The sequence below is a fragment of the Streptomyces sp. WAC05374 genome (assembly GCF_004353505.1).
Lineage (GTDB): Bacteria > Actinomycetota > Actinomycetes > Streptomycetales > Streptomycetaceae > Streptomyces.
The window spans coordinates 114,086-229,033 of the sequence record NZ_SMNQ01000003.1 but is presented as its reverse complement, the minus strand read 5'-3'; the positions used below and the strand labels follow the sequence as shown (position 1 = coordinate 229,033).

The 114,948-nt window shown below is 73.0% G+C and carries 97 protein-coding genes, 2 tRNA genes and 1 pseudogene (2 of these 100 only partly in view); 60 read left to right on the top strand and 40 right to left on the bottom strand.

Annotated elements, in window-relative coordinates:
- Window positions 1-382, bottom strand: the beginning of a protein-coding gene (locus E2B92_RS08645) for an MFS transporter (RefSeq protein WP_235023737.1). It extends 914 nt beyond the left edge of the window; 382 of the gene's 1,296 nt are visible here — the first part of the coding sequence; its start codon is at window positions 380-382; its stop codon lies beyond the left edge, outside the window.
- Between the two features lie 291 nt (window positions 383-673).
- On the bottom strand, window positions 674-2,212 hold the full coding sequence (locus E2B92_RS08640) for a potassium/proton antiporter (protein ID WP_126888007.1): 1,539 nt from the start codon (window positions 2,210-2,212) through the stop codon (window positions 674-676).
- Between the two features lie 191 nt (window positions 2,213-2,403).
- Between E2B92_RS08640 and E2B92_RS08635 the strand changes: the two genes are divergently transcribed.
- Entirely contained in the window at window positions 2,404-5,223 is a 2,820-nt protein-coding gene (locus tag E2B92_RS08635) for a penicillin acylase family protein (protein WP_126888008.1), read from the top strand.
- Between the two features lie 33 nt (window positions 5,224-5,256).
- Here E2B92_RS08635 and E2B92_RS08630 read toward each other — a convergent pair whose 3' ends face one another.
- Window positions 5,257-5,838 carry a 5-formyltetrahydrofolate cyclo-ligase gene (locus tag E2B92_RS08630; protein WP_126888009.1) on the bottom strand — a complete coding sequence of 194 codons (582 nt, stop codon included), beginning with the start codon at window positions 5,836-5,838 and terminating at the stop codon, window positions 5,257-5,259.
- A gap of 107 nt (window positions 5,839-5,945) precedes the next feature.
- Here E2B92_RS08630 and galU point away from each other — a divergent pair, with 107 nt between their 5' ends.
- The 8 genes from galU to E2B92_RS08590 all read left to right on the top strand — a co-directional run bounded on the left by galU (window position 5,946) and on the right by E2B92_RS08590 (window position 13,636).
- Window positions 5,946-6,857, top strand: coding sequence for a UTP--glucose-1-phosphate uridylyltransferase GalU (gene galU, locus E2B92_RS08625; protein ID WP_126888010.1), 912 nt, complete (start codon window positions 5,946-5,948; stop codon window positions 6,855-6,857).
- On the top strand, window positions 6,854-8,161 hold the full coding sequence (gene glp, locus E2B92_RS08620; protein WP_126888011.1) for a molybdotransferase-like divisome protein Glp: 1,308 nt from the start codon (window positions 6,854-6,856) through the stop codon (window positions 8,159-8,161). The genes galU and glp overlap by 4 nt, the downstream gene beginning before the upstream one ends.
- Before the next feature lie 126 nt (window positions 8,162-8,287).
- Window positions 8,288-8,788, top strand: coding sequence for a cyclic pyranopterin monophosphate synthase MoaC (moaC, locus tag E2B92_RS08615; protein WP_126888012.1), 501 nt, complete (start codon window positions 8,288-8,290; stop codon window positions 8,786-8,788).
- Window positions 8,785-9,405: a MogA/MoaB family molybdenum cofactor biosynthesis protein gene (locus E2B92_RS08610; protein WP_235023736.1), complete on the top strand. Its 621-nt coding sequence runs from the start codon at window positions 8,785-8,787 to the stop codon at window positions 9,403-9,405. The genes moaC and E2B92_RS08610 overlap by 4 nt, the downstream gene beginning before the upstream one ends.
- Window positions 9,402-10,022: a GNAT family N-acetyltransferase gene (locus E2B92_RS08605; protein WP_185923707.1), complete on the top strand. Its 621-nt coding sequence runs from the start codon at window positions 9,402-9,404 to the stop codon at window positions 10,020-10,022. Before E2B92_RS08610 ends, E2B92_RS08605 begins: the two co-directional genes overlap by 4 nt.
- Window positions 10,023-10,178: 156 nt before the next feature.
- Window positions 10,179-11,240 carry a divisome protein SepX/GlpR gene (gene sepX / locus E2B92_RS08600; RefSeq protein ID WP_133087452.1) on the top strand — a complete coding sequence of 354 codons (1,062 nt, stop codon included), beginning with the start codon at window positions 10,179-10,181 and terminating at the stop codon, window positions 11,238-11,240.
- An 87-nt stretch (window positions 11,241-11,327) separates the two neighbouring features.
- A tRNA-Ala gene (locus tag E2B92_RS08595) sits at window positions 11,328-11,401 on the top strand.
- A 336-nt stretch (window positions 11,402-11,737) separates the two neighbouring features.
- Window positions 11,738-13,636, top strand: coding sequence for an RICIN domain-containing protein (locus tag E2B92_RS08590; protein WP_126888539.1), 1,899 nt, complete (start codon window positions 11,738-11,740; stop codon window positions 13,634-13,636).
- 41 nt (window positions 13,637-13,677) lie between these two features.
- Here the strand turns inward: E2B92_RS08590 and E2B92_RS08585 are convergent, their stop codons facing one another.
- A complete protein-coding gene (locus E2B92_RS08585) occupies window positions 13,678-14,646 on the bottom strand; it encodes a trypsin-like serine peptidase (RefSeq protein WP_126888538.1) in 969 nt (322 codons plus the stop codon).
- A 217-nt stretch (window positions 14,647-14,863) separates the two neighbouring features.
- Window positions 14,864-15,343 (bottom strand): GNAT family N-acetyltransferase, encoded by a 480-nt coding sequence (locus E2B92_RS08580; RefSeq protein ID WP_126888537.1) that lies wholly within the window; start codon window positions 15,341-15,343, stop codon window positions 14,864-14,866.
- A 59-nt stretch (window positions 15,344-15,402) separates the two neighbouring features.
- Here E2B92_RS08580 and E2B92_RS08575 point away from each other — a divergent pair, with 59 nt between their 5' ends.
- Entirely contained in the window at window positions 15,403-16,200 is a 798-nt protein-coding gene (locus E2B92_RS08575; protein ID WP_126888536.1) for an exodeoxyribonuclease III, read from the top strand.
- A gap of 107 nt (window positions 16,201-16,307) precedes the next feature.
- Entirely contained in the window at window positions 16,308-17,327 is a 1,020-nt protein-coding gene (locus E2B92_RS08570; protein WP_126888535.1) for a DUF6528 family protein, read from the top strand.
- A gap of 85 nt (window positions 17,328-17,412) precedes the next feature.
- Here E2B92_RS08570 and E2B92_RS08565 read toward each other — a convergent pair whose 3' ends face one another.
- Window positions 17,413-18,039, bottom strand: coding sequence for a MerR family transcriptional regulator (locus E2B92_RS08565; protein WP_126888540.1), 627 nt, complete (start codon window positions 18,037-18,039; stop codon window positions 17,413-17,415).
- A gap of 243 nt (window positions 18,040-18,282) precedes the next feature.
- Here E2B92_RS08565 and E2B92_RS08560 point away from each other — a divergent pair, with 243 nt between their 5' ends.
- From E2B92_RS08560 to E2B92_RS08545, 4 genes are all read left to right on the top strand, one after another.
- Complete coding sequence (locus tag E2B92_RS08560; protein WP_126888534.1) at window positions 18,283-19,782, top strand: flavin-containing monooxygenase; 1,500 nt, start codon at window positions 18,283-18,285, stop codon at window positions 19,780-19,782.
- Entirely contained in the window at window positions 19,779-20,645 is an 867-nt protein-coding gene (locus E2B92_RS08555) for an alpha/beta fold hydrolase (protein ID WP_126888533.1), read from the top strand. Before E2B92_RS08560 ends, E2B92_RS08555 begins: the two co-directional genes overlap by 4 nt.
- Entirely contained in the window at window positions 20,642-21,538 is an 897-nt protein-coding gene (locus E2B92_RS08550; protein WP_126888532.1) for an SDR family oxidoreductase, read from the top strand. Before E2B92_RS08555 ends, E2B92_RS08550 begins: the two co-directional genes overlap by 4 nt.
- Before the next feature lie 98 nt (window positions 21,539-21,636).
- Entirely contained in the window at window positions 21,637-21,837 is a 201-nt protein-coding gene (locus E2B92_RS08545) for a hypothetical protein (RefSeq protein ID WP_126888531.1), read from the top strand.
- Between the two features lie 188 nt (window positions 21,838-22,025).
- On the opposite strand, the gene E2B92_RS08540 is transcribed toward E2B92_RS08545, so the two are convergent.
- Complete coding sequence (locus E2B92_RS08540) at window positions 22,026-25,283, bottom strand: S41 family peptidase (RefSeq protein WP_235023735.1); 3,258 nt, start codon at window positions 25,281-25,283, stop codon at window positions 22,026-22,028.
- A gap of 142 nt (window positions 25,284-25,425) precedes the next feature.
- Between E2B92_RS08540 and E2B92_RS08535 the strand changes: the two genes are divergently transcribed.
- Window positions 25,426-25,998, top strand: coding sequence for a TetR/AcrR family transcriptional regulator (locus tag E2B92_RS08535; RefSeq protein WP_126886978.1), 573 nt, complete (start codon window positions 25,426-25,428; stop codon window positions 25,996-25,998).
- Window positions 25,999-26,097: 99 nt separating this feature from the next.
- Window positions 26,098-28,269 (top strand): MMPL family transporter, encoded by a 2,172-nt coding sequence (locus E2B92_RS08530; RefSeq protein WP_126886979.1) that lies wholly within the window; start codon window positions 26,098-26,100, stop codon window positions 28,267-28,269.
- Window positions 28,270-28,422: 153 nt separating this feature from the next.
- Here E2B92_RS08530 and E2B92_RS08525 read toward each other — a convergent pair whose 3' ends face one another.
- Window positions 28,423-28,773, bottom strand: a complete 351-nt coding sequence (locus E2B92_RS08525) for an SsgA family sporulation/cell division regulator (protein ID WP_126886980.1) — start codon at window positions 28,771-28,773, stop codon at window positions 28,423-28,425.
- A 160-nt stretch (window positions 28,774-28,933) separates the two neighbouring features.
- On the opposite strand from E2B92_RS08525, the gene E2B92_RS08520 reads away from it, so the two are divergent.
- The 4 genes from E2B92_RS08520 to E2B92_RS08505 are packed head-to-tail and all read left to right on the top strand — an operon-like array spanning window position 28,934 to window position 32,715.
- A complete protein-coding gene (locus tag E2B92_RS08520; RefSeq protein ID WP_126886981.1) occupies window positions 28,934-29,968 on the top strand; it encodes an energy-coupling factor ABC transporter permease in 1,035 nt (344 codons plus the stop codon).
- A 1-nt stretch (window position 29,969) separates the two neighbouring features.
- Complete coding sequence (gene cbiQ / locus E2B92_RS08515; RefSeq protein WP_126886982.1) at window positions 29,970-30,731, top strand: cobalt ECF transporter T component CbiQ; 762 nt, start codon at window positions 29,970-29,972, stop codon at window positions 30,729-30,731.
- Entirely contained in the window at window positions 30,728-31,501 is a 774-nt protein-coding gene (locus E2B92_RS08510) for an energy-coupling factor ABC transporter ATP-binding protein (protein WP_126886983.1), read from the top strand. The genes cbiQ and E2B92_RS08510 overlap by 4 nt, the downstream gene beginning before the upstream one ends.
- A 47-nt stretch (window positions 31,502-31,548) precedes the next feature.
- Window positions 31,549-32,715 carry a serine hydrolase domain-containing protein gene (locus tag E2B92_RS08505; protein WP_126886984.1) on the top strand — a complete coding sequence of 389 codons (1,167 nt, stop codon included), beginning with the start codon at window positions 31,549-31,551 and terminating at the stop codon, window positions 32,713-32,715.
- Between the two features lie 24 nt (window positions 32,716-32,739).
- Here E2B92_RS08505 and E2B92_RS08500 read toward each other — a convergent pair whose 3' ends face one another.
- The 7 genes from E2B92_RS08500 to E2B92_RS08470 form a co-directional block, all read right to left on the bottom strand.
- A complete protein-coding gene (locus tag E2B92_RS08500; RefSeq protein ID WP_126886985.1) occupies window positions 32,740-33,165 on the bottom strand; it encodes a hypothetical protein in 426 nt (141 codons plus the stop codon).
- Window positions 33,166-33,251: 86 nt separating this feature from the next.
- Window positions 33,252-33,452: a type II toxin-antitoxin system VapB family antitoxin gene (locus E2B92_RS08495; RefSeq protein ID WP_126886986.1), complete on the bottom strand. Its 201-nt coding sequence runs from the start codon at window positions 33,450-33,452 to the stop codon at window positions 33,252-33,254.
- 62 nt (window positions 33,453-33,514) lie between these two features.
- Window positions 33,515-34,366: an EamA family transporter gene (locus E2B92_RS08490; protein WP_126886987.1), complete on the bottom strand. Its 852-nt coding sequence runs from the start codon at window positions 34,364-34,366 to the stop codon at window positions 33,515-33,517.
- The gene (locus E2B92_RS08485) at window positions 34,363-34,848 is read right to left on the bottom strand and encodes a YbaK/EbsC family protein (RefSeq protein ID WP_126886988.1); all 486 of its coding nucleotides are present in this window, start codon (window positions 34,846-34,848) and stop codon (window positions 34,363-34,365) included. Before E2B92_RS08485 ends, E2B92_RS08490 begins: the two co-directional genes overlap by 4 nt.
- A 42-nt stretch (window positions 34,849-34,890) precedes the next feature.
- Window positions 34,891-36,531 carry a penicillin-binding transpeptidase domain-containing protein gene (locus E2B92_RS08480; RefSeq protein ID WP_126886989.1) on the bottom strand — a complete coding sequence of 547 codons (1,641 nt, stop codon included), beginning with the start codon at window positions 36,529-36,531 and terminating at the stop codon, window positions 34,891-34,893.
- 159 nt (window positions 36,532-36,690) lie between these two features.
- The gene (locus E2B92_RS08475) at window positions 36,691-37,371 is read right to left on the bottom strand and encodes a hypothetical protein (protein ID WP_126886990.1); all 681 of its coding nucleotides are present in this window, start codon (window positions 37,369-37,371) and stop codon (window positions 36,691-36,693) included.
- Between the two features lie 35 nt (window positions 37,372-37,406).
- Entirely contained in the window at window positions 37,407-37,961 is a 555-nt protein-coding gene (locus E2B92_RS08470) for a hypothetical protein (protein WP_235023734.1), read from the bottom strand.
- 511 nt (window positions 37,962-38,472) lie between these two features.
- On the opposite strand from E2B92_RS08470, the gene E2B92_RS08465 reads away from it, so the two are divergent.
- Together E2B92_RS08465 and E2B92_RS08460 are read left to right on the top strand one after the other, a co-directional pair.
- Window positions 38,473-38,955, top strand: coding sequence for a lactococcin 972 family bacteriocin (locus tag E2B92_RS08465; protein WP_126886991.1), 483 nt, complete (start codon window positions 38,473-38,475; stop codon window positions 38,953-38,955).
- 144 nt (window positions 38,956-39,099) lie between these two features.
- On the top strand, window positions 39,100-39,759 hold the full coding sequence (locus tag E2B92_RS08460; protein ID WP_126886992.1) for a hypothetical protein: 660 nt from the start codon (window positions 39,100-39,102) through the stop codon (window positions 39,757-39,759).
- A 720-nt stretch (window positions 39,760-40,479) separates the two neighbouring features.
- Here E2B92_RS08460 and E2B92_RS08455 read toward each other — a convergent pair.
- Window positions 40,480-42,213: a dolichyl-phosphate-mannose--protein mannosyltransferase gene (locus tag E2B92_RS08455; RefSeq protein WP_126886993.1), complete on the bottom strand. Its 1,734-nt coding sequence runs from the start codon at window positions 42,211-42,213 to the stop codon at window positions 40,480-40,482.
- A gap of 73 nt (window positions 42,214-42,286) precedes the next feature.
- On the opposite strand from E2B92_RS08455, the gene rsmI reads away from it, so the two are divergent.
- From rsmI to E2B92_RS08420, 7 genes are all read left to right on the top strand, one after another.
- Entirely contained in the window at window positions 42,287-43,165 is an 879-nt protein-coding gene (gene rsmI, locus E2B92_RS08450; RefSeq protein WP_126886997.1) for a 16S rRNA (cytidine(1402)-2'-O)-methyltransferase, read from the top strand.
- Window positions 43,166-43,293: 128 nt separating this feature from the next.
- Window positions 43,294-43,752, top strand: a complete 459-nt coding sequence (locus E2B92_RS08445) for a hypothetical protein (RefSeq protein WP_126886994.1) — start codon at window positions 43,294-43,296, stop codon at window positions 43,750-43,752.
- A gap of 40 nt (window positions 43,753-43,792) precedes the next feature.
- On the top strand, window positions 43,793-44,662 hold the full coding sequence (locus E2B92_RS08440) for a TatD family hydrolase (protein WP_126886995.1): 870 nt from the start codon (window positions 43,793-43,795) through the stop codon (window positions 44,660-44,662).
- A 592-nt stretch (window positions 44,663-45,254) separates the two neighbouring features.
- Window positions 45,255-46,673 (top strand): ubiquitin-like domain-containing protein, encoded by a 1,419-nt coding sequence (locus E2B92_RS33960; protein WP_443070273.1) that lies wholly within the window; start codon window positions 45,255-45,257, stop codon window positions 46,671-46,673.
- Entirely contained in the window at window positions 46,670-47,533 is an 864-nt protein-coding gene (rsmA, locus tag E2B92_RS08430) for a 16S rRNA (adenine(1518)-N(6)/adenine(1519)-N(6))-dimethyltransferase RsmA (protein WP_126888400.1), read from the top strand. Before E2B92_RS33960 ends, rsmA begins: the two co-directional genes overlap by 4 nt.
- On the top strand, window positions 47,530-48,429 hold the full coding sequence (locus E2B92_RS08425) for a 4-(cytidine 5'-diphospho)-2-C-methyl-D-erythritol kinase (protein ID WP_126888399.1): 900 nt from the start codon (window positions 47,530-47,532) through the stop codon (window positions 48,427-48,429). The genes rsmA and E2B92_RS08425 overlap by 4 nt, the downstream gene beginning before the upstream one ends.
- Window positions 48,430-48,477: 48 nt before the next feature.
- Entirely contained in the window at window positions 48,478-49,761 is a 1,284-nt protein-coding gene (locus E2B92_RS08420) for an acyltransferase family protein (RefSeq protein ID WP_126888398.1), read from the top strand.
- On the opposite strand, the gene E2B92_RS08415 is transcribed toward E2B92_RS08420, so the two are convergent.
- Window positions 49,762-50,409 (bottom strand): lipoprotein, encoded by a 648-nt coding sequence (locus tag E2B92_RS08415; protein WP_235023732.1) that lies wholly within the window; start codon window positions 50,407-50,409, stop codon window positions 49,762-49,764.
- 119 nt (window positions 50,410-50,528) lie between these two features.
- On the opposite strand from E2B92_RS08415, the gene E2B92_RS08410 reads away from it, so the two are divergent.
- From E2B92_RS08410 to E2B92_RS08365, 10 genes are all read left to right on the top strand, one after another.
- A complete protein-coding gene (locus tag E2B92_RS08410; RefSeq protein ID WP_126888397.1) occupies window positions 50,529-52,331 on the top strand; it encodes an ABC-F family ATP-binding cassette domain-containing protein in 1,803 nt (600 codons plus the stop codon).
- Window positions 52,332-52,575: 244 nt separating this feature from the next.
- Window positions 52,576-54,423, top strand: coding sequence for an outer membrane protein assembly factor BamB family protein (locus E2B92_RS08405; protein ID WP_126888396.1), 1,848 nt, complete (start codon window positions 52,576-52,578; stop codon window positions 54,421-54,423).
- 16 nt (window positions 54,424-54,439) lie between these two features.
- Window positions 54,440-55,954 carry an outer membrane protein assembly factor BamB family protein gene (locus E2B92_RS08400; RefSeq protein ID WP_126888395.1) on the top strand — a complete coding sequence of 505 codons (1,515 nt, stop codon included), beginning with the start codon at window positions 54,440-54,442 and terminating at the stop codon, window positions 55,952-55,954.
- Window positions 55,955-55,970: 16 nt separating this feature from the next.
- Complete coding sequence (locus E2B92_RS08395; RefSeq protein ID WP_126888394.1) at window positions 55,971-57,503, top strand: outer membrane protein assembly factor BamB family protein; 1,533 nt, start codon at window positions 55,971-55,973, stop codon at window positions 57,501-57,503.
- Window positions 57,504-57,564: 61 nt separating this feature from the next.
- Complete coding sequence (locus E2B92_RS08390; RefSeq protein WP_133087450.1) at window positions 57,565-59,322, top strand: outer membrane protein assembly factor BamB family protein; 1,758 nt, start codon at window positions 57,565-57,567, stop codon at window positions 59,320-59,322.
- 220 nt (window positions 59,323-59,542) lie between these two features.
- Window positions 59,543-60,247: a response regulator transcription factor gene (locus E2B92_RS08385; protein WP_126888125.1), complete on the top strand. Its 705-nt coding sequence runs from the start codon at window positions 59,543-59,545 to the stop codon at window positions 60,245-60,247.
- A 206-nt stretch (window positions 60,248-60,453) separates the two neighbouring features.
- Entirely contained in the window at window positions 60,454-61,497 is a 1,044-nt protein-coding gene (gene galT, locus E2B92_RS08380; RefSeq protein WP_126888124.1) for a galactose-1-phosphate uridylyltransferase, read from the top strand.
- On the top strand, window positions 61,494-62,456 hold the full coding sequence (gene galE / locus E2B92_RS08375) for a UDP-glucose 4-epimerase GalE (protein WP_126888123.1): 963 nt from the start codon (window positions 61,494-61,496) through the stop codon (window positions 62,454-62,456). The genes galT and galE overlap by 4 nt, the downstream gene beginning before the upstream one ends.
- A complete protein-coding gene (gene galK / locus E2B92_RS08370; protein WP_126888122.1) occupies window positions 62,453-63,625 on the top strand; it encodes a galactokinase in 1,173 nt (390 codons plus the stop codon). Before galE ends, galK begins: the two co-directional genes overlap by 4 nt.
- Before the next feature lie 248 nt (window positions 63,626-63,873).
- Window positions 63,874-64,659: a LuxR C-terminal-related transcriptional regulator gene (locus E2B92_RS08365; RefSeq protein WP_185923714.1), complete on the top strand. Its 786-nt coding sequence runs from the start codon at window positions 63,874-63,876 to the stop codon at window positions 64,657-64,659.
- Here the strand turns inward: E2B92_RS08365 and tamR are convergent.
- Window positions 64,618-65,115: a MarR family transcriptional regulator TamR gene (gene tamR / locus E2B92_RS08360; RefSeq protein ID WP_073757514.1), complete on the bottom strand. Its 498-nt coding sequence runs from the start codon at window positions 65,113-65,115 to the stop codon at window positions 64,618-64,620. The two genes, E2B92_RS08365 and tamR, sit on opposite strands and share 42 nt — an antisense overlap.
- A 131-nt stretch (window positions 65,116-65,246) precedes the next feature.
- Here tamR and E2B92_RS08355 point away from each other — a divergent pair, with 131 nt between their 5' ends.
- Window positions 65,247-66,086 (top strand): trans-aconitate 2-methyltransferase, encoded by an 840-nt coding sequence (locus E2B92_RS08355; RefSeq protein ID WP_126888121.1) that lies wholly within the window; start codon window positions 65,247-65,249, stop codon window positions 66,084-66,086.
- A gap of 100 nt (window positions 66,087-66,186) precedes the next feature.
- On the opposite strand, the gene E2B92_RS08350 is transcribed toward E2B92_RS08355, so the two are convergent.
- Window positions 66,187-66,861 (bottom strand): TetR/AcrR family transcriptional regulator, encoded by a 675-nt coding sequence (locus tag E2B92_RS08350; RefSeq protein WP_126888126.1) that lies wholly within the window; start codon window positions 66,859-66,861, stop codon window positions 66,187-66,189.
- Window positions 66,861-67,847 (bottom strand): acyl-CoA desaturase, encoded by a 987-nt coding sequence (locus E2B92_RS08345; RefSeq protein WP_126888120.1) that lies wholly within the window; start codon window positions 67,845-67,847, stop codon window positions 66,861-66,863. The genes E2B92_RS08350 and E2B92_RS08345 overlap by 1 nt, the downstream gene beginning before the upstream one ends.
- A 214-nt stretch (window positions 67,848-68,061) precedes the next feature.
- Between E2B92_RS08345 and ppc the strand changes: the two genes are divergently transcribed.
- Window positions 68,062-70,791, top strand: coding sequence for a phosphoenolpyruvate carboxylase (ppc, locus tag E2B92_RS08340; RefSeq protein WP_126888119.1), 2,730 nt, complete (start codon window positions 68,062-68,064; stop codon window positions 70,789-70,791).
- Between the two features lie 98 nt (window positions 70,792-70,889).
- On the opposite strand, the gene E2B92_RS08335 is transcribed toward ppc, so the two are convergent.
- From E2B92_RS08335 to E2B92_RS08300, 8 genes are all read right to left on the bottom strand, one after another.
- Window positions 70,890-71,627, bottom strand: a complete 738-nt coding sequence (locus E2B92_RS08335) for a hypothetical protein (RefSeq protein ID WP_133087449.1) — start codon at window positions 71,625-71,627, stop codon at window positions 70,890-70,892.
- A gap of 284 nt (window positions 71,628-71,911) precedes the next feature.
- Window positions 71,912-72,379: a hypothetical protein gene (locus E2B92_RS08330; protein WP_133087448.1), complete on the bottom strand. Its 468-nt coding sequence runs from the start codon at window positions 72,377-72,379 to the stop codon at window positions 71,912-71,914.
- A 54-nt stretch (window positions 72,380-72,433) separates the two neighbouring features.
- The gene (gene pth / locus E2B92_RS08325) at window positions 72,434-73,030 is read right to left on the bottom strand and encodes an aminoacyl-tRNA hydrolase (protein WP_126889150.1); all 597 of its coding nucleotides are present in this window, start codon (window positions 73,028-73,030) and stop codon (window positions 72,434-72,436) included.
- Between the two features lie 84 nt (window positions 73,031-73,114).
- On the bottom strand, window positions 73,115-73,708 hold the full coding sequence (locus tag E2B92_RS08320) for a 50S ribosomal protein L25/general stress protein Ctc (protein WP_126889151.1): 594 nt from the start codon (window positions 73,706-73,708) through the stop codon (window positions 73,115-73,117).
- A gap of 207 nt (window positions 73,709-73,915) precedes the next feature.
- A complete protein-coding gene (locus E2B92_RS08315) occupies window positions 73,916-74,893 on the bottom strand; it encodes a ribose-phosphate diphosphokinase (protein ID WP_126889152.1) in 978 nt (325 codons plus the stop codon).
- Between the two features lie 109 nt (window positions 74,894-75,002).
- Window positions 75,003-76,454: a bifunctional UDP-N-acetylglucosamine diphosphorylase/glucosamine-1-phosphate N-acetyltransferase GlmU gene (gene glmU / locus E2B92_RS08310; RefSeq protein ID WP_126889153.1), complete on the bottom strand. Its 1,452-nt coding sequence runs from the start codon at window positions 76,452-76,454 to the stop codon at window positions 75,003-75,005.
- Between the two features lie 109 nt (window positions 76,455-76,563).
- Window positions 76,564-76,634 (bottom strand) — tRNA-Gln (locus E2B92_RS08305).
- A 6-nt stretch (window positions 76,635-76,640) separates the two neighbouring features.
- Window positions 76,641-77,513, bottom strand: a complete 873-nt coding sequence (locus E2B92_RS08300; protein ID WP_126889154.1) for a hypothetical protein — start codon at window positions 77,511-77,513, stop codon at window positions 76,641-76,643.
- Between the two features lie 155 nt (window positions 77,514-77,668).
- Between E2B92_RS08300 and E2B92_RS08295 the strand changes: the two genes are divergently transcribed.
- The gene (locus E2B92_RS08295; protein WP_133087447.1) at window positions 77,669-78,988 is read left to right on the top strand and encodes a sensor histidine kinase; all 1,320 of its coding nucleotides are present in this window, start codon (window positions 77,669-77,671) and stop codon (window positions 78,986-78,988) included.
- On the opposite strand, the gene E2B92_RS08290 is transcribed toward E2B92_RS08295, so the two are convergent.
- Complete coding sequence (locus E2B92_RS08290) at window positions 78,975-79,463, bottom strand: SUKH-3 domain-containing protein (protein ID WP_126889265.1); 489 nt, start codon at window positions 79,461-79,463, stop codon at window positions 78,975-78,977. The two genes, E2B92_RS08295 and E2B92_RS08290, sit on opposite strands and share 14 nt — an antisense overlap.
- Before the next feature lie 10 nt (window positions 79,464-79,473).
- On the bottom strand, window positions 79,474-79,989 hold the full coding sequence (locus tag E2B92_RS08285; protein ID WP_126889266.1) for a YwqJ-related putative deaminase: 516 nt from the start codon (window positions 79,987-79,989) through the stop codon (window positions 79,474-79,476).
- Between the two features lie 227 nt (window positions 79,990-80,216).
- Between E2B92_RS08285 and E2B92_RS08280 the strand changes: the two genes are divergently transcribed.
- The 3 genes from E2B92_RS08280 to E2B92_RS08270 all read left to right on the top strand — a co-directional run bounded on the left by E2B92_RS08280 (window position 80,217) and on the right by E2B92_RS08270 (window position 84,850).
- Window positions 80,217-81,200, top strand: a complete 984-nt coding sequence (locus E2B92_RS08280) for an SMI1/KNR4 family protein (protein WP_126889267.1) — start codon at window positions 80,217-80,219, stop codon at window positions 81,198-81,200.
- A gap of 7 nt (window positions 81,201-81,207) precedes the next feature.
- Window positions 81,208-83,883, top strand: coding sequence for an SUKH-4 family immunity protein (locus E2B92_RS08275; protein ID WP_133087446.1), 2,676 nt, complete (start codon window positions 81,208-81,210; stop codon window positions 83,881-83,883).
- A gap of 100 nt (window positions 83,884-83,983) precedes the next feature.
- Entirely contained in the window at window positions 83,984-84,850 is an 867-nt protein-coding gene (locus E2B92_RS08270; RefSeq protein ID WP_126889269.1) for a cellulose-binding protein, read from the top strand.
- A gap of 125 nt (window positions 84,851-84,975) precedes the next feature.
- On the opposite strand, the gene E2B92_RS08265 is transcribed toward E2B92_RS08270, so the two are convergent.
- Window positions 84,976-86,448 (bottom strand): MFS transporter, encoded by a 1,473-nt coding sequence (locus E2B92_RS08265; RefSeq protein ID WP_126889616.1) that lies wholly within the window; start codon window positions 86,446-86,448, stop codon window positions 84,976-84,978.
- 691 nt (window positions 86,449-87,139) lie between these two features.
- Here E2B92_RS08265 and E2B92_RS08260 point away from each other — a divergent pair.
- Both E2B92_RS08260 and E2B92_RS08255 read left to right on the top strand, forming a co-directional pair.
- A complete protein-coding gene (locus E2B92_RS08260; RefSeq protein ID WP_126889306.1) occupies window positions 87,140-87,928 on the top strand; it encodes an ABC transporter ATP-binding protein in 789 nt (262 codons plus the stop codon).
- Complete coding sequence (locus tag E2B92_RS08255; RefSeq protein WP_126889307.1) at window positions 87,925-90,504, top strand: ABC transporter permease; 2,580 nt, start codon at window positions 87,925-87,927, stop codon at window positions 90,502-90,504. Before E2B92_RS08260 ends, E2B92_RS08255 begins: the two co-directional genes overlap by 4 nt.
- Before the next feature lie 109 nt (window positions 90,505-90,613).
- Here E2B92_RS08255 and E2B92_RS08250 read toward each other — a convergent pair whose 3' ends face one another.
- From E2B92_RS08250 to E2B92_RS08240, 3 genes are all read right to left on the bottom strand, one after another.
- Window positions 90,614-92,068, bottom strand: coding sequence for a DUF2079 domain-containing protein (locus E2B92_RS08250; protein ID WP_126889308.1), 1,455 nt, complete (start codon window positions 92,066-92,068; stop codon window positions 90,614-90,616).
- A 302-nt stretch (window positions 92,069-92,370) separates the two neighbouring features.
- Window positions 92,371-92,775 (bottom strand): hypothetical protein, encoded by a 405-nt coding sequence (locus tag E2B92_RS08245; RefSeq protein WP_133087445.1) that lies wholly within the window; start codon window positions 92,773-92,775, stop codon window positions 92,371-92,373.
- Complete coding sequence (locus tag E2B92_RS08240; protein WP_126888763.1) at window positions 92,759-93,265, bottom strand: SigE family RNA polymerase sigma factor; 507 nt, start codon at window positions 93,263-93,265, stop codon at window positions 92,759-92,761. The genes E2B92_RS08245 and E2B92_RS08240 overlap by 17 nt, the downstream gene beginning before the upstream one ends.
- 212 nt (window positions 93,266-93,477) lie before the next feature.
- Here E2B92_RS08240 and mfd point away from each other — a divergent pair, with 212 nt between their 5' ends.
- The gene (mfd, locus tag E2B92_RS08235) at window positions 93,478-97,008 is read left to right on the top strand and encodes a transcription-repair coupling factor (protein ID WP_126888764.1); all 3,531 of its coding nucleotides are present in this window, start codon (window positions 93,478-93,480) and stop codon (window positions 97,006-97,008) included.
- 234 nt (window positions 97,009-97,242) lie between these two features.
- On the opposite strand, the gene E2B92_RS08230 is transcribed toward mfd, so the two are convergent.
- Window positions 97,243-97,806: a dihydrofolate reductase family protein gene (locus E2B92_RS08230; protein ID WP_126888765.1), complete on the bottom strand. Its 564-nt coding sequence runs from the start codon at window positions 97,804-97,806 to the stop codon at window positions 97,243-97,245.
- A gap of 65 nt (window positions 97,807-97,871) precedes the next feature.
- Window positions 97,872-98,429, bottom strand: a complete 558-nt coding sequence (locus E2B92_RS08225) for a TetR/AcrR family transcriptional regulator (RefSeq protein WP_126888766.1) — start codon at window positions 98,427-98,429, stop codon at window positions 97,872-97,874.
- A 98-nt stretch (window positions 98,430-98,527) separates the two neighbouring features.
- Between E2B92_RS08225 and E2B92_RS08220 the strand changes: the two genes are divergently transcribed.
- From E2B92_RS08220 to E2B92_RS08210, 3 genes are read left to right on the top strand one after another with little or no spacing between them, the layout of a single operon-like run.
- On the top strand, window positions 98,528-99,382 hold the full coding sequence (locus tag E2B92_RS08220; protein ID WP_185923755.1) for an SCO6745 family protein: 855 nt from the start codon (window positions 98,528-98,530) through the stop codon (window positions 99,380-99,382).
- Window positions 99,383-99,398: 16 nt separating this feature from the next.
- Window positions 99,399-100,151, top strand: coding sequence for an HNH endonuclease family protein (locus E2B92_RS08215; RefSeq protein WP_126888768.1), 753 nt, complete (start codon window positions 99,399-99,401; stop codon window positions 100,149-100,151).
- A 52-nt stretch (window positions 100,152-100,203) separates the two neighbouring features.
- The gene (locus E2B92_RS08210) at window positions 100,204-100,950 is read left to right on the top strand and encodes an N-acetyltransferase (RefSeq protein ID WP_126888769.1); all 747 of its coding nucleotides are present in this window, start codon (window positions 100,204-100,206) and stop codon (window positions 100,948-100,950) included.
- A gap of 137 nt (window positions 100,951-101,087) precedes the next feature.
- Here the strand turns inward: E2B92_RS08210 and E2B92_RS08205 are convergent, their stop codons facing one another.
- Together E2B92_RS08205 and E2B92_RS08200 are read right to left on the bottom strand one after the other, a co-directional pair.
- Window positions 101,088-101,858: a hypothetical protein gene (locus tag E2B92_RS08205; protein ID WP_126888770.1), complete on the bottom strand. Its 771-nt coding sequence runs from the start codon at window positions 101,856-101,858 to the stop codon at window positions 101,088-101,090.
- 184 nt (window positions 101,859-102,042) lie between these two features.
- A pseudogene (locus tag E2B92_RS08200) lies at window positions 102,043-102,858 on the bottom strand (DUF4352 domain-containing protein); the annotation flags it as partial.
- A gap of 202 nt (window positions 102,859-103,060) precedes the next feature.
- Here E2B92_RS08200 and E2B92_RS08195 point away from each other — a divergent pair.
- The 3 genes from E2B92_RS08195 to E2B92_RS08185 all read left to right on the top strand — a co-directional run bounded on the left by E2B92_RS08195 (window position 103,061) and on the right by E2B92_RS08185 (window position 107,442).
- Window positions 103,061-105,094 carry an N-6 DNA methylase gene (locus E2B92_RS08195; RefSeq protein WP_235023731.1) on the top strand — a complete coding sequence of 678 codons (2,034 nt, stop codon included), beginning with the start codon at window positions 103,061-103,063 and terminating at the stop codon, window positions 105,092-105,094.
- Window positions 105,095-105,277: 183 nt separating this feature from the next.
- Entirely contained in the window at window positions 105,278-105,919 is a 642-nt protein-coding gene (locus tag E2B92_RS08190; RefSeq protein ID WP_126889552.1) for a hypothetical protein, read from the top strand.
- Window positions 105,916-107,442, top strand: a complete 1,527-nt coding sequence (locus tag E2B92_RS08185) for a serine/threonine-protein kinase (protein WP_133087444.1) — start codon at window positions 105,916-105,918, stop codon at window positions 107,440-107,442. The genes E2B92_RS08190 and E2B92_RS08185 overlap by 4 nt, the downstream gene beginning before the upstream one ends.
- 100 nt (window positions 107,443-107,542) lie before the next feature.
- On the opposite strand, the gene E2B92_RS08180 is transcribed toward E2B92_RS08185, so the two are convergent.
- The gene (locus E2B92_RS08180) at window positions 107,543-108,346 is read right to left on the bottom strand and encodes a class I SAM-dependent methyltransferase (protein ID WP_126887235.1); all 804 of its coding nucleotides are present in this window, start codon (window positions 108,344-108,346) and stop codon (window positions 107,543-107,545) included.
- Between the two features lie 10 nt (window positions 108,347-108,356).
- Entirely contained in the window at window positions 108,357-110,720 is a 2,364-nt protein-coding gene (locus E2B92_RS08175) for a YfhO family protein (protein WP_126887234.1), read from the bottom strand.
- A 126-nt stretch (window positions 110,721-110,846) separates the two neighbouring features.
- On the opposite strand from E2B92_RS08175, the gene E2B92_RS08170 reads away from it, so the two are divergent.
- From E2B92_RS08170 to E2B92_RS08150, 5 genes are all read left to right on the top strand, one after another.
- Complete coding sequence (locus tag E2B92_RS08170; RefSeq protein WP_126887233.1) at window positions 110,847-111,818, top strand: glycosyltransferase family 2 protein; 972 nt, start codon at window positions 110,847-110,849, stop codon at window positions 111,816-111,818.
- Window positions 111,815-112,252 carry a GtrA family protein gene (locus E2B92_RS08165; RefSeq protein WP_126887232.1) on the top strand — a complete coding sequence of 146 codons (438 nt, stop codon included), beginning with the start codon at window positions 111,815-111,817 and terminating at the stop codon, window positions 112,250-112,252. The genes E2B92_RS08170 and E2B92_RS08165 overlap by 4 nt, the downstream gene beginning before the upstream one ends.
- A 91-nt stretch (window positions 112,253-112,343) precedes the next feature.
- Entirely contained in the window at window positions 112,344-112,979 is a 636-nt protein-coding gene (locus E2B92_RS08160) for a SurA N-terminal domain-containing protein (protein WP_126887236.1), read from the top strand.
- Between the two features lie 138 nt (window positions 112,980-113,117).
- On the top strand, window positions 113,118-114,059 hold the full coding sequence (locus E2B92_RS08155) for a nucleoside triphosphate pyrophosphohydrolase (protein ID WP_235023759.1): 942 nt from the start codon (window positions 113,118-113,120) through the stop codon (window positions 114,057-114,059).
- Window positions 114,060-114,069: 10 nt separating this feature from the next.
- On the top strand, window positions 114,070-114,948 hold the 5' portion of the coding sequence (locus E2B92_RS08150) for a cytochrome P450 family protein (RefSeq protein WP_126887230.1). It continues 375 nt past the right edge of the window; 879 of the gene's 1,254 nt are visible here — the first part of the coding sequence; its start codon is at window positions 114,070-114,072; its stop codon lies off the right edge, out of view.

The window sequence follows — 114,948 nt, the reverse complement described above, 5'->3', positions numbered from 1 at the left end:
CCGCCGCCACGAACAGCGCCCACAGGGGGGCGTCCGCCAGCGCCAGCGCCGTCAGGGCCGACACCGACACGGTGTGCACGAGGACGCCGGGGATCAGCACGGCGCGCTGGCCGAAGCGGTCGGCGAGCTTGCCGCTCTGCGGTGCGAAGAGAGCCATCGAGACGCCGGTGAACGCGGCGACGGCGCCGGCGCTGCCGTACGAACCGGTGGTGTGCTGCACCAGCAGGACGATGCCGATGGTCAGCATCGCGAAGGGCTGCCGCGCCGCGAATCCGGGCAGCAGGAACGTCCATGCTCCCGGGGTGCGCAGGAGCTGCCCGTATCCAGGACGCTTGGCAGCGTCAGAGGTGGCGACCGTGGCTGTGTTGACAGCGGAGGGCACGGCCCTTGGCCTTTCTGCCGCCTGGTAGCGCTCCCCTGGGTGTCGGGAGCCGCCGAGAGCTGTCCTCTTGCGCGGAACTGCGGTAGATACCGGACCCCTGAACCGGGGTGTCACGGCCGCCATACGGTCGCGCCAGCTCTGCGTCAGGCAGAGTTGGTCGATCAGTGTGCCTTCATGGTACAGGGGCGAGCGCCCGTGGCGCCTGTGAAATTGCCGATACGGGCAAGGTGGCACCTCCGATCAACCGAATGTTCACCCTGGAACCGAGGGCTGTCCCGCCGGGCCCCGCCCCTAGGTGCCGCCGCGGGTGCCTCCCGTACCGAGCCAGTCGGCCAGCTTGCCGCCCTGGGCCACGGCCCGCAGCCGCCGCTCGGCGGCGTCCCGGACCGGGTCCGTGGCGACCACCAGCAGCTCGTCGCCGTGCCGCAGCACGGTCGTCGGCGACGGTACGAAGCTCTTGCCGTCCCGTACGACGAGGGTGACGGCCGCGCCCGGGGGCAGCCGCAGCTCCGCGACCTCCACGCCGTGCATCCGGGACTTCTGCGGGACGGCCACCGACAGCAGGTGCCCGCGCAGCCGCTCCAGGGGGGCCGATTCGACGCCCAGGTCGGCGGCCTCGGCCTGGTCTCCCAGCCGCAGCGCCCTGGCCAGCCAGGGCAGGGTCGGGCCCTGTACCAGGGTGTAGACCACGACCAGCACGAAGACGATGTTGAAGACCTTCTCGCTGCCCTCGATTCCCGAGACCATGGGGATGGTCGCCAGGATGATGGGCACCGCGCCGCGCAGGCCGGCCCAGGACATCAGGGCCTGCTCCTGCCACGGGACGCGGAAGGGCAGCAGGCTCATGAAGACGGACAGCGGCCGCGCGACCGCCGTCAGCACCAGCCCGACCAGGACCGCCGGCCAGAAGTCGTCGACCAGCTCGTGCGGGGTCACCAGCAGGCCGAGCAGGACGAACATGCCGATCTGGGCGAGCCAGCCCAGGCCCTCCGCGAAGCCCCGGTTGGCGGGCGCGTGCGGCAGCTTGGCGTTGCCGAGCACCACGGAGGCCAGGTAGACCGCGAGGAAGCCGCTGCCGTGCGCCATGGCGCCGGCCGCGTAGGCGACCACCGCGATGGCCATCACGGCGATCGGGTAGAGGCCGGAGGCGGGCAGGGCGACGTGGCGCAGCCCGAAGGCGCCGAGGAAGCCCACCGCCAGTCCGATGGCCGCGCCGATGGCCAGCTCCAGGGCGATGGTGCCCAGCAGCATGTACCAGCTCTCGACCGGGCCGGCCGTGGAGAAGGCCACCACCAGGATCACGACGGGGGCGTCGTTGAAGCCGGACTCGGCCTCCAGGGTGCCGGTCACCCGGGACGGCAGGGGCACCTTGCGCAGGACGGAGAAGACGGCGGCGGCGTCCGTGGAGGAGACGACCGCGCCGATGATCAGTGCCTGCCGCCACTCCAGGCCCACCCAGTAGTGCGCGGCCGCGGCCGTGATGCCCACGCTCACCGCGACGCCGGCGGTCGACAGGACGGCCGCCATGGGCAACGCGGGTTTGATCTCCTTCCACTTCGTTCCCAGGCCGCCCTCGGCCAGGATCACCACAAGCGCGGCATAGCCGATCACTTGGGTCAGTTCGGCGTTGTCGAACTGGACGTTGCCGATCCCGTCCTGGCCGATGGCGACGCCGATCCCCAGGTAGAGGAGCAGGCTGGGGAGCCCGCTGCGCGAGGAGATCCGCACCGCCGCGACGGCGACGAGCAGGACGAGCGAGCAGACGAGCAGGAGTTCGTTGAGCTGGTGGACAGTCAGTGGGCCGACCCTTTCCTCGCATGCGTGACGCATCGTTCCGAGCTGCGGTACTTCGTTACTTTACCTAATCATTAACGCGTCCTTGACGCCAGGCCGGGGTGGGCGGCGCCCCTGCCGGGTCCCCGGGAAAGCCCTCCTTACTGACACCGCGTCCGGGCCGGGCGGGCGCTGCGCCTATGGTTGCTCCAGCACTCCAGGACCAGCCTGCGCCTCGAAGGACAGCGATGCCCGCCAACACCACCGCCGCTTCCACCAAGAAGAAGGGGCGACGCGCCCGTCTGCTCGTGATCGCCCTGGTGCTGGCGCTGGTCGCGGGCCTCGGTTACGGCGCCTACTGGACCGTCAGCACCGTGCGCGCCCCGTTCCCGCAGACCACCGGCACCTTGAAGCTCGACGGGCTGTCCGGCCCGGTCGACGTCAAACGGGACGACTACGGCGTCCCGCAGATCTACGCCTCCACCGAGGAGGACCTGTTCCGCGCCCAGGGCTACGTCCAGGCCCAGGACCGGTTCTGGGAGATGGACGTCCGCCGCCACATGACGGCCGGGCGGCTGTCGGAGATGTTCGGCCGGGAACAGGTCGACACGGACGCGTTCCTGCGCACCCTGGGCTGGCACCGGGTGGCACAGGAGGAGTACGACAAGCTCCTGTCGCCCGACACCAAGAAGAACCTCCAGGCGTACGCGGACGGCGTCAACGCCTACCTGAAGGGCAAGGAGGGGCGTGACATCTCGGTCGAGTACGCCGCCCTGGCCTTCAGCAACGACTACTCCATCGAGCCGTGGACGCCGGTCGACTCGGTGGCCTGGCTCAAGGCCATGGCCTGGGACCTGCGCGGCAACATGCAGGAGGAGATCGACCGTTCGCTGATGACCACCAGGCTCAGCGAGAAGCAGATCCAGGACCTCTACCCGCCGTACCCGTACGACCTGCACCGCCCGATCGTCGACAAGGGCGGCGTCGACGGGGCCACCGGGAAGTTCGACCCCTCCGCCGAGGGCGGCAGCGAGGACGCCGGGACGGGCAGCGGCCTGGACGCGGGTACGGACACGGGCTCGGGGACGGGTACCGGCACCGGCACGGGCGGCTCGGACGGCGCCCAGGGCAGCCCTCAGGGCGCCACGCAGGGCCTCCAGTCCCAGCTCTCCGCGCTGTCCGCCTCCCTGGAGAAGATCCCCGCCCTGCTCGGCCCCAACGGCAACGGCATCGGCTCCAACTCATGGGTCGTCTCGGGCAAGTACACGACCACCGGCAAGCCGCTGCTCGCCAACGACCCGCACCTGGCGCCCCAGCTCCCCTCGCTCTGGTACCAGATGGGCCTGCACTGCCGCTCGGTGTCGGACAAGTGCCGTTACGACGTGGCCGGCTACACCTTCGCCGGGATGCCCGGCGTGATAATCGGGCACAACCAGGACATCGCCTGGGGCTTCACCAACCTGGGCGCGGACGTCAGCGACCTGTACCTGGAGAAGGTCACCGACAGCGGCTACCTGTTCGCCGGCAAGGAGCGGCCCTTCGTCACCCGCGAAGAGATCATCAAGATCGCCGGCGGCGAGCCCAGGAAAATCACCGTCCGCACGACGAACAACGGCCCCCTGGTCTCCGACCGCAGCAACGAGCTGGAGAAGGTCGGCGACGAGGCTCCCGTCGACAACCTGGCGCCGGACCGCGGCGACGGCTACGCGGTGGCGCTGCGCTGGACCGCCCTGGACCCGGGCAAGTCCATGGACGCCGTGTTCAAGCTGAACCGCGCCACCGACTTCAAGCAGTTCCGTGAGGCCGCCCGCGACTTCGAGGTGCCCTCCCAGAACCTGATCTACGCCGACGCCAAGGGCGCCGAGGGCACCATCGGCTACCAGGCCCCCGGCAAGATCCCGGTCCGCCAGAAGGGCCACGACGGCACCATGCCGGCGCCGGGCTGGGACCCGAAGTACACCTGGAAGAAGAAGTTCGTCCCGTTCGACGAGCTGCCCTACGAGGAGAACCCGGAGCGCGGCTACATCGTGACCGCGAACCAGGCCGTCATCGACGCGGAGAAGTACCCCTACGCCCTGACCGAGGACTGGGGCTACGGCTCGCGCAGCCAGCGCATCAACGACCTCATCGAGTCCAAGACCAAGGACGGGGCCAAGGTCTCGACCGAGGACATGCGCACCATGCAGATGGACAACAGCAGCGAGATCGCCAAGCTGCTGACGCCCTACCTGCTGAAGATCGACATCTCGGACCCGCACGTCCGTGAGGCGCAGAAGCTCCTCGAGGGCTGGGACTACACCCAGGACGCGGACTCCGGGGCGGCCGCCTACTTCAACGGCGTGTGGCGGCACGTCCTCAAGCTGGCCTTCGGCAACAAGCTGCCCAAGGAGCTGCGGGTCAAGGGCGAGTGCCTCAACGTCCGCCCGGCCGACTCCACCGGACCCGTGGACGAGCAGAACCGGCTGGTCCGGGAGTGCGGGCAGCGGGACGCGGAGTCGGCCCAGCCGGACGGCGGCGACCGCTGGTACGAGGTGGTCCGCCGCATCCTGAAGGACGAGAAGAACGAGTGGTGGGCGTCCGCCCCCAACCGCACGTACCGCGCCGGCACGGACACCCGGGACGAGCTGCTCAAGCGCGCCATGGTGGACGCCCGCTGGGAGCTGACCGCCAAGCTCGGCAAGGACGTCAATAGCTGGAGCTGGGGCCGGCTGCACCAGCTCACCCTGAAGAACCAGACCCTCGGTACCGAGGGGCCGGGCGCCGTCCAGTTCCTGCTCAACCGGGGCCCGTGGAACCTGTCCGGCGGCGAGGCGGCGGTCAACGCCACCGGCTGGAACGCGGCCGGCGGGTACGGCGTCGTCTGGGTGCCCTCGATGCGGATGGTGGTGAACGTGGGCGACTGGGACAAGTCCCGCTGGATCAACCTGACCGGCGCCTCGGGGCACGCCTACAGCTCGCACTACACCGACCAAACGGACAAGTGGGCCAAGGGCGAGCTGATCGACTGGGCGTACGGCAAGCAGGCGGTCGACGCCAGGACCGAGGACACGCTCGTCCTCACGCCGTAGGGACACGGCGTGCGGGACGGGGCGTGACGGCCCTCAGGCCCTGAAGCGGAGGGTGACCTCCGGGGTCACCACCGCGTGCACGGGGTGGTCGTGCGGTTCCTCCGGGACCCGCTCGACCACCTCGTTCGCGTAGAGCAGCACCACCAGGGCGGGGTCGTGGCCGCCCCGGGCGATCCGGGCGAGGACGCGGTCGTACGAGCCGCCTCCCCGTCCCAGGCGCATCCCCCGCGCGTCCACCGCCAGGCCGGGCAGGAGGACCGTGCCGGCCTCCAGGACGGCCTCGGGGCCCAGCCGGGGCCCCGCGGGCTCCAGAAGGCCGCGCCGGGCCCGTACGAGCCGCTCGGCGCCCTCGTAGGCCGCCCAGTCCAGGTCGTTGTCCTCCAGCAGGACCGGCAGCAGGACGCGCACGCCCCGCTCGCGCAGCGCGTCGAGCAGGGCGCGGGTGCCGGGCTCGCTGCCGACCGAGACGTAGGCGGCGACCGTCCGGGCCCGCCGGAGCTCGGGAAGATTCAGGGCGCCCTCCGCGAGAACCGCGGCGGCGTTCTGGACGTCCTCCTTGCTCAGAAGGGCACGAGCGGCGAGCAGTTGGCGCCGCAGAACGGCCTTTTCGGACATGTCGCCGATCAAGATGGCCTCGCAAACCTCTCGTATGTGGCTATAGGCGAACGAAGTTAAACGGAAGCTAATCTTCCGTCCCTTACCGAACAGATATGGTGCTCCGCATGACTCAGTCGCACCCCAGGATCAGCAAGGCTGTCATCCCCGCCGCCGGCCTCGGCACCAGGTTCCTGCCGGCCACGAAAGCCACTCCCAAAGAGATGCTGCCTGTGGTCGACAAGCCCGCCATCCAGTACGTGGTCGAGGAGGCCGTGGGGGCCGGGCTCTCCGACGTGCTGATGATCACAGGCCGCAACAAGCGGCCGCTCGAGGACCACTTCGACCGCAACTACGAGCTCGAAGAGGCCCTCATCAAGAAGGGCGACCAGGAACGCCTCGCCAAGGTCCAGGAGTCCAGCGACCTGGCCACCATGCACTACGTCCGCCAGGGCGACCCGCGCGGCCTCGGCCACGCCGTCCTGTGCGCCGCCCCGCACGTGGGCGACGAGCCCTTCGCCGTCCTCCTCGGCGACGACCTGATCGACCCGCGCGACCCCCTGCTGTCCCGCATGGTCGAGATCCAGGAGCGCGAGGGCGGCAGCGTCGTCGCGCTGATGGAGGTCGAGCCGTCCCAGATCCACCTCTACGGCTGCGCGGCGGTCGAGCCCACCGGGGACGCCGACGTCGTCAAGGTGACCAACCTGGTCGAGAAGCCCGACGCGTCCGAGGCGCCCAGCAACTACGCCATCATCGGCCGGTACGTCCTCGACCCCGCCGTCTTCGGGATACTGCGGCAGACCGAGCCGGGCCGCGGCGGCGAGATCCAGCTCACCGACGCCCTCCAGAAGCTCGCCGCCGACGAGTCGGCGGGCGGCCCGGTGCACGGCGTCGTCTTCAAGGGCCGCCGCTATGACACCGGCGACCGCGGCGACTACCTGCGGGCCATTGTCAGACTCGCGTGCGAACGTGAGGATCTGGGACCGGACTTCCGGACCTGGCTGCGCGGTTACGTCACCGAGGAGATGCAAGCACTGTGAGGACGACCTGGTCGGTGGACGAGCACCTGGAGGACATCCTCCAGGCTGTCCACCCGCTCGACCCGATCGAGCTGCCGCTGCCCGACGCCCAGGGCTGTGTCCTGGTCGAGGACGTCATGGTGCCCGTCGCCCTGCCGCCCTTCGACAACAGCTCCATGGACGGGTACGCGGTACGGGTCGCCGACGTCACCGGCGCCACCGAGGAATTCCCGGCGGTGCTCACGGTCATCGGCGACGTGGCGGCGGGCAGCGAGGGGCTGCCCACCGTCGGCCCCGGCCAGGCCGCCCGCATCATGACCGGCGCTCCGCTGCCGCCCGGCGCCGAGGCCGTCGTTCCGGTCGAGTGGACCGACGGCGGCACCGGCGGCGCGCCCGCCACCGGGATGCGGGCCGCGAGCGCCGCGCCCGAGGGCGCCACCGGCGAGGTCCGCGTCCACCGCCCGGCCGAGGCCCGCGCCCACGTACGCGCGCGTGGCAGCGACGTCCAGGCCGGCGACCTGGCCCTGGAGGCCGGCACCGTCCTCGGCCCGCCGCAGATCGGACTGCTCGCCGCCATCGGACGCGGCACCGTGCGGGTGCGTCCCCGCCCGCGCGTGGTCGTGATCTCCACCGGCAGCGAGCTGGTCCAGCCCGGCGAGGACCTGGGCGCCGGGCGGATCTACGACTCCAACAGCTTCGCGCTGGCCGCCGCGGCGCGGGACGCGGGGGCCATCGCCTACCGCGTCGGCGCCGTCACCGACGACGCCACCACGCTGCGCGCCGCCATCGAGGACCAGCTCATCCGCGCCGACCTGCTGGTCACCACCGGCGGGGTGAGCGTCGGGGCGTACGACGTCGTCAAGGAGGCCCTGTCCTCGGTGGGCGACGAGGACGAGCCGGGCAGCGGCATCGACTTCCGCAAGCTCGCCATGCAGCCGGGCAAGCCGCAGGGCTTCGGCTCCATCGGCCCCGACCACACCCCGCTGCTGGCCCTCCCCGGCAACCCGGTTTCCTCCTACGTCTCCTTCGAGCTGTTCGTCCGGCCGGCGATCCGCGCCCTGATGGGCCTGAAGGACGTTCCGGACACCCAGCGGCCCCGCGTGCGTGCCGTCCTGGCCGCCGACAAGCCGCTGTCCTCGCCGGCCGGCAAGCGCCAGTTCCTGCGCGGCAGGTACGACGCGGAGGCCGGGACGGTCACCCCCGTGGGCGGTGCGGGGTCCCACCTGATCGCCGCCCTGGCGCACGCGGACGCCCTGCTCGTCGTCCCCGAGGACACCACCGCGGTGGAGCCGGGCGGCGAACTGGACGTGGTCCTCATCGGCTGAGCGGGGGGCCGTGGCGGTACCGTGTCTGCCGCTGTGCCTTCCCGGGGGACCACCCCCGGCCCCCGGCGGCGCGACAATGGCCGTGCGGGGCAATCGGCGCCGGAACACGCGAGGCGGAGTTCAGCAGTGAGTACGCAAGGCAGCCTGACGCACATCGACGAGTCGGGGGCGGCCCGCATGGTCGACGTCTCCGAGAAGGACGTCACCGCCCGCACCGCCCGCGCCACCGGCCGGGTCCTCGTCTCGCCCCGGGTGATCGAGCTGCTGCGCGGCGAGGGCGTGCCCAAGGGCGACGCCCTCGCCACCGCCCGGATCGCCGGCATCATGGGCGCCAAGCGCACCCCCGACCTCATTCCGCTGTGCCACCCGCTCGCCGTCTCCGGCGTGAAGCTCGACCTGTCGGTCGCGGACGACGCGGTCGAGATCGCCGCCACGGTGAAGACCACCGACCGCACGGGGGTCGAGATGGAGGCCCTCACGGCCGTGTCGGTGGCCGCGCTCACGGTCGTCGACATGATCAAGGCCGTCGACAAGGCGGCCGTCATCACCGACGTACGGGTGGAGGAGAAGACCGGCGGGAAGTCCGGTCACTACCGGCGCACCGAGGCGGAAGGGGAGCGGGTGTGACGCCCCGGGCCGGGAACGTCACCGGCGCGCACGCTCATGAACCGGAGCGCGCCGCCACGCCGCACGCCCCGGAGCCGGAGGACGCCCCCTCCGCGCACGCCCCCGGCGCGCATCAGGCGCCCGCCGCTGACCGCCCGTACCGCGCGCTCGTCGTCACCGCCTCCAACCGGGCCTCGGCCGGGGTGTACGAGGACAAGGGCGGCCCCGTCCTCGCCGACGGGCTGGCCCGCCTGGGCTTCGCCGTCGACGGGCCCCAGGTCGTCCCGGACGGCGACCCGGTCGAGGCGGCGCTGCGCGCCGGGGTGGAGGCCGCGTACGACGTCATCCTGACCACCGGCGGCACCGGCATCTCGCCCACCGACCGCACCCCCGACGTCACCCGCCGGGTCCTGGACCACGAGGTCCCCGGCATCCCGGAGGCCATCCGCGCGTACGGCCGCGAGAAGGTGCCCACCGCGGCGCTGTCCCGGGGCCTGGCCGGGGTCGCCGGCCGCACCCTGATCGTCAACCTGCCCGGCTCCACAGGTGGCGTCCGCGACGGGCTCGCCGTCCTGGAGCGCCTCCTGGTCCACGCGGTCGACCAGCTCCGCGGCGGCGACCACCCCAGACCGTCATGAACCCGGCCTGGCCCGTGACGCTGGCGGACGGCGCCGTCGTCCTGCGGCCGATAAAGCTGCGCGACCAGCGGGACTGGCGCGAGGTCAACCGCCGCAACCGGGACTGGCTGCGCCCCTGGGAGGCGACGATCCCGCCGCCCGCGCCGGGCATCCCCCTCACCCAGCGCCCCACCTACCGTCAGATGGTCCGCCATCTGCGCACCGAGGCGAACGCGGGGCGGATGCTGCCGTTCGTGGTCGAGTACGAGGGCCGGCTGGTCGGCCAGCTCACCGTCGCGGGGATCACCTGGGGCTCGATGTGCTCGGGCCACGTCGGGTACTGGGTGGACCGCGAGGTGGCGGGCCGGGGCGTCATGCCGACGTCCGTGGCGCTCGCCGTCGACCACTGCTTCCGCACGGTGGGCCTGCACCGGATCGAGGTCTGCATCCGGCCGGAGAACACCCCGAGCCGCCGGGTCGTCGAGAAACTGGGATTCCGCGAGGAAGGACTGCGTCCCCGTTACCTCCACATCGACGGCGCCTGGCGCGACCACCTCGTGTTCGCGCTCACCGCGGAGGAGGTCCCGGAGGGGCTGTTGCGCCGTTGGCACCGGGTCAGCCGGGGAACACCCCGCTGATCGAACCATTAATAAGATATACGTTCGAATTTGGTCGCCGTTCTGTCGTAACCGGTCGGACCAATCACAAAAAAATTCAGTGATATCAGCCAGATCGTGCGACACACCGGCCCAATTGGCCGATGGCCGGATGCGAACCCCTCTACGGTGTGAGGCGTGAGCAGCAGCGGCCTCATCTACGCAGTCATCGTCGGGGCCTGGGCCGCCTACCTGGTGCCGATGTGGCTCCGCAGGCAGGACGAGCTGAACGAAGCACGTCCGACGGAACGCTTCAGCACCGCCATCCGGCTCCTGTCCGGACGGGCGGGGATGGAGCGCCGGTACGCCAAGGAGCTGCGTGAGCGCACCGCCGAGCAGGCGGCGTCGCCCGACGTCGACCCGGACGCCGAGACCGAGCACCTGAGCTCGGTCGACGTCCGGGCCTTCGCCGCGCCCCCGGACCGTACGGAGGCGCGCCTGGAGGTCCCGGAGGTGCCGCCCGCGAGGCCGCGCCCCGCCCGGCGTCCACGACCGGCCGGTGCGGCCGCCGAGCGCGCCCGGCGCTCCAAGGTCCTCGCCAGGCGCCGGCGGACCACCGTGATCCTCTTCCTCGCCTTCACTCTCGGCGCGATCGTCGCGGCGGTCGGCGGCCTGGCGTTCCTGTGGGCCCCGGGCGTCCCGGCCGTGCTGCTGAGCGCGTACATCGTGCACCTGCGTGCCCAGGAGCGCCGCCGCTTCGTCTACGTGATGGACCGGCGCCGCGCCGAGGCCGCCGCGCAGCGCCTGCGCGAGAGCCGCCCGCGCGGCCGCACCGCCCCCGAGCAGGGGGACGTGCCCGAGGCCCGCAACCCGCAGCCCGACCCGGAACCCGCCCCCGCGCTCACCCCGCAGGAGGCCGGGCGCCGCGCGCTGGTCGAACAGACGGACCACGCCGAGTGGGTGGACCAGCAGCGCGACCACGGCCCCACCCGCGGCGATAGCTGGGATCCGGTCCCGGTGCCGCTGCCCACCTACGTCACCGCCCCGGTGGCCCCGCGGGCGACGGGCGGCGTCGACGTCACCGACCCCGAGACGTGGAGCGCGGCCCGCTCCTCCCCGGCGGAACCCACCCCGCCCCCGCCGACGCGCCAGAACCCCCACCCGAGCCCGCACCCGCCGCGCCGGTCCCACGACCACGGCCGGACACCGCTCTTCGACCAGTACGCGGACGAGGACCGGCCCCGCGCGGCCAACGAGTAGGGCGCCGTGTGAGGGGCCTCTCGGCCGCCGGCGAGGAACGGATTTCCAAGCACCCCGATCGGGATGCTAATGTTTCACACGTCGCAAGGGCCTGTGGCGCAGACTGGTAGCGCACCTCGTTCGCATCGAGGGGGTCAGGGGTTCAAATCCCCTCAGGTCCACGCACACACAAGATCCCGTCCGATCGTTCCGATCGGGCGGGATCTTGTCGTTGTCCCCCTCCGGGGTGGCCCCGGGAGGCCGGACGGGCGCGCTCGTGCCGAGCGCGGGAGGCGTGCCGAATTACCCGCAGGCACCGCGTGCCGGAACTCTTGTTCCTCGGCGGCGGGTTATGGAAGGCTGTGCAGCTCCGCGAGCCCAACAAGGCGTATTTGAGCGGCAGTTCGAATTTCTCGGCGGTGGCACCTCAAAAGGGATTCGGCACCGACCAGGTATGTACCAATCAGGCGGCGTTCCCTCCAGCCCCCCATCGCAATGCCCTGAATGGAAATACACCCATGCCCTCATCCCGTCGTCCCGATCACTCCGTTCCGCCGCCTCCTCCCTACGCGCCCACCTCGGGCGGCGCCGACGCGGCCCTCGCCGGCATGCTGGGCACGGCCCCCGGCGGCGGGGGCGCGGCGGACGCCTATCCCGCCACCGTGCTGATGGCCCGGCACTGCGGAGCGGTCAGCGACTACGCGGCGCTGCTCACCGCCTCGCGCACCTACGCCTCGATGGCCGTCTCGGCCGCCTTCGCCCGTGTGCTGGAGGAACTGCGCCAGGACGCGGGCGCCGGGGAGGGGGCGGTGCGGCCACGGCTGCTGGTGGCGGCGCGCCGCACCGTCGCGGAGTGGGCGGGCGACCCGCGGCTCGCGGCCCTGCTGACCGGCCTGCGGCGGCCCGCAGGGCCCGGACCCGACCGGCAGCTCGTCGCCCGCGCGTTCGCGGCACTGCCCGGACCGGCGCAGGTGCTGCTGTGGCACCGGGAGGTCGAGGCGGAGGGCATATCCATTCCCGCCGCATTGCTGGCCATCGACCCGCGTACGGCGACCGCACAACTGGAAGAGGCCCGGGAACTGTTCCGCGCCGGTTGTCTGCGCGCCCATTCCGAACTGGCCGCCGACCCGGAATGCCGCCACTACAACCGGTTGCTCGACATATCCCTGCGGCGCGGTGGCGCCCTGATCCCCGACATTCAGCGGCATTTGTCGAAGTGCCGGCACTGCCGGTACGCGGCGGACCAGTTGCGCCACGCCGACGGGCGGCTGCCGCTGCTGCTGGCCGAGGGCGTGCTCGGGGAGGGCGCCGGGGCGTACGTCGAGTCACGGCCGGGCCGCTCCCGGGCCCGTACCGGTGCGCCGGGGGAGGCCCGGCGGGCGGGCCGGCACTCGCGGGCCGTGCCGGCGGGAGCCGCGCGGCGCCTCGCCGGGGCCGTACCGGGCGGGGGAGCGTTCCTGGCGGGGCTCGGGCTCGTCACGGCGGGCGTCCTGGGGGTGGCGGCCCTCTCCGGCCTCTGGGGGGATGACGGCGGCGCCGACGGCCGGGCCGGCGGGCACAGCGCCGGCGCGACGGCCCCGGGCGGTCCCGACGGCGCCGCCGCCCCGGCACCGGGGTCCCGGCCCACCACCGCCGCGCCGCAGCCGCCCACCTCCGCCGGGCACGGCACCGGACCGGGCGGGGGCGCCGGGCTCACCACCCGGTTGCGCAACGCCGCCACCGGGCTGTGCCTCGACATCCGGGACGGACTGCCCCGGGTGGGCGCCGAGCTCACCCTCGCGCCGTGCTCGGGCCACCCGACCCAGACGTGGCGGTACGAGCCGGACGGGCTGCTGCGCAGCGCCGCGGCCCCGGTCCTGTGCCCGAACTCGCAGGAGCCGTCGGGGGCGGCCGTCCTGCGGCTGTGCGCGACCCAGGCCGCGATGACCGTCCGGTACGACCTGAGCATCCAGGGCCACGTCGTGCCCCGGTGGCACGCGGGGCTGGGCCTGGTGCCGGCCGCCGAGCAGCCGGGGACGACCGTGGTGGTGAAGGTCCGCGACGGGTCGCGGTCCCAGCGCTGGCTGACCGACAACGCTGTCGGCACCCCCGCGCCGCGCCGGGCCGCCGCGGACACGGGGGCCTCCGGGGACGTCGGGACGGCACGGTCCGGGACGGGCGCGCACCAGGCGTCGCCGGCCCGCCCGCCGGCCGCCGGCCCCGCCGGCCCGGCCGAGGACCGCGGAGGCCCGGAAGGCGGCAGCGGGGACGGCGCCCCGGACGGGGCCGCCCCCGGTGACCGACACGGCGTGCGCAGCGTGAACGACCCGGCACCCGGACCGGACGCGGCGCCGCCCGTGCCCGGGCACACACCCGAGGCGGACACCGCGCCCCTGGTCGCCGTGCGGCTCCCGGGCGTCGCGGCCGGAGTCGGGTAGCGCCCGGCGGGCGGGCCCGCCGGGCGTGGGCGAAGGCCAGGTCAGGCGACCTGGGCCCGGTCGTACAGGGCCTTGGCCTCGTTGCCGAAGTACGGGCCGAACATGCGGTTCGGCAGGAAGGTGTACCCGAAGCTGTTCACCGAGACCTGGAGGCCGGTGCCGGTCGCCTCGCTGAAGCCGGTGAACCAGGGGCCGCCGCTGGAGCCGCCGGTCATGTTGCAGCCCAGGCTGTGGTCCTGGGAGAAGAGGAAGTCCTTGGAGGAGTTCCCGCTGCAATGGATCAGCTTGGAGCCGTCGTAGGGGGACGCGGCCGGGAAGCCGAAGGCGTACATCGGCTTGTTGTAGCCGCCGTTGAACTGGAGGCCCTGGGCGCCGGTGACGGACGTGAGCCGCCGGCCGTTCAGGGGCGCGACGACGGCCGCGCCGATGTCCTGGTTGATGTCCTCGCTCGCCTCCCACTGCGGGGTGGTCAGCGTCCTGGTGGCGGTCCACTGGCCGTACGGCGCCTGACCGTTGTCGTACGCCGGGACGAAGACCCAGTTGGTGTGCCAGCTTCCCTGGTACTTCACGCAGTGCCCGGCGGTGATCACCGTGCTGGCGTTCTGGCTCGTCACGGCGTTGCCGGAGCAGGAGGCCGTGCGGCCCTGGAAGGTGAAGAAGACCCGGCCGGACGTCCTTACGACCGCGCCGCCGCCGGTCCAGGGGCCGCCCGCCTGCGGGAAGGCCGTGGGGGCGACGGTCGTCGGGGTGCCGCCCGGCTCGGGGGCCCTGAGCTTCTTCAGCGCCCGCGGGGTGAGCACCAGGTCGAGCGGGGTGGCGCCGCGCATGCGCTCGGCGGTCCAGAACGTCCGGGCCGACCGCTGTTCGTCGGCGGAAACGGCCCGTGCGGCCGGGGCGGGCGACGGGGCGGGTGACGACGGGGCCGCGGTGGCGGTGGTGGTCGACAGGGCGCCGGTGAGCAGGGCTCCGACGGTCAGCAGGACGCCCATGGCGGTGCGATGGCCTCTCACGCATGTCTCCTTCTGCCGTGCCCGGGGCGCGGTCGGCGCGGCCGGGCAGGGTGGGGGAACGAAGAGCGGTGCGGATCGACGTGCGTGAGGCAGGGTGCCACGGACGGCCACAATTTGTCAGGGGCGCGTCACGAAGTGCTTCGGGCCGGCGGCTCCGCGCGGCCCTCGAGGACGGCGGTCGCGCGTGGTTGCCCGGGCCGGCGGCCGCGCGGGCCCCTCAGGCCAGCGGCTTGGCGAAGCAGCGGCTGCTGTCGTACTCGCGGTAGTAGCCGAACTTGGCGCACGGCTCGTACCCGCTGGAGGTGTAGAGCGCGATGGCCTCCGGCTGTGCGTCGCCCGTCTCCAGCACCATGCGGGTGCGCCCGGCGGCCCGGGCGTCGTCCTCCAGGGCGGCGAGGATGCGCCGGGCCAGGCCCAGGCCCCGTGCCTCGGGGATCACGTACATCCGCTTGAGCTCGGCGTCGCCGTCGGAGTACCCCTCGTCGTTGCGGTCCTGGGTGCGCCAGCCGCCCGTGGCGACGGGCCGCTCGTGCGGGTCGTACGCGAGGAGGTACAGGCCGGACGGCGGGCGGAACATCACCGGGTCGAGCGGGGTGAGGTCGCCCCCGTCGCCGTACCGCTCGACGTACTCGAGCTGCACCATGTCGTTGAGCTTGCGGGCGTCCGGGTGGTCGAACGGCGTCGGGCGGATAATCATGCGGAGTATCGTACATTCATGCGAGGTGATCTTCCGGGCGTTGTCGGTAGGGTGCCGGGATGCTCATTGTGACGTCCGTGAACGTAAACGGTCTGCGCGCCGCCGCCAAGAAGGGGTTCGTGGAGTGGCTGGCCGCCACCGAGGCCGATGTCGTGTGCCTCCAGGAGGTGCGGGCCGAGGAGTCCCAGCTCCCCGAGGCGGTCCGCGCGCCCGAGGGCTGGCACACCGTCCACGCCCCGGCCGCCGCCAAGGGCCGCGCGGGCGTCGCCCTCTACACGCGGCGGGAGCCCGACGCCGTGCGGATCGGCTTCGGGTCCAGCGAGTTCGACGGCAGCGGGCGGTACGTGGAGGCCGACCTGCCGGGCGTCACGGTCGCCAGCCTCTACCTGCCCTCCGGCGAGGTCGGCACCGAGCGGCAGGACGAGAAGATCCGCTTCATGGGCGAGTTCCTGCCGTACCTGAAGGAGCTCAGGGAGCGCGCGGCCGCCGACGGCCGCGAGGTCGTCGTCTGCGGCGACTGGAACATCGCCCACCGCGAGGCCGACCTGAAGAACTGGAAGGCCAACCGGAAGAACTCCGGCTTCCTCCCCGAGGAGCGGGAGTGGCTCACCCGCGTCTTCGAGGACGCGGCGTACGTGGACGTCGTCCGCGCCCTGCACCCGGACCAGGAGGGGCCGTACTCGTGGTGGTCCTACCGCGGCCGCGCCTTCGACAACGACTCCGGCTGGCGCATCGACCTCCAGGTCGCCACGCCGGGCCTCGCGGCCCGCGCGGTCAAGGCGTGGGTGGAGCGGGCGGCGACGCACGGCGAGCGGTGGAGCGACCACGCCCCGGTGACGGCGGCGTACGACCTGTAGGCCCGGCGCGCGGGAAAGCGGCGGAGGGTGATCCGGAAGTGAGGGAGTGTCACCACTTGTGTGGCGGGGCCCGGTTCGGGGAATCCCTTCTGGCAGGGTAAGGCGGTGTGCGCATCACCGCCGTTCGTACGCCGCTGAGGTCCGCTCTGGTCGCGGCGGTCACGTTCGGACTGCTGTTCGCCGCCACCGTACCGACGTCGGCCACCGTCCCGGTTCCCGCTTACGAGATCCCCGCCGGGACGCCCGACGTCCTTCTCACCGATCAGGCCTCCAGACGCGTCCTGCTCCTCGACGGCGGGCGGCGCGACTGGGACCCGGGCACTGATCCGGACGCCGTGAAGTGGGCGTTCTCGCCGGTCGGGGACGCCCGGTACGCGGACCTGGACCCCGGCGTGAGCTGGGTGCACCCGAGCGAGGCCAAGGTGCGCACCTGGCGCGGGCGGACGTATGTGCTGACCGTCGCCTCCCACGGCTTCGCGGCGGTGGTCGCGTACCCGTCGGGCGGGCGGTACTGGGGCGCCGCGCTCTCGCCCGGCACCATCCGGGACAACCCGCACAGCATCGAGCTGCTGCCGGACGGCAGGGTGGCCGTCGCGGGCAGCACCGGCGGTCTCGTACGGCTCTACGCGGCCCCGCGCGGGCGGGCGGACGTGCCGTACGCGACCTATCCGCTCAAGGACGCGCACGGGCTCCAGTGGGACCCGGGGCGGCGGGTGCTGTGGGCGCTGGGCGGGGACCGGCTGGTGGCGCTGCGGGCGGGCGGCACGGCGGGTGCGCCCGCCCTGGACGCGGTGTTCGAGGCGCGGCTGCCGACCCCGCACGGGCACGACCTGGGGCAGGTGGCGGGCGACCCCGACCGGCTGTGGGTGAGCAGCGGCTCGGCCGTGTACCAGTACGTGAAGAGCACCGGGGCGTTCGTGCGGGGCTTCCCGGACGCGGCGGTGATCAGCCGGGCGCGGGTCAAGGCGGTGGGCGACGACCCGGTGACCGGCCAGGTGGTGTCGACCGTGCCGGAGCGGGGCCTGGCGGAGACGTGGTGGACGCGCACGGTCGCGGTGCACCGGCCGGCCGGGACGTACCGCCTGGCCCATGGCGGGATCTACAAGGCGCGCTGGTGGCTGCCGTGAGGGCCATACCCCGTGTGCCCCTGCCCGGTGGGCGTTGGGTGGCGCCCGTGCCAGGCGTCGCCAGACGGGACTTCGCGGGCACGGCCTAGGAGTTGAGAGCGCGCAGGCGGCGGTCGAGGGCCATCGAGACCTCCGCCTCCACCACGCTCTTGGCGAGCGGCCGCAGCCGTACGAGGTCGGCCTCGCCGCCCGCGTGGTCGTGCAGCAGGTCGGTGAAGAGGCGGGCCAGGGCGTCCGCGTGCTCGCGGACCCGGCCGGCCGCGGCGAGGACGGCCGCGAGCGGGACGCCCTCCTCGACCAGCGCGGCCGAGACGTCGAGCAGCCGGCGGCTGACGTGCACGATCTCCTGCCCGTCCGTGGCCAGGTAGCCCAGGTCCAGGGCGGCGGCGAGGTTCTCGGGGGTGACCTGGTCGCCGAAGTGGTCGGCCAGCTCCTCGGGGGTGAGCCGGACCGGCTCCTCCTCGGTCGGCTCGCCCAGCCCGAGCACCTCGCCGACGTCCCGGCCGCTCTCGAAGGCGGCGGCCAGGTCGGCGATGCCGTTGAGGGTGTGGCCGCGCTCCAGCAGGGCGGCGATGGTCCGCAGCCGGGACAGGTGGTGCGGTCCGTACCAGGCGATGCGGCCCTCGCGGCGGGGCGGCGGGATCAGCCCGCGCTCGCGGTAGAACCGCAGCGTGCGCGCCGTGATGCCGGCCGCCTCGGCCAGCTCCTCCATGCGGTACTCGCGCGAGGGCTCCGGCCCCGCGCCCGCCGGCTCGTCCACCCGTCCGCTCCTCGGGCCGCCCCTGCGCCCGTCCGTCCGCTGGTTCGTCACATCGGCAACCCTATGTCGTACCGCCGGTAACTTCTGCGGCCCGACCCCTACCGCTCGGTAAGGACCTGCTCTACTCTCCCCACTACCGTGCCAGTGATTGCTGGCAGGGTTTTGCGGATCTCGGATTTCCGATGCGGAGGCGGCATGAGCCAGCACGAGCACGTACGAGTGGCGGTGATCGGATCCGGATTCGGCGGCCTCGGCGCCGCCGTCCGGCTGCGCCGCGAAGGGATCACCGATTTCGTCGTCCTGGAGCGGGCCGACTCCGTCGGTGGCACCTGGCGCGACAACAGCTACCCCGGCTGCGCCTGCGACGTACCGTCCCACCTGTACTCGTTCTCGTTCGCGCCCAACCCCGACTGGCCGCGCACCTTCTCCGGGCAGCGGCACATCCGCGCGTACCTGGAGCACGTCACCGACACCTTCCGGCTGCGCCCGCACCTCCGGCTCAGCCACGAGGTGCTGATGATGCGCTGGGACAACGACGAGCTGCGGTGGGAGATCGAGACCTCGCGCGGGACGCTCACCGCCGACGTCGTCGTCTCGGCGACCGGCCCCCTGTCCGACCCCAGGATCCCGGACATCCCGGGGCTCGCCGCCTTCGAGGAGGCGGGCGGCAAGGTCTTCCACTCCGCCCGCTGGGACCACGACTACGACCTGACCGGCAAGCGCGTCGCGATGATCGGTACCGGTGCCTCGGCCATCCAGATCGTGCCGGCGATCCAGCCGAAGGCCGGGAAGGTGACGCTCTTCCAGCGCACCCCGCCGTGGGTCATGCCCCGGATGGACCGCGCCATCAGCGGCGCCGAGCGGTGGCTGCACCGGCAGTTGCCGTTCACCGGGACCGCGCGGCGCGGACTGCTCTGGGGCATCCGGGAGTTGCAGGTCAGCGCGTTCACCAAGCGGCCGAACGAACTGCGGCTGGTCGAGTCGATCGCCAAGGCCAACATGGCCCGGGCCATCAAGGACCCGGCGCTGCGGGCCAAGCTGACCCCCTCGTACCGCATCGGCTGCAAGCGCATCCTGCTGTCCAGCGAGTACTACCCGGCGCTGGCGCGGCCCAACGTGGACGTCGTCGCCTCGGGGCTCACCGAGGTGCGCGGCTCCACCGCCGTCGCCGCCGACGGGACCGAGGCCGAGGTCGACGCGATCATCTTCGGCACCGGGTTCCACGTCACCGACATGCCGATCGCCGAGCGGGTGGTCGGCGCCGACGGGATCACGCTCGCCGAGGCGTGGAAGGACGGCATGGAGTCGCTGCGCGGCGCGACCGCCGCCGGGTTCCCCAACTGGATGACCATCATCGGGCCGAACACCGGCCTGGGGAACTCCTCCATGATCCTCATGATCGAGTCCCAGCTCAACTACCTGGCCGACTACATGCGCCAGCTCGGCCTGCTCGGCGAGCGTGCCGCGCTCGCCGCCCGGCCCTCGGCTGTCGCCGCGTGGAACCGGCGCGTCCAGGCCCGGATGGAGCGCACGGTGTGGAAGGCAGGCGGCTGCGACAGTTGGTACCTCGACGCCAACGGGCGCAACACCACGCTCTGGCCGGGCACCACGTCCGAGTTCCGGCGCGCGACCAGGGCGGTGGACCTCTCCGAGTACGAGGTCGTCCGCGCCCGCAGGGCGGAGGCCGTCCGATGAGGGTCGTCTCCGCCGACGGATCGGCGCTGCACGCCGAGGTGTACGGGCCCGAGGGCGCGCCCGCGGTGGTCCTGGCCCACGGCTGGACCTGCTCGACGCAGTTCTGGGCCGCCCAGGTGCGGGACCTGTCCGTGGACCACCGGGTGGTGGTCTACGACCAGCGCGGCCACGGCCGTTCGCCTGCGGCGGGACCGGGCGGGTACTCGACCGGTGCCCTCGCCGACGACCTGGAGGCCGTGCTCGCCGCCACGCTGGCGCCGGGCGAGAAGGCCGTGCTCGTGGGCCACTCCATGGGCGGCATGACGCTGATGGCGGCGGCCGGGCGGCCCCGGCTGCGCGCGCACGCGGCGGCGGTCCTGCTGTGCAGCACGGGCCCCTCGCGGCTGGTCGCCGAATCACTGGTGCTGCCGCTGCGGGCCGGACGGCTGCGGACCCGGCTGACCCGTGCCGTGCTGGGCGCCAGGGCGCCCCTCGGACCGGTCACCGCCGCCTCGAAGGCCGTGCTCAAGTACGCCACGATGGGCCCCGGTTCGGCGCCCGAACGGGTGGCGGAGTGCGCCCGGATCGTGCACGCCTGCCCGCGCCGGGTGCGGGTGGCGTGGTCGCACGTGCTCGCCGAGCTGGACCTGGAGGCGGGCGTACGGGAGCTGACGGTGCCCACGGCGGTGCTGGCCGGGACGGCCGACCGGCTCACCCCGCCCGTCCACGCCCGGGCGCTGGCCGCCGCCCTGCCCGCCTGCGCGGGGCTGGAGGAACTGGCGGGCGTCGGGCACATGACGCCGGTCGAGGCGCCGGAGGCCGTGACGGCCCGGATACGCGCCCTGGTGACGACGTACCTGCGGGAGAGGGAGGAAGCGGCATGAGCAAGGTGAGCCTGGAGGGACAGGTCGCCGTCGTCACGGGCGGGGCGCGGGGCGTCGGTGAACTGCTGGCGCGCAAGCTGTCCGCGCGGGGCGCCAGGGTCGCGCTGCTGGGCCTCGAACCGGAGCTGCTCAAGGAGGTGTCCGGGCGGCTGCACACCGAGAGCGACTGGTGGCACGTCGACGTCACCGACCACGAGGCCATGGCGCAGGTCGCCGGCGAGGTCAAGGAACGCTTCGGCAAGGTCGACATCGTCGTCGCCAACGCGGGCGTCGCGGCGGGCGGTCCCTTCGCGGACTCCGACCCGGACGCCTGGCGGCGGGTCATCGAGGTCAACCTGATCGGCGGCGCGGTGACGGGCCGGGCGTTCCTGCCCGTGCTGAGGGAGAGCCGGGGGTACTTCCTCCAGATCGCGTCCCTGGCGGCGATCACCCCGGCGCCGATGATGACCGCGTACTGCGCCTCCAAGTCGGGAGTGGAGGCGTTCGCGCACAGCCTGCGCGCGGAGGTCGGCCACCAGGGCGTGCGCGTGGGCGTCGGGTACCTGTCGTGGACCGACACCGACATGGTGCGCGGCGCCGACGAGGACGACGTGATGCGGGAGTTGAGGCAGCGGCTGCCGTGGCCGTCGAACCGGACGTACCCGCTGGGCCCGGCGGTCGACCGGATCGTCGCCGGGATCGAGCGGCGCTCCGCGCACGTGTACGCGCAGTGGTGGCTGCGGGGCATGCAGTCGGTGCGCGGCTACCTGCCTGGGATCATCGCGACGGTGGGGCAGCGGGAGATGCGGCGCTTCGAGCCGCGCCTGTCGGGCGTGCGCAGGGGACTGGTCGGGGCGGGGGGCGCGGCGGACGAACAGGCGCGCACGGAGCGTGACCGATCGGCTACGGCTTGATCGAAATGCGCGGTATGTCGGGGCGTGCCAGGCTGGTCGAGGCCGGGGTACCGATCACGGACCCCGGAGTCCCCCACACCCTTTCAGGAGAAACCTCGATGGGTATCGCAGACCAGTTCAACGACAAGGCGCAGGACATGAAGGACCAGGCCAAGCGCCGGGCCCAGGACGCGAAGCGCGAGGCGCAGGAGCGTACGCAGAAGGGCCAGCAGAAGGGCCGTCAGCCGCGCGACGAGCGGCGGCAGGGCGTCCAGGACGACATGATGTCGCGCCGGCCGGGCCAGGACCTCGACGTCTGACGCCTCGGCGGTAGGTAGCAGGGCGCACCCGGGACGCCGGGTGCGCCCTCGCGCGTCCCGGGGGCGGTGCCGGGTGCCCCCGATGGGGGCCGGGTCCCCCTGATGGGGGAGGGGGCCCCCGTACCGCCCCGGGGCACGGTGTACTCCTCCCGCCGCCGGGTCCCGGGACGCGGCGGCGGGAGAGGGTGTCAGGCGCCGGGCCTCGGGGGGAGCTTGGGGCGGGTCAGGGAGGGGACCTGCGAGTAGTCCGGGGGACGTGAGGCGGGGTGGGCGGACAGCAGCTCCAGCGCCACCTCCACCGCGTCCGAGAGCTGCCGGTGGCGGCCCTCCGCCCAGTCCAGCGGGGTGCGCAGGATCTCGATGTCCGGGGCCACGCCGTGGTTCTCGACGGACCAGCCGTACTCGTCGAACCAGGCCGCGTTCATCGGCACCGTGATCACCGTGCCGTCCCCCAGGCGGTGGCGTCCGGTCATGCCGACGACGCCGCCCCAGGTGCGCTGGCCGACCACGGGGCCGAGCTTCAGGAGCCTGAAGGCGGCCGTGATCATGTCGCCGTCCGACGCGGTGGCCTCGTCGGCGAGGGCGACGACCGGGCCGCGCGGGGCGTTGGAGGCGTACGAGACGGGCTGGGCGCCCCGCGTGAGGTCCCAGCCCAGGATCTTGCGGGTGAGCTTCTCGACGACCAGCTCGCTGATGTGCCCGCCCGCGTTGCCCCGGACGTCCACGATCAGGGCGGGCCGTGCCATCTCCATGCGCAGGTCCCGGTTGAACTGCGCCCAGCCCGAGCCGCCCATGTCCGGGATGTGCAGGTACCCGCACATGCCGCCGCTCAGCTCCCGCACCACCTCCCGGCGCTTGGCGACCCAGTCCTGGTAGCGCAGGGGCCGTTCGTCGACCAGCGGGACGACCGCGACGCGCCGCGCGGGCCCCTCGCCCCCGTCGGGGCGGAACGTCAGCTCGACGGTCGTTCCGCCCGCCCCGGCCAGCAGCGGGTACGGCCCCGCCACCGGGTCCACCGGCCGGCCGTCCACGTGCGTGAGGACCGCGCCCTCGCGGATGCCCGTACCGGCCAGGGGCGAGCGCGCCTTGGAGTCGGAGGACTCGCCCGGGAGGATGCGCTTGACCGTCCAGTGCCCGTCGCGGCAGACGAAGTTGGCGCCCAGCAGCCCCTGGGCGCGCTGGTAGTGCGGCGGGCCCTCGTTGCGGCGCGCGGGCGTGACGTACGCGTGCGAGGTGCCCAGCTCGCCGAGCACCTCCCGCAGGAGGTCGGCGAACTCGTCGGGCGAGGCGACCCGGTCGACCAGCGGGCGGTACTGGTCGAGGACGGCGTCCCAGTCGATGCCGCTCATGCCCGGGTCCCAGAAGTAGGCGCGGATGATCCGGCCCGCCTCGTCGTACGCCTGGCGCCACTCCGCGCCGGGGTCCACCTCGTGCAGGATGCGGCGCGAGTCGACGTACACGGTGGAGTCGCTGTCGCCGGGCTCGGTCGCCGGGACGGCCCGCAGGTCGCCCTCGTCCACCACGACGAGCCGCGTGCCGTCGCCGCTGACCGCGTACCAGTCCAGGTGCTCGACCAGCTCGGTCTTGCGGGCCTTGGTGAGGTTGAAGTGCTCGAGGGTGGGCCGCCCGGAGGTGTCGGCCGGGTTGACGAACGTCTCGCCCAGGGCGCCCGAGATGGGCCACCGCAGCCACACCAGGCCGCCGCCGCTCACGGGGTGCAGGGACGAGTACTTGGAGGCGGCTACGGGGAAGGGCGTCACCCGGTTCTCCAGCCCCTCGAACTCGACGACCACCGTCCCGTCGCCCTCGGCCGCCCCCTCGGTGAGGTCGAGCCCGCCCGCCGCGGGCCGCCCCTCGGGCGACAGCGCGAACGGGGAGGGCGTCGTGGAGGCGAGCGGCACCAGGTGGGGGCGGCAGCCGAGCGGGAAGGACAGGTCCCCGGTGTGCACGTCGTACACCGGGTCGAAGCCCCGCCAGGACAGGAAGGCGAGGTAGCGGCCGTCCCGGGTGAAGACGGGGCTCTCGTCCTCGAAGCGGCCGTCGGTGACGTCCACGATCGTCCGGTCCGCGATCCGGGCGATCTTGATCTGGCGCAGCGACCGGCCGATGCCCGGGTGGGACCAGGTCAGCCAGGCGCCGTCGGGCGAGAACGCCATGTCCCGCACGGTGCCGTTGATCGAACGGGTCAGCTCGGTCAGCTCGCCGGCGGACTCCTCCGACACGTCCAGCAGCAGCAGCCGCCCGTCGTTGGACGCGATGGCCAGCCGGTCGCCCTCCGGGTCGGCCACCATCTCGGTCACGTGGCCCAGTTCGCCCGCCGCGAGGCGCTCGGGCGCACGGTCGCCGCTCGCCCGGGGCAGGTGGGCCACCTCGACGGCCTCCTCGCCCGCCGCGTCGGTGACGTACGCGATGCGCCCGCTGCTGCCGAGCATCTCGGGCAGCCGCACCCGGACGCCCGGGGTGTCCACGATGGTCCGGGCGGGGCCGTCGCGGTGGGTGAGCCAGTACAGGCTGCCGCGTACGGAGACGGCGCTGGCCCGGCCCGTCTCGTCCACCGACACGGCTTCCACGTGGCTGGCCGCGGGCACCTGGTACGTGCGGCGCCCCGCGCGGGGGCCGCCGAGCCGGACGGCCAGCCGGCGGGGCTCCGAGTCGGCGGTCAGGGCGTCCACCATCCACAGGTCGCCCCCGCACTGGTAGACCACGCGGCGCCCGTCGGAGGAGGCGTGGCGGGCGTAGAAGGCGTCGTGGTCGGTGTGCCGCCGCAGGTCGGTGCCGTCCGGGAGGCAGGAGTACAGGTTGCCGACGCCCTCGTGGTCGGAGAGGAACGCGATCCTGCCGTCCACGAACATCGGGCAGTCCAGGTGCCCTTCGAGGCCGTCCAGCAGCCGTTCCCCGTGCAGCCACAGCCGCCCGGTCGCCCCGCCCCGGTACCGCTTCCACGCGGCCGGCTCGTGCGGGGGCTTGCCCGTCAGCAGCAGGGTGAGGTGGCGCCCGCCGACGTCCGCGACCGCGATGTCGGCCACCGGCCCCCACGGCAGCCGGCCGCCGGGCGAGCCGTCCACCGGGACCTTGTACGCCCACGAGAAGTGCGAGAACGGCTGCCCGTGCGAGGCGACGGCCAGGACCTCCCCGTCGGGGGTCCACCCGCACACACGGGTGTCGAGCGACCCCCAGTAGGTCAGCCGGCGCGCGGGCCCGCCGTCGACCGGCGCGAGGTGGATCTCCGGGTCCAGGCTGCGCCAGTTCGTGTACGCGATGTGCCGCCCGTCCGGCGAGAAGCGGGGGTGCCCCACCCGCGTCCGGTCGACCGTCACCCGCCAGGCCCGGCCGGGCGGTTCACCGTCCGCGGCCAGGGGCGCGACCCACAGGTCGTCCTCGGCCACGAAGCACAGCAGGTCGTCGTGGAGATGGGGGAAGCGGAGGTATGCGCCGTCGCTGCTCACACAGCCATGCTTTCCGCGCTCAGGGGGCCCGGCAACCCGTACACGTGACCCAGCCCACGTACGAAACCGTTTCGTTTCGTTGAGGCCCTGCCGTACCCTCGGGGTGTACGAAACGGTTTCGTCTCGATGGGAGGTCGACGACATGGCACGCGGAAGGCTCACCCCGGAGCGCGAGGCGGAGCTGTACGAGGCCGTCCTCGACCTGCTGCGCGACGTCGGCTATGACGCCCTCACCATGGACGCCGTCGCCGCCCGCACCCACTCCAGCAAGGCCACCCTCTACCGCCAGTGGGGGAGCAAGCCCGAGCTGGTGGCCCACGCCCTGCGGCACAACAAGCCGGTCAACATCGCCGAGATCGACACCGGCTCGCTGCGCGGCGACTTCCACGAGATGCTGGCGCGTTCCGACGACTGCCAGATGGAGAAGGACTCCGCGCTGATGCGGGGTCTCGTCCACGCCGTCCACGACAACCCCGACCTGCTCCAGGCGCTGCGCGACCTGCTCGTCGAGCCCGAGATGACCGGGCTCGACGAGGTGCTGGGCCGTGCCGTGCGGCGCGGCGAGGTCGCCGTGGACAATCCGGCGCTCAAGCTCGTCCCGCACATGTTCATCGGCGCCTTCGTCGCCCGGCCCCTCGTCGAGGACCGGCCGGTCGACCAGTCCTTCCTCACCGCCTACGTCGACGCCGTGGTCCTCCCCGCCCTGGGCGTCTGACGCACCCACGCACCACCCGCACCACCTGACACGTACCGCTCACGCTGTCGGGCCGGCTCCCCATGTCCTGTTGTCCACCCATCACCGGGAGACGCCCCCGTGGCCACGTTCCTCTACCGACTCGGCAGGTCAGCCTTCCGGCGCCGCCATGCCGTCGCCCTCATATGGATCGCGCTGCTCGCGCTCGCCGGCTTCGGCGCCGCCTCGGCGCCCGCCGCGACCTCCAGTTCCTTCTCGATGCCGGGTACGGAGGCCCAGAAGGCCTTCGACCTGCTCGAAGAGCGCTTCCCGGCCGCCGGTGCCGACGGCGCCACCGCCCGCGTCGTCTTCAAGGCCCCCGACGGGCAGAAGATGACCGACCCGGCCCACCGGGCCACGGTCGGCAAGGCGGTCGGCGAGCTCAGGAGCGGCTCCGACCAGGTCGTGAACGTCACCGACCCGTACACCGTCCAGGCGGTCTCTCGGGACGGCTCCACCGCCTACATACAGGTGTCCTACAAGGTCAGCGGCATGGAGCTGACCGACGCGACGCGCGAGGCGCTGAAGGAGACCGGCCAGGAGGCCCGGGCCGGCGGGCTCACCGTCGAGATCGGCGGCGACGCGCTCCAGACCGTCCCCGAGACCGGGGCCGGCGAGATCATCGGTGTGATCGTCGCGGGGATCGTCCTCGTCATCACCTTCGGGTCCCTGGTGGCGGCCGGGCTGCCGCTGCTCACCGCGATCATCGGTGTCGGCATCGGCGTCTCCACCATCACCGCGCTGGCCTCCGCCCTCGACCTCGGGTCCACCACCTCCACCCTGGCGATGATGATCGGCCTCGCGGTCGGCATCGACTACGCGCTGTTCATCGTCTCCCGCTACCGCGCCGAGCTGGCCGAGGGCCGCGAGCGGGAGGAAGCGGCCGGACGGGCCGTCGGCACGGCCGGTTCCGCCGTTGTCTTCGCCGGGCTCACCGTGGTCATCGCCCTGGTCGGCCTCGCCGTGGTCAACATCCCGATGCTGTCCAAGATGGGCTTCGCGGCGGCCGGCACGGTGCTGATCGCCGTCCTCATCGCCCTCACGCTCATCCCCGCGCTGCTCGGTTACGCGGGCGGGCGCGTCGTCGGCCGCAAGGCCCGCAAGAACCCGGAGCCGGCGGCCGCGGACGCCAAGCCCAACATGGGCACCCGCTGGGCCCGCTTCGTGCTGCGCCGCCCCGTCGCCGTGCTGCTCGTCGGCGTCATCGGCCTCGGCGCCGTCGCCGTACCGGCCGCGTCGCTGGAGATGGGCCTGCCCGACGACGGCGCCCAGCCCACCTCCACCACCCAGCGCCGCGCCTACGACCTGCTCTCGGACGGCTTCGGGCCCGGCTCCAACGGCCCGCTGATGGTCGTCGTCGACGGCGACAAGGCCGCCGCGGACCGTACCGTCACCGAGATCAAGGGCCTCGACGGGGTCGCGGCCGTCACCCCGGCCACGCCCAACAAGGCCGGCGACACCTCGATCATCACCGTCGTGCCGAAGGACCGGCCCTCCTCCGTGGAGACGGAGAACCTGGTCCACTCGATCCGGGACACCACCGGTGACGACGTGCTGGTCACCGGCGCCACCGCGATGAACATCGACTTCTCGCAGAAGATGAACGACGCGCTGCTGCCCTACCTGGCGCTCGTCGTCGGCCTCGCCTTCCTGCTGCTGATGGTCGTCTTCCGGTCGGTGCTGGTGCCGCTGAAGGCCGCGCTCGGCTTCCTGCTGTCGGTGGTCGCCGCCCTCGGCGCGGTCGTGGCCGTCTTCCAGTGGGGCTGGCTGGGCTCGCTCTTCGGCGTCGAGCAGACCGGCCCGATCATGAGCATGATGCCGATCTTCATGGTGGGCGTCGTCTTCGGCCTGGCGATGGACTACGAGGTCTTCCTCGTCACCCGGATGCGTGAGGCGTACGTCCACGGGGAACGGCCCGGCGAGGCGATCGTGACCGGCTTCCGGCACGGGGCGCGGGTCGTCACGGCCGCCGCCGTCATCATGATCGCGGTCTTCGCGGGCTTCATCGGCTCCAGCGAGCAGATGGTCAAGATGATCGGCTTCGGCCTCGCGGTCGCCGTCGTCTTCGACGCCTTCGTGGTCCGCATGGCGATCGTCCCGGCGGTGCTCGCCCTGCTGGGCCGCAAGGCCTGGTGGCTGCCGCGCTGGCTGGACCGCGCCCTGCCCAACGTGGACGTCGAGGGCGAGGGCCTGCGCAAGGACCTGGGCGCCGAGGCGCCCGAGGACGGCGAGCGGGAGCTCGTACGCGTCTGAGACGAACCCCGGGGCGGCCGTCCGAGCGGAGCGGCCGCCCCGGCCGGGCCGGGCACCGGCCCGGCGCGCCCGGGACCGCGGTGGGGACGGCGGCCCGGGCGCCCGCACGTCACGGCCGCGCCGGTCGCGCACCCCGCGCGCCCGGCGCGGCCGTCACCCCGTGACCGTGGTGGCGGTGTACGTGCGGCGGAGGAAGCGCAGCAGCGCCGAGGAGTCGAACTGCACCACCGCCACGCCCTCCGGCGCGTGGAACTCCACGATCGTCTGCACGCGGCCGCACGGCCACACGCCGATGTCGCCGTCCCGGGCGGGGACGCGCAGGCCCTTCTCCAGCAGCGAGCGCGGGAAGCTCCACTCGGTGCCGCCCGGGAAGCACAGCCGCACGAGGGGCCCGGAATCGGCCGGGTCGTGGCGGATCGCGACGGGGACGGGGCGGGAGAGCGGGCCGTCGGTCACGATCAGGGCCTTGGTGTGGACTACGACGCCTTCCTCAGCGGGGTACATCGGCCGGCTCCTCACACTCGCCTCATTTGTCTCTAATGTCCCACCATTCCGCGGGGTGTGCCCGCCCCCCTTTTCGTGATGTGGACGCTCTTGCAAGTCGTTCGCAAGAGGACCCATCATCGAACCCGTTCCTGTCCGCCTGTCCGAAAGCGGTCCCCGCATGCATGTCCCCGACGGATTCATCAACGCGCCGGTCTCCGCGGCCGCCGGTCTCGTCGCCGCCGGCGCCGTCGCGGTCGGCCTGCGCGGGGCCCGCCAGGAGCTCCAGGAGAGGACCGCGCCGCTCGCCGGGCTGGTCGCCGCCTTCATCTTCGCCGTGCAGATGCTGAACTTCCCCGTCGCGGCCGGAACCAGCGGGCACCTGCTGGGCGGTGCGCTGGCCGCGATACTCGTCGGGCCCCACACGGGGGTGCTGTGCCTCGCGGTGGTCCTGCTGATGCAGGGCGTCCTGTTCGCGGACGGCGGCCTCACCGCGCTCGGCGTCAACATCACCGTGATGGGCACGGTCACCGTGCTCGTCGCGTACGGGATCTTCCGCGGCCTGGTGCGGGTCCTGCCGCGCACCCGCCGGTCGGTGACCGCCGCGACGTTCGTCGCCTCGCTGATGTCGGTGCCCGCCTCGGCGGCCGGTTTCACGGCCCTCTACGCCGTCGGCGGCACCACCGACGTACCCGTCGGCAAGGTCCTCACCGCCATGGTCGGCGTGCACACCCTGATCGGCGTCGGCGAGGCGCTGATCACCACCGCGACCGTCGGCGCCGTCCTGGCCGTACGGCCCGACCTGGTGTACGGGGCGCGCGGCCTGACCGCGCCGCTGAAGCTGCGGGTGGGCGGCGAGCTGGTCGACGTGGCACCCGCGCCCGTGGAACCGGTGGCCGCCCGCTCCACCGGGAAGGTGTGGATCACCGGCCTGGCCGCCTCCCTCGTCCTGGCCGGATTCGTCTCCTTCTACGCCTCCGCCAGCCCCGACGGCCTGGAGAAGGTCGCCGCCGACCAGGGCTTCGACAAGGGGGCGGAGGAGCACGCCGCCGCCGGTTCGCCGCTCGCCGACTACGGCGTCAGCGGCCTCACGGACGCCCGCCTGTCCGGGGGGCTGGCGGGCACCATCGGCGTCGCCGGGACCGTCCTGGTCGGCACGGGCGTGTTCCGGGCGGTACGCCGCCGCCGCGACGACCGCACCCGGGAAACCGTCTGACGTGGGCGCCGGACACGCCCACCGGCTCTACCGGCACGGCCACTCGCCCGTGCACCGGCTGCCGCCGCACTGCAAGCTCGCGGCCGTCTTCTGCTTCGTCCTGGTCGTCGTCTCCACGCCCCGCGAGGCGGTCTGGGCCTTCGCCGCGTACGCCGTGCTACTGGCGGCGGTCGCGGCGGCGGCCCGCGTACCGGCGGGGTTCGTGCTGCGGCGCCTGGTGATCGAGGTGCCGTTCGTCGCGTTCGCGTTCCTCATGCCGTTCGTCGTGCCCGGCGAGCAGATCCGGCTGCTCGGCCTCTCCGTCTCGGAGCCCGGCCTGTGGGACGCCTGGAACGTCCTCGCCAAGGGCACCCTGGGCGTCGCCGCCTCCGTACTGCTCGCCGCCACCACCGAGCTGCGCGCCCTGCTGCTGGGCCTGCAACGGCTGAGGCTGCCGCCCCTCCTCGTCCAGATCGCCTCCTTCATGATCCGGTACGGCGACGTCATCACCGACGAGATGCGGCGCATGTCCGTCGCCCGGCGCTCACGCGGCTTCGAGGCGAAGGGCGTACGGCACTGGGGCGTCCTCGCGAAGTCGGCGGGTGCGCTGTTCATCCGCTCCTACGAGCGCGGCGAGCGCGTCCACCTGGCGATGGTCAGCCGCGGCTACACGGGCACCATGCCGGTGATCGACGAGGTCACCGCCCGCCCCGGGCAGTGGTACGCGGCCGCCGCCCTCCCCCTCACCGCCCTCGTCATCTGTCTGCTGGGATGGACGCTATGAGTCTCAGTTTCGTGCCGTCGCTCGACGTCCGCGGCCTCGCGTACGCCTACCCCGACGGCCACCAGGCGCTGTTCGGCGTCGACCTGACCGTCGAGCGCGGCGAGCGGGTCGCCCTGCTCGGCCCCAACGGCGCCGGCAAGACCACCCTGGTGCTCCACCTCAACGGCATCCTGAGCGGGGGCGTCGGGACGGTGACCGTCGCCGGGCTGCCCGTCGAGAAGGCCAACCTCGCCCGCATCCGCCGCAAGGTCGGCATCGTCTTCCAGGACCCGGACGACCAGCTCTTCATGCCCACCGTCCGCGAGGACGTCGCCTTCGGCCCGGCGGCCGCCGGGCTGCGCGGCCCCGAACTGGAGGCGGTCGTGGTGAAGGCCCTGACCCGGGTCGGCATGGCGGAGTACGCCGACCGCCCCCCGCACCACCTGTCCTTCGGCCAGCGGCGGCGCGTCGCCGTGGCGACCGTCCTCGCGATGGAGCCCGAGATCCTCGTCCTCGACGAGCCGTCGTCCAACCTCGACCCCGCCTCCCGCCGCGAACTCGCCGACATCCTCCGCTCGTTGGACGTCACCGTCCTGATGGTCACCCACGACCTTCCCTACGCCCTCGAACTGTGCCCCCGCTCGGTGGTGCTCAGCGAGGGCGTGATCGCGGCGGACGGCCCCACCGGCGACCTGCTCGCCGACGAGGAGCTGATGCGCCGGCACCGCCTGGAGCTGCCCTTCGGCTTCGACCCGACCGCAAGGCCGACCCGGAAGCCGGCGCCCCACTAGCGCGTTGCACCATGGGGTGAACGATCGCGGGAGAGGAGCGTGGGGGCGTGGACGTCCAGGACATCCAGGGCACGGTGCAGGCGGGCTTCGAGCCGGTCAGGGACGCGTTCCTGCGCAACTTCCAGCAGCGCGGCGAGCGGGGCGCGGCCGTCGCCGTCTACCGGGACGGCCGCAAGGTCGTCGACCTGTGGGCGGGCGTCAGGGACGCCGACGGCACGGCACCGTGGGCCGTGGACACCGCCCAGGTCGTCCGCTCGGCCACCAAGGGCGTCGCCGCCGCCGTACCCCTGCTGCTGCACCAGCGCGGGCAGCTCGACCTGGACGCGCCGGTCGGCACGTACTGGCCCGAGTTCAAGGCGGCGGGCAAGGAGCGGGCGCTGGTGCGCCACCTGCTGTCGCACCAGGCGGGCGTCCCCGTCCTCGACCGGCCGCTGACCCTGGCCGAGGCCACCGACCTCGCCGTGGCGTCGGACGCCGTCGCCGCCCAGGCCCCCGCCTGGGAGCCGGGAACCGACCACGGCTACCACCCGCACACGTACGGCTTCCTGCTCAGCGGCCTCGTCCAGCGGGTCACCGGCCGCACCCTGGGCCGCTGGGTCGCCGAGGAGATCGCCCGCCCGCTCGGCCTGGACCTGTGGATCGGCCTCCCGGCGGACGAGGCGCACCGGGTGGGCCGCGTCGGACCCGTCGAGGAGCCCGCGGCCGGCGGCGCGCTCAAACTCCGCCCCAAGCGCTCGGTCGCCGACGCCTACGCCGACCCCGCCTCGCTCACCCGCCGCGCCTTCGGCGCCATCGACCCCACGCCGGACGAGAACGACCCGGCGTACCGCGCCGCCGAACTCCCCGCGTCCGCGGGCGTCTCCACCGCCCGCGCCCTGGCCCGCTTCTACGCGGCGACGCTCGGTCCCGTGGACGGCCACCGCCTGTTCGCCCCGGCGACCCTCGCCATGGCCCGCACCGAGGAGTCCGCCGGCCCCGACCGGGTGCTGGTGGTCTCCACCCGCTTCGGCCTCGGCTACATGCTGCACGGCCCGGCGTCGCCGCTGCTCGCCCCCGGCTCCTTCGGCCACCCGGGCCGCGGCGGCTCGCTCGGCTTCGCCGACCCCGAGTCGGGCATCGCGCTCGGCTACGTCACCAACGGCATGCGCAAGGGCGTCACGGCCGACCCCCGCGCCCAGGCACTGGTCCGGGCGGTCAGGTCGGCCGTCGCGTAGGCGTCCGCCAACGGGTCGGGCCGGTCAGTGCGCGGGCGTCTGCGCGCCGGTGAGCAGGCCGAGCAGGTGGTCCATCTCGCCGCGCCAGATGCGGTGCACGTTCATCCGGGTCGGCTTCGGCTGCCCGGGCAGCAGCACGTGGAACGCGCTCCATATGGTGTTGCGCCGCACGTCGCCGATCATGGCGCCCACCTGGGCGGGCGGCAGGGCGTACACGATCTCCTGGGGGCGGTTGCTCATCCGGCTCGCCTTGTGGATGACGACGCTCTGCTCGGTGAGGGTGATGAAGTAGTACGTCAGGAACGCCTGCCCGATCAGCCCCAGCATGCTCATCAGCCACACGCTGGGTCCGGCGACGGCCTGGATGGTCACGATCGGCCGGTCGGCCGGATTGGCCTGGGCGAGGGCCTCCGCCACCTGCTGCTGAATGGTCGCCTTCTTGATGGCCATGGGCCCTCCGCTGGATATGGAATGGGTGCCCCCGCTTCTGGGGGCACCGCAGAATACCCAGCCGCTCCGTGCGCGCCCGACCCCCGTCAGCCCCGCGGCTCCTGCGGCCGTACGTCGGCCTCCCGCAGCGCCCGGTCCGTCAGCTCGGTACGGGCCTCGGTGCGGTGGCCGCGCGCGATGTAGTCCCGTACGACCAACTCCACGGCGTCCTGCGGCGACCCGACCCCGGCCAGCACCATCACCTCCACCACCAGTTCGGCGTCCAGACTGATGTCCACCTTGGCCATCACGGCCCCCCTTCGTCGCCTCGTACCCGGACCCTAGTGGCTCCGGCCCGGTCCGGGGAGGCTCACCCCACGTGCAGCATCAGTCCGATGCCCACGACCATCACGCCCGCCGCCGCGATGCGCGGGGCGCCGAAGCGTTCCTTGAAGAACAGGGCGCCGATGGCGGCGCCGACGATGACGGACGACTCGCGCAGGGCGGCGATCGGCGCGAGGGGCGCGCGGGTCTGGGCCCAGAGGACCAGCGCGTAGGCCGAGATGGAGAGCGCCGCGCCGAGCAGGCCGCGGGCCGCGTACGGGCGGAGCTGGGCGGCGAGCGCGGTGCGGCGGCGGTGGAAGGTGTACGCCGGTATCGCGAGGCCCTGGAGCAGCATCAGCCACGCGATGTAGCCGAGCGGGGTGCCCGAGGCGCGGACCCCGACGCCGTCGACGACCGTGTAGGCGGCGATCGCCAGGCCCGTGGCGAGGGCGGCCACGATGGCCGGCCCGTGCGTACGGCTCCTGGAGCCCCGGATGCCCCACAGGGCGAGGCCCATCAGTCCCGCGCTGGCGACCGCGACACCGGTGAGCTGCCGGCCGTCGGGCAGCTCGTGGACGAAGACGGCCGCGAGGACGGTGACGGCCAGCGGGGCCGTGCCCCGCGCGATCGGGTACGTCTGGCCGAAGTCGCCAAGACTGAACGACCGCATCAGCAGAGCCATGTAGCCGAGGTGCAGGGCGGCCGACAGCAGCAGGTACGGCCAGGCGGCCGCCGCCGGCAGCGGGACGAAGCAGGCCGCCACCGCGCCGATCAGCGCACCGCCGCCGGATATGAGCGTGAAGGACAGCAACTGGTCCTTGATGTGGTGGGCGATCGCGTTCCAGCCGGCGTGCGTCACCGCGGCCAGCAGCACCGCGGCGGCGACCAGCGGCGTCACGCCGTCCGCTCGCGCACGTCGGCCAGGGTGCCGCCCGCGTGGGCGATCAGCGTCTCGGGGTCGAGCGGGAAGACCGTGTGCGGCGTCCCCGCGGCCGCCCACACCACCTCGTGGTCGAGCAGGCCCCGGTCGGCCAGCACCCGGGTCGCCGTCGCATGGCCGAACGGCGGTACGCCGCCGATCGCGTACCCCGTGGTGCGGCGGACCAGGTCCGCGTCCGCCCGCGTCACCGCGCCCGCGCCCAGCTCCCGCCGTACCCGCTCGACGTCCACCCGCGACGAGCCGTCCATGAGGACCAGGACCGGCACCCCGTCGGCCGCGAAGACCAGCGACTTGACGATCTCGGACGGGTCGCAGCCGATCGCGGCGGCGGCCTGGGCGGCGGTGCGGGTGGCGTCGGGGAACCGGCGGACCTCGACGTCGTGCAGGCCGAGTGCGCGCAGGGCCTCGGCGAAACGCGGGTGGGCGAGTGATGCGCTCATGGCCCGCACGCTAGCGGTGCTTGTACGGGCCACGCGAGTGGGTTACCGGGCGTTGAGCACCGCGGCGACCAGCGGGCCCGCCGCGTCCCCGCCGTGACCGCCCGCCTGGACGACCGCCGCGGCGGCCAGGTCGTCGGCGAACCCGGCGAACCAACTGTTGGAGTCGGCCTGCCCGCCGACCTCCGCCGACCCCGTCTTGGCGCCCTTGTCGCCGCCGACCCCGGCCATCGCCGCCGCACCCGTGCCGCTGGTCGCCGTGGCCCGCATCATGTCGCGCAACTGCCGGGCCGCCGACCCCTCCAGGGGGCGCGCCGCACTGGCGATCGGCCGGTCGTCCAGGTCGCGGGGCACGATGACCGGCTGCTTGAAGGAACCGTTCTTCGCGGTGGCGGTGATGGACGCGACGTTGAGGACGTTCATCTGGACGGTGCCCTGCCCGATGTACTGGGCCGCCGCCTCGCCACCCGTCTCGGCGGGTACGGAGCCGTCCCAGGTGCGCACACCGGTCTGCCAGTTCAGGCCGATGCCGAAGACGTCACGGGCCTCCGTGCCGAGCGCCGAGTCGTCACCGACGTCGTCGATCAGCTTGATGAAGGCGGTGTTGCACGACCGCTTGAAGCTCTCCTCGAAGGTGCTGCCGTCCGCCAGGGCGAAGTGCCGCAGGTTGTGGAAGGTGCGGCCCTCGTACATGACGCTCTTCGGGCACTCGGCCGGCCGGTCCTTGGCCGCCAGGCCCTTCTCCAGCAGCAGCGCCGCCGTGACCATCTTCAGCGTCGAGCCGGGCGCCTGCTTGCCCTCGAACGCCGCGTTGAAGGCGTCCTTGCGGTTGTTGGCCACCGCCCGTATCTCGCCCGTGGACGGCTTGATCGCCACCACCGACGACTCCCCGTACCGCTTCACCGCCCGCTCCGCCGCCGCCTGGACGCCCGCGTCCAGCGTCGTGCGCAGCTCGCCGGGCCTGCCCTCGGCGAGCGTCAGCAGCGTCCGGTCGGGCGCGCCCCCGGCCGCGTCGTCGATCCACGTCTCGATGCCGGGCCTGCCGCCCGCCTCGGAGCCGTACTTCTCGCGCAGTTCGGCCAGGACCGGCTTCAGGGAGGGGTACTTCTCCGGCGTCAGCTCCACGCCCCGGTGGTCGACCGCCTTGACCGGCGGGTTGGGCGCCTCCCCGGTGCGCAGCACCGCCTCGCCGGTGAGCTGGGGGTGGATCACCGCCGGCTTCCAGTCGACGAGCGGCCTGCCGGTGGTGACACCGCGCACGACGGTCAGCTCGGAGGCGTACGTCAGGCGCTTGGACTTCCCCTCGTACGTCACCGTCGCGTCGACCGTGAACGGCACCTTGGTGCCCACGGGCTTGCCGGGCGTGATGACCGCCTTGGAGACGTGCGCGACCTCCCGGAAGTTCTGGACGGCCGGAGCGGCGGTGTCGGCGTTGTCGGTCAGCTCACCGGCCGCCGCGTCGTCACCCGCCGCCCATGCGGCGAGGAAGTCCCTGGCCGTCCGCTCGACCTCCTCGGCGGTGACCGGTCCGCTGCCCGCCGTGCGCGGGGCCGCGGCGGACGTGGTGGTGGTCCCCTCCGCCCCGCCGGTGATGCCGTTCCACAGGTTGTACGCCCCGTACCCCACGCCACCCGCCACGACGGTGAACACCCCGCCGACGATGGCGACCTTCGCTCCACTGCGCATCGTGCAGTCCCCTCCCCAGGAGCCCCGTTGAACGCGTTCAATCGCGTAACGGGAGTCACCCTACGGGACAGTAGTGAGAGCCCGGGTGACTGTTATCCGACCGGAACGTCCGGGCCCCGGACACCGTCGCCGGTGCCCGGGACCCGCGTCGCCCACCGCTCAGCGGGTGGTGCTGAGCGCGAAGACGTCCTCGGCGCTGTTCAGCCGCTGCGGCCCGGAGGGGGCCGACTGGGCCGTCTTCCCGGCCGCGGCCGGAGCCGCGCTCCGGGTGCCCTCGGTCAGTTCCTGGGCCGCCTCGGGGTCCCGGGGCGTCTGGAGGGCGCCGTCCTTGGCGGCGACCACGCACGAGGCCGTGGAGGCGCAGCTATAGACCGGGCCGTCGGGGCCCTCGTACCAGGACCTGAGGTAGAAGACGTAACTCCCCTGGGGCACGCTGCCGGTGATGTCCTTCAGGTCGTGCCCCGGGTCGCGGGTGAACTCCACGACCGCGTCGGTCACGCCCGGCTTGCTGGACTTCGCCACCTTGATCCGCACGTTCGACGTGCGGTTGACCGGCTTGCCCGGGTCGGCGTACTCCTTGCCCTCCTCGGCGCCCGTGATGGTGCCGAGGACCACCAGGTCCGAGCGGCTCGCCAGGTCCGGGACGCTCGCCGGCGGGTTGGCCTCGGAGGCCGCCGCGCCCGCGTGCGCGCCCCAGAAACCGCCGGACGCCTTGGTGGCGCCGGACGTGCCCCGCTCCTTGTCGGCCGGCTGCGTGCCGGACGAGCACGCCGCCGTGCCCAGCAGGACGGCGAGGGTGGCGGCACCGGCGGCCGCCCGCGTGATGTGTGCGCGCTTCATCGGTCGCTCATTCTCCTCTGCTCTCTCGGTCCTGCTCAGTAACGGCCGTTGATGTGGTTCTTGTCGTGCTTGGCGTAGTAGTTGTGGTCGGGCCCGCCCCGCATGCAGGAACGGTTCGCCGAGGTGTAGTTGCGGTTCTCGCCGGAGGCGTGGCCCAGCCCCACGCTGTGGCCGATCTCGTGGCACGACAGCGACTTGTAGTTGGAGTGCGGCACCTTGTTGTTGAACACGATGGTGAACTGGTCGCACTTGGACGAGCTGCCGCTCACCATCTTCACGCAGGTGGTCCAGGCGTACCATTCCCTCTGGTCACCCGTGGGGTTCCACGTGGAGTACGCCCACACGTCGACCTTGTTGTTGTACCGGCTGTCCAGGCTGGTCGTCATGTCCGTGGGCGCCAGCGAGTTCTTCCGCGCCCAGTCCATGCCGCCGCGCTGCCCCGACGACAGGTCGTCGTCGAAGAAGAAGCTGTGCGCCGAGTTGTCCGCGAACCTCGGCCCGAAGGAGTTGGCCGAGGCCGGCTGCGTGACGAGTATCAGCGAACCGACGGCGGCGCCGAGCGCCGCGAGCACACGTGTGCTCCGTCTCATGGTCATTCCCCGTATCCCCGTTGATGCGTCTGGTCACGGGGGAAACGGCGACCCCAACGAGGACCCCACGAGCGACGCGCAGGCCCATGCGTACACACGGCCACACGCGCCCCTCAAGGCCCGTTCCCCCCGGCTGTAAAACAGACTACACAGCCCAACTGACAACGGGGCGGCACCCGTTGTCGGCCCCTCGGCCTCCGCGACGCCCGGCTGCGCCTCGCCCGGGGCGTGGAGCCGCTGGCGTGCGGTGTCCGCGTCACCGGCTCCTGATGCCCCGAACGTCCGGTACCGGCCACCGGATGAGCGGCGACGGCGACGGACGGCCGAAGCTCGCTCGTCGGGCTGATCGCCGCAAAACGGGCAGTGATAAAGAGGGACATGTCTGAAAGGTGACAGGCGGGGCGACCGGGGCGGTTTCTGGCCAACATCGGATATTGCTTTGCCGGTGGGCGGGTGCCCGTGAAAGATCTCTCCCGTTCCCAACAGGGGGAAATCACGGGGAGGGAATGACATGAAGACCGCTAGATCCATCGCTTTCGCCATCGCGGGCGCGGCCATTGCGGCTGTGGGTATCGCGACGCCGGCCACCGCGGACGCGTCCGCGGCCGTCGGTACATCCGGAGCCGCCATCACCGTCCATCACCGCGGGGACGGTACGAAGCCGCCCGCCGAACTGGGCAACCCCTCCGAATGGGGCGTGGTGATGCTCAAGCTGGACGCTCCGAAGCGCGCTGTCAGCCCGCGGTCGCGGACCTGTATCAGCCCGTCCAGCGGCGGCAACTGGTGCTTCGGCTGGTACGCGCGAGAGGTCAGTCCCGGAGTCGTCAACAAGTACTGCTACTCGAACTACTATCACCACACCAAGGGGCACTCCTCCACGGTGAAGCTCGCGGGCAGCACGCGTCGCGCCTGGGCTCCGGCCGGCGGCACGTCCAACGCCAACCTCACTGCGGGCCTCGCCTACACCTGCTCCACGTACTACAGCGTCGACTAGGTTCCGACCGCCGAACCGAGCATGACCCCTCGGGGAGGCGTTGCAGGTGAGCGAGCCGCGCCGGGGGCTGTCCGGGCGCCCGGACAGCCCCCGGCGCGTGCCACCTCCGGCTCGGACTCGCCCACGGAACGGGGAAAAGACATCATGCGTTTCACGCGTGCTCGCGTAGTGCCGGTCGCCGTGTCTCTCGCGACGGCCCTGCTGCTCGGCCTGGTGGGACCGGTCGCCGGGAAGTGGGACAACCCCGCGTGTGTCGCCGTGGGCATTGTATTCTCCAGCGGTTGGCCGTGGGCCTGCTATGCATTCCTGATGGGTTGCTTCCGCCCGTCAAGAATCGAGTCGATGTTGCTGGCATCTGTGGGGCTGGCCATCGGTGTAGTGACGTACTACGTCTTCAAGGACATGTATCCCACCATTCCCGCAGGAGTGGAATCCGCCGCTCCCGTTCCGGCTGGAATGGAATCCGGCGCCTCCAGCGGGGGCAAAATCCTCGTGTGGGGAACAGCGGCTTTCGTGTTCGGCGCGCCCCTCGGTCTCGTGGGGAACCTCGCGCGAACGCCCGGAATCGGTGGCCTTTTGTTCCGTCTGCTCGTTCCGCTGGTCGCCTTCGTCGAGGCGACGCAGCGATTGCACGTGGAGGCCGAATCGCAGGGTCCGGTTTTCACCACGACCTGGAACGTCACTCGTGTCGCGGCATGCGTCGTCGCCGTGGCTCTCATGGGGCACACGGTGCGGAGCCGGCGCGATCGGCGAGGCCGGCAGCACGGGCGAACGGAAGCTGCCGCGCCCGCGCAGCGTCTCTGACGCCTCCCCCTCCCGCACCTCCCGTACCCGCCGACCGACCATGACGCCCCGCCGGACCAACTGCACCCAGGTGTCCAGTCACATCCGGTCGTTCCCGTCGTCCATCGGGACGGCCTCGCCCGCGTATTGGGCCGGACGCAGACGCGCTTCCTGGCCTGTCGCCCTTGTGGTGCGAACAGCTCAAGTGGGCCCTCCTGGGCCGCCGCTGGGCCGTGGACGGCACCATCTGAGCCCTTCTAGGGTGTGATCGTCGCCAGCCAGGGTGCCGGAGGTTTGCCGATGACGCTCCCCCACTACAGATGGCAGCGCGTCCTGCCGCCGTCCCTCCGCGATCGCACTGCCGGCCGCATCTTGGCGGCCGCCGCGCTCGTCGCCCTCTTGGTGATAATCGGAGGGGGTGTGTTCCAGTCGGGCAGCGACTCCGCATCTCCCGGTCCGCCCGGCTATGAGCAGGGCTATGTGGATGGTCAGGAGATGCGTCGAATGGGCCTCTACAGTGCTGACGACCGGGAGGCGCAGCGTAGGTGCGATGAACGTGCCTCTACCGCCTACATCAGTGACGGAGAGCTTCCACAAGACGGCTGGGGAGAAGGCTGCTCAGATGGCCTGCAGGACAAGCCCAGACGCCATTGAGGAGCGGTCCTCCGGTGAGCCGGCAGGGAATGACAACGACCACGAGGGCGCGGCCGGCCGCCGCGCCCTCGTGGTGCGTCCGCCCAGCTACACCCAGGTGTCCAGCCACATCCGGTCGCGCCAGTCGTCCATCGGGATGGACTGGCCGGTGTACAGGGGCCAGAAGTAGATGAAGTTCCAGACGATGAGCAGCACCAGGACGCCCACGCCGACCGCGCCGATGGTGCGGCGGCGTTCGGCGGCCGCGTCCTGGCCCGGGGGGCCGAGCATGGCGCCCGCCATCATCGCGACCGCCAGGCACAGGAACGGCACGAACACCACCGCGTAGAACAGGAAGATCGTGCGCTCCTGGTAGAAGAACCACGGCACCCAGCCGGCCGCCACCGCGCACGCGATCGCGCCCGCCCGCCAGTCGCGGCGGAAGAACCAGCGCCACAGCACGTACAGCAGCGCGAAGCACGCCGCCCACCACAGGAGTGGCGTACCGATCGCCAGCACCTCGCGCGCGCACTTCTCCGTGGCGTCCGCCGGGCAGCCGTCCCGGCCGGCCGGCGGGTCCTCGTAGAAGTAGGAGACCGGCCGCCCCAGCACCGGCCAGCTCCACGGGTTGGACTGGTAGGTGTGCCCGGACGTCAGGTTGACGTGGAAGCTGTAGACCTCGGCCTCGTAGTGCCACAGGCTGCGCCACCAGTCCGGGAACAGCCACGACCACGCACTGTCCCGGCCGTCCGTGGCCGCCCAGTTGCGGAAGTACCCCTTGCCCGTGACGATCCAGCCCGACCACGACACCAGGTACGTCGCGATCGCCACCGGCACCGTCGAGACGAACGCGGGCACCAGGTCCCGCCGCAGCACGCTCGCGTACGGCCGGAAGGCCCCGGCCGTGCGGCGGGCGCCCACGTCCCACAGCACCGTCAGCACCCCGAACGCGGCCAGGATGTACAGCCCGTTCCACTTCGTGGCCGCCGCCAGCCCCAGCGTCAGACCGGCCGCGATCCGCCACGGCCGCCACCCCAGGCGCAGCGTTTCCGCGACCTCCGCGTCGGGCCGCAGCACCCCGTCCCGGTCCACCGGAAGCGCCGCCGCCAGCCGGGCCCGCGTCCGGTCCCGGTCGATCAGCAGGCACCCGAACGCCGCCAGGACGAAGAACATCAGCACCTGGTCCAGCAGTGCCGTACGGCTCATCACGAAGTGGAGCCCGTCCACCGCCAGCAGCGCGCCCGCCAGGCAGCCCAGGAACGTCGAGCGGAACAGCCGCCGACCGATCCGGCACAGCATCAGCACCGACAGCGTGCCCAGCACCGCCACCATGAAGCGCCAGCCGAACGGGGTGAACCCGAAGAGCTGCTCACCCAGCCCGATGACCCACTTGCCCACCGGCGGGTGCACCACGTACCCGGGGTCCACCGGGACGGCCACCGCGTCCGGATTCTTCAGGATCGACGCGTCGACGTCCTTGGGCCACGACCCCTCGTAGCCCTGGTTGACCAGCGCCCAGGCGTCCTTGGCGTAGTACGTCTCGTCGAATATCACCGCGTGCGGCGAGCCCAGGTTCCAGAACCGCAGCAGCCCCGCCACCAGCGCCACCAGCAGCGGCCCGCCCCACGCCGCCAGCCGCCACAGTCGGGCGGCCACCGCGGGCGGCGCGCCGAGCACCGTCCAGACCCGGTCCGAGGGGCGGGCGTACGGGGGCACCAGGCGCTCGCGCAGGCCGGTCACCGGCCGCGGCACGTAGCCGAAACGGCGCAGGCGCCGCTGCCAGGAGGGCGGCTCTTTCCCGGCGTCCCGTCCGTGCAGGGCCTCAGGAGCAGTACTGGTCACCGCGCCATCGTAGGGAACGCGCCTGTGCGAGTCGCCCGTCCGGGCTGCGAGGATGGCACCTGTGACAGGAACGGTGACCGGAACGCTCGTACTCGCAGGGACCCCGATCGGAGATGTCGCGGACGCCCCGCCCCGCCTCGCCGCCGAGCTGGAGACCGCCGACATCGTCGCCGCGGAGGACACCCGGCGGCTGCGCCGGCTGACCCAGGCGCTCGGTGTGCACACGACCGGCCGGGTCGTGTCGTACTTCGAGGGCAACGAGTCCGCGCGTACGCCCGAGCTGGTCGAGGCCCTCGCGGGCGGCGCGCGCGTCCTGCTCGTCACCGACGCGGGCATGCCGTCCGTGTCCGACCCGGGCTACCGCCTGGTCGCCGCCGCCGTCGAGCGGGACATCAGGGTCACCGCCGTGCCCGGGCCGTCCGCCGTGCTGACCGCGCTGGCGCTGTCGGGGCTGCCCGTCGACCGGTTCTGCTTCGAGGGCTTCCTGCCGCGCAAGGCGGGCGAGCGGCTCTCCCGGCTCCGCGAGTCCGCCGGCGAACGGCGCACCCTCGTCTACTTCGAGGCCCCGCACCGGCTGGACGACACCCTCGCCGCCATGGCGGAGGTGTTCGGCGAGGAGCGGCGGGCCGCGGTCTGCCGCGAGCTGACCAAGACCTACGAGGAGGTCAAGCGGGGCGGCCTCGGCGAGCTCGCCCGCTGGGCGGCCGAGGGCGTACGCGGCGAGATCACCGTCGTGGTGGAGGGCGCGCCGGAGGCCGGCCCCGGCGAGCTGGACGCCGTCGAGCTCGTGCGCCGGGTGCGCGTGCGCGAGGAGGCGGGGGAGCGCCGCAAGGAGGCCATCGCCGCCGTCGCGGCCGAGGCGGGGCTGCCCAAGCGGGAGGTGTTCGACGCCGTCGTCGCGGCAAAGAACGCCGCTGCCGAAGGCTCCGCGAGCGGTAAAGGACTATCGTAAAAGGCAAAGACCGGACCGTGCGGCAGGCCTTTTGGCATGGGACGTCCCAAGACCGGTCCATTGTTCGACAGGTGCCTGCGCACTCCCGCCCGTGAGGGCGTCCACTGGTGCGGTGGAAAGGAGCTGGCATGAGCGAGACCACAAGCACCCCGGTCGGCCACGAGGCATATGCCTTCGCCTGCATGAACTGCGGGTACGGCTGGGAGCAGGCGTACGACATCGAGCACCACACCGACATCAGTGGCCATGAGTTCGTCGTGTACAAGGCGGGCGGCCACCGGGTGCCGTCACCGCTCTCCAACCCCACCTGCCTGAACTGCGGACGGCACCGCGTCCGGATCATGCGCTCCGGCCAGGTCTCCTCGGTGCTCGAACTGCTCGCCCAGCACCAGGCCGAGCCGGCGAAGGGCTCCGTCGGGTCCGCCGGGCCGAGCCTCGGCCAGGAACGCGCGGCCCCGGAACGCACGGCGGAGACACCGGCCGGGGAGGCGGAACCCGCGGCGGAGGCACCGGCCGGGGAGCCGCCGGCCAAGGAGCCGCACCACTGGCACCTGTCCGACCTGCTCCACGCCTTCCACCGGAAGTAGGCCCCGGCCCCTTCCGTACGCCCTTCCGTACGATCGGGGCATGAGTTCCAAGGACGCCCCGCCGCCGCTGCCCGAGCCCCTCGGGGTGCCGGTCGCCGATTCCCACACCCACCTGGACATGCAGTCCGGCACCGTCGAGGAGGCCCTCGCCAAGGCCGCCGCCGTCGGCGTCGACACGGTGGTCCAGGTGGGCTGCGACCTCAAGGGCTCCCGCTGGGCGGCGGAGACGGCCGCCGCGTACGCCAACGTCCACGCCGCCGTCGCCCTGCACCCTAACGAGGCCCCGAGGATCGTGCTCGGGGACCCCGACGGCTGGTCCCGTCAGGGCGCCCGGGAAGCGGGGGGCGACGCGGCGCTGGACGACGCCCTCGCCGAGATCGACCGGCTGGCCGCCCTGCCGGAGGTCAAGGCGGTCGGCGAGACCGGCCTCGATCACTTCCGCACCGGTCCTGAGGGCATGGCCGCCCAGGAGCGGTCCTTCCGCGCCCACATCGAGATCGCCAAGCGGCACGGCAAGGCGCTGGTCATCCACGACCGCGAGGCCCACGACGACGTGCTGCGCATCCTCGCCGAGGAGGGCGCGCCGGAGCGGACGGTCTTCCACTGCTACTCCGGCGACGCCGACATGGCCCGGATCTGCGCGGAGGCGGGCTACTACATGTCCTTCGCCGGCAACGTCACCTTCAAGAACGCCCAGCCGCTGCGCGACGCGCTCGCGGTGGCCCCGCTGGACCTCGTGCTCGTGGAGACGGACGCGCCGTTCCTGACGCCCGTGCCGTACCGCGGACGGCCCAACGCGCCGTATCTCGTTCCGATCACGGTCCGGGCGATGGCGGCGGTGCGGGGGATCGACGAGGAGGCCATGTCGACCGCGATCGCCGTCAACACGGCGCGAGCATTTGATTACTGAGCGATAACGGGCAGGGGGCCTTCCAGAGTAGCGGCGCGACACAGCGTAGTCGAATCGCTTTGGAGGGTGACCACCCCTCCGCTAGGGTCCCGGCCTCGTGAGCAACTCCCAGGGCAGTCACCACGCCGCTCCGGCCCCGGCCGGAGGGCCGGTGGCGGGGTACGAGGCGGTCGAGCACGCGCCCGCGTACGGGGCCGGGTTCGGGGTCGAGCACGGGGTCGGGTACGGGGTCGGGTACGAGGGGTACGGCTACGGGCCCGCCGGGTCCGGGCAGGCCGGGTACGACCAGGCGGCGTACGCCCCGGCGGGGTACGAGCGGGCGGCGTACGAGCCGGCCGGGTACGCGGCGTGGGACGTGCCGCCGGCGCCGGACGGGCCCGGGGCGGCCCCGCCCGCGGCGCCCGCCCAGGAGGCGGCGCCCCCGCCCGGCCCCGCACCGGCGCCCGTCGCCGTGTACCGGGCGATGCCCCGCCAGACCCCCGGGGCGCGCGCCCGAGCCAGGTCCGCCACCCGGGCGGGGACGGCCGGGGTGGCCGGGGCGACCGCGACATGGGCGGGCCCCACGGCGGCGGGCCCTGCGGAGGCGGGCCCCATGGCCCAGGGCCACATGGCGCAGGGCCCCATGGCGGCGGGCCACACGCCGCCCGGCCCTACGGCGCAGAGCCCCATGGCGCCCGGCCCCACACCCACCTCCATGGCGCCCGGCCCCATGCACGGCACCGCCCCCGCACCCACCCCCGCCCCCGGCGCCCGTACCCCCGCACCCACCCCCCGTACCACCTACCCCCGCACCCCCACCTCCACCACCGCACGACCCGGTGTCGACCCCGGGGCGCCGACCCTGCCGGCGGTGGCCACCGGTGGGCGCGCGGAGGCCCGCCGCGCCGCCCGCCGCCGCAGGGCCGCCGGGGCGGGCGGGCCCGAGGGGCTGCGGCGGCTCGTCCCGCAGGCCCTCGTCGTGGCGTTCCTCGCCGGCGGCACCAGCGCGTTCGTCGCCGACGACAAGGCCGTGCGGCTCAGCGTCGACGGCGTACCACGCACCATGCACACCTTCGCCGACGACGTCTCCGAGCTCCTCGCCGACGAGGGCCTCGACGTCGGCGAGCACGACCTCGTGGCGCCCGCGCCGCACGAGGCGCTCGCCGCCGGCGACGAGGTCGTCCTGCGCTACGGCCGCCCCGTCACCCTCACCCTGGACGGGCAGCGCCGCCGCATCTGGACCACCGCGCGGACGGTCGGCGAGGCGCTGCGCGGGCTCGGCGTCCGCGCCGAGGGCGCCTACCTCTCCGTGTCCCGCTCCGCCGCCATCTCCCGGCGCGGCCTCGCGCTCGACGTGCGCACCGAGCGCACCGTGACCTTCATGGCCGACGGCCGCGAGCGCACCATCCGCACCAACGCCGCCACCGTCCGCGAGGCGGTCGACCAGGCGGGGATCGTCCTCGGCGGCCAGGACACCACCTCCGTACCGCTCGGCAGCTTCCCGCGCGACGGGCAGACGATCACCGTCATGCGGATCACCGCGGGCAAGGAGGTCCGCGAGGAGCCCATCCCGTACGAGGTGGAGAAGGTCGAGGACCCGACGCTGTACGCCGGCACCGAGGTCGTCGAACGCCAGGGGCGGCAGGGCTCGCGCCGGGTCACGTACGCCGTGCGCACGGTCAACGGCGTCAAGCAGAGGCCCCGCAGGATCGCCGAGGAGGTCGTACGGGAGCCGGTCGACCGGCGGGTGCTGGTCGGCACCAAGCCCATGCCGTCCTCCGTCGCCGGGGCCGACCACCTCGACTGGGACGCCCTCGCCCAGTGCGAGTCCGGCGGACGGCCGGACGCCGTGGACTCCTCCGGCACGTACGGCGGGCTGTACCAGTTCGATCCCGGCACCTGGCGTTCCCTCGGCGGCAGCGGCGTCCCGCAGGACGCCCCCGCGGCCGAACAGACATACCGGGCGAAGAAGCTCTACGTGCAGCGGGGGTCGAGCCCGTGGCCGCACTGCGGCCGTAGGCTGTATCGGTGAGCACCACTGAGCCCGACGCACTCCTCGGCCCCGCCGACATCCGTGAACTGGCCGCAGCGCTGGGCGTACGCCCCACCAAGCAGCGCGGCCAGAACTTCGTCATCGACGCCAACACCGTCCGGCGCATCGTCCGCACCGCGGAGGTTCGCCCCGACGACGTCGTCGTGGAGGTCGGGCCCGGGCTCGGGTCGCTGACCCTGGCCCTGCTGGAGGCGGCGGACCGGGTGGTCGCCGTCGAGATCGACGACGTGCTCGCGGGCGCCCTGCCCACCACGATCGCCGCCCGCATGCCGGCGAAGAAGGACCGGTTCGCGCTCGTCCACTCCGACGCGATGCACGTCCAGGAGCTGCCCGGCCCGCCGCCGACCGCGCTCGTGGCGAACCTGCCGTACAACGTCGCGGTGCCCGTGCTGCTGCACATGCTGGACCGCTTCCCCACCATCGAGCGCACCCTCGTCATGGTCCAGGCGGAGGTCGCCGACCGGCTCGCCGCCCGGCCCGGCAACAAGGTCTACGGCGTGCCCTCGGTCAAGGCCAACTGGTACGCGGAGGTCAAGCGCGCCGGAGCCATCGGGCGCAACGTCTTCTGGCCCGCCCCGAACGTCGACTCGGGCCTGGTGTCGCTGGTGCGGCGCGCCGAGCCGTTGAGGACCACCGCCACCAAGGCAGAGGTCTTCGCCGTCGTCGACGCGGCGTTCGCCCAGCGCCGCAAGACGCTGCGCGCCGCGCTGGCGGGCTGGGCCGGTTCCCCCGCGGCCGCCGAGGCGGCACTGGTCGCCGCCGGGATCTCCCCGCAGGCGCGGGGCGAGGCCCTCACCGTGGAAGAGTTCGCACGCATCGCGGAGGCCAAGTCAGCGTGAGCATCACCGTACGAGTCCCGGCGAAGGTCAACGTCCAGCTCGCGGTCGGCGCGGCCCGCCCGGACGGCTTCCACGACCTGGCCAACGTCTTCCTCGCCGTCTCGCTGTACGACGAGGTGACGGCGACCCCCGCCGACGAGCTGCGGATCACCTGCTCCGGCCCGGACGCCGGCCAGGTGCCGCTGGACGCCACCAACCTGGCCGCCCGCGCGGCGATCGCCCTCGCCGCCCGGCACGGCATCGCACCGGACGTCCACCTCCACATCGCCAAGGACATCCCCGTCGCCGGCGGCATGGCGGGCGGCAGCGCGGACGGCGCCGGCGCGCTGCTGGCGTGCGACGCCCTGTGGGGCACGGGCGCGACCCGCGACGAACTCCTCGACATCTGCGCCGAGCTCGGCAGCGACGTGCCGTTCAGCCTCGTCGGCGGCGCGGCGCTCGGCACCGGGCGCGGTGAGCGGCTGGAGCCGCTGGAGGTGGGCGGCACCTTCCACTGGGTGTTCGCGGTCGCCGACGGCGGGCTGTCGACTCCGGCGGTGTACGGGGAGTTCGACCGGCTCGCGGCCGGCACGGACGTCCCCGCCCCGGCCGCCTCGCCCGCCCTGCTGGACGCGCTGCGCACCGGCGACGCCGCCGCGCTGGCGGGCGCCCTCGCCAACGACCTCCAGCCCGCCGCCCTCTCCCTGCGCCCGTCGCTCGCCGCCACGCTGGCGGCCGGCACGGAGGCGGGCGCCCTGGCGGGCCTGGTCTCCGGCTCGGGGCCCACGACCGCGTTCCTGGTCAAGGACGAGGACGCGGCCCGCACGGTCGCCGGCGCCCTGCTCGCCTCCGGCACCTGCCGCACCGCCCGCGTGGCCACCTCCCCGGCGCCGGGAGCTACTCAGATCCGCACCTGAGTACGAGAGCGCTGATGCCGGTGCGGCCCCGTCCGGGACCGTACCGGCATGGCAACCACCGTCTCGGAGCTCGCCGCCCGCACCCCCGACACCCGCGACCGGTACATCGACCTGCTGCGGGTCGCGTCCCTGGCGACCGTGGTGCTCGGGCACTGGCTGATGGCCGCCGTCACCGCCGACGGCTCCATCGGCAACCTCCTGGCCGTCGTGCCCGAGCTGCAGGTCCTCACCTGGGGACTGCAGATCATGCCGGTGTTCTTCTTCGTCGGCGGCTTCTCGCACGCCCTGTCCTACCGCTCGCGCCCCGGCTACGCGGGCTTCCTGCGCTCCCGGCTCCAGCGCCTGCTGCGCCCCACGATGGTGTTCATCGCGGTGTGGACGGCCGCCGCGCTCGCCGTGCAGGTGCTGGGCGGCGACGGCGGGCTGACGGGCGTGGCGCTGCGCCTGGTGGCCCAGCCGCTGTGGTTCATCGGCATCTACCTGGCGATGGTGGCGTTCACCCCGCCGCTGCTGAGGCTGCACGAGCGGTACGGGTGGGGAGCGTTCGCCGCCCTGGTGGCGGGCGCGGTCCTGGTGGACGTGGCGCGGTTCGCGGCCGGGGTGCCGTACGTCGAGTTCCTGAACTTCGCCTTCGTGTGGCTGGCCGTGCACCAGCTCGGCTTCCTGCGGGCGGACGACCGCATCCGGATGCCCGCCGCCCTGGCGGTGTGCGGTCTGGCGGGGGCGGCCGCCCTGGTGGCGTTCGGCCCGTACCCGCTGTCCATGGTCGGCATGCCGGGCGAGAAGGTCTCCAACATGGCCCCGCCGACACTGGCGCTGCTCTGCCACGGCCTGTGGCTGGTCGGCGCGGTGGAACTGCTGCGGGGCCCCGGCGCCCGGCTGGCGCGGCGCCCCGCCGTGTGGCGGGCGGTCATCGCCGCGAACGGCATCGCCATGACGGCGTTCTTGTGGCACCTGACCGCGATGCTCGGTGTGTACGGCGCGATGCTCGCGCTGGACGTGCCGCTCCCGGAGCCGGCGTCCGCCGCCTGGTGGGCGCAGGTGCCGGTGCGGCTGGCGGCCGCGGCGGCGGTGACGGCCCTGCTGGTCGCCGTGTTCCGGGCGGCCGAGCGGCCGGGGCCGCGCCCGGCCGGCGCGCCGGGTTCGTCGCCGATGGCGGCGCTCGGCATCACGCTGTGCCTGTTCGGCGTGCTGGGCCTGTCGATGGTCGGCTTCGGCGGCCTGCTGGAGGGCCGCTCGGCGCTCCTGGTCGCGGTGCCCGTCACCGCCCCGGCGGCGGTCGGCATGGCCCTGGCGGGCTGGCTCCTGGTGGAGCGGGCGGGGCGCGCCTGATCAGCCGGTGAGCGCGACGGTCCGCTTGGCCCGCTCGTAGGCGGGGAGCATCGCCTTGTGCTCCTCGGCGTCCAGGCCGCCCAGATGCACCACCACCGGGCCGGCGGGCGTGGCGACGGCGAAGGCCCGCTCCGGCTTGGGCCCGTCGGTGAACTCGCCGCTGACCGTGTACGTCACCTCGGTGGCCGGCAGGGCGCCCGCCTTCGTCTGCGCGTACACGGCCTTCGAGGCGTTCTTGTCGGCGCGCACGAACGCCTCCAGCACCGCACGCGGCGTCGCGGCCCCGGCGTCGCCGCCCGCCCAGACGCGGATGAAGCCGATGTTCCCGGCGGGCTTGGCGTCCACCTCGCAGACGACGGTGACCGGGCCCTGCTTCGCCAGCTCGGCGAAGTCGGGGTCGTCGGCGACCGTCACCTTCTCCGCCGTCCACCCGGGCGCCGTCTCGAACGACACGGGCAGCACGCACGGCGTCCCCTTGCCCCCGATCACGGTGCCCTTGACCGGCTCGGCGGCGGCGTCCGTCGCCGCGGTGGCCCCGGGCGCCTTGGCCGAGGGCTCCGCCTCGGGCACCTGTGCCGAGCACCCCGCCAGGACCGCCCCCGCCACCACCGCCACCGCGGCGCCCCGCAGCATCCCGTACCGCCCCACGACAACCCCACCCCTGAGCCCGACCGGCCATCGCCCGCCCTGTGCGACCGCCGCACGCTACCGCACCGGACGCGGCGGCTACCCTGGTAGGTCGACCCGTCCCCCTGCACAGGAGTGAAATGGCCGTCAACCTGGTCAATGTCGAGGCAGTCAGCAAGGTGTACGGCACCCGTGCCCTGCTCGACGGCGTCTCCCTCGGCGTCTCCGAAGGGGACCGGATCGGTGTCGTCGGCCGCAACGGAGACGGCAAGACCACCCTCATCCGGATGATCGCCAAGCTGGAGGAGGCCGACTCCGGGCGGGTCACGCACAGCGGTGGCCTGCGTATCGGGGTGCTCACCCAGCACGACTCGCTCGACCCGGCCGCCACCGTCCGGCACGAGGTCATCGGGGACCTCGCCGACCACGAGTGGGCCGGCAGCGCCAAGATCCGCGACGTGCTCACCGGGCTGTTCGGCGGGCTGGACCTGCCGGGGTTCCCGCAGGGCCTCGACACCGTCATCGGTCCGCTCTCCGGCGGCGAGCGGCGCCGGATCGCGCTGGCGAAGCTGCTGATCGCCGAGCAGGACCTGATCGTCCTGGACGAGCCGACCAACCACCTCGACGTGGAGGGCATCGCCTGGCTGGCCGGGCACCTGCGGGCGCGGCGCTCCGCGCTGGTCTGCGTCACGCACGACCGCTGGTTCCTCGACCAGGTCTGCACCCGCATGTGGGACGTCCAGCGGGGCACGGTGCACGAGTACGAGGGCGGCTACTCCGACTACGTCTTCGCCCGCGCCGAGCGGGAGCGCATCGCCGCCACGGAGGAGGTCAAGCGCCAGAACCTGATGCGCAAGGAGCTCGCCTGGCTGCGGCGCGGAGCCCCCGCCCGTACCTCCAAGCCGCGCTTCCGCATCGAGGCGGCGAACGCGCTGATCGCCGACGTGCCGCCGCCGCGCGACACCAGCGAGCTGATGAAGTTCGCCAACGCCCGCCTCGGCAGGACCGTCTTCGACCTGGAGGACGTGACCGTCAACGCCGGGCCCAAGATGCTGCTCAAGCACCTGACCTGGCAGCTCGGCCCCGGCGACCGGATCGGCCTGGTCGGCGTCAACGGCGCCGGCAAGACCTCGCTGCTGCGCGCCCTCGCCGACGCCGCCACCACCCAGGGCGAGAAGCAGCCGGCGGGCGGGCGGATCATCGTCGGCAAGACCGTGCGCCTCGCCTACCTGTCGCAGGACGTCGCCGAACTCCCGGCCACGCTGCGGGTGCTGGAGGCCGTCCAGCAGGTGCGCGACCGGGTCGACCTCGGCAAGGGCCGGGAGATGACGGCCGGCCAGCTCTGCGAGCAGTTCGGCTTCACCAAGGAGAAGCAGTGGACGCCGGTCGGCGACCTGTCCGGCGGTGAGCGCCGGCGGCTCCAGCTCCTGCGGCTGCTGATGGACGAGCCGAACGTCCTGTTCCTCGACGAGCCGACCAACGACCTCGACATCGAGACCCTCACCCAGCTCGAGGACCTCCTCGACGGCTGGCCCGGCTCGATGGTCGTCATCTCCCACGACCGGTTCTTCATCGAGCGGACGACCGACAAGACGTACGCGCTCCTCGGCGACGCCACACTGCGCATGCTGCCGCGCGGCATCGACGAGTACCTGGAGCGGCGCCAGCGGATGATCGAGACGGCCGCCCCCGCACCGGCCGCCGCCTCCGCGCCCGCCAAGGAGAAGTCGGCCGGCGACGCCCGTGCCGCGAAGAAGGAGCTCCAGAAGATCGAGCGGCAGCTCGACAAGGTCTCCGAGAAGGAGGCCAAGCTGCACACCCAGATCGCCGACAACGCCACCGACTTCGAGAAGGTGGCGAAACTCGACGCCGAGCTGCGGGAACTGTCCGCACAGCGCGAGGACTTGGAGATGCGCTGGCTGGAACTCGCCGAAGACGCCTGACCCCCGGGGTACGTGGCGAAGGCGTGGAGAGCGGATAACGAGGGCATCACAGGCCGGTCCTCCCTTGGGAACAGGGGCGGACCGGCCCCTTTCGTGACGGTGCCGAGTGATAGAAAGAAGCCCCGCTCGACTCACGTAACACTGCGGAATCCATGTCCGATTCGCTCCATTCCGGCGATGCGTGCGCGCCGGAATCGCGGGGGAGGCCGGTCGGGCAGCGGACCGCACGAAGGGGGAAGCGCTGATGACTCAGCCGCCCAGCCAGCAACCGCCGCAGGGGGGCTTCGGGTCTCCGCAGGACCCGCACCAGCAGCCCCCTCAGCCACCGCAGGCACCGCCCGCCCAGCCGCCGGTCCCGCCGCAGGCCCCCGGCCAGGCCCCGGCCGGCGCACCGGCGTACGGCGCCCCGCAGGGCGCCCCGGCCCAGCCGACCGCCCAGCCGCCGGTACCGCCGCAGATGCCGGGCCAGCCGCCCGCCGCCGCGCCCGGCTACGGCTACCCGCAGCAGCCCGGGCCCTACGCCCAGCCCGGCCCGTACACCGCGCAGCCCGGACCCTACGGCCAGCAGCCCAACCCCTACGGCGGCCACCCCGGCCAGCCGCAGTACCCCGGTACGCCCACGCCGCCGCCGGCCGGCCGCGGCAACCCCTTCAAGGGCAAGCCCGCCGTCATCATCGGCGCGGCCGTCGCCGCCCTCCTCGTCATCGGCGGCGGCACGTACCTCGCCCTCAGCGGCGACTCCGGCACCGAGAACGAGAAGTCCGACGCCAAGGGCTCCAGCGCCGCGCCCGCCCCCACCGGCACCGGTGAGGTCGACCAGGGCGACGGCAGCGGCGGCGGCCGCGAGGCCAACGACGACCTGAACGCCGGGCGCAAGCCGGGCGAGGCCAAGGTCGAGTGGCTGATGACCAACGACGTGGACCTGCCGCGCAACGGCGCGGACGTGTACGGCCCCTGGGTCGTCGGCGACACCGTCGTCAAGGCCATGTACAAGAGCCTCGTGGGCTACTCGGTGACCGACGGCAAGAAGAAGTGGGAGGTGCCGTTCACCACCGAGGTGTGCACCGCCCCCGTCGCGCCTGCCGACAACGGCACGATCGTCATCGGCGTCAACGACAAGGCCGGCGAGAAGGCCGACTGCACCGTGCTCCAGCAGGTCGACCTCAAGACCGGCAAGGCGGGCTGGAAGAAGCCCGTTCCCCAGGGCACCGGCTTCAACGCCCTGTCCGACATGACGCTCGCCATCAGCGGCACCACCGTGACGGCCGCCGGCACCGGCAACGCCCACGGCTTCTCCCTCGCCGACGGCAAGCACCTGTTCGGCACGCCGGACGCCGACTGCAAGCCGTTCGCCTACGCGGGCGGACCGAAGCTGATCGCCGCATCGAGCTGCCGCACCGGTGACTACAAGAAGACCCAGCACGAGGTCAGCGAGGTCGACCCGGCGACCGGCAAGCCGAAGTGGACGTACAAGCTCCCCGCCAACTGGGAGGTCACCAAGGTCTTCTCGGTCAGCCCGCTGGTCGTCTCCACCGAGGAGCCCGACAGCAAGAAGTGGAGCATCGTCGCGCTCACGGACGCCGGCAAGCTCCGCTCGACCCTCGACGGCGGCAAGGACAAGTTCAACCCCAAGTGCGGCGGCTCCTTCGTCGTCTTCGGCGAGAACCTCCAGGGCTGCACCGGTGTCGCCGCCGACGCGAACACCTTCTACATGTCGACCGAGCCCACCCAGCTCACCAACGGCACCAACGACGTGGTGGCCTTCGACCTGAACACCGGCAAGCCCAAGTGGCGCGCCGCCGCCGGACCGCAGCGGACCATGACCCCGCTGCGCATGGAGGGCGGCGACGTCCTCATGTACATGGAGGGCTCCTGGGACCGCGGCGGCGCCGTCGCCACCCTCGCCCCCACGGGCGGCAGCCCCAAGGTGCTGCTCCAGCACCCGGCGTCGACGGCCGAGATCGAGAGCGACTTCTACTCGCCGAAGTACGCCTACGCCGACGGACGCTTCTTCATCGCCAGCGGCCGCGTCAGCGCCCGCAACGACACCGAGGAGAAGCAGACGAAGACGATGATGGCCTTCGGCAAGTGAGCACGGGGCCCGTCCGATGAGTCAGCCGATCCATGGCGCGTACGGCCCGCCGGGGCCGTACGGCTCGCTCAACCCGCACGGGGGCGGCGCCCAGCCGCCGCCCCCGCCCCGCCGGCGCGGCGGCCGCGCCCTGCTCGCCGCCGTGGCGGCCCTGGTCGTCCTCGGCGGCGGCGGGGCCTGGTGGTACGCCGGCACCGGCGACGGAGACGGCAAGAGCCCCGCGAGCGGCGGCTCCGCCCCACCGCCCGGCCAGGCGCACCCCGGCCCCAGCGGGTCGACCCCGCCCCACCTTGACCCGGCGGTGGCCGACCGCGTCAACGCCGCCCGCGCGGCGGACGAGGCGAAGCTGCTGTACCTGCGCAGGAACACCGTGGACGTCGCCGCATCCGGCGTCGCCGTCCACGGCCCCTGGCAGGCCGGCGACACCGTCGTCACCGCCATGCACCGCACGGTCACGGCCCATTCGGCCGCCGACGGGCGGGAGAAGTGGCGCTTGGCGCTCGACGGCGACCTCTGTTCCGCCTCGACCCGTACGACCGCCGACCGGCGCATCGCCGTCGTCACCAAGGACGGCCCCGGCGCGAAGGGCGACTGCCGCCGGCTCCGCGTGATCGACCTGAACACCGGCCGGGCGGGCTGGGAGACGCGGATCGCCAAGGAGAACGGGTCGGACGTCAGCGAGACGTACTCGCTGGCGTTCACCGGCGGCACGGTGGCCGTCGGGCGGCTCGGCGCCTCCAGCGCGTACCGCCTCACCGACGGCAAGCGGCTGTTCGGCTCGCCGCCGGTCACCGGGTGCGTGCCCTACGCGTTCGCCGGCGGTCCGAAGCTGATCGCGGCGGCCTCCTGCCTCCGGCCCGGCGGCGGGGGACGGGAGGAGGTCCAGGAACTCGACCCGGTCACCGGCGCGGTGCGCTGGCGGCACCCCCTCGCGCCCGGCTCCCGCGTCCAGGGCGTCTACTCGGTCGCCCCGCTGGTCGTGGCCGTGGGCGACGACACGGGCGCGACGACCGGCGTGTTCGCCCTCACCGACGGCGGCGCCCGGCGGTCGGCGCTCGCCGGCGCGGCCGGGTTCGACGCGCACTGCGGCGACCCCGGCGACAGCGAACTGCTGAGCTGCCGGACCGCGGTGGACGACGACACGCTCTACGTGGCCACGGCACCCGGCGCGGACGGCGGCGAGGGCAACACGATCGTCGCCGTCGACCTCGCGACCGGGAAAACGGTACGCCGCGTCGCCACGCCCGCGAAGGCGCTCGCCCGCCCGCTGGGCATGTCCGGCCGGGACCTGCTGTTCGACGCCGCGCCGCTGGACGACGGCCCGCACCTGGTCGGGTCCGTCGCCCCGGGCGCCACCGCGCCCCGGGTCCTGATGCGCGCCCCGGTCGGCCGCGCCCAGGAGGAGGGGCGGCTGTCCGGTCCCCGGCCGCTGTACGCCGACGGGCGCTACCTGCTCGTCAGCGGCAGGGTCGGCGGCTCCGGCGACGACGAGGAGCGGGAGACGGCGACCATGATGGCTTTCGGCGCATGACGGCAGGGCACCTTCGATGACTCAGCACACCCCGCCGTCGCCCGGTCCGGCCGGGCCGTACGGCACGCTCAACCCGCACGGGGGCGCACAGGGCCGGCCCGGTCCGCCCCCCGGCCCGCCCCGCCGCAGGGGCAGAGTCCTGATCGCCGCCGCGGCGGCGCTTGCCGTCCTCGGCGGCGGCACCTGGTACGCCACCCGGGACAGCGGCGGTCACGACGGCAAGCCGTCCGCCGCCCCCGCGCACAGCGCCCCGGCCTCCCCGGCTGGTCCGGTGGCCACACCGCCGGCCGGCCCCGACACCGCCGGGGCCGCGAGCATCAACGCCGGCCGCAAGCCCGGCGACGCCAGGGCGCTGTGGATACGGAAGAACGACACCGACCTGCCCAACAGGCTGGTCGAGGTCCTCGGCCCGTGGACGGTCGGCGACACGATCGTCACGGCCGCCCACCGCACGGTGTCGGCGTACTCGGTGAGCGACGGCCGGCTCCGGTGGAGCCTGCCCCTGGACCGCGACCTGTGCCGGGCCACCCCCACGGTCTCCGTCGAGGGCAGGATCGCCGTGGTGACCCGGCTGGACCCGGGGCCGAAGAGCGAGTGCCGCTCCCTGCGGATGATCGACCTGCGCACCGGCAAGCAGGGCTGGCAGAGGACGATCGCCCAGGAGGGTCAGTGGGACGCCTTCACCGACTACTCCCTGGCGATCACCGGCGACACGGTCACCGCCGGCCGGGTCAGCTTCTCCACCGCCTACCGGCTCAGTGACGGCACGCGGCTCTTCCGCCAGACACCCGGACGGTGCACGGCCCAGGCCTTCGCCGGCGGGCCCGCCCTGATCGCCTCCCTGTCCTGCCAGGACGGCACGGCCGACGTACCGCACGAGCAGGTCCAGGAGGTCGACCCGGTCACCGGCCGGGCCCGGTGGACGTACGACATCAAGCGCGGCTACCACATCGACCACGTCTACTCGGTCCGCCCGCTGGTGGTCTCCCTGTACGACCGGGCCAACGACAAGCGGGCCGTCCTCGCGCTCACCGACAAGGGCGCCCGGCGGTCCGCGCTCGCCGGCCCGGACCAGTACGCCCCGGGGTGCACGGCGCACGCCAGCGACACCAACAGCCTCCAGAACTGCCGGACCGTCACCGACGGCCGCGTCTTCTACATGGCGACCCGGGCGAGCGGCTCCGGGCCCGGCGCCACCAACCAGGTGGTGGGCTTCGACCTGGACACCGGTACCGTCGTCCGCCGCATCGCCGCCCCGCCCGGGCGGCTCGTCATGCCGCTGCGGATGTCCGGCCCCGACCTGCTGGTCGAGGTCCTGCCCGCCTTCACCGGCACCGCGCGGGCGGGCGCGGTCGCGTCCGCCGGACCGGACGCGACGACGTTCCGGCCGCTGCTGCGCCTGCCGGAGTCCAGCGCCAGAACCCACCAGCGGCTGGACGAGCCGAACGCCGTGTACGAGGACGGCCGCTACTTCCTGGTGTCCGCCAACCTCGTCGGCGACGACACCCATGAGAGGACCAGCGACATGCTCATGGCCTTCGGACCGTGACCGCGTCCTCGATCCCCCACGCCCCGAACCAACACCCTTCCCTTCCCGAGGTACGCACACCATGACGCAGCCGCCACCGCCCCCGAACCAGCCGCCCGGCCAGCCCCCGAACCAGCCGCCCTCCGGCGGATTCGGCGCCCCGCACGACCCTCCCGCGCAGGGCTTCGGCGCGCCCACCCCGCCGCCGCAGAACCCCGGTTACGGCTACCCCCAGACGCCGCCCCCCGCGCAGCCGCCGGGCTACGGCTACCCGCAGGCGCCGGGCCAGCCGCCGACGCAGCCGGGCGGATACCCGCAGCAGCCCGGGTACGGCTACCCCACCGCGCCGATGCAGCAGCCCGTCCAGGGCGGGACCGGCGGCGGCAAGAAACTGTCCGCGCAGATGCAGATCATCATCGCCGCGGCCGTCGCCGTCGCCCTGATCGTCGTCGGCGGCGTCTGGTACGCCAGTTCCGGCGGCGAGGACGCCCCCACGGACAACGCCAAGGGTTCCTCCGGCACCACCGGAAGCGCCGAGGGCGGCGGCAAGGGCGGCCCGGACGGCCCCGGCCAGGAGAAGGCGTCCGGCAACACCAAGGCGAAGGTCGCCTTCCAGGTGCCGCTGCCCGAGGTCACCGACCTCACGGACGTCAACGGCTCCTGGGTCACCGACAAGGCGTACGTCAAGTCCGGCGTCGAGTCGGTCGTCGGCTACGACCTCGACAAGGGCACCCCGCTGTGGACCACGCCGCTGCCCGGCCAGGTCTGCGCCGCGTCGCGCCACGTCAAGGACAACAAGACCGCCATCGTCTTCGAGGCCGCCAAGCGCGTCCCGCCGAAGAACTTCCAGCCGTGCACCGAGGTCGGCGTCATCGACCTGACCACCGGCAAACTGCTCTGGCGCAAGTCCGTCACGGGCGCCGACGCCGGTGACGACAAGGTCTCGTTCGACGAGGTCACCATCGGCGCCACCACCGTCGCCGCCGGCGGCCTCGACGGCGGCGCCGCCTGGGACCTGACCACCGGCAAGGAGCTGTGGAAGCCGCAGGTCAACGCCGAGGAGTGCGAGGACCGCGGCTACGGCGGCGGCGAGGCCCTGGTCGCGGCCCGCCTCTGCGGCCCGTACGACAGCGCCTACCTGCTCATCCAGAACCTCGACCCGAAGACCGGCGCGCCCCTGTCGTCGTTCAAGATGCCGGCCGGTGTCGAGGACGCGGGCATCGTCTCCACCAAGCCGCTGGTGGTCGCCGCCGACGTCGGCGACACCGCCGGTGACGGCTCCGGCATCTCGGACTTCTTCTCCATCGACGAGAAGACCGGCAAGCTCAAGGTGAAGATCGCGGCGGACGCCGAGCGGTACGCCGCCGAGTGCGACTCGTCCGGCGTGGAGGTCTGCCACCGGGCGGTCGTCGGCAACAACCGGCTCTACCTGCCCACCGAGGACCACGAGGGCGGCGGCGAGTACGGGGACACCAACGAGATCGTGTCGTTCGACCTCACCACCGGCAAGCCCACCACCGACAAGGCTGACGCGGGCGACCGGTACTCGATGTTCCCGCTGCGGATGGACGGCGGCAACATCATCGCGTACAAGAAGGCGCCCTACGACAAGGGCGGCCAGGTCGTGAGCATCGACGGCGGCACCTTCAAGCAGACGGTCCTGCTGGAGAACCCCTCCGACAAGTCCGTACGGTCCGCGGAGCAGTCCTTCGTGCTGGACTCGGCGGAGATCCGCTACAGCGACGGCAGGCTGTTCATCGCCGACGACCTGTTCGACAAGCCGAGCGACTCGTCCACCGACCACAAGGAGTACCTGGCGATCGGGTTCACCACGCACTGAGCGGCGGCGCACCGGGTGACGGCCCGGCACATCGGCAGACCCGATGTGCCGGGCCGTCCACGTGGTGTTCCGCACGTAGCCCTGTTTGACGAAGAATTCGACATTCTGGGGGGCTTCTGACAAGTAACAGGCGCGCGACGTCGAACAAGCGTGTAGCTTGCCGGGTCAACAGTGCTGGGGTCGGCGGGGGGCCGGTCCCAGGTGGATGGGGGGAAGCTCGATGGGCGTGCGGCTCATGGTGGTCGACGACCACCGACTGCTCGCGGAGGCGCTCGCCTCGGCGCTCAAACTGCGCGGGCACCGGGTCCTGGCGGCCGCCGCGCCCACGGCCGGCGCGGCCGAACTGGTGGTGAGCCGGGCTCCCGAGGTCTGCCTGCTGGGCACGGCGGCACCCGCCGAACCCGGCGCGTTCGACCCGATCGTGACGATCAAACGGGAGCGTCCCCAGGTCGCCGTGGTGGTCCTCGGCCCGGTCCCGTCCCCGCGCGGCATCGCGGCGGCGTTCGCGGCCGGCGCCTCCGGTTACGTCCGCCACGACGAGCGCATCGAGGGCGTGGAGCGCGCCATGATGAAGGCCAGGGCGGGCGAGGCGGCGGTGGCGCCGCAGCTCCTCCAGGGCGCGTTCACCGAGCTGCTCAACCCGGCCGCCCAGCCGGACGACGAGGGCCAACGCCTGCTGCGGCTGCTCACCCCGCGCGAGGTGGAGGTGCTGGTGCGGGTCGCGGAGGGCGAGGACACCCGGCTGATCGCGGCGGGCATGCGCATCGCGCCCAGCACGGCCCGTACGCATGTGCAGCGGGTGCTGATGAAGCTCGGTGTCGGATCGCGGCTGGAGGCCGCGGCGCTGGCCGCCCGGACGGGGCTGCTGGACCGTGCGGCGTCCGCCGGCGGGGGTGCGTCGCCTTCGGGGCCGCTTCCCCTGTGAGGCCGGGCCCCGGTCATCCGCCGGGCGCTGTACCAGGCGTCGTCCTTCTCGGGCGGCGCCTTCTCCGTGTCCGGCACCACTCGCCCCCTCGTCGCGGGCAAGCGCTCGACCGCCGACGGCAGCCGGGGCTCATTGACGAGCCTTGTTGAGCCGTGATTGGTTATGTTTGCTTCTGTTGGGTGTGCAGGTTTCCGAGGGGTGCCCGAGTGAAGAAGACGTCGACCCGGCTGGCCGACGGCCGCGAGCTGGTCTACTACGACTCCCGGGACGACGTCGTCCGCGACGCCGCCGACCGGCGGCCCCTGGACCCGGTCGCCACCACCGCGGAGATCCGCCGCGACCCGCTGCTCGGCGACGCGGTGGCCATCGCCTCGCACCGCCAGGGCCGCACCTACCACCCGCCCGCCGGCGAATGCCCCCTGTGCCCCTCCCGCGACGGCCGGCGCACCGAGATCCCGGACGCCGACTACGACGTGGTCGTCTTCGAGAACCGCTTCCCCTCCCTGGCCGGTGACGCCGGCCGCTGCGAGGTGGTCTGCTTCACCCCCGACCACGACGCCTCGTTCGCCGACCTCACCGAGGACCGGGCCGCGCTCGTGCTGGAGGCGTGGACCGACCGCACCGTCGAACTCGCCGCACTCCCCGGCGTCCAGCAGGTGTTCTGCTTCGAGAACCGGGGGGCCGAGATCGGCGTCACCCTCGGCCACCCGCACGGGCAGATCTACGCGTACCCCTTCACCACCCCCCGCACGGCGCTGATGCGGAACTCCGCCGCCGCCCACCGCGCCGCCACCGGCCGCAACCTCTTCGACGACCTCGTCGAGCGCGAGCGCGCCGCCGCCGAACGGGTGGTCCTCGAGACCGACGAGTGGGTCGCCTTCGTGCCCTACGCGGCGCACTGGCCGTACGAGGTGCACCTCTACCCCCGGCGGCGCGTGCCCGATCTCAGGGCGCTCGACGACGCCGCGCGGGCCGGGTTCCCCCCGGTCTACCTGGAGCTGCTCAGGCGCTTCGACCGGATCTTCGGCGAGGGCGAGCCGCCGACGCCGTACATCGCCGCCTGGCACCAGGCGCCCTTCGCCGACCCGGAACGCGACGACTTCGCCCTGCATCTCGAGCTTTTCACCATCCGACGCACTTCCGGCAAGCTGAAGTTCCTCGCGGGCTCCGAATCCGGCATGAGCGTGTTCATCAACGACGTGCCGCCGGAGGCCGCGGCCCGCCGACTGCGAGAGGTAGCGAGCGCATGAGATATCTCGTCACGGGTGGAGCCGGGTACGTCGGCGGGGTGACCGCCGCGCACCTGCTGGAGGCGGGGCACGAGGTGACCGTCCTGGACGACCTGTCGACCGGCTTCCCCGAGGGCGTCCCGGCGGGCGCGCACTTCATCGAGGGCCGTGTCCAGGACGCCGCCCGGTACCTGGACGGCTCCTACGACGGCGTCCTGCACTTCGCCGCGTTCAGCCAGGTCGGCGAGTCGGTCGCCGACCCGGAGAAGTACTGGGTGAACAACGTCGGCGGCACTCTCGCGCTGCTGGCCGCGATGCGCGACGCGGGCGTGCGCCGGCTGGTCTTCTCCTCCACGGCCGCCACGTACGGGGAGCCGGCCTCCACGCCCCTCACCGAGACCGACCCCACCGCCCCCACCAGCCCCTACGGCGCCTCCAAGCTGGCCGTCGACCACATGCTCGCCGGTGAGGCCGCCGCGCACGGCCTGGCCGCCGCCTCGCTGCGGTACTTCAACGTCGCCGGGGCGTACGGGAAGTACGGCGAGCGCCACGACCCCGAGTCGCACCTGATCCCGCTCGTGCTCCAGGTCGCCCTCGGCGGGCGGGAGTCGATCTCCGTGTACGGCGACGACTACCCGACGCCCGACGGCACCTGTGTGCGCGACTACATCCACGTCGCCGACCTCGCCGAGGCGCACCTGCTCGCCATGGAGGCGGTCGCGCCGGGCGAGCACCTGATCTGCAACCTCGGCAACGGCGAGGGCTTCTCGGTGCGCGAGGTCGTCGAGACCGTCCGGGAGGTCACCGGTCACCCGGTGCCCGCGGTGACCGCGGGACGCCGGGCCGGTGACCCGGCGGTGCTGGTCGCCTCGGCCGCCACCGCGCGCGACCGGCTCGGCTGGAAGCCGTCCCGGCCGGACCTGGCGGGCATCGTCGCGGACGCCTGGGAGTTCGCCCGGGCGCGGGCGGCCGGGGCATGACGGCCGGCGAGCGGAGCGGGGCGGCCGAGCGCGTCGCCCGCGCGTTCCGCGCGCTGTACGGGGCCGAGCCGGAGGGCGTGTGGGCGGCGCCCGGCCGGGTCAACCTGATCGGCGAGTACACCGACGTCAACGACGGCCTCGTCATGCCGCTGGCCCTCCCGCACACCGCGGTCGCCGCCGTGTCGCGCCGCACCGACGGGCGGCTGCGCGTCCACTCGGCCGACACGGACCAGGGCGTCGTCCAGCTCCGTGCCGACGCCCTGGAGCCGCGCGCCGCCACCGGGTGGGCCGCCTACCCGGCCGGGGTGGTGTGGGCGCTGCGCGAGGCGGGCCACCGGGTCACGGGCGCCGACGTCCACCTCGCCTCCACCGTCCCCACGGGCGCCGGGCTCTCCTCGTCGGCCGCCCTGGAGGTGGTCACCGCCCTCGCGCTGAACGACCTGTACGGGCTCGGGCTGACCGCCTGGCGGCTCGCGCTCCTCGCCCAGCGCGCCGAGAACGCGTTCGTGGGCGTCCCGTGCGGCGTGATGGACCAGATGGCGTCGGCGGCGTGCGTCCCGGGCCACGCCCTGTACCTGGACACCCGTGACCTGGCGGTGCGGCACGTGCCGTTCGACCTCGCCGCCGAGGGCCTGACGCTGCTGGTGGTCGACACCCGGGTGAAGCACGCGCTCGGCGACGGCGCGTACGCCGAGCGGCGCGCCGGGTGCGAGGCGGGTGCGCGGGCGCTGGGCGTGCGCACGCTGCGCGAGGTCCCGTACGTGCAACTGCCCGATGCCCTGCGGCGGTTGGGTGACGAAACGGTTCGCTCGTACGTCCGTCACGTCGTGACCGACAACCACCGGGTGCGGCGGACGGTCGAGCTGCTGGACGCGGGGGACGTGCGCGCGGTGGGGCCGGTCCTCACCGAGGGGCACGCCTCCCTCCGCGACGACCTCCGGGTGTCCTGCCCGGAGCTGGACCTCGTCGTGTCGGCCACGACCGCCGCCGGGGCGCTCGGCGCCCGGATGACGGGCGGCGGCTTCGGCGGTTCGGCGGTCGTGCTGGCCGAGGCGGCGGACGCGGACGCGGTGACCAAGGCGGTCGGGGAGGCGTTCGCGGCGGCCGGGCACCCGGCTCCCCGGGTGTTCCCCGCGGTGCCGTCGGCGGGGGCGCGCCGTCTGCGGTGAGCGCGTGCGCGGCCGGGGCCGGGGGTGGCGGCCGGGCCGGTGAGTTTGGTCAAGTCCCCTTCCCCCGTGGCCGCCCCGCCGTACTCTGATGCACAGCACCGGTGGGGGCCGGTGCTGATCAGGGGGCGAGACAGCCGGGTACGACGCCCTGGGCGGGGGTAACAGTCACCGCACGGCGGCGGCCGTGCGACCACTGGGTACCTCGGGCTCCGGGCGCCGTACCCGTAGCTGCTCTGTTTCCTCGACACATGGGGGTGTCAGTGGTCCGTATCCGGGTTCTGGTGGTGGACGACCACCGCATCTTCGCCGAGTCGCTCGCCGCCGCTCTGGCGGCCGAGCCCGACGTGGACGTCGCGGCGGCCGGCAGCGGCCCCGCGGCGATGCGCTGCCTGGACCGGGCGGCGGCCGAGGGCCGCATGTTCGACGTGCTGCTGGTCGACGCCGACCTGGGCGCCGCTGCCGCGCCGGCGGTCGCCCGCGCCGTGCCGGACAACGGCGAGGGGGTCGTGGACGGCATCTCGCTGGTCTCCGGGGTCCGTGAGGGCCGGCCCGAGGTGCGTACGGTCGTGCTGGCGGAGAAGGACGACCCGCGCCGGGCCGCGCTCGCGCTCCAGTCGGGAGCCTCGGGCTGGGTCGCCAAGGACTGCTCCCTCCAGCGGCTGCTGACCGTGATACGAGGAGTGCTGCGCGACGAGACGCACCTGCCGCCGGCGCTGCTGACCGGGGTGCTGCGGGAGCTGACGGCCGCGCGCAAGCACCGCACCGAGAGCGAGCGACTGGTGGAGTCGCTGACCCCGCGCGAGCGGGAGGTGCTGCGCTGCATGGTGGCGGGCCTGGGCCGCAAGGCGGTCGCCGAGCGGCTGTTCCTCTCCCCGCACACGGTGCGTACGCACATGCAGAACGTGCTGGGGAAGCTCGGCGTGCACTCCACGCTGGCGGCGGTGGCGCTGGCCCGCCGGGCGGGCGTGGGACCGGCCGAGACCGCCGCCGGTCTAGCCGGGGATGTTGTCGAACGGGGCGGTCAGTTGGCGTAGCAGCGCGGCCAGTTCGGCGCGCTGGGCGCGGGAGAGCTCCGCGAGGATGGCGCGCTCCTGGGCGAGGAGCCCGGCGAGGGCCTGGTCGGCCCGGTCACGCCCCTCGGGGGTGAGGCGGACGAGGACGCCGCGCCGGTCACTGGGGTCGGGCAGGCGCTCGACGAGGCCCTTCTTGGCGAGCCGGTCGATGCGGTTGGTCATGGTGCCGGAGGTGACCAGCGTCTGCGTGAGCAACTGGCCGGGCGAGAGCTGGTAGGGTGCGCCGGCGCGGCGCAGCGACGTCAGGACGTCGAACTCCCAGGGCTCCAGGTTGTGCTCGGAGAAGGCGAGCCGGCGGGCGCGGTCGAGGTGGCGGGCCAGCCTGGAGACGCGGCTGAGCACCTCGAGCGGTTCCACGTCGAGGTCGGGGCGCTCGCGGCGCCATGCAGCGACCAGTCGGTCGACCTCGTCCTCCATGGCGATCAGTGTAGGGGATCTGTCGACGTGAAGTCTCTTGACGTCAAGAAATATTCCGCTGGACCATTGGGCATGACGGGGCCGGGACTCTGTTCCGCTTCGGTACTACGTTCCAGCAAGGGGGCTCGAACATGTATTCCGCACCAACCTGGGATCCACAGCAGTACCTGCGCCACTCCTCCCACCGCACCCGACCGTTCCTCGACCTGCTCGCCCGCATACCGGAACTCCCCGCCGACAGGGAAGGCCGGCCCCCCAGGATCGCCGACCTCGGATGCGGCCCCGGCAATGTGACCGCGCTGCTCGCCGACCGCTGGCCCGGCGCGCGCATCACCGGCTTCGACCTCTCGCCCGAGATGCTGGAACAGGCGAAGAAGACCTACGCCGGCACCACCGACGGCGGCGGCTGGCTCGACTTCCGCCCCGCCGACGCCGCCCACTGGACACCGGACGAACCCTACGACCTGATCATCTCCAACGCCGCCCTCCAGTGGGTGCCCAACCACCCCGAGTCCTTCCCCGTCTGGACCGAAGGGCTCGTCCCCGGCGGCACACTCGCCTTCCAGGTACCCGCCAACTTCACCTCACCCAGCCACGCACTGCTCGGCGAACTGTGCGAGACCCCGCAGTGGCGGGCCCGCCTCACCGGCCACGGCCGCCGCTTCGTCCACATCCTCGACGCCGCCGACTACCTCACCCGCCTCGCCGACCTCGGCCTGACCGTCGACGTCTGGGAAACCGTCTACTCCCAGCTCCTCCAGGGCGACGACCCCGTCCTCGACTGGGTGAAGGGCACCGCACTGCGCCCGGTCCTCACCGCCCTGGACGGCGACCACGAAGCGGTCACCGACTTCCTCGCCCAATACCGCGACCTGCTGCGCAAGGCATACCCGCCAGGCCCGCACGGCACGGTCTTCCCCTTCCGCCGCATCTTCGCGGTCGCCACCCGCGGCCAGGAGCCGACGGGGTGACGCCCCACTTACGCCCCACCCCCGCCCCACACCCGTGCCGGGGCGCGCCACACAGCCGCGCCGCGCCCCGGCACAGGTCCGCCCGCACCACGCGGACCGCTCAGCTCTTGCGGTGACCTATCAGCCGGGGCTTCGGCTCCAGGCCGTCCAGCCCGTGCCAGGCCAGGTTCACCAGATGCGCCGCCACCTCGGCCTTCTTCGGCTTGCGGGCGTCCAGCCACCACTGCCCCGTCAGGGCCACCATCCCCACCAGCGCCTGCGCGTACAGCGGGGCCAGCTTCGGATCGAACCCCCGCGCCTTGAACTCCAGGCCCAGGATGTCCTCCACCTGCGTGGCGATGTCCGAGATCAGCGACGCGAACGTACCCGTCGACTGCGCCACCGGCGAATCCCGCACCAGGATGCGGAAACCGTCCGTGTACGTCTCGATGTAGTCCAGCAGCGCGAACGCCGCCTGCTCCAGCAGCTCACGCGGATGCCCGGCCGTCAGCGCCCCGGTCACCATGTCCAGGAGCTGGCGCATCTCACGGTCCACCACGACCGCGTACAGCCCCTCCTTGCCGCCGAAGTGCTCGTACACCACCGGCTTGGAGACGCCCGCCTTCGCGGCGATCTCCTCCACCGACGTGCCCTCGAAACCGCGCTCCGCGAAGAGCGTGCGGCCGATGTCGAGCAGTTGCTGCCGCCGCTCGGCGCCCGTCATCCGGACCCGGCGCCCCCGCCTGGGTTTGTCCGTACCACTGCTGCCACTGCCGTCGATCGCCACACCGTCCATCATGCCGCGTTCGCGGCGCGGTCCTGGCGTCGGGCTTCGATCCGGGACGCGGTCGGCCAGCGCACGTCGTAGGCCCAGCCCAGCATCTCGAACCAGCGGATCAGACGGGCGCTGGAGTCGAGCTGCCCCCGCATCACCCCATGACGTGCGCACGTCGGGTCGGCGTGGTGCAGGTTGTGCCACGACTCACCGCACGACAGCACCGCCAGCCACCACACGTTCCCGCTCCGGTCCCGCGACTTGAACGGACGCTTGCCCACCGCGTGACAGATCGAGTTGATCGACCACGTCACATGGTGCAGCAGCGCCACCCGCACCAGCGAGCCCCAGAAGAACGCCGTGAAGGCACCCCACCACGACATCGTCACCAGACCGCCCACCAGCGGCGGGATCGCCAGCGACAGAACCGTCCAGAACACGAACTGGCGCGAGATCGCCCGGATCGCCGGGTCCTTGATCAGATCCGGCGCGTACTTGTGCTGCGGCGTCTGCTCCTCGTCGAACATCCAGCCGATGTGCGCCCACCACAGGCCCTTCATCAGCGCCGGCACCGACTCCCCGAACCGCCACGGAGAATGCGGGTCACCCTCCGCGTCCGAGAACTTGTGGTGCTTGCGATGGTCCGCCACCCACCGCACCAGCGGCCCCTCCACCGCCAGCGACCCCATGACCGCCAGCGCGATCCGCAGCGGCCGCTTCGCCTTGAACGCACCATGCGTGAAGTACCGGTGGAAGCCGATCGTGATGCCGTGACAACCGATGTAGTACATCGCCACCAGTAGCCCCAGATCCAGCCAGCTCACCCCCCAGCCCCACGCCAGCGGCACCGCCGCGAGCAGCGCCAGGAAGGGCACCGTGATGAACAGCAGCAGCGTGATCTGCTCGATCGAACGCTTGCTGTCCCCGCCGAGTGTGGCGGAGGGCAGGCCGGGGGAGGGGGAAACGGACGGGTCCGAAGTCCCGAGCACGTCGGGGCTAGTGGTCATGGGGTCCCCTGGGGGGTGAGGGATGCAAAAGGAAGCCGTGGCTACGGTCCCGTAACCTACGGCGACGTAAGTATGGCAGCGGTTGGGCACGGGGCAAGAGGGCTGGGAGCGGCGCCGCCGGACGGGACACCTATCCTGGGTGTCGTCGGACAGCGCGGTCCGCAGCCTCCAGTACCCCTCCAGACGTGCTCAAACACTGCAAGGAGCCGCACCTGTGAGCAGTGCCGACCAGACCCCCACCGCCAGCGCCGAGCTGCGCGCCGACATCCGCCGACTGGGCGATCTGCTGGGCGAGACGCTCGTCCGCCAGGAAGGACCCGAGCTCCTCGAGCTCGTCGAGAAGGTCCGCCGCCTCACCCGCGAGAACGGCGAGGCAGCCGCGGCACTCCTCGGCGACACCGACCTGGAGACCGCCGCCCGCCTGGTGCGCGCCTTCTCCACGTACTTCCACCTGGCCAACGTCACCGAGCAGGTCCACCGCGGCCGCGAGCTGCGCGAGAAGCGCGCCGCCGAGGGCGGTCTCCTCGCCCGCACCGCCGACATGCTCAAGGACGGCGACCCCGAGCACGTACGCGAGACGGTCAAGAACCTCAACGTCCGCCCCGTCTTCACCGCGCACCCCACCGAGGCCGCGCGACGCTCCGTGCTCAACAAGCTCCGCCGCGTCGCCGAGCTCCTCGAGACCCCCGTCATCGCCTCCGACCGGCGCCGCCACGACCTGCGCCTGGCCGAGTCCATCGACCTCATCTGGCAGACCGACGAACTCCGCGTCGCCCGCCCCGAGCCGACCGACGAGGCCCGCAACGCCATCTACTACCTCGACGAACTCCACGCCAACGCCGTCGGCGACGTCCTGGAGGACCTCGCCGCCGAGCTGGAGCGCGTCGGCGTCGAGCTGCCCGCCGGCACCCGCCCCCTCACCTTCGGCACCTGGATCGGCGGCGACCGCGACGGCAACCCCAACGTCACCCCCGCCGTGACCTGGGACGTCCTCATCCTCCAGCACGAGCACGGCATCACCGACGCCATCGAGCTGATCGACCACCTGCGCAGCCAGCTCTCCAACTCCATCCGGTACGCGGGCGCCACCCAGGAACTCCTCGACTCCCTCCAGCAGGACCTGGAGCGGCTCCCCGAGATCAGCCCCCGGTACAAGCGCCTCAACGCCGAGGAGCCCTACCGGCTCAAGGCCACCTGCATCCGCCAGAAGCTCGTCAACACCCGCGAGCGCCTCGCCAAGGGCACCGCCCACCAGGAAGGCCGCGACTACCTCGGCACCGCCGAGCTGCTCGCCGACCTCACCCTGATCCAGACGTCCCTGCGCGAGCACCGCGGCGGCCTCTTCGCCGACGGCCGCATGGACCGCACCATCCGCACCCTGGCCGCCTTCGGCCTCCAGCTCGCCACCATGGACGTCCGCGAACACGCCGACGCCCACCACCACACCCTCGGCCAGCTCTTCGACCGCCTCGGCGAGGAGTCCTGGCGGTACGCGGACATGCCCCGCGACTACCGGCAGAAGCTGCTCGCCAAGGAACTGCGCTCCCGCCGCCCCCTCGCCCCCACCCCCGCCCCCCTCGACGCGGCCGGCACCAAGACCCTCGGCGTCTTCCACACCGTCAAGGAAGCCTTCGAACGCTTCGGCCCCGAGGTCATCGAGTCCTACATCATCTCGATGTGCCAGGGCGCCGACGACGTCTTCGCCGCCGCCGTCCTCGCCCGCGAGGCCGGACTCATCGACCTCCACGCCGGCTGGGCCAAGATCGGCATCGTGCCGCTGCTGGAGACCACCGACGAGCTCAAGGCCGCCGACGTCATCCTCAACGACATGCTCGCCGACCCCTCCTACCGCAGGCTCGTCTCCCTGCGCGGCGACGTCCAGGAGGTCATGCTCGGCTACTCCGACTCCTCCAAGTTCGGCGGCATCACCACCAGCCAGTGGGAGATCCACCGCGCCCAGCGGCGCCTGCGCGACGTCGCCCACCGCTACGGCGTCCGCCTGCGCCTCTTCCACGGCCGCGGCGGCACCGTCGGCCGCGGCGGCGGCCCCTCCCACGACGCCATCCTCGCCCAGCCCTGGGGCACCCTCGAGGGCGAGATCAAGGTCACCGAGCAGGGCGAGGTCATCTCCGACAAGTACCTCATCCCCTCCCTCGCCCGGGAGAACCTGGAGCTCACGGTCGCCGCCACCCTCCAGGCGTCCGCCCTGCACACCGCCCCCCGCCAGTCCGACGAGGCCCTCGCCCGCTGGGACGCGGCCATGGACACCGTCTCCGACGCCGCCCACACCGCGTACCGCAAGCTCGTCGAGGACCCCGACCTGCCGACGTACTTCCTGGCCTCCACACCCGTCGACCAGCTCGCCGACCTGCACCTGGGCTCGCGGCCCTCCCGCCGCCCCGGCTCCGGCGTCTCCCTCGACGGACTGCGCGCCATCCCGTGGGTCTTCGGCTGGACCCAGTCGCGGCAGATCGTCCCCGGCTGGTACGGAGTCGGCTCCGGCCTCAAGGCCCTGCGTGAGGCCGGCCTCGACGCCGTACTCGACGAGATGTACGAGCAGTGGCACTTCTTCCGCAACTTCCTGTCCAACGTCGAGATGACCCTCGCCAAGACGGACCTGCGGATCGCCCGCCACTACGTCGAGACCCTCGTGCCCGAAAACCTCCGGCACGTCTTCGACGACATCGAGGCCGAGCACGCCCTCACGGTCAGCGAGGTACTGCGCGTCACGGGCGGCAAGGAACTCCTCGACTCCAACCCCGTCCTCCAGCAGACCTTCGCCATCCGCGACGCCTACCTGGACCCGATCTCCTACCTCCAGGTCGCGCTGCTCGCCCGACAGCGGGCCGCCGCCGAGCGCGGCGAGGACCCCGACCCGCTGCTCGCCCGCGCCCTGCTGCTCACGGTCAACGGCGTGGCGGCCGGCCTGCGCAACACCGGCTGACGCGTACGGCTTCCCCGCGGGAAGCGGGAAGGGGGCGCCCGATGGTACCGGGCGCCCCCTTCGTGCGCTGTGAGCGTCCTGAGCGTCTCCTACGCCCGTCAGGGCTGCTTCTTGGCCCTGCCCAGGCGGGACACGAGGTAGCCGCCACCCACGACGAGCGCCCCCGCGATGCCGGCGAGGACGCCGACCGGGGCGGAGCTGCCGGTCTCCGCGAGGTCGCCCCCGGAGCCGCCCGGGGCGGACGCGGCGGGGGCGCCCGGGGCCGACGGGGCGGAGGGCGCGGTGTCCGACGCGGCGGGGGCGCCCGGCGCCGACGGGGCGGAGGGCGCGGTGTCGGACGGCCCGCCGGAGGGCCGCTCGCCCGGCTCGGAACCGCCAGGCCCGGACGACCCCGGCCCGGAACCGCCCGGCTCGTGGCCGCCGCCCGGCTCCGTGTCGCACGCCGACCAGAACACCTTGTGCTTCGCCCGGCCGTGCTCGCCCTCGAACGTCCAGAACAACTTGTAGTGCCCGTCCGGCAGCGTCAGGTCACCCGTACGGCCGTGCCCCGACCCGTCGAGCGTCAGCGAGCCGGACTCCACCGTCTCGCCCTTCGCCCCCGCCTTCGGGGCCCACGCCTCGATGTGCCAGTCGACCTGCTGACCGGCGTCGAAACCGAAGGCGTCCAGGTAGAAGGTGCAGACGTGCGGCTCGTTCCGGCGGAGCTCCTCGCCGGTCGAGGCGTCATGGATCTTGACGGTGCCGTTGTCGCCGTTCGTGGCGAGAGCCGAAGGGGCGAACACCAGTGAGCAGGCCGCAGCCGCCACCAGCACGCCGGAGAGAGAAAGAGTGCGCATGGGCAGTCCAACGAGTAAGGGGGGCCGTGGGGGGCGGCTGAAGCCTCGTGTGGCCGCCGGAACACGTCAAGACACCCGGCACCACATCCACCGGCACCCCCATAACGATTGGGTGAATGACCCATTCCGCTACGGCCGGACGCTCCCGCGACGCCCCCACCGCCAGGTTGCGCAGGTTCCCGACAACGCCCCCACCGGCCAGGCATCGCAAGCCCCCCGCGACGCCCCCACGCCCAGGCGCCCCAGCCCCCCCCCGCGACGCCCTCACCCCCGCCGCCCCACGCTCACAGCGCCAGAAACGTCCCCACCAGCAGCGCCCCACCCGCCGACGCCGACACCCACGCCAGCCGCGGCAACCGCATCCCCCCACCGATCACCAGCGCCGCCAGCAACAACGCCCCACCCAACGGCAACCACGCGTGCAACCCGCCCGGCCACCCCGTACGCACCAGCTCCGTCGTGTCCGGCTTCACCACCACCGGATAACGGCCACCCTTCTCCACCGCCACCGAATGCTCGATCGTCATGCCCGTACGCGCCCCCGCCGGCCCCTCCGGATCGAACCGCCCCGTACAGACGTCCGTCGAACACCCCGTGACCGTCAGCGTGCCGTGCTCACGGCCCTTCGACAGCAGAACGTGCTGCGCCGAACCCCACGACGCCCACGCCCCCGCCACCACCAGCAGCAGCGCCACCAGCGCCATGGCGGCACTACGGGCATACGGGAGGGCTGAAGTCCGCTTCTTGCTCATGGGGCGCGATCCTCTGGCACATGACCATGCCCGGTCAATCCCGGCCAGGACCGGCTACGCGTTGTACGCCGACTGCGCCCGCTCCAGACCCTCCGTCACCAGGCACTCCACCGCATCGGCCGCCCGGTCCACGAAATAGTCCAGCTCCTTGCGCTCCGCCGACGAAAAGTCCTTCAGCACGAAATCCGCCACCTGCATCCGGCCCGGCGGACGCCCGATCCCGAACCGCAGCCGGTGGTAATCCGCACCCATCGCCTTCGTCATCGACTTCAGCCCGTTGTGGCCGTTGTCGCCACCACCCAGCTTCAGCCGCAGCACCCCGTAATCGATGTCCAGCTCGTCATGGACCGCCACCACATGCGCCGTCGGCACCTTGTAGAAGTCCCGCAACGCCGTGACCGGACCACCCGACAGGTTCATGTACGACATCGGCTTCGCCAGCACCACCCGCCGGTTCGCCGGCCCCGGAGGCCCGATCCGGCCCTCCACCACCTGCGCCTGCGCCTTGCCCGCCCGCTTGAACTTCCCGCCGATCCGCTCCGCGAGAAGATCGGCCACCATGAAACCGACATTGTGTCGATTACCGGCATACTCCGGCCCCGGGTTGCCCAAACCCACGATCAGCCAAGGGGCACTGGCGTCCGTCGTCATGTCCTCGCGTCTCCTCGCGTACCCACAGGGAAACGGGGTGGCGGGCCGCAGCCCACCACCCCGTCAAGCAGAGCCCAGGACGGCTCAGGCCTCGGCGGCCTCTTCGCCCTCGGCCTCCTCGCCCGCCGGCTCCTCGGCCTGCGCGGCCAGAACCTGCAGGACGACAGCGTCCTCCTCGACGGCCAGCGACACGCCGTTCGGCAGCGTCACGTCCTTCGCCAGCACCGACGCACCGGCCTCCAGGCCCTCGACCGACACGGTGAAGGACTCGGGGATGTGCGTGGCCTCGGCCTCGACCGGCAGCGCGTTCAGCACGTGCTCGAGCAGGTTGCCGCCCGGCGCCAGCTCGCCCTCGGCGACGACCGGAACCTCGACGGTGACCTTCTCGCCACGCTTGACCAGCAGCAGGTCGACGTGCTCCAGGAAGCCCTTCAGCGGGTCACGCTGCACGGACTTCGGGATCGCCAGCTCGTTGGTCTTGCCGTCGATGTCCAGGGCGATCAGGACGTTCGGCGTACGCAGCGCCAGCAGCAGGTCGTGGCCCGGCAGCGTCAGGTGCACCGGCTGCGTGCCGTGACCGTAGAGAACACCCGGAACCTGGTTCGCGCGGCGGATGCGGCGGGCAGCGCCCTTGCCGAACTCGGTACGGGTCTGAGCGGTGAGCTTCACCTCGGACATGTGCACTCCTCGTAAGTGACAGACGGATCAACGGTCGTGGTCACCCGGCCACGACTGGACTTGGCCTGCTACGAAGAGCGCGTCGATAACGGACCGCCGCACCTGACCGGTACGGCCTCCCTCGCCGAGCAACTACACCAGTCTAACCGAAAGCGAAAGGCCGCCCCGACCGGTGCGGTCGAGGCGGCCCCTTCACTCAGGCGATGATCAGCCCTGCTCCTCGAACAGGCTGGTCACCGAGCCGTCCTCGAAGACCTCACGCACCGCACGGGCGATCGTCGGCGCGATCGACAGCACCGTGATCTTGTCCAGCTCCAGCTCACCCGGCGTCGGCAGCGTGTTCGTCAGCACGAACTCGCTCACCTTCGAGTTCTTCAGACGGTCCGCCGCCGGACCCGACAGGATGCCGTGCGTCGCCGTCACGATGACGTCCTCCGCACCGTGCGCGAACAGCGCCTCGGCAGCGGCGCAGATCGTGCCACCCGTGTCGATCATGTCGTCGACCAGCACACAGACCCGGCCCTCGACCTCACCCACGACCTCGTGCACCGTCACCTGGTTGGCGACGTCCTTGTCACGACGCTTGTGGACGATCGCCAGCGGCGCGTCCAGACGGTCGCACCAGCGGTCCGCCACCCGCACACGGCCCGCGTCCGGCGAGACCACCGTCAGCTTCGACCGGTCCACCTTCGCACCCACGTAGTCCGCCAGCACCGGCAGCGCCGACAGATGGTCCACCGGACCGTCGAAGAAGCCCTGGATCTGGTCCGTGTGCAGGTCGACCGTGAGGATGCGGTCCGCGCCCGAGCACTTCAGCAGATCCGCGACCAGACGGGCCGAGATCGGCTCACGCCCGCGGTGCTTCTTGTCCTGCCGGGCATAGCCGTACGACGGAATGATCACCGTGATGCTCCGCGCGGAAGCCCGCTTCAGAGCATCGATCATGATGAGCTGCTCCATGATCCACTTATTGATGGGAGCCGTGTGGCTCTGCATCAGGAAGCAGTCCGCACCACGCGCCGACTCCTGGAACCGGACGTAGATCTCACCATTGGCGAAGTCGAAAGCCTTCGTCGGCACGAGGCCGACACCAAGCTGGTGCGCGACCTCCTCGGCCAGCTCGGGGTGGGCGCGGCCGGAGAAGAGCATCAGCTTCTTCTCGCCGGTCGTCTTGATCCCGGTCACAGCACTGTCTCCTCAGACGTGTTCTCTGGCCGCGACCACGTTCCGCGCGAACCAGCCGAATTTGTGTGCACGTATCACGGTACGCCGAGTTCGACGCACCTGTTTCCGGTCAGCCCTCGTCAGAAGCCTGCTCGGAGGCCGCGGTGGCCGCCTGCGCGGCAGCACTGCCGGGCCGCTTCCGCGCGACCCAACCCTCGATATTCCGCTGCTGGCCACGGGCGACAGCGAGCGAACCGGGCGGTACGTCCTTGGTGATCACCGAGCCGGCAGCGGTGTACGCGCCGTCCCCGACCGTGACAGGAGCCACAAACATGTTGTCCGAGCCAGTACGGCAGTGCGACCCGATCGTCGTGTGGTGCTTGCTCTCACCGTCGTAGTTCACGAACACACTCGCCGCACCGATGTTCGAGTACTCGCCGATCGTCGCGTCCCCGACATACGACAGGTGAGGCACCTTCGACCCCTCGCCCACCCGCGCGTTCTTCATCTCCACATACGTGCCGGCCTTCGACTTCGCACCCAGCAGCGTCCCCGGACGCAGATACGCGTACGGACCCACCGTCGCGCCCTCACCCACGTCCGCCCGGTCCGCCACCGTGTTGTCCACCCGGGCACCCACACCCACCCTGGTGTCCTTCAGCCGGCTGTTCGGCCCCACCTCGGCGTCCTCCGCCAGATGCGTCGACCCCAGCAGCACCGTGTTCGGATGCACCACCACGTCCCGTTCGAACGTCACCGTCACATCCACGAACACCGACGCCGGGTCCACCACCGTCACACCGGCCATCATGGCCCGCTCCAGCAGCCGGTCGTTCAGCAGCCGCCGCGCCTCCGCCAACTGCACCCGGTTGTTGATCCCCAGGATCTCCCGGTGATCCCCCGCCACCGACGCACCGACCCGGTGCCCGGCCTCGCGCAGGATGCCCAGCACATCCGTGAGGTACTCCTCACCCTGACTGTTGTCCGTCCGCACCTTGCCCAGCGCGTCCGCCAGCAGCTTCCCGTCGAACGCGAACACCCCGGAGTTGATCTCCCGGATCGCGCGCTGCGCGTCCGTCGCGTCCTTGTGCTCCACGATCGCCGTCACGGCGTCCGTCTCCGGGTCACGGATGATCCGCCCGTACCCGGTCGAGTCCGGCACCTCGGCCGTCAGCACGGTCACGGCGTTGCCGTCGGCCGCGTGCGTCGCCGCCAGCGCGGTCAGCGTCTCACCGGACAGCAGGGGCGTGTCACCGCACACCACGACCACGGTCCCGTCCAGCGCCTCGGCCCCCAGCTCCTCCAGGGCCATCCGCACCGCGTGCCCGGTGCCGTTCTGCTCGTACTGCACGGCGGTACGGGTACCGGCGTAGAACTCGTCCAGGTGCGCGGTCACCTGCTCGCGGGCATGCCCGACGACGACACAGAGGTGCGCGGGGTCCAGCTCGCGTGCCGCCGAGACGACGTGTCCGACGAGCGAACGCCCGCAGATCTGATGCAGGACCTTGGGGGTCTTCGACTTCATGCGGGTGCCCTCACCCGCTGCGAGGACGACGACGGCTGCCGGGCGGTTGGCGCTCACGGGAATGCCCTTCGGCTTCGGGTGGTGGACACCCGCAGGATACCGGGGGGTTTCAGGGCGGAAATGAGGGCGGGTCCTGACGGTGAGGTCAGGACCCGAACCTGGGGGGCTCCCGGGGGAGGACTCGAACCCCCATATGGAGAACCAAAATCTCCCGTCTTGCCCTTAGACGACCCGGGATGGGCGTTATGTCCGATTTCCTCGAAGGGGTGCGGACGCAGCCCCTACTATGCCGTACCAAGACCCTTCAATGCGACGGTAGAGATCGGCACTCTGAAGGACGCGGATGGCAAGGCAGCCGTGGTAGCCCTGCGAGGTGTTCTTCCGGTTGGTCTTCGGGTTGTGCCTCTTGAGTGTCGTCCTGCCCAGCATGCGCACGTCTTCGCCCACGACCTCCGCCCAGAAGCGCTCCGCTTCCCCGACGTCGGCCGACTCGTGAACGTGCACGTGATAGCGCAGTTGCTCCCTCTTTACGCCGAGCAGGGTCAGCCAGGACAGGAAAACCTCGATCATGCCGGGGTCGCTATTGATGAAGGTGACCCGTTCCTGTGGGCGGTGCGCTTTGGATTTGGTGCCCTCCGCCCAGTAGAGGCCCACGCCCGCCAGGAACAGCTCGCGTTCGGAGAGATCGCCGACCGCGTTCGCGGCTGCCGTCTTGGTCTGTTCCCGTTCGGCGTCACGTCGCTGAAGGGTGGCCTCCCACCCCCGTCTGGCGATCGCTGACGCCTCCTCGCGGGTGCGCTTCCGCTCCGGCTTCGGCAGATCCCTCACCCACAGCGAGATCGAGCTCTTCGAGCAGCCCAGCTCGACCTGGATCTGGTCGTAGGTCATGCCCTGGAGGCGCAGCTCCCGGGCCTTAGCCCGGAGGTCGTCCTTGGCGTTGGGACGTTTCGTCCACTCCGGCGCGGGCTCGCCTTCGAGCAGGCGATTCAGGATGTCGTTGTTGTCGACGTGCAGTCGGTCGCGGATCTGGCGGCGGCTGAGGCCCTGCCTGCGCAGGGCGACGGCCTGTTCGCGCAGGCCCTCGAAGTCGGCGTACTTGCCGATGGTGGTGGTCACGTGGACAGGTTCGTCCGGAATGTGGACGTCCGGGTCGAATGCGCGGTCGATTCACGTGTTCGAGGGATCAACGCGCGTTGCGCGTGCGGATCGGCGCGGTTTGTGGTGCCGCGGTCGCCGGAAAATGGGTCGCGCCCGCCCGTAGGCTGGAAGACATGACCACAACGGGGGCACACCAGGATGCTGCGGGCGCGACCGCCCGGGGCTGGTGGTGGTGGGGGCGGCGGCGCAGCGCCGTGCTGGATGTGACGCTGGGGGCCGTGTCGGCCCTGGAGTGTGCGGCGGAGGGTGTCGGGTTCGCGGAGAACGCCGGGTTGCCGGTGCCGGTCGGGGTGTTGTTCGGGCTGGTGGCCGGGGCGGTGCTGGTGGTGCGGCGGCGGTGGCCGGTCGCCGTGGTGCTGGTGTCGATCGCGATCACGCCGGCCGAGATGGGTTACCTGATGGGGATCGTCGGGCTGTACACGCTCGCCGCCTCGGAGGTGCCGCGGCGGATCATCGCCGCGCTGGCGGGGATGTCGCTGGTCGCGGTGCTGATCGTGACGTTCGTGCGGGTGCGGCAGGACATCGCGTCGGCCGATTTCGATCCGGGGCCGTGGTACGTGCCGCTGATGGCGGTGTTCATGTCGCTGGGTCTGAACGCGCCGCCCGTGCTGTTCGGGCTGTACATAGGGGCGCGGCGGCGGTTGATGGAGAGCTTGCGGGAGCGGGCGGACAGCTTGGAGCAGGAGTTGTCGCTGCTGGCTGATCGTGCGGAGCAGCGGGCGCAGATGGCGCGTACGGAGGAGCGGACGCGTATCGCGCGGGAGATGCACGATGTGGTGGCGCACCGGGTGAGTCTGATGGTGGTGCATGCGGCGGCGCTTCAGGCGGTGGCGTTGAAGGATCCGCAGAAGGCGGTGAGGAACGCGGCGCTGGTGGGGGACATGGGGCGGCAGGCGTTGACGGAGTTGCGGGAGATGTTGGGGGTTCTGCGGGCGGGGGATGGGGTTCCGGCGCGGGGGTCGGTGCCGCTCGAGGCGGTGGGGCGGGCGGCGGCGGCCGCGGCGGGGCGTGAGGTGGGTGCCGTGGAGGAGGGGCCGTGTCTGGACGCGGTGGAGGAGTTGGTGGAGCAGTCGCGGCAGGCGGGGATGGCGGTGGAGCTGCGGGTGATGGGGGAGGCGCGGCCGTGTGGGGCGGCGGTGGAGCGGACGGCGTACCGGGTGGTGCAGGAGGGTTTGACGAACGTCCACAAGCATGCGCCGGGTGCGCGGGTGGTGGTGCGGTTGGCGCACCGGGACGGTGAGGTGGCGATGCAGGTGGAGAACGGGCCGTCGGACGGCGGGGTGGCGGATGCGGGGCTGCCGAGTGGGGGGAACGGTCTGGTGGGGATGCGGGAGCGGGTGGTGGCGCTGGGTGGGGTGTTCGTGTCGGGGCCGACGGATGAGGGTGGTTTCAAGGTGTCGGCGGTGTTGCCGGTGGAGGTCAGGGGGAGCTGAGCCGGGCGGGTTGGGCGCCGGTGATGAGGAGGGCGAGGGCGTGGTCGATGTCGGGGCCGAGGTACCAGTCGCCGGCGTGGTCGAGGCTGTAGACGCGTCCTTGGGCGTCGATGGCGAGGACGGCGCGGTTGTCGGCTTCTTCGCCGAGGGGGGCCATGTCGGTTTCGAGTGCGCGGCCGAGGTCGGCGAGGCTGCGGGCGTGGTGGAGTCCGGCGAGTGGGTCGAGGTGGACGGGTGTGGGGGCGATCTGTCGGCCGGGTCCGGGTGCGTGGATGTGGAGGCCGCCGAATTCGGCCCAGGCTTCGACGGCGGCGGGGAAGACGCTGTGGCGGTGGCCGGCGGGGGAGACGTAGGCGCGGAGGGTGTCGGCCCATTGTTCGGCTTGTTTGATGTCCCAGCGGCCGGGCTGCCAGCCCGCTTCCCGGAGTGTGGCGTCGACGGCGACGGGGAAGCGGGTGGTGTTGAGGTCGGGCATGTGTGTGCGGTCAGCCGTTCTGGGCGGTGGTGGGGTCGACGGGGCGTACGCCGAAGTGGGCGAGGAGTGCGGCGCAGGAGCGGCAGGGGGCGGCGTAGCTGCCGTGGAGGGGGTCGCCGTCCTCGCGGATGCGGCGTGTGGTGATTTTGGCGTGTTTGAGGGAGCGGCGGGCTTCGCCTTGGCTGAGGGGTTTGCGCTGGGCGCGTTTGGAGCGGCCGGCTTCGGTGGCGGTGAGGTGGCGGGAGAGCAGGATGGCTTCGGGGCAGCGGCCGGTGAAGCGTTCGCGCTGGCCGCTGGTGAGGGTGTCGAGGAAATCCTGTACGAGGGGGTGGAGGGTGGGGGGCCGGTCGCCTCGGCCGGCGGTGCAGGTGAGGGTTTCGCCGCGTACGGAGAGTGCCGCTCCGACGGTGGGCAGGATGCCGTCGCGTCGGTGGCGCAGTATCGGGGTGAGGTTGGGGCTGTTGTTGCTCCAGCTAAGGCGTGGGTCACCCGTGGTGGGCGTTGTGCCTGGTCGCGCTGCGTGCATGGTGCGTGTCGTCCCCTCTGCAATCCCCCGAGTTGCGGGGAACAGCCTGCCAAATGGGTGAGCTGATGGGGAAGCGGGGGCGCTGAATCGTGTGATCGGTGTGTCGTGTGATCGTCGGTGGGTCACCTGGGTGTGACGGTTGGTCACCGAAGCGGAGGCCGGGTTCCCCCTGTTGCCCCACCGCATAGGCTGTGCGGACCAGCCAGCAGCAGCAGGGGGCATCCGCCATGACGACAGGTCGGCTCGGGCAGCAGAGTGCCGCGCCACCGAACGCGGCCTACGCCGGGCAGGTCGTGCATTTCCCGGACCCGGTCCGGGCCGCCCGGCATCCCGGTGGGGTGCGTATGGACGGGGACGGCCGTCCGGACTTCTCGCCGTACGCGCGGGCGGCGGCGGAGATCGCCGAGCCGCCGGAGGGGTTCGGTGTGGACGAGCTGCGGCTGACGGACTACGTGTCCGCGAACGCCGCGCTGGCCGCGTCGGGGCACGAGTTGTGGGACACGGTTCCGGCGGTGGCGACGCCGCACGGCTGGACCTGGCACCACGTGGCGGGTACGCGCCGGATGGAGCTCGTTCCGGTGGAGGTGAAGGCGCTGCTGCGGCACCACGGGGGGCTGGCGACGGCTGCCGTGGACCATGGCAAGCGCGGTACGCGTCCGTTGCAGGAGACGCGGCCGGCGCACTTCGGGCTGCCGAAGGGGGCGCTGTCGGTGTCCGAGGCGCAGTTGCAGGGTGTGGAGGAGGACCTGGGGTACCGGCTTCCGGGGGCGTACCGCTCGTTCTTGAAGGCGGCGGGCGGGTGTGCGCCGGTGGGCGCGGCGCTCGATCCGGAGCTGGGGCTGCTGGTGGACCAGCCGTTCTTCACGGTGCGGGACGAGGCGGCGGTCAATGATCTGGTGTACGTCAACAAGTGTCTGCGTGATCATCTGACGAAGGACTACCTGGGTGTGGCGTTCGTGCAGGGTGGTCTGCTGGCGGTGAAGGTGCGGGGCGGCGGTGACGTCGGCTCGGTGTGGTTCTGTGCGTACGACGACGCTCGTGACCAGGACGGCCTGACGGTGCAGGACCGGGTGGACCGGCTGCTGTTGCCGTGCGGGGCGGATTTCGACGAGTTCCTCCAGCGGTTGGCTGGCAATCCGCCGGAGCTGGAGACGGTGGCGAACCTGATGGTGGACGGCGGCTTCGCGCGGGCCGTTCCGGTGGGGGTGTGAGCTTTCGATGGTGACGTTCGCGCAGGCGCAGGAGCGGGCGGAAGAGTGGGTCAACGGTGACGTGCCCGCGTACCAGCATCGTGAGGTGCGGGTGCGGGAGTTCGAGCTGGGGTTCGTGGTGTGGGCGGAGGACCGGGAGAACGGGCCGACGTCGGACGGCGGGCGTCAGCGGCTGGTGATCGCCCGGGACAGTGGTGAGGCGACCTTGTGGCCGGGGTTGCCGGTGGGTGAGGTGATCCGCCGGTACGAGGAGGAGTACGGGGCGCCGGCGGCGGCGCCGGTTCCGGCCGCGGAGCCGCCGGAGCGGATCGATCTGAACCAGACGTCGTTCCTGTTGAGCCCGCCGGAGTGGCTCCAGGACGCTGCGGACAAGTTGGGCATTCCGGACCGGCGTTCGGGGGGTGCGGAGACGTCCGGTGGGGGCGCTTCCGCGGCTGCCCCGGGTGCGGGCACCTCTGGTGGTGTGGGTGCCGGCGGTGCCGGTTCCTTCGGTGGTGGTGGTGCCGATGGTGCTCTTGGTGGCGCCTCGGGTACTTCCGGTGGCTCCGGTACTGCCGGCGTCGGTGTGGCGGGCAGGGATCGTGGGGATTCCCTGCTGTCCGTGCCCGCCGACGCCGCCCCTGCGGATGCCGTGCCGATGGATGCCGTGCCGGTGGACGCCGTGCCGGCCGGGCCCGGCGGCTCGGGGACGACCGGGCACGGGTCTCACGTCGAGGGCACCGCCTGGCCGGCCGCCCCCGGGGACCACGAGCCCACCACGCCCGACGGCGTGCCCGCCTCGGCGCCCTGGAGCGACGTCAACGCGCCCGGAGGCGACGGTGACGACGCCTCCGTACCGCTGCCCGCGACCGTCTTCGCGCCGCCGCTGTCGGGGTCGGACGACGACGACACGCCGCCGCCCGCGGTGGGGGCCGACGCCCCGACCGCGCTGCTGCCGGGCGGCAGTCAGCTCCCGCGCACCGCCATCGCGCCCGCGCTGGACCCGCAGCTCGCGGCGGGCGACATCGCGGACGCCGCGACCAGCAAGGCCGCCCTGCCGCCGCGCGGCGCCCGCCCCTCGCGGGGCACCGGTCCGACGACTCCGCCGCCGCCCGGCGCGCCCGGCACCCCTGGTGCGCGGCCGCCCGCGTCGGGCCCGGGCGCGCCCGGGGCGCCGGCCGGCGGGTACGTACCGACGCAGCTCGTGTCGCAGTTGCCGCCCGACGGCACACCGCCGCCCGGTGTGCCCGCTCCTCCGCCGCCCCCGGGCGCCACCCCGCCCCCGGGTGCCACACCCCCTCCAGGTGCCACGCCGCCTCCGGGCGGTGGGGTGCACCACGCGGCGACGATGCTGGCGCACCCCGGTCCGGGCGGGCCGGGCGGGCCCGGTGCTCCGCCGCCGCCCGCGCCGCCCGCGCCCCCGGGTGCCACGCCGCCTCCGGGCGGTGGGGTGCACCATGCCGCGACGATGCTGGCCCATCCCGGCCAGGGCGGGCCCGGCGCGCCGCCCCCGCCCGGACCTCCCGGGGCCCCTGGTGCGCCCGGTGCGCCCGGTGCTCCTGGTGCGCCCGGTACGCCGCCGCCTCCGGCGCCCCCCGGCGTCCCCGGCGGCGGGGTGCACCATGCGGCGACGATGCTGGCCCAGCCGGGCCCGGGCGGTCCGGTGCCGCCTCCGGCTCCCGCACCGGCGCCGCCCGCGTACGGGTACCCGCAGGCGCCGCCCACCGGTATGCCGACCGTCGGCCCCGGCTACCAGGCCGTGCTGCGCTACCGCGCGCCCGACGGCTCCGAGGCGCAGCTCATCCGCCGCTCGGCGCCCGGTACGCCGCACCCCGAGTGGCAGATCCTGCACGAGCTGCGCGCCATGAACGTGCCGCCGCAGCAGGTGCTGGAGCTGCACACCGAGCTGGAGTCCTGCGAGCTGCCCGGCGGTTACTGCGCCCGGATGATCCGGGAGACGTGGCCGCAGGCGCGGATCACGTCGATCGCCCCGTACGGGCGGGACCACGCGAGCCGCCAGCAGGGCATGCGGCAACTGATCGCCCACCAGGGCGAGCTGCACCAGGTCGCCGACGGTCCGGCACGTCCGGCGCCGTTGCGGGTGCCGCTGCCGCCGGTGCAGCCCGCGCCGCCGGTTCCGCCGGAGGGCATCGCGCAGGAGCTGGCGGGGGCGTTCGGGCCGCAGGGCATCTGCCGGTTCGACCAGCGGGCCGTGTCGCGCCAGGGTGTGCCGGAGCTGGTGGCGCGCACGCTGGTGTGGGCGGGCCTGCCGGCGGACTTCGGGCCGTTCTTCTGGGCGCAGCCGGCCCAGCCGGTGGTGCCGACGCTCGCCGAACTGGCCGCGCAGCGGCAGGTGCAGCCCGCGTCCGACGCGGGTTCGTACCTGGTGATCGGCTCCGACTTCGGGCGGGCCCTGTGCGTGCAGTACGGGACGGCGCACATCGTCGCCGTACCCGTGGAGGCCGGTCCGGACGGGCGGCCGGCGGCGCCGCAGTTCGTCAACAGCGGGCTGCCGGAGTTCACCCGCTGCCTGGCACTGCTGGGACGGATGTGGCGGCTGCGGTTCGGGCTGACGCCGGAGCAGGCGGGCCGCTGGACGGTCGACTTCCAGGCACAGTTGGCGATGCTGGACCCGGCGGCGCTGTCGTCGCCGGAGAGCTGGTGGTCGGTGCTGCTGGAGCAGATGTGGGACGGACTGCTGTAGACCGGTCATGACCGGCCTGTCGTAGCCGTACATGGCGTAAAGGCGCCCCTTTCCGTCCGTTCGGGTTGTTGCATCCTGGACGGGGAAAGGGGCGTCAGTCATGAGCGGGTTTGCTGTCGTGTGGGGACGCGGCTACCGGACCGAGCAGGTGGACCGGGCCGTCGCCGGCCTGGAGGCGGAGCGGGAGGCCGCCGGGCGGCGGGCGGACGAGCTCGCCGTACGGGTCGGGGAACTGGCGGCCGAGGCGGCGCGGCTGCGGGAGTTCGTGGCGGAGCTGCCGCCGCAGCGGTACGAGACGCTGAGCCGCCGCGCGCAGGAGATCCTCGCCCTCGCGGAGGAGGAGGCCGACGCGCTGCGGGCGGACGCGCTCGACGAGGCGCGGCGCCTGGCCGACGAGGCGGAGGCGGATGCCCGGTCGGTGCGGGACGCGGCGCGGGAGGCGGCGGACGCGGTACGGGGCCGGGCCGGGGCGCGGGCGGAGGAGACCGTCGCGGAGGCGCGGCGCACGGCCGGGCACACCCGGGCGGAGGCGCTCGCCGAGGCGGAGGAGCGGCGGGGCGAGGGGCTGGCCGCCCTGCGGGAGGCGCGCGGGCGCGCGGAGCGGCTGGTGGCCGCGCAGGAGGCCCGGCACACCGAGCGGCGGGAGGCGCTGGAGCGTGAGGTGGCGGCGCGGGAGGCCGAACTGGCGGCGCGGCACGAGGAGCTGACCGGGGCGGCCGAGGCGCGTCTCGCGGAGGCGGAGCGCGCCCTGGCCGAGGCCGCCGAACAGGCGTGGCACGGCCAGGAGGAGGCCGACGCCCGGGCGGGTGCCCTGCTGGCGGAGGCACGACTGCGGGCCGAGCGGGTGGAGCGGGAGACGGCCCGCGTGCTGCGGGAGCACGAGACGGCACGCGACGAGGTGCGGGCGCACATGGCGCATGTACGCAGCAGCCTGGCGGCGCTGACGGGGCGTACGGACGCGGGGTGACGGACGGTTCCGGAGGCGGGGTGAGGACGTGGGGCGACGGGCGGTTCCGGACGCGGGGTGAGGGGCGGTTCCGGACGCGGGGCGGGTCCGGGGGTTTATGGAGCGGGGCGGCGGGTGGACCCGGTTCAGGCGGGCCGGTCGTCCTCGGTGAGGACCGGGAAGCGGCGCGGGGCGAGGGTCAGGAGGACCACCAGCGCCAGGGCGCCGGCCGCCGCGGCGCCGACGTACACGTACTCCACCGCCGCGTCCACCGCCGTGGGCGTGAGCGCGCCGGGGTCGTCCAGGCCGCCCTCGGTGAGCCGGGTGGAGAGGACGGCGTTGGCGATCGCCCCGAAGAGCGCCGCGCCCAGGCTCTGTCCGACCTGGCGGCAGAAGAGGACGGACGCGGTGGTGGTGCCGCGCTCGGACCACGGGACGGTGGACTGGACGCCGACGATGAGCGGGAGCTGCACGAGGCCGAGGGCGGCGCCCAGCAGCAGCATGAGCAGGGCCGGTTGCCATGGCTCGCCCGGGTAGGGCAGGAGCGGGAAGGCCAGCAGGACGAGCACGGCGAGGCTCACGCCGAGGACGGCCGTGAGCCGGAAGCCGATGCGGGCGTAGACGCGGTTGGAGAACGCCGCGCTGATCGGCCAGGACAGGGTCATCGCCGACAGGACGAACCCCGCGGCGATGGGGCCGAGGCCCAGCACGGACTGGGCGTACGTGGGGAGGAAGGCGGTCGGGGCGACCATCAGCAGGCCCAGCGCGCCGAGGGAGAGGTTGACCGCCGCTATGGTGCGGCGGCGCCAGACCCAGCCGGGGATGATCGGTTCGGCGGCGCGGCGTTCGATCAGGACGGTGACGGCCATCAGGACCGCCGCGCCCGCGAACAGCGCCAGGGACGGCGGGGAGAGCCAGGGCCAGGCCACGCCGCCCTGGACGAGGGCCGTGAGCAGCAACGTACCGGTGGTGAAGATCGCCAGAGCTCCCGGCCAGTCGACGCGGACCTTCCTGCGGACGCCGCTTCCGTCGCCGGTCCGGGCATCGTTCCGTTCGTCGGTGCGGACGCCGCTTCCGTCGCCGGTCCGGTCCTCGGCGCGGGCGGGTTCGGTCAGGTGGCGGGCGACCAGCCAGAGCGTGAGGGCGCCGACGGGCAGGTTGACCAGGAAGATCAGGCGCCAGTCCGCGTAACCGGCGAGCAGTCCGCCGAGCGCCGGGCCGGCCACCGAGGAGGTCGCCCACACCGTGGACAGCCGGGCCTGGATCCTGGGGCGTTCCTTGAGCGGGTACAGGTCGGCGGCGATGGTCTGCACGGTGCCTTGCAGGGCGCCGCCGCCCAGCCCCTGGACGATGCGGAAGGCGATGAGGGACGCCATGCTCCATGCGGCGGCGCACAGCAGTGAGCCGATCAGGAACAGCACGATGCCGGTGATGAGGACGGGCTTGCGGCCGAAGGTGTCGGACAGCTTCCCGTAGACGGGGAGGGTGACGGTCACGGCGAGCAGGTAGCCGGAGAAGAGCCAGGAGAACACGGACAGCCCGCCCAGGTCGCCGACGATCTGCGGTACGGCGGTGGAGACGATCGTCCCGTCGAGCGCGGCCAGGGCCATGCCCAGCATGAGCGCCGCGACCACCGGCCCACGGCGGCGGCCCGCGGCGGCGGCACCGGGCACGGGCGCCTCGGCGGGGGTGGCCGTGGGGTCCTCGGGGGTGGCCGGGGGGCCGCCCGGCGTCGCCGTGCGGTCGGCGGGGGCGGCCGCAGGACCGGCGGGCGTCGGGGGCGCCGTGTCGGCCGTGCGGCCGGGCGCTGTCGCGTCGGCTTCGGACACCGAAAGTCCCTTCCCTATGCACGTATTTCGTCGCGACAGCCTCTCACTCCCTCCACGGGTGGAGAACCCCTAGGGGCACCTCCCTACATCTGCCCAGGGGGTGTTCGTCCCGCCGGAGGACGTGCGGGTACGGGGTCGTTCCTTAGCTTGTTCTTAAGGGCGCCGAGCCGCCGCGACGGCGGTGGGGGTGGGGAAAACCCCAGGGCGAAGACTGCGCTGGGCACCAGTGCGCTCGGGTACGGGGCGGCGGAAGACTGGTGTGCGTGAGCGGGGGCTCGATGCCCACGGCACGTGGACCGCCCGTCCGGCGACCGCCCAGCGATCGTCCAGCGGCGTTCCGGCGTTCCGGCGTTCCGGCGTCCCGGTCGGCGTTCCGGCGTTCCGGCGTTCCGGTACCCCGGCTGTGACCGGGTTCCGGTGCTCCGGCGTCCGGGACTGCGGCACACCGATATTCAGTGATACCCGATATAGGAGACTTACGGTGACAACGGCTGTGACCATCCCCAGGCACGGGGGTACTGGAGGGCGTACGGCCGTCGCGGCGCGGGCGCGCCAGGTCGTCAAGGCGTACGGGGCGGGCGAGACCCGCGTCGTCGCACTGGACCACGTCGACGTGGACATCGCACGCGGGCAGTTCACCGCGATCATGGGGCCTTCCGGTTCCGGCAAGTCGACCCTGATGCACTGCCTGGCCGGCCTGGACACCGTGACGAGCGGGGAGATCCTCCTCGACGAGACGGAGATCACCAGGCTCAAGGACAAGAAGCTGACGCAGCTCCGCCGGGACCGGATCGGTTTCATATTCCAGGCGTTCAACCTGCTGCCGACGCTCAACGCGATCGAGAACATCACGCTGCCCATGGACATCGCCGGCCGTAAGCCCGACGCGGCCTGGCTCACCCGGGTGGTGGAGACCGTGGGGCTGGCCGAGCGGCTCAAGCACCGGCCCTCGCAGCTCTCCGGCGGCCAGCAGCAGCGCGTGGCGGTGGCCCGCGCGCTGGCGGCCCGGCCCGAGATCATCTTCGGTGACGAGCCGACCGGCAACCTGGACTCCCGGGCGGGCGCGGAGGTGCTGGGCTTCCTGCGCCGGTCCGTCGACGAGCTGGGTCAGACCATCGTGATGGTGACGCACGACCCGGTGGCCGCGAGCTACGCGGACCGCGTGCTGTACCTGGCGGACGGGCGCATCGTCGACGAGATGTTCCGGCCGACCGCCGAGGCCGTCCTGGACAGGATGAAGGACTTCGACGCGCGGGGGCGGACATCGTGACCGTCGTCAGAACTTCCCTGCGCAACTTCTTCGCGCACAAGGGCCGCATGGCGCTGTCGGCGGTCGCCGTGCTGCTGTCGGTGGCGTTCGTGAGTGGCACGCTGGTGTTCACGGACACCATGAACACGACGTTCGACAAGCTGTTCGCGGTGTCCGCCGCCGATGTCACCGTCAGCCCGAAGTCGGCCGCGACCGACGACGAGATGCCGCAGACCGGCCGGCCCGAGGCGCTGCCCGCGTCCGTCGTGGGGCGGGTCGAGGCGGCGGAGGGCGTCCGCTCCGCCGAGGGCGCGGTCGTCTCGACGAGCGTGACCGTCGTCGACGCCGACAACAAGAACATGGGCTCCACCAACGGCGCCCCCACCATCGCGGGCAACTGGACGCGCAACGACCTGCGGTCGATGGAGGTCACCTCCGGGCACGCGCCGCGCGGGCCGACCGAGGTGATGGTCGACGCCGACACCGCCGAGAAGCACGGCCTGAAGCTCGGCGACGAGCTGCGCACGATCGCCGTCACCGGTGACTTCACGGCGAAGATCTCCGGCATCGCCTCCTTCAAGGTCACCAACCCCGGCGCGGCCGTCGTCTACTTCGACACCGCCACGGCCCAGCGTGAACTGGTCGGCAAGGAGGGCCTGTTCACCCACGTGTGGGTGACCGCCGACTCCGGTGTCGGCCACGAGCAGCTCAAGAAGAACGTGGCGTCCGTCCTGGAAGGGCCGTACCGGCTCCAGACGCAGGCGGAAGCGGCCGACGCGGGACGGGAGGACGTCGCGGGATTCCTCGACGTGATGAAGTACGCGATGCTCGGCTTCGCCGGGATCGCCTTCCTCGTCGGGATCTTCCTGATCGTCAACACCTTCTCCATGCTGGTCACCCAGCGCACGCGCGAGATCGGCCTGATGCGCGCCATCGGGTCCAGCCGTACCCAGGTCAACCGGTCGGTCCTCATCGAGGCGGTGCTCCTCGGGGTCATCGGCTCGGTGCTGGGTGTGGGTGCCGGTGTGGGCCTGGCGATCGGCCTGATGGAACTGATGTCGTCGGTGGGCATGCAGTTGTCGACGCAGGACCTCACGATCAGGTGGACGACCCCGGCCATCGGGCTGTTCCTCGGCATCGTCGTCACCGTCCTGGCCGCGTACATACCGGCCCGCCGGGCCGGCAAGGTGTCCCCCATGGCCGCCCTGCGGGACGCGGGCACTCCGGCGGACGGCAAGGCCGGTGTCGTGCGCGGCGTCGTGGGCCTGGTGCTGACCGGTGCGGGCGGCGCGGCGCTGTACCTGGCGACCGCGGCGGACAAGGCGGGCGAGGGGTCGCTGTTCCTCGGGGCCGGTGTGATCCTGAGCCTGATCGGCTTCGTCGTGGTCGGCCCGCTGCTGGCGGGCGGCGTGGTGAAGGTCATCAGCGCCGTCCTGCTGCGGGTGTTCGGTCCGGTGGGGCGGATGGCGGAGCGCAACGCGCTGCGCAACCCGCGCCGGACGGGCGCCACCGGCGCGGCCCTGATGATCGGGCTCGCCCTGGTCGCCTGCCTGGCGGTGGTCGGCTCCTCGATGGTCGCCTCCGCGACGGAGGAGCTGGACAAGTCGGTCGGCGCCGACTTCATCGTCCAGAGCGCGAGCGCCGACGGCCGGCCGATCGTGCCGCAGGCCCAGGCGGCCGTGGAGAAGGCACCGGGCATCGCGCACGTGACGGAGTACAGGCTGGTGTCCGCGCGGCTGACGTCCCCGGACGGGAAGGCGGAGGACGAGGGCGTCGTCGCCGCCGACCCCACGTACGCCGACGACCTGCGCCGCGAGACCGTCGGGGGAGACCTGGCGGCCGCGTACGGCGAGGGCGCGATGTCCGTCGGCAGTGACTACGCCGGCCGGCACGGGGTGAAGGTCGGCGACACCATCGCGGTGGCCTTCAAGGGCGGTGAGACCGCGAGGCTGAAGGTCGCGGCGATCACCTCCGACGACACCAACGTCGACAAGGGCGCCATGTACACGAACATCACGACGGCCGAGAAGTACCTGCCGGCCGACAGGATGCCCAAGAGCATGATCATGTTCGCGAAGGCGGAGGAGGGCAAGGAGAGCGAGGCGTACGCCGCGCTGAAGGAGTCGCTGGCCGCCTATCCGCAGTACAAGGTGCAGAACCAGACCGACTTCAAGCAGGACCTGAAGGACCAGGTCGGGCAGTTGCTGAACATCGTGTACGGGCTGCTGGCGCTGGCGATCATCGTGGCGGTGCTCGGGGTGGTCAACACCCTGGCCCTGTCGGTGGTCGAGCGGACCCGGGAGATAGGTCTGATGCGGGCCATCGGCCTGTCGCGCCGTCAGCTTCGCCGGATGATCCGCCTGGAGTCGGTGGTCATCGCCCTCTTCGGTGCCCTGCTCGGGCTGGGGCTCGGCATGGGCTGGGGCACGGCGGCGCAGAAGCTGCTGGCCCTGGAGGGGCTGGAAGTGCTGGAGATACCGTGGCCGACGATTCTGACGGTGTTCGTCGGGTCGGCGTTCGTGGGGCTGTTCGCGGCGCTGGTGCCGGCGTTCCGGGCGGGCCGGATGAACGTGCTGAACGCCATCGCCACCGAGTGACCGGGTAGCCGGGGGCCGGTTCAGCGGCCCCGCGATCGGCGGCGGTCCCGGTGAGCACCGGGGCCGCCGTGCCGCTGCCGGGCCGGGGTCTCGCGCCCGGCCCGCCGGCTCACTTCTGGCCGGTGCGCCGTTCCAGCAGCAGGTAGCCGCCCGCTTCGCCTGCCACGCGGTAGCGGGCGTCCGGGTGGAGCTGCCGGGCGTAGGTGTGCGGGTCGCGCACCCACCCGGAGGAGTTGTTGAGCGCGATCCAGTCGGGCGTCACGCCCCGGGTGTCGCCCACCCACATGACGCGGCAGCGGCCGGTCAGGCGGCTGATCGGCCCGACGTTGGCCTCGACCGTCGCGCCGTCCGGGATGCGGTCGAGGAGCTCCTCGGCCGCGACGACCCGCGGCGGCGTGCGGTAGGTGGCGGCCTCGGTGAGCGTCGCGAGGGGGAGCGAGGTGGTCAGGGCGAGCGCGGCCGCGGCGGCGCAGGCCGGAAGCCGGTCCGCGTACGTGCGCAGCCAGGGGCGCGGGCTGCGGCGGGAGATGTCGGCGGCGTCGGCGAGGGCGAGGAACAGGACGGGCATCAGGACCGCGCTGTAGTGCCAGTCGGTCGACCAGTAGTGGTCGTCGCCGGACAGGAATCGCCAGCCGACGGTGGGCGCGGCGGCCAGCAGGAGGGGGGAGCGGAGGGCCAGCAGGCCGGTGGTGGGCAGCAGCAGCCAGGCGAGGGTGCGCAGCTTGGTCTCCGCGCCGGCGAAGGGCGAGGGGCCGCCGTCGACCTTGGACCAGTAGTCGTAGCCGCCAGTGGTGTTGAAGGCCGGGATGACGGCGGTGAGGGTGAGGAGGGTGGCGGCCGCGCCGAGGACGGCGACGCCGAGCGCGTACAGGGGGGCGCGGGACGGGTCGTGGCGGGCCCGCCAGGCGACGGCCAGGGCGATCGCGGTGAGGGTGATGCCCAGGTCCTCCTTGACCAGGACCAGTGGTGCGGCCCACAGGAGGGCGGCGCGCCACCGCCGGCCCAGGAGGGCTTCGAGCGAGAAGGCGATCAGCGGGACGGCGAAGCAGATCTCGTGGAAGTCGAAGTCGGCCGCCTGCTGGATGCCCCACGACAGCCCGTAGGCGATGCCGATGCACAGGCCGGAGGCCCGGCCCAGCAGGCGGGTGGCGGCCCGGGTGACGGGCACGGCGGCGAGGGCGAAGAGCGCGGCCTGGGCGACGAGGAGCGTGACGGGGGTGGGGAAGAGCCGGTAGGCGGGGGCGAGCAGGGCGGTGACGGGGCTGAAGTGGTCGCCGAGGATGTTGGCGCCGGGGCCCTTGAGGTCGGCGACCGGGGGCTGGAAATGGGCGTAGGCGCGGACGGCCTGCTCGAAGATGCCCAGGTCCCAGGAGCGGGTCTCCATGCGGCGGTACCGCATGACGGAGAGGGTCGTGTACGCGGCGAACAGCGCGAGGGCGAGGAGGTGGGGGGCGCGGTCCGTCCAGGTCCGCTGCCGGACCGCGGGCACGGAGGCACGGCGCGGTCCGGGTATCGGTATCGGTCCGGTGTCGTCGGCGGGCTGGGCGAGGACGGCTCCACGCATGGGTGAGGGGCTCCTTGGGTCACTCTCGGGTCGCTCCCGGGCGCCACGGGCGGTGGCGCTCCCGGTCGCGGGCGGCGCTGGTGGGGCGGCGGTCGTGGGGGGCGGGGGGTACGGGGGCTGGTGGGGCCGGGGCTGGGCGGGGCCCCATGGCTGGGCTGGGCTGACTCTTGGGGTGTGGGAGTAACGGGGCTGGTGGGGCTGGGCGGGACTTGAGGGGCTGGGCGGGGCCCTGGCTGGGTTCGTGGGGGCTGCGGGGTGGGTGGTGACTGCGGGGTGGGTGGGGATTGTGTGGCTTGCGGGGCCTATGGGGCGGGGGATGACGACGGGAAGGCGGTGCCCGTGGGGGTGGCGGACGGGGACGCGGAGGACGTGGGTGTGGGGGGAGCCGGGGACGTGGGCGTGGGGGAGGTGGGCGGGGGAGACGAAGGTGGGGACGGGGACGGGGAGGGGGCGGTGGGGGAGGGCGGGGCGGCGGGAGGGGGCGGGGCCTCCGGGCGCGGGCCGACCACGCCCAGGGCGGCCGCCGTGGCCAGGACGCACACGGCGGAGGCGGCCGCGGCGGCCACCGTACGGCGCCGGCGGCGCATGCCCCGTGCCGTCACCTGTGCGGCCGGTTCGGGCACGGCGGCCCGCGCCCCGGTCGCGGCGGCGGCCTTGAGGGCGGCGGCGAGGGCCCCGTCGAGGGCTTCGTCACGCGGATCGGTCACCGTGCTGCTCCTGGGCTTCCTCGAGGTGGGGGGCGAGGGCGTTCCTGGCCCGCGACAGGTGCGTCTTGACCGTCCCGGCGGAGGTGCCGGTCTCGGCCGCGACCTGCTCCACGGTCAGGTCGCACACGTAGTGCAGGACGGCGGCCCGCCGCTGCCGGTCGGGCAGCCGGCGCAGCGCCGAGACCAGGGCGACCGTCCCGGGGCCCGGCGCGGGCACCGTGTCCGGGCGGCCGCCCGCGTGCCGGCGCCATGCCTCGGCGGCCCGCCCCCGGCGCCGCCACCGGCTGACGGCGAGCCGCCAGGCGACGGTGCGCACCCACGCCTCGGGCCCGGCGTCGCGGGACAGACGGGAGCGGCGCCCCCAGGCGCGGACGAAAGCCTCCTGGACCACGTCCTGGGCCTCGTGGAGGTCGCCCGTCATCAGGTAGAGCTGTCCGACGAGCCGCGTGACGGAGTGGGCGTAGAGCTCCTGGAACTCCTCTTCGGTCAATGCGGCTCCCAGCGGTCGGACAGGGTCTCATGGCGTATACGTCCGGGGCGACGGTTCCGGTTGACATCCCACCGCACGTATTTTCGGACGCTTCGTGGGGCGGGAGAGGTTTCGGGGGCGGCTGTCGGACCGACGTCGTACGCTGGGAACCCCCGGCCCGTGCGACGTGTCGGGCGGTTCGCGTTGCCCACACCCTCCGGATGGACGCCTTCATGAGCTTGCACGGTCTGCTCGACGCCGTCGCCAAGGACCCCGCCCTCACCGAAGCGGTGAAGGCCGCCGCCGATGGTCACCGGGCCCACGTCGACCTGGTCGGCCCGCCCGCGGCGCGCCCCTTCGCGCTGGCCGCGCTGGCCCGGGACGCCGGCCGCCCGGTGCTCGCCGTGACGGCGACCGGCCGGGAGGCGGAGGACCTGGCGGCCGCCCTGCGCAGCCTGCTGGACCCGGACGGCGTCGTCGAGTACCCGTCCTGGGAGACGCTGCCGCACGAGCGCCTCTCGCCCCGCTCCGACACCGTGGGCCGCCGGCTGGCCGTGCTGCGGCGCCTGGCCCACCCGTCGGCGGACGACCCGGCGACCGGCCCGGTCTCGGTGGTCGTCGCGCCCGTGCGTTCCGTGCTCCAGCCGCAGGTCAAGGGGCTGGGCGACCTGGAGCCGGTGTCGCTGCGCACCGGTCAGCAGGCCGACCTGAACGACGTGGTGGACGGCCTCGCGGCGGCCGCGTACGCGCGCGTGGAGCTGGTCGAGAAGCGCGGTGAGTTCGCGGTGCGCGGCGGGATCCTGGATGTGTTCCCGCCGACGGAGGAGCACCCGCTGCGCATCGAGTTCTGGGGCGACGACGTCGAGGAGATCCGGTACTTCAAGGTCGCCGACCAGCGGTCGCTGGAGGTCGCGGACCACGGCCTGTGGGCGCCGCCGTGCCGTGAGCTGCTGCTGACGGAGTCGGTGAAGGCCCGGGCGGCGGCGCTGGCGGAGGAGCACCCGGAGCTGGGCGAGCTGCTCGGCAAGATCGCCGAGGGGATCGCCGTGGAGGGCATGGAGTCCCTCGCCCCGGTCCTGGTCGACGACATGGAGCTGCTGCTCGACGTGCTGCCGAAGGGCTCCATGGCGGTGGTGTGCGACCCGGAGCGCGTGCGCACCCGGGCGGCCGACCTGGTGGCCACCTCGCAGGAGTTCCTGCACGCCTCGTGGGCGGCGACGGCCGGGGGCGGCGAGGCGCCGATCGACGTGGGCGCGGCGTCCCTGTGGGGCATCGCGGACGTCCGGGACCGGGCGCGCGAGCTGGGGATGATGTGGTGGTCGGTGTCGCCGTTCGCCGCCGACGAGGAGCTCGACGCGGACACGCTCAAGCTGGGCATGCACGCGCCGGAGTCCTACCGGGGCGACACCGCCCGCGCGCTCGCCGACACCAAGGGCTGGCTGGCGGACGGCTGGCGCACGGTCTTCGTCACCGAGGCGCACGGCCCGGCGGCCCGCACGGTGGAGGTGCTGGGCGGCGAGGGCATCGCGGCCCGTCTGGACGCCGACCTCACCGACATCTCGCCGTCGCTCGTGCACGTGGCGTGCGGTTCGATCGAGTACGGCTTCGTCGACCCGGCGCTCAAGCTCGCCGTCCTCACCGAGACCGACCTGTCCGGCCAGAAGGCGGCCGGCAAGGACGGCCAGCGGATGCCGACGCGCCGCCGCAAGACGATCGACCCGCTGACCCTGGAGACCGGCGACTACATCGTCCACGAGCAGCACGGCGTGGGCCGCTACATCGAGATGGTGCAGCGCACCGTCCAGGGCGCCACCCGCGAGTACCTCCTCGTCGAGTACGCGCCCGCCAAGCGCGGCCAGCCCGGTGACCGCCTCTACATCCCCACCGACCAGCTCGAGCAGGTCACCAAGTACGTCGGCGGCGAGGCCCCGACGCTGCACCGGCTCGGCGGCGCGGACTGGACGAAGACCAAGCAGCGCGCCAAGAAGGCGGTCAAGGAGATCGCCGCCGACCTGATCAAGCTGTACAGCGCCCGTATGGCCGCTCCGGGTCACGCGTTCGGCCCGGACACCCCCTGGCAGCGGGAGCTGGAGGACGCCTTCCCGTACGCGGAGACCCCCGATCAGCTCTCCACCATCGCCGAGGTGAAGGAGGACATGGAGAAGACGGTCCCGATGGACCGCCTGATCTGTGGTGACGTGGGGTACGGCAAGACGGAGATCGCCGTGCGCGCCGCGTTCAAGGCGGTGCAGGACGGCAAGCAGGTCGCCGTGCTGGTGCCGACGACGCTGCTGGTGCAGCAGCACTTCGGCACGTTCTCCGAGCGGTACTCCCAGTTCCCGGTCGTGGTGCGGGCCCTGTCCCGCTTCCAGACGGACGCGGAGGCGAAGGCGACGCTGGAGGGTCTGAAGGACGGTGCGGTCGACATCGTCATCGGCACGCACCGGCTGTTCTCGTCCGAGACGAAGTTCAAGGACCTGGGCCTGGTCATCGTCGACGAGGAGCAGCGTTTCGGCGTCGAGCACAAGGAGCAGCTCAAGAAGCTGCGGGCCAATGTCGACGTGCTCACCATGTCCGCCACCCCCATCCCCCGCACGCTGGAGATGGCGGTCACGGGTATCCGCGAGATGTCGACCATCACGACGCCCCCGGAGGAGCGGCACCCGGTCCTCACCTTCGTCGGCCCGTACGAGGAGAAGCAGATCGGCGCGGCCATCCGCCGTGAGCTGCTGCGCGAGGGCCAGGTCTTCTACATCCACAACCGGGTCGAGTCGATCGACCGCGCGGCCGCCCGCCTCCGCGACATCGTGCCCGAGGCGCGGATCGCCACCGCGCACGGCCAGATGTCCGAATCGGCCCTGGAGCAGGTGGTGGTGGACTTCTGGGAGAAGAAGTTCGACGTCCTGGTGTCCACCACGATCGTCGAGTCGGGCATCGACATCTCCAACGCCAACACCCTCATCGTCGAGCGCGGTGACAATTTCGGCCTCTCCCAGCTCCACCAGTTGCGCGGCCGCGTCGGCCGTGGCCGCGAGCGGGGTTACGCGTACTTCCTCTACCCGCCGGAGAAGCCGCTGACGGAGACCGCCCACGAGCGCCTGGCGACGATCGCCCAGCACACCGAGATGGGCGCCGGCATGTACGTGGCGATGAAGGACCTGGAGATCCGGGGCGCGGGCAACCTGCTCGGCGGCGAGCAGTCCGGCCACATCGCGGGCGTCGGCTTCGACCTGTACGTCCGCATGGTGGGCGAGGCGGTCGCGGACTACCGCGCGTCCCTCGAAGGCGGCGTGGAGGAGGAGCCGCCGCTGGAGGTCAAGATCGAGCTTCCGGTCGACGCGCACGTCCCGCACGACTACGCGCCGGGCGAGCGGCTGCGCCTCCAGGCGTACCGGGCGATCGCCTCCGCCAACTCGGAGGAGGACATCAAGGCGGTCCGCGAGGAGCTCACCGACCGCTACGGCAAGCTGCCCGAGCCGGTGGAGAACCTGCTGCTGGTGGCGGGTCTGCGCATGCTGGCCCGCGCGTGCGGCGTCGGGGAGATCGTCCTCCAGGGCCCGAACATCCGCTTCGCCCCGGTGGAGCTGCGCGAGTCGCAGGAGCTGCGCCTGAAGCGCCTCTACCCCCGTACGGTGATCAAGGCGCCCACGCACCAGATCCTGGTGCCCCGCCCCACCACGGGCAAGATCGGCGGCAAGCCGGTGGTCGGACGCGAACTGCTGGCGTGGACGGGCGAGTTCCTCACGACGATCCTGGGCTCGTAGGGCCCCTCGGGGGCGGCCTCCGCTGCGGGGCCGCCCTTGGGCGCACGCATGGTGGTGCATGGTGGTGCGCGGGCTCGCCCGACCTACCGGTCGGTGACCGTGCGGGGCTGGTACGAGCCCCTCGACGGAGGCGTGACCGCGTTGGTGCGGCCGTATCTGCGGCGTACGAGCGGGAGGCGGCCGCCGAGCCGGTGGACGCCGGTTCCGCCGGCGCACCGCCTGCCGCGCCGCCCCTCAGGGGCGCTTCGGCTCCAGGTGCAGGGCCGTGATCCCGCAGTCGAACTGGCGGGCGGCGACCAGGTGGAGCTTCTGGTGGGCGCCGGTGTCGGCGAAGACGGGCAGGCCGGAGCCGAGTGCCACGGGGTTGACGAGCAGGTGGAGCTCGTCGAGGAGGTTCGCGGCGATCAGGCGCTGGGCGAGCGTGGCGCCGCCGTAGGTGATGAGGTCGCCGCCCGGGCCGGACGTCAGCTCGGCCACGATCTTGGTGAGGTCTCCGCCCATGACCGTGGCGTTCTCCCAGGGCGACTCCGCCAGGCTGTCGGAGATGACGACCTTGGGCGTGTTGTTCATCTTGTCGATGGACGCCTGGTCCTCGCCCTCGGGGCCGGCCGCCCAGGCGGGGATGAAGCCCTCGGCGAGCTTGCGGCCCAGCACGATGCGGTCGACGGGTTCGGTGAGCGCGTCGAGGTAGGCGTTGATGTCGTCGGTCCAGGGGCACGTCAGCCAGTCCATCTCGCCGTTCGGGCCGGCCATGTAGCCGTCGACGCTCATCTGGACCTGGAGCTTGAACCTGCGCATGGGGTGCTCTCCTTCAGTGGGTGACGTTCAGACCGGCGGCGTCCCCGAAACTCATCGGCCGCCGTTCAGTCCGCCGTGAACAGCATCCCGGCCAGCGAGCGGAAGACGTCCTCCGGGGCGCGGTCGCCCACCGGGCCGGTGAGGTTGTGGGTCAGGAGCAGCGTCGCGAAGCCGTGGGCCAGGGACCAGGCCGCGACGCCCGCGAGACGGGGGTCGTCCGTGTCGACGGCCCCGGCCACGGCCTCGCGGAGGCGGTCGCCCGCCCGGGTGCGGGCGGCGAGCAGGCCCGGGTCGTCGGGGTGATGGAGGTCGGGCTGGAACATGACCTGGAAGTGCGCGGGGTGGTCCATGGCGAAACGTACGTACCGGACGCCCGCGTCGCGCAGGTCGGCGGCTTCCGTGAGGGCCGCCGCCAGGAGGTCGAAGCCCTCGGCCGCGACGGCCGTCAGCAGGCCGGCGCGGTCCTTGAAGTGGTGGGCGGGGGCGGCGTGCGAGACGCCCGCGCGGCGGGCCAGGTCGCGCAGGCTGAGGGCGGCCGGGCCGTCGGTGCGGATGACGTCGAGGGCGGCGGTGAGGACGGCCCGTCGCAGGTCGCCGTGGTGGTAGGCGCGCTGGGTGGTCATGAGGCCACCGTACGCGGAATCTAGGCATTGACAAGTTCGGCGGCCGGGAGCACGCTGGGGGTACGCAATCTAGTCACTGTCTAGATCGGGGAGTGGTCATGGACGTCGCACGCGTACGCCAGATGTGGCACCTGCTGGAGCCGCTGCACGCGGTGCTCTACTACGCGCCGGAGACCTTCGAGGAGGCCGCCGCACTCGGGTACGCGACCGACGAGCGCTGGCCGTCCTACTTCGCGTGGCGCGCGGCGCCCCTGGGCCCCGTGGGCGCCGGACAGGTGGCGTCCGCGTTCTACAGCTTCAGCCCGGCGATGGTGGAGCGGCACGTGCCGGAGGCCTGGCGGGTCGCCGCGCCCGGGGACGTCCTGGCCGCGCGGCTGCGGGCGATGGACCGGTTCTACCGGCGGCTGCCGGGGGCGGACGTGGACGCGCTGAAGGAGGCCGCCGACCTGGCCCGGCGCGCCGCCGAGGCTGCCGTGCACGCCGGGCGACCCCTCGCCGCCGCCAATGCGGCCCTCCCGTGGCCCGACGCGCCGCACCTGGTGCTGTGGCAGGCCGCGACGGTGCTGCGCGAGCACCGCGGCGACGGCCACCTGGCCGCGCTGCTCGCGGCCGGGCTCGACCCGGTCGAGGCGCTCGTCTCGTTCGCCGCCGTCGGGGCCGCGTCCACGGAGACCTTCGCGAGCCGCGGCTGGAGCGCGGACGAGTGGGCCGCCGCCCGTGAACGGCTCGCCGCGCGCGGGCTGGTGGCGGCCGACGGCGGCGCGACCGACGCCGGGCGGGCGCTGCGGGCCGAGGTCGAGCGGCGTACGGACGAACTGGCCGCCGGACCGTGGGCGGTGCTCGGCGAGCACGACACCGCCCGGCTCTCGGAGCTGCTGGGCGGTGTGTGGCTCGCGGTTCTGGGAAGCGGGCTGCTGCCGCGCGAGAACACCCTGGGGGTGGGCAAGGTCTGACACCTACGATGCCTGCATGCCTACGCCCCGGACAGCCCTGCCCGCCGCGCTCCTCGCCGTCACCGCGTCCCTGGCCGCCGGCTGCGACGCCGTCGGCGCCGGAGACCCGGCACCCGCACCGGGCGGCGCCTCCACGGGCGCGGCCGGCCCGCTGGACAACCCGGACGGTACGAAGCGGGGCCTCGCGCCCGTCACCTCCGACGCCGACCGGGCCGAGGCCCGGCGGCTCATCGAACGGCTCACCGTCAAGGGCCGCGGGCCGAGGACCGGTTACGACCGGGACGAGTTCGGCTACGCCTGGATGGACACCGCCGACGGCGTACCGCTGGCGCGCAACGGCTGCGACACCCGCAACGACCTGCTGCGCCGCGACGGCCGGGACCTGCGCTTCCGCGCCGGTTCGGACTGCGTCGTCGTGGCGATGACCCTGGACGACCCGTACACCGGCGAGGACATCACCTGGAAGAAGGCGAAGGCCGCCGAGATGCAGATCGACCACGTCGTCCCGCTGTCCTACGGCTGGCAGATGGGCGCCGCCCGCTGGCCGGAGGACAAGCGCGAACGGCTCGCGAACGACCCGCTGAACCTCCTGCCCGTCGACGGCCCGGCCAACTCCGCCAAGGGCGACTCCGGCCCGGCGTCCTGGCTGCCGCCCCACAAGGCGGTCCGCTGCGCCTACGCGGTGCGGTTCGCCCAGGTGGCGGTGAAGTACGAACTGCCCGTGACCCGGGCGGACAAGGGAGCCATGCTGCGCCAGTGCGGCGGCTGAGACGTACGGGAAATGGGTTGGGCCGGGTGTCGGGGTTGTCTAGCCTGCCCGGATGGATCTGTGCATAACGACGCTGGCCGAGCGGCCCGAACTCCAGGGCGCGCTGTGGGAGATACAGGACCTGTGGCCCGAGTTCATGCTCCACGACCCCGTCGGCTGGGCGAACATGGGGCGGATCGTCGCGGAGCTGCCCGAGTACGTGCAGGTGGCCACCGACGCCGAAGGGGCGGTGGTGGCCCGGGCGTTCAGCGTCCCGTTCCAGTTGCGGGCGGAGGGGCGCGGTGAACTGCCCGCCACGGGCTGGGACCAGGTGCTGCTGTGGGCGTTCTCGGACCGGCGGCACGGGCGCATCCCCGACACGGTGAGCGCCATCGAGGTCGCCGTCGACGCCCGCGTCCAGGGCAAGGGGCTGTCGGCCCGGATGCTGGCGGCCATGCGGGACAACGCGCGGCGGCTGGGCTTCCGCGAGGTCGTCGCGCCCGTGCGGCCCAGCGGCAAGCACCGGGAGCCGGGCGTGCCGATGGGCGAGTACGCCTTCCGCACCCGGGAGGAGGACGGGCTGCCGCACGACCCGTGGCTGCGCGTCCACGTCCGCGCCGGCGGGGTCGTGGAGGCGGTGGCGCCCGCGTCCATGACGATCGCGCACTCGGTGGAACGGTGGCGGGAGTGGACCGGGCTGCCGTTCGACACGGACGGGCCGGTGGAGGTGGACGGCGCGCTGGTGCCGGTGCGGTGCGAGGCGTCGAGCGGGTACGCCGTGTACGTCGAGCCCAACGTGTGGGTGCGCCACCCGTTGTAGGGCGTGCGGACACGGCGGAGCCGGACAGGCCGCCCCCTCCGACGGTCTGTCCGGCTCTCCCCGTGTTCCCCGGGGCCCGGTGCTCACCCCGCGCCCCGTGGTCCTGATGCACCGGTGGCTTTCCGGTGCGGCGGTGCCTACTCGGCCCCGAGCTTGTCGAGATCGAGGATGTCCTTGGCGGCCGGCTTCTTCGCCGGGACCGGCTTGTTGTAGTCGGTGAAGGACAGGGTCCCCGGGTCCTCGCCGCCCTTCTGGTCGATCTTCAGCAGGTACGGCTCGCCCTCCGTGGCGACGTAGATCTTGTACGTCGTGTCGCCGTCCTTCTCGGTGAGCGTGAGCGCCTTCTTGCCGTTGACCGTGGTCTCCTCGCCCCGCTCGGCGGAGCCGGCGCCCGTCTCGAACTCGCCGAGCATCGCGCCGAGGTCGCACATCTCGAGGCCCTCCTTGGCCTCCGGGTCGTTGGCGTCCGTCTTCAGCCAGCGGCCCTTGAGCATCTTCAGCGCCGCCTCCGTCTCCTCCGGCGAGCCGCCCTCGTTCTGCTCGCGCAGGAAGGCCTCGTCGAAGCGTATGTAGGCCTCCTTGCCCGCCTTGATGACCTCCATGGTGCCGGTGGGGCCCATGGTGATGGTGCCCGCGCACTGTCCCTTGGTGTCCAGGGCCATGAACGCCTTCATGGGGCCCTCGGTGGTCTTGAGGTTCGCGTCGAGGGTGAGGGAGTCGGCCGTCTTGGTGGCCTTGATGGCCTTGTTGGCGATCTGCGAGCCCGACAGGCCGGCGAACGGCTCGGCCTTCTTGGCCTCACCGGAACCGGAGCCGGAGGGGCCACAGGCCGTCAGGCCGAGCGCGGTGACGGCGCAGAGGGCGGCCAGAACGGGGCGCTTGAGGGTGCGGAGGGCGGTGGAAGACATGGGGGTGTATCTCCGGGGGTGGTGAAGTGAACGGGGGGAGTGAAGAAGGGGGAGTGAAGAGGGGGGAGTGTGGCGGGGGGGGGGTGGGCGGGGGGGGGAAAGAGGGGGAGGAAACAGGGGGGGGGGATGACGGGGGCGGGGCGACGGGAGCGGGGTGAGCGGGGCAGGTGAGGCGGCCCGGGGGGAGCCGCCGGGGGTCGGCGGGGGCGTCGAAGGCGTACTGGACCGTGGCCTTCTTGCCGGGCAGGACGGTGCCGGTGAAGCCCTTGCCGTACGTGTCGCCGTCGAAGATCTCCTCGGCGGTCACGCCGTCGGCCCCGGCGCGGGCGCTGACGGTGAGGGAGTCGGTGGAGAGCTTCTCCTTGCCGGCGTTCTCGACGGTGATCGTCAGCGCGTAGACCTTGTTGCCCTCGGTGTGGCCGATGGCGAACTCGCCCGGCTTGACGGACGTGGCCTCGGACACGGTCACCTGGACGTCGTCGTCGTACACGGAGGTGTCACCGGCGGCCAGGGCCTTGCCGGCGGCGTCGCCCTTGCCGCCACCGTCCGCCGTGCCGCCGCCCGTTCCGGCCGGGGCGCCGCTCTTGGCGGTGGCCGGGTCCTTCGTCGCGGTGTTGCTCAGCTCCTTGTTGATCTCGTCCACCGCGTCGTCCACGGCCTTGAACGTGATCACCGCTCCGACCACCGAGAGGATCAGCGACACCAGGCCGAGGACCGCGCCGGTCGTGGTGACGCCCTTGTTGCCGGCCTCACCGCGCTTGACCCGGCCGCGCCCGGCCAGGCCCAGGATCAGGGCGATGAGGCCGAGGATGCCGGCGAGCCAGAACAGGAGCGGGATCAGGCCCGACAGCGCGCCGATGATGCCGAGCACCAGCGCGGCGGTGCCCAGTCCGTTGCGGAGCGGTGCCTGCGGCTGGGGCGCGGGGGCGCCGCCGTAGGGGCCGGAGCCCGGATAGGGCTGCTGGGTGCCGTACTGGGCCTGCTGCGAGTAGTCGGACATGGGTGCCCTCCCGGACGGTGACATAGGTCTGTGTTCGGGGCGGTGGGGCTGCCCCGTCTTGCGACGGGTCAATAAGACCAGAGCCTGTGAACCGAGTCAACACGGTTCACGGAAAACCGATACGCTCACGCTGTGAATGGGGTGCTCTTGTGCACGGCTGTAGGATCGGCGCCACAGCAGCAGATGGAAGGGAGTCAGCCAGGTGCCGGACAACGCAGCAGAGGTGACCGCGGCCGGGATCGCCCGCCTCGCCGGGGTGGGACGCGCCGCCGTCAGCAACTGGCGGCGCCGGCACGCCGACTTCCCCAAGCCCGTCGGCGGCACCGAGACCAGCCCGTCCTTCGCCCTCGCCGACGTCGAACGGTGGCTGCGCGCCCAGGGCAAGCTCGCCGAGGTCCCGCTGCGGGAACGCGTCTGGCAGCAGGTCGCCGGACACCCGGCCGGAGCGGTCACCGCCCTCGTCCACGCGGGCTGCGCCCTCCTCCTCGTACGGGACCGGTCCAGCGGCTGGCTGGAACTGACCGCCGTGTCGGACGAGCGCATGACCGCCCTGCTGCCCACCGCCCTGGAAGAGGTGCTGACGCTCCGCCTCGGCGTCGAGCGGGCCGTACCCACCCCGCACCGGGCCGACCTCGCGCCCTCCGTCCCGCTGCTGCGCGCCGTCACCGACCTCGCCGCCGAGACCGGCGCCCGCCAGGCCTTCGAGTTCCTCCTCGGCCGCCACCTGGACGCCAACCCGCGCCAGTACACCCTCACCCCGCCCGGCCCCGCCGCCCTCATGGCGGAACTCGCCGGACCGGCCGGCACCGTGCTCGACCCCGCCTGCGGCACCGGTGCCCTGCTGCGCGCCGTCGCCGGGGCCACCGCCCTGTACGCCCAGGAGACCGATCCGGACCTGGCCGCCCTCACCGCCCTCCGGCTGGCCCTGCACTCCGGCGCCGAGGTCAGCGCCCGCACCGGCGACACCCTGCGCGCCGACGCCTTCCCCCGGCTCACCGCCGACGCGGTGCTCTGCCACCCGCCGTTCAACGAACGCAACTGGGGCCACGACGAACTGGCCTACGACCCGCGCTGGGAGTACGGCTTCCCCGCCCGCACCGAATCCGAACTGGCCTGGGTCCAGCACGCCCTGGCCCGGCTGCGCCCCGGCGGCACCGCCGTCCTGCTGATGCCCCCCGCCGCCGCCTCCCGCCGCTCCGGCCGCCGCATCCGCGCCGACCTCCTGCGGCGCGGCGCGCTGCGGGCGGTCGTCGCCCTCCCGGCCGGCGCGGCACCGCCGTACGGCATCCCGCTCCACCTGTGGGTGCTGCGCAAGCCGGTCGCCGGAGCGTCCGTCTCACCGGAACTGCTGCTCGTCGACACCGCCGAGCACACCGACACCGGGCGCGACAAGCTCGACTGGCAGGCCGTCCACACCGCCGTGCTCGACGCGTGGGCGCCCTTCGACCGGCACGGCACCGTCGCCGAGCGGCCCGGCGCCCACCGGTCGGTGCCGGTCATCGCACTCCTCGACGACGACGTCGACCTCGCCCCCGCCCGCCACCTGCCGCCCCCGGCCGCCGCCGGCGGCGCCGAGGAACTGGCCGGGGTGCACGACCGCCTCACCACCGTGCTGCGCCGCACCGCCGAACTGACCCCGCCCCCCGCCCGCACCCCCGGCGAGCCGGAGCCCGCCCGCCTCCCCGGCGTGACCGTCGGCGAACTCGCCCGCACCGGCGCCCTGGAGCTGCGCGCGGGCGGCACGGGAGCCGCGCCGACGCCCCACCGCGTCCTCACCGAGCAGGACGTCCTGGCCGGCCAGGCCCCCTCCGGCACCCTCCCCGAGGGCACCGGCGAGGAACCCGTGCTCGTACGCGCCGGTGACGTCGTCGTCCCCGTCCTCGGCGGCGGCTCGGTCGCCCGCGTCGTCGACGAGGCCACCGCGGGCGCGGCCCTCGGGCGCAACCTCCAGCTCCTGCGCCCCGACCCCGCGGCGCTCGACCCCTGGTTCCTCGCCGGCTTCCTGCGCGGCACCGCCAACAACCGGCAGGCCAGCAGCTACGCCTCCACCGCGACCCGGCTGGACGTGCGGCGCCTGCAACTGCCCCGCCTGCCGCTGGCCGACCAGCAGCGCTACGGCGAACGCTTCCGGGCGCTCGCCGAGTTCGAGGGGGCGCTGCGCCTCGCGGGGCGGCTGGGCGAGCGGCTGGTGCAGGGCATGTACGACGGGCTCACGGACGGCACGGTGGAGCCCTGAGCGCCCGGCGCTTACGACGGCCCGCGGACCGCGCGGCAGGGGCCCGGGCCCGTGCGGCGGGGCCCGGCGCGGCGGGCCGGTGATCAGTTCAACAACGGTTCCGCACAACCCCGAGGTCGTTGTCGGTGTCGGTGTATACGCTCGACCTCTTGTCAGACTCGTACGTTTTCGTCAGGAGCAGGAATGCACGGCCACGGCTATGCACCGCCACCGTCACAGCGTCCGGCCGACGGCACGCTGATCGCGCTGCGCGTGCTGTTCTCGGCGATGACGTTCCTCAGTTGCGGCTTCCTCGGCTGGGCGCCCATGCTGAGGCTCGCGGTCGTCACGCGCCGGACCCTGGACTGGTTCCTGTTCTGCGCGGTCCTGCTGCTCAACATCGGCCTGCTGGTGTTCCTGGTCGCCGTGACCCCGGAGGGCGAGAACGCGGAGATCAGCGACGGGGACGCCGCCATCATGGTGGTCTGGATGCTGGCCGTGATCATCGGCGTCATCGCGTACTACCTGACGGCCGAGATCAACCACTTCAACCGGCTGGCCGCGGCCCCGCCGCCCGGCTACGGCACCACGCACACCGGGTACGGCTACCCGCCGGCCGCCCAGTTGTCCGCGCGCCAGACGTACCCGACGCAGCCGCAGCCGCCCGCGGTGACCGCCCCGGCCGGTCCGCCGCCGCAGCAGCAGCAGCCGCAGCCGCCGCAGCCGCCCCAGCAGCCGCCGGTGAAGCCGACGTCCCAGCGCATCGACCAGGTGCGCGCCGAGCTCGACGAGCTCAGCGACCTCCTGCGCAACGAACCGCGGGACCCCCGGGACGGGGACCGGTGAACGGGCGGGTCATCGCCGGGCGCTACGAGCTGTCCACCGTCATAGGCCAGGGCGGCATGGGCCAGGTCTGGACCGCCTACGACGGGCGGCTCGACCGCCGCGTCGCCGTCAAGCTGCTGCGCCCCGACCACATGGCCGCCGCCACCGCCGCCGACGAGATGCGCCGCCGCTTCGTCCGCGAGTGCCGGGTCACCGCCCAGGTCTCCCACCCCGGCCTGGTCACCGTGCACGACGCGGGCAGCGACGGCGACGACCTGTTCCTCGTCATGCAGTACGTCGAGGGCGCCGACCTCGCCGACCACCTCGCCGAGCACGACCCCTACCCCTGGCAGTGGGCGGTGTCCGTCGCCGCCCAGCTCTGCGCCGTACTCGCCGCCGTGCACGCCGTGCCGATCGTCCACCGCGACCTCAAGCCGCGCAACGTCATGGTGAAGCCCGACGGCACGGTCACCGTCCTCGACCTGGGCGTCGCCTCCGTCATCGACACCGACACCACCCGCCTCACCCACACCGGCTCGCCCATCGGCAGCCCCGCCTACATGGCTCCCGAGCAGGCCATGGGCGGCGCCGTCGGCCCGTACACCGACCTGTACGCGCTGGGCGCGCTCCTGCACGAACTCCTCAGCGGGAACGTGCCCTTCGCGGGCTCCACCGCCCTCGGCGTCCTCCACCGCCACCTGTACGAGCCGCCGCTGCCCGTCCGGCAGTTGCGCCCCGAGATCCCCGAGGCCCTCGAGGCGCTCGTCCTGCGGCTGCTCGCCAAGGACCCGCAGGCCCGCCCGTCCGGAGCGCAGGAGGTGTACGAGACGCTCGCCCCGCTGCTGCCCGCGCGGGGCGTCCCGGCCGGCCCGCTCGACCCGACGCGCCCCTTCCTCCGCCCGCACGCCCCCTGGCCCGACCGGTCCACCACGCCCGCCCCGGTGCCCCAGCCGCCCGTGGCCCCCGCCGCGACCCGCCCCGATGTGGCGGCCGCCGTCGACGAGGTCAAGCGGCTGCTCGGCGAGGGCAGCATCACGCAGGCCGTCGACATCCTCGGCAACATCCTCCCGGCCGCCGCCGCCGAGCACGGCGAGCACTCCCCGGTCGTCCGCATCCTGCGCAAGCAGTACGCGACGACCCTGATGGACGACGGCCAGTACCGGCGCGCCCTGCCCGAGCTGCGGCGCCTCGCCGACGACCGGGAGGCCGAGGCGGGCCCGGCGGACCCGCAGACGCTCCAGTTCCGCTACGAGGCGGCGCTGTGCCTGGAACAGCTCGGCGAGACGGCCGCCGCGCTCGCCGAGTACCGGGCGGTCCTGCCGTACTACACGAGCAGCCAGTCGGCCGGGGCCGACCAGGGCCGCTCCTTCGACATCCGGCACCGCATGGGCCACCTGCTGCTGGCGATGGGGGACCACACCGCGGCCCACCAGCAGTTGCAGAACCTGCTCTACGACACGGAGCGGGTGTACGGGCCGTACCACCCGCTCCCGGCGGAGCTGCGCCGGGCCCTGGAGCGCCAGCAGCGGATGCGCGGAATGTGACCGCCCGCCGCCGCACCGCTCCACGAGCCGCCGGGCCGCCCCGCCGCCGCACCGCTCCACGAGCCGTCAGGCGGCCCCGCGCCGCACCGCTCCAGCGCCGTCAGGCGGCCCGGCAGTACACCGATTCCGCCACCCGCCCCAGTCCGGTGAGGCCCGCCGGGCGGGGCTGGTCGCCCAGGACGACGACCGCATCGGGCGCCGCCAGCTCCCGCACCGCCGCCAGGTCGTGCTCACCGTTCACCACGATCACGCCGTAGCGGCGGTCGGCGACCCGCTCCCGCACGGCCGTGTCACCGAAGCCGCCCCGTACCAGCCGGGCCGCCTCCGCCGCACCGGACCCGCCGCCCAGCACCAGGTTGCCGCGCACGACGTCCTCACGGGTGGGCGAGCCGTCCAGCGGGTCGACGATCGTCAGCCGCGCCTCGATGCCGTCGCGCCGCAGCATCCGTTGCAGCGCCGCCGCGAACAGCCCGTGCCGGGTGCCGATCTCCAGGACGTCGCCGTTGGGCGGGGCGAGCAGCGGGACGGTCGTCAGGCGCCCGCACACGTCGGAGACGGTGCCGGCCAGGTCGCCGGCGCCGAGGGCCTCCAGCGCCACCAAGTGGCGGTAGGCGACGGTGATGTCGTGGCGGGCCCGCTCGCCGCCGTCGCCGGTGACGGCGCGCACTTCGCGGACCAGGGTGTCCACCTGGGTCGCCGTGGGCATCCGGTGCCCGTCGCGTCCCGCCTGGTCGAGCAGCAGCCCGAGGCCGTAGCTCTGGCGGCGGAGGTCGGCCACCGCGTGGTGCAGGGCGTCGAGATCGGACTGGAGCGCCGTGGTGGCGCGCTCCATGCGCTGCTCGACCAGGGCGAACGCGGGGCGCAGGACCCGCTTCGCCAGCCGGTTGCTCAGAAGAGAGGGCATGCGGGGCAAGCTACGCCGCCGGGACGGCCGGAGGGGTCACGGCACGGTGGTGCGGGGGTGAAGTCTTGGTGGCGCGCAGGCGACGCACCTGGCCGGGCGCCGCCAGGGCGAGCAGCGCCACCACCCCCACAACCACCCCGCCGCGCAGCCCGGGCGGCCGGAAGACGCAGCTCACCGTGGTGCGCCCGCCCGTCACCGGGACCGCGACCAGCCCGCCGTACGACCCGGCGGGGCGGCCGTCGCAGCGCCAGCCCGCGATGCGGGGCGCCGCCAGCACGGCCGTGCCCCGGGTGCCCGGGGGCAGTTCGGCGCGGACGCCGTCGGCGGTGACGTGCACCGCGACCGCGCCGGTGGCCTTCAGCCGCGCCACGGCCGCCTCCAGCCGCGCCCGGTCCAGGCACCCCACGCTCCCGGGCGGCACGGAACCCTCGCCGTCCAGCGTCACCGTCGCGCCCGCCACCCGCTGGACGCCCAGCGGGGTCATGGGGGCGCGCCGCCTGGGCAGGCCGCCGCGCAGCTCCACCGGCGCGCCCGCCCCGAGGCGCGCCGTCCCGGTGAAGTCGGGCGCCCACAGGTGGACGTCGCTGCCGACCGGGCACGCGCCGTCGGCGGGCAGGTCGTAGACGCGTGACCCGAGCAGCAGCTCCTGGTTGCGGAACGGCGAGGCCCCGTACCGGAGTTCCCCGCCGGGCGGACGGACCGTCACCAGGGGTGGCACGCCGGTGTTCCGCACCACCTCCGTCCCGCGCCACCGGGCGCCCACCGCGAACAGCGCGTCGGTCACGGGGTTGTCCAGGGACTGGAGGTTGCGCCCGTTCGAGGTCCACCCGCCGCCCAGCGCCGCCAGCGTCCGGGTGAGCACCGCCGGCGTATGGCTGCTGTAGTACGCGGCGCCCTGCCCGCCCACCAGCAGCGGGTCGTTGCCGGTGAGCTGCGGGCGCCCGGGGTCGGTGCGGTGACGCGGCCACCCGTCGGCCCGGGCCACCGCCGCCGCCCGTGCCGCGTGGTCCGCTCCCCAGGCCGGGTAGTCGTCCAGCCGCGCGGGCCGCTCACGGTCGGCGTGGGCGGTGGTGGCCGCGGCCTGGCCGACCAGGGCGCCGGCCAGCAGCACGGCGCCGGCGAGCCCGTACCGCCGCGCCCGGAGGCGCAGCAGGGCCAGCGCGCCGGCGGCGGCCGCGAGGCCCGCGCCGAACAGCCCGTACGACCACGGTGTCGCCAGGTCCCCGGAGGCGGCCCCGGCCGCGATCGCCCCGAGGACCAGCGACCCGCCGGTGAGTGCCCGCCACCCCGGCCAGCCGTGCGCCACGGCGGTCCAGGCGGCGAGCACGGCCAGCCCGGCCAGGACGAACGTCTGCCGGTAGGGGCTGCCGTTGGGTGTGGCGAACACGTGCCAGACCAGGTGCGTCGGCTCCCACTGCACCGACAGCACCACGGCCGCCACGAGTCCCGTCCACGTCCAGCGCTCCCGCGCGGGCACGCCCCGGTGGAAGGGGAGCGCCGCCGCCAGCAGCAGCGCGCCCGTGCCGAGGAAGAGCGCCGGGGTGAAGAAGCCGTACGTCGCGGGGAGCACCCGCGCGGCCAGCTCCCCCCACCCGGCGGGCGCGAACTCCCGGGTCCAGCCGGGGTACGCGTGCCGTGACCCGAGGAAGACGGGCACCAGGACCGGCGCCGCGAGGCCGATGCCCAGGAGCACGGTCCACACCGCCCGCAGCAGCACCCGCCGGCCGCGCACCCCCCGGGCGAGCAGCACCAGCGCGGCACCGAGTGTCGCCATCCAGGCGGTGTAGAAGTTGGCGGTCCACGCCACCGCGACGACCACCGGCCCCAGCACCGGGTGCCGGCCCGTGCGCACCCACTCGCCGGCCAGGCACAGCAGCGGGAAGGCGATCAGGCCGTCCAGCCACATCGGGTTGTACGACGCCTCGACGACGGCCCAGCCGCACAGCGCGTACGACGCCCCGAGCACCGCCGCGCCCCACCACGGGCCGGGGCGCTGCCCGAGGAGCAGCCCGCTCATGGCGGCGGCCGCGGCGGCCATCTTCAGCACCGTGATCACGTACACCGCGAGGTCGGTGTCCTCGCGCGGGAAGAGGCCGACGAGCAGGGCGAACGGGCTGGTCAGGTAGGTGCCGAGGTCCGGCAGGAAGCTCGTGCCCCAGCCGGAGGACCAGTTGAGCAGCAGCCCGCCGTCCGCCCGCCCGTGCAGCAGGTCCCACAGGTGGGCGTGGAACGGCACGAACTGGTTGCCCAGGTCGTTGACGCTGCGGGTGCGCGGTCCGAACGGGAAGGTCCGGGCGGCGGCGTCACCGGCGCAGACCGCGAGCGCGGTGAGCAGTCCGGCGACGGCACCGGCACGGAGGACGTTTCTCTGCATGGTGCGGCCGAATATGCCAGCGCCCGGCCGTGAAATCAGCGGCCCCCTGGACCAGTTCACGCAATGGTCGTCTGCCCGCCATGTGGAGCGACCGCCGCCGACACGCGCATCGGTTGTCGTTCTTCCGTGCTGATCTCAATAGTCGTGCCGTGTTTCAACGAAGAGGAGATCATCGGCCGCTTCCACGATCACGTGGCCACGGAGCTGGAATCCCTCGCGGTGGAATTCTCCGCGGAATTCGAGCTGGTCTACGTGGACGACGGAAGCCATGACCGTACGCTCAGCCTCCTCGAGGGGATCGCGGCGGCGGACCCCCGTACCCGTTACGTCTCCTTCAGTCGCAATTTCGGCAAGGAGGCGGCGATGCTGGCCGGCCTCCAGCACGCCGGCGGGGACGCCGTCGTGATCATGGACGCCGACCTCCAGCACCCGCCGGAGCTGGTGGGCCGCATGCTGCGGCTGTACGACGAGGGCTTCGACCAGGTCGTGGCCCGGCGCACGCGCACGGGCGACCGGGTCACCCGTACCGTGGCCGCCCGCGCCTATTACCGGCTGATCAACCGGTTCGTCGACGTCGAGCTCGTCGACGGTGTCGGCGACTTCCGGCTGCTGTCGCGCCGGACCGTCGACGCGGTCCTGGAACTCACCGAGTACAACCGTTTCTCCAAGGGCCTCTTCGCCTGGGTCGGATTCCGCACCACGACCTTCGAGTACGAAAACGCGCGGCGTGGGCAGGGCCGGTCGAAATGGACCTTCGGCAAGCTGCTCAACTACGGCCTGGACGGGCTGATCTCCTTCAATGACAAACCGCTCAGGGCCGCGCTCTATCTCGGTCTGCTGCTGGTTTCCCTCGCCGGTGCTTATGCCGCCTGGATCGTCGGTGTCGCCCTGGTGAACGGTGTCGACACCCCCGGTTATGTCACCCTGCTCGTGACGGTCACGGCACTCGCCGGGGTCCAGATGGTGATGCTGGGACTGGTCGGGGAGTATGTGGGCCGTATCTATTACGAGGTGAAGCGGCGCCCGCACTTCCTGGTGAAGGCGACCAACACCCCCGTACCGCACCGACCGTCCCGTGGGGAGCTCGTACGCCGATGACCGTCCGTGGTCAGCTCGTCAGGTTCGCGCTGGTGGGCGTGGTGAACACCGCCACCTACTACGCCTTCTACCTGCTGTTCCTGGCCCTGGGCCTGCCCTATGTGGCCGCCCACGTCGTCGCCTTCCTCCTCTCCATGACCGGGTCGTTCTTCCTGAACTGCCACATCACCTACCGGACCCGTCCCACGTGGCGGAAGTTCCTGCTCTTCCCGCTGACCAACGCCGCGAACTTCGTGATCACGACGTGCGGTGTGTGGCTGCTGGTGGACCTGGCGGGCTTCTCCAGCCGGTACGCGCCGCTGGTCGCCGCGGCCGCGGCCATCCCGGTCACCTTCGTCGTCTCCCGGACGATCATGCTGCGCCCCGAGACCGCCCGGGCGCGTGACTCGTTGACCGAAGCGGCCGAAGCCGCGCAAGCAGTGGCCTCGAAGTAGTGGCCTGCGCCACTGCGACTGCCTACCATCGATCACCGCAAGGTCGTTCCCACTGACGCACGACCCACGCCAGGAGGCTCCTTTGCACCGCCTGCATCGCCGCCGTCGCACCGTGCTCTCCGTCTCCGCCGCGCTCCTCGCCGCGGCCCCGCTCCTGACCGCCTGCGGGAGCGACGCCCACCCCGGCGCGGCGGCCGTCGTCGACGGGGACCGGATCGAGGTGGCCGCGCTCCAGGCCCAGGTCAGGGACGTACGCACCGCCCAGCAGGCGTCCCCGCAGGCGAAGCAGCTCATCGAGGCCACCGGTGACCTCAACCGCGAGAAGCTCAACGGGATGATCTTCGACCGGGTGGTGGAGAAGGTCGCCGCCGACCATGGCATCACCGCCAGCCGCAAGGAGGTCCAGGAGACCCGGCGGGCCGCCGCGGCGCAGAGCGGCGGCGAGGAGCAGCTCGCCGCGATGCTGCTCCAGCAGCAGGGCGTGGCCCCCGACGAGATCGACGACGTCGTGCGGCGCAACGTCCTGATGAACAAGATCGCCGCGAAGCTGGGCGCCGGGAACACCCCGGAGGGGCAGCAGAAGCTCACCGAGGTGTTCGCCACCGCCTCCAAGGGGCTCGACATCGACGTGAACCCCCGGTACGGCACCTGGGACAACGACAAGATCCAGCTCGGTGAGTACCGGGCACCCTGGCTGCGGCAGCTCGGCGGGCAGCAGCAGATGTAGGTTCGAGGGGTGAACGCCGACACGCCAGACGCCGACACCCCTCGCGCCGACACCCCCCGCGCCGACACCCCCCGCTCCGGCACCCCGCACGCCGGGGCCGCGCACGACGGCACGCCCGCCGCCCCCGGCCGTGTCGTCCTGCTCACCGCCAGCCACCGCGTCGCGCCCGGGCTGCTGTCCTGGCCCGCGTGGCGGACGCTGCACGCCGCGGACCGGGTGCTGTGCGCCGACGCCGGGCACCCCCAGCTCCCGTACCTGCGCGAGGCGGGCGTCACGGTGGAGATCGCCGCGCCGGCCGCCGAGGAACTGGTCGCCGCCTGCGCGCCCGGCCGCACGGTGGTGGTCCTCGCGACCGGCGAGGGCGACCGCGCCCTGACGGACGGGCTGGCCCGGATGGCGGGCTCCGGCCGGGTGGCGATGCCGGACCTGGAGCTGCTGCCCGGTTCGTACGACCTGCCGGGCGCCCGGCTGCTGGACCTCGTCGAGGTCATGGACCGCATCCGCCGCGAATGCCCCTGGTCGTCGCGGCAGACGCACCAGGGCCTGGCCAAGTACGGCATCGAGGAGGCGTACGAGCTGGTCGAGGCCATCGAGGACGGCGACCGCGACGAGCTGCGCGAGGAACTCGGGGACGTCCTGCTCCAGGTGGTCTTCCACGCCCGGATCGCCGAGGAGCACGAGGAGGAGCCGTTCTCCGTCGACGACGTGGCGGGCACGATCGTGGAGAAGCTCATCCACCGCCACCCCCACGTCTTCGGCGACGAGCGCGCCGAGACGCCGGAGGAGGTCAAGGAGCACTGGCTGCGGACCAAGGCCGTCGAGAAGCGGCGCGCGTCCGTGACCGACGGCGTCCCGCTCGGCCAGCCCGGCCTGGCCCTGGCCGCGAAGCTGGCGAGCCGGGTGCGCACCGCGGGGCTGGACGTCACCCCGCCGTCCGGGGACGGCATCGGCTACGAGCTGCTGGCCCTGGCGGTACGGGCGGAGGCGGCGGGCGTGGACCCGGAGGCCGCCCTGCGGGCGGCCGGCCGTGCCTACCGCGACGCGATCCGGGCGGCGGAGGGCCGGGGGGCGACGGGTTAACGTCGGGGGCGTGAACGACCCGAACGCCGCGCCCGAACTCTTCACCTGGGAGTTCGCCACCGACCCGTACCCCGCCTACGCCTGGCTCCGCGAGCACGCGCCCGTGCACCGGACCACGCTGCCCAGCGGGGTCGAGGCATGGCTGGTGACGCGGTACGGGGACGCCCGGCAGGCGCTGGCCGACCAGCGGCTGAGCAAGAACCCCGCCCATCATGACGAGCCCGCGCACGCCAAGGGCAAGACCGGCATTCCGGGCGAGCGCAAGGCCGAGTTGATGACGCACCTGCTCAACATCGACCCGCCGGACCACACCCGGCTGCGCCGGCTGGTGTCGAAGGCGTTCACGCCCCGCCGCGTGGCCGAGTTCGCGCCGCGTGTGCAGGAGCTCACGGACCGCCTCATCGACAACTTCGCTACAAAGGGGAGCGCCGACCTCATCCACGAGTTCGCCTTCCCGCTGCCCATTTATGCCATTTGCGACATGCTGGGCGTGCCGCGCGAGGACCAGGACGACTTCCGCGACTGGGCCGGGATGATGATCCGCCACGGCGGGGGGCCGCGCGGCGGGGTGGCCCGGTCGGTGAAGAAGATGCGCGGGTACCTCGCGGAGCTGATCCACCGCAAGCGGGAGGCGCCCGGCGACGATCTGATCTCGGGGCTCATCAAGGCCTCCGACCACGGCGAGCACCTCACCGAGAACGAGGCCGCCGCGATGGCGTTCATCCTCCTCTTCGCGGGCTTCGAGACGACGGTCAACCTCATCGGCAACGGCGTCTACGCACTGCTGCGCAACCCCGGCCAGCGTGAACGCCTCCAGGCCTCCCTCGCCGCCGGCGAGCGCGGGCTGCTGGAGACCGGGGTCGAGGAACTCCTGCGCTACGACGGGCCG

What these genes read in the sequence shown, in the direction of transcription:
- E2B92_RS08640 (WP_126888007.1), bottom strand. Translation starts at nt 2,212, where the DNA reads ATGCGTCACGCATGCGAGGAAAGGGTCGGCCCACTGACTGTCCACCAG.
- E2B92_RS08635 (WP_126888008.1), top strand. Translation starts at nt 2,404, where the DNA reads ATGCCCGCCAACACCACCGCCGCTTCCACCAAGAAGAAGGGGCGACGC.
- E2B92_RS08630 (WP_126888009.1), bottom strand. Translation starts at nt 5,838, where the DNA reads ATGTCCGAAAAGGCCGTTCTGCGGCGCCAACTGCTCGCCGCTCGTGCC.
- galU (WP_126888010.1), top strand. Translation starts at nt 5,946, where the DNA reads ATGACTCAGTCGCACCCCAGGATCAGCAAGGCTGTCATCCCCGCCGCC.
- E2B92_RS08605 (WP_185923707.1), top strand. Translation starts at nt 9,402, where the DNA reads ATGAACCCGGCCTGGCCCGTGACGCTGGCGGACGGCGCCGTCGTCCTG.
- E2B92_RS08590 (WP_126888539.1), top strand. Translation starts at nt 11,738, where the DNA reads ATGCCCTCATCCCGTCGTCCCGATCACTCCGTTCCGCCGCCTCCTCCC.
- E2B92_RS08580 (WP_126888537.1), bottom strand. Translation starts at nt 15,343, where the DNA reads ATGATTATCCGCCCGACGCCGTTCGACCACCCGGACGCCCGCAAGCTC.
- E2B92_RS08575 (WP_126888536.1), top strand. Translation starts at nt 15,403, where the DNA reads ATGCTCATTGTGACGTCCGTGAACGTAAACGGTCTGCGCGCCGCCGCC.
- E2B92_RS08565 (WP_126888540.1), bottom strand. Translation starts at nt 18,039, where the DNA reads ATGGAGGAGCTGGCCGAGGCGGCCGGCATCACGGCGCGCACGCTGCGG.
- E2B92_RS08560 (WP_126888534.1), top strand. Translation starts at nt 18,283, where the DNA reads ATGAGCCAGCACGAGCACGTACGAGTGGCGGTGATCGGATCCGGATTC.
- E2B92_RS08555 (WP_126888533.1), top strand. Translation starts at nt 19,779, where the DNA reads ATGAGGGTCGTCTCCGCCGACGGATCGGCGCTGCACGCCGAGGTGTAC.
- E2B92_RS08550 (WP_126888532.1), top strand. Translation starts at nt 20,642, where the DNA reads ATGAGCAAGGTGAGCCTGGAGGGACAGGTCGCCGTCGTCACGGGCGGG.
- E2B92_RS08545 (WP_126888531.1), top strand. Translation starts at nt 21,637, where the DNA reads ATGGGTATCGCAGACCAGTTCAACGACAAGGCGCAGGACATGAAGGAC.
- E2B92_RS08535 (WP_126886978.1), top strand. Translation starts at nt 25,426, where the DNA reads ATGGCACGCGGAAGGCTCACCCCGGAGCGCGAGGCGGAGCTGTACGAG.
- E2B92_RS08525 (WP_126886980.1), bottom strand. Translation starts at nt 28,773, where the DNA reads ATGTACCCCGCTGAGGAAGGCGTCGTAGTCCACACCAAGGCCCTGATC.
- E2B92_RS08520 (WP_126886981.1), top strand. Translation starts at nt 28,934, where the DNA reads ATGCATGTCCCCGACGGATTCATCAACGCGCCGGTCTCCGCGGCCGCC.
- E2B92_RS08510 (WP_126886983.1), top strand. Translation starts at nt 30,728, where the DNA reads ATGAGTCTCAGTTTCGTGCCGTCGCTCGACGTCCGCGGCCTCGCGTAC.
- E2B92_RS08500 (WP_126886985.1), bottom strand. Translation starts at nt 33,165, where the DNA reads ATGGCCATCAAGAAGGCGACCATTCAGCAGCAGGTGGCGGAGGCCCTC.
- E2B92_RS08495 (WP_126886986.1), bottom strand. Translation starts at nt 33,452, where the DNA reads ATGGCCAAGGTGGACATCAGTCTGGACGCCGAACTGGTGGTGGAGGTG.
- E2B92_RS08485 (WP_126886988.1), bottom strand. Translation starts at nt 34,848, where the DNA reads ATGAGCGCATCACTCGCCCACCCGCGTTTCGCCGAGGCCCTGCGCGCA.
- E2B92_RS08480 (WP_126886989.1), bottom strand. Translation starts at nt 36,531, where the DNA reads ATGCGCAGTGGAGCGAAGGTCGCCATCGTCGGCGGGGTGTTCACCGTC.
- E2B92_RS08475 (WP_126886990.1), bottom strand. Translation starts at nt 37,371, where the DNA reads ATGAAGCGCGCACACATCACGCGGGCGGCCGCCGGTGCCGCCACCCTC.
- E2B92_RS08470 (WP_235023734.1), bottom strand. Translation starts at nt 37,961, where the DNA reads ATGAGACGGAGCACACGTGTGCTCGCGGCGCTCGGCGCCGCCGTCGGT.
- E2B92_RS08465 (WP_126886991.1), top strand. Translation starts at nt 38,473, where the DNA reads ATGAAGACCGCTAGATCCATCGCTTTCGCCATCGCGGGCGCGGCCATT.
- E2B92_RS08460 (WP_126886992.1), top strand. Translation starts at nt 39,100, where the DNA reads ATGCGTTTCACGCGTGCTCGCGTAGTGCCGGTCGCCGTGTCTCTCGCG.
- E2B92_RS08445 (WP_126886994.1), top strand. Translation starts at nt 43,294, where the DNA reads ATGAGCGAGACCACAAGCACCCCGGTCGGCCACGAGGCATATGCCTTC.
- E2B92_RS08440 (WP_126886995.1), top strand. Translation starts at nt 43,793, where the DNA reads ATGAGTTCCAAGGACGCCCCGCCGCCGCTGCCCGAGCCCCTCGGGGTG.
- E2B92_RS33960 (WP_443070273.1), top strand. Translation starts at nt 45,255, where the DNA reads ATGGCCCAGGGCCACATGGCGCAGGGCCCCATGGCGGCGGGCCACACG.
- E2B92_RS08420 (WP_126888398.1), top strand. Translation starts at nt 48,478, where the DNA reads ATGGCAACCACCGTCTCGGAGCTCGCCGCCCGCACCCCCGACACCCGC.
- E2B92_RS08410 (WP_126888397.1), top strand. Translation starts at nt 50,529, where the DNA reads ATGGCCGTCAACCTGGTCAATGTCGAGGCAGTCAGCAAGGTGTACGGC.
- E2B92_RS08405 (WP_126888396.1), top strand. Translation starts at nt 52,576, where the DNA reads ATGACTCAGCCGCCCAGCCAGCAACCGCCGCAGGGGGGCTTCGGGTCT.
- E2B92_RS08400 (WP_126888395.1), top strand. Translation starts at nt 54,440, where the DNA reads ATGAGTCAGCCGATCCATGGCGCGTACGGCCCGCCGGGGCCGTACGGC.
- E2B92_RS08395 (WP_126888394.1), top strand. Translation starts at nt 55,971, where the DNA reads ATGACTCAGCACACCCCGCCGTCGCCCGGTCCGGCCGGGCCGTACGGC.
- E2B92_RS08390 (WP_133087450.1), top strand. Translation starts at nt 57,565, where the DNA reads ATGACGCAGCCGCCACCGCCCCCGAACCAGCCGCCCGGCCAGCCCCCG.
- E2B92_RS08385 (WP_126888125.1), top strand. Translation starts at nt 59,543, where the DNA reads ATGGGCGTGCGGCTCATGGTGGTCGACGACCACCGACTGCTCGCGGAG.
- galE (WP_126888123.1), top strand. Translation starts at nt 61,494, where the DNA reads ATGAGATATCTCGTCACGGGTGGAGCCGGGTACGTCGGCGGGGTGACC.
- galK (WP_126888122.1), top strand. Translation starts at nt 62,453, where the DNA reads ATGACGGCCGGCGAGCGGAGCGGGGCGGCCGAGCGCGTCGCCCGCGCG.
- E2B92_RS08365 (WP_185923714.1), top strand. Translation starts at nt 63,874, where the DNA reads ATGGGGGTGTCAGTGGTCCGTATCCGGGTTCTGGTGGTGGACGACCAC.
- tamR (WP_073757514.1), bottom strand. Translation starts at nt 65,115, where the DNA reads ATGGAGGACGAGGTCGACCGACTGGTCGCTGCATGGCGCCGCGAGCGC.
- E2B92_RS08355 (WP_126888121.1), top strand. Translation starts at nt 65,247, where the DNA reads ATGTATTCCGCACCAACCTGGGATCCACAGCAGTACCTGCGCCACTCC.
- E2B92_RS08350 (WP_126888126.1), bottom strand. Translation starts at nt 66,861, where the DNA reads ATGGACGGTGTGGCGATCGACGGCAGTGGCAGCAGTGGTACGGACAAA.
- E2B92_RS08345 (WP_126888120.1), bottom strand. Translation starts at nt 67,847, where the DNA reads ATGACCACTAGCCCCGACGTGCTCGGGACTTCGGACCCGTCCGTTTCC.
- E2B92_RS08335 (WP_133087449.1), bottom strand. Translation starts at nt 71,627, where the DNA reads ATGCGCACTCTTTCTCTCTCCGGCGTGCTGGTGGCGGCTGCGGCCTGC.
- E2B92_RS08330 (WP_133087448.1), bottom strand. Translation starts at nt 72,379, where the DNA reads ATGAGCAAGAAGCGGACTTCAGCCCTCCCGTATGCCCGTAGTGCCGCC.
- pth (WP_126889150.1), bottom strand. Translation starts at nt 73,030, where the DNA reads ATGACGACGGACGCCAGTGCCCCTTGGCTGATCGTGGGTTTGGGCAAC.
- E2B92_RS08320 (WP_126889151.1), bottom strand. Translation starts at nt 73,708, where the DNA reads ATGTCCGAGGTGAAGCTCACCGCTCAGACCCGTACCGAGTTCGGCAAG.
- E2B92_RS08295 (WP_133087447.1), top strand. Translation starts at nt 77,669, where the DNA reads ATGACCACAACGGGGGCACACCAGGATGCTGCGGGCGCGACCGCCCGG.
- E2B92_RS08290 (WP_126889265.1), bottom strand. Translation starts at nt 79,463, where the DNA reads ATGCCCGACCTCAACACCACCCGCTTCCCCGTCGCCGTCGACGCCACA.
- E2B92_RS08285 (WP_126889266.1), bottom strand. Translation starts at nt 79,989, where the DNA reads ATGCACGCAGCGCGACCAGGCACAACGCCCACCACGGGTGACCCACGC.
- E2B92_RS08280 (WP_126889267.1), top strand. Translation starts at nt 80,217, where the DNA reads ATGACGACAGGTCGGCTCGGGCAGCAGAGTGCCGCGCCACCGAACGCG.
- E2B92_RS08275 (WP_133087446.1), top strand. Translation starts at nt 81,208, where the DNA reads ATGGTGACGTTCGCGCAGGCGCAGGAGCGGGCGGAAGAGTGGGTCAAC.
- E2B92_RS08270 (WP_126889269.1), top strand. Translation starts at nt 83,984, where the DNA reads ATGAGCGGGTTTGCTGTCGTGTGGGGACGCGGCTACCGGACCGAGCAG.
- E2B92_RS08265 (WP_126889616.1), bottom strand. Translation starts at nt 86,448, where the DNA reads ATGCTGGGCATGGCCCTGGCCGCGCTCGACGGGACGATCGTCTCCACC.
- E2B92_RS08250 (WP_126889308.1), bottom strand. Translation starts at nt 92,068, where the DNA reads ATGCGTGGAGCCGTCCTCGCCCAGCCCGCCGACGACACCGGACCGATA.
- mfd (WP_126888764.1), top strand. Translation starts at nt 93,478, where the DNA reads ATGAGCTTGCACGGTCTGCTCGACGCCGTCGCCAAGGACCCCGCCCTC.
- E2B92_RS08230 (WP_126888765.1), bottom strand. Translation starts at nt 97,806, where the DNA reads ATGCGCAGGTTCAAGCTCCAGGTCCAGATGAGCGTCGACGGCTACATG.
- E2B92_RS08225 (WP_126888766.1), bottom strand. Translation starts at nt 98,429, where the DNA reads ATGACCACCCAGCGCGCCTACCACCACGGCGACCTGCGACGGGCCGTC.
- E2B92_RS08220 (WP_185923755.1), top strand. Translation starts at nt 98,528, where the DNA reads ATGGACGTCGCACGCGTACGCCAGATGTGGCACCTGCTGGAGCCGCTG.
- E2B92_RS08215 (WP_126888768.1), top strand. Translation starts at nt 99,399, where the DNA reads ATGCCTACGCCCCGGACAGCCCTGCCCGCCGCGCTCCTCGCCGTCACC.
- E2B92_RS08210 (WP_126888769.1), top strand. Translation starts at nt 100,204, where the DNA reads ATGGATCTGTGCATAACGACGCTGGCCGAGCGGCCCGAACTCCAGGGC.
- E2B92_RS08205 (WP_126888770.1), bottom strand. Translation starts at nt 101,858, where the DNA reads ATGTCTTCCACCGCCCTCCGCACCCTCAAGCGCCCCGTTCTGGCCGCC.
- E2B92_RS08190 (WP_126889552.1), top strand. Translation starts at nt 105,278, where the DNA reads ATGCACGGCCACGGCTATGCACCGCCACCGTCACAGCGTCCGGCCGAC.
- E2B92_RS08180 (WP_126887235.1), bottom strand. Translation starts at nt 108,346, where the DNA reads ATGCCCTCTCTTCTGAGCAACCGGCTGGCGAAGCGGGTCCTGCGCCCC.
- E2B92_RS08175 (WP_126887234.1), bottom strand. Translation starts at nt 110,720, where the DNA reads ATGCAGAGAAACGTCCTCCGTGCCGGTGCCGTCGCCGGACTGCTCACC.
- E2B92_RS08165 (WP_126887232.1), top strand. Translation starts at nt 111,815, where the DNA reads ATGACCGTCCGTGGTCAGCTCGTCAGGTTCGCGCTGGTGGGCGTGGTG.